The sequence below is a fragment of the Stenotrophomonas sp. SMYL89 genome, from assembly GCF_036319985.1.
GTDB lineage: Bacteria > Pseudomonadota > Gammaproteobacteria > Xanthomonadales > Xanthomonadaceae > Stenotrophomonas > Stenotrophomonas maltophilia_Q.
Genome location: NZ_JAWIRW010000004.1, coordinates 178,392 through 291,771 on the forward strand (window position 1 = coordinate 178,392; position 113,380 = coordinate 291,771).

At 66.6% G+C, this 113,380-nt stretch carries 104 protein-coding genes, 14 tRNA genes and 1 other RNA gene (2 of these 119 only partly in view); 52 read left to right on the plus strand and 67 right to left on the minus strand.

Annotated elements, in window-relative coordinates; translation table 11 throughout:
- Nucleotides 1-475 carry the 3' portion of a YggS family pyridoxal phosphate-dependent enzyme gene (locus V3B41_RS06885; protein ID WP_295546577.1) on the plus strand. 203 nt of this gene lie to the left of the window's left edge, so 475 of the gene's 678 nt are visible here — the last part of the coding sequence; its start codon lies beyond the left edge, outside the window; its stop codon occupies nt 473-475.
- Nucleotides 476-493: 18 nt separating this feature from the next.
- Nucleotides 494-1,315 (plus strand): pyrroline-5-carboxylate reductase, encoded by an 822-nt coding sequence (proC, locus tag V3B41_RS06890; RefSeq protein ID WP_049430129.1) that lies wholly within the window; start codon nt 494-496, stop codon nt 1,313-1,315.
- A gap of 48 nt (nt 1,316-1,363) precedes the next feature.
- On the opposite strand, the gene V3B41_RS06895 is transcribed toward proC, so the two are convergent.
- A complete protein-coding gene (locus V3B41_RS06895; protein ID WP_100443775.1) occupies nt 1,364-2,239 on the minus strand; it encodes a LysR family transcriptional regulator in 876 nt (291 codons plus the stop codon).
- Between the two features lie 96 nt (nt 2,240-2,335).
- Here V3B41_RS06895 and V3B41_RS06900 point away from each other — a divergent pair, with 96 nt between their 5' ends.
- Nucleotides 2,336-2,938 (plus strand): short chain dehydrogenase, encoded by a 603-nt coding sequence (locus V3B41_RS06900; protein ID WP_049430130.1) that lies wholly within the window; start codon nt 2,336-2,338, stop codon nt 2,936-2,938.
- Nucleotides 2,939-2,988: 50 nt separating this feature from the next.
- On the opposite strand, the gene soxR is transcribed toward V3B41_RS06900, so the two are convergent.
- Nucleotides 2,989-3,423, minus strand: a complete 435-nt coding sequence (gene soxR, locus V3B41_RS06905) for a redox-sensitive transcriptional activator SoxR (RefSeq protein WP_049430131.1) — start codon at nt 3,421-3,423, stop codon at nt 2,989-2,991.
- Between the two features lie 29 nt (nt 3,424-3,452).
- Between soxR and V3B41_RS06910 the strand changes: the two genes are divergently transcribed.
- Entirely contained in the window at nt 3,453-4,874 is a 1,422-nt protein-coding gene (locus tag V3B41_RS06910; RefSeq protein ID WP_049430132.1) for an MFS transporter, read from the plus strand.
- A 46-nt stretch (nt 4,875-4,920) separates the two neighbouring features.
- Here V3B41_RS06910 and V3B41_RS06915 read toward each other — a convergent pair whose 3' ends face one another.
- Complete coding sequence (locus tag V3B41_RS06915) at nt 4,921-6,945, minus strand: alpha/beta hydrolase (RefSeq protein ID WP_049430133.1); 2,025 nt, start codon at nt 6,943-6,945, stop codon at nt 4,921-4,923.
- Nucleotides 6,945-7,919 carry a DUF4105 domain-containing protein gene (locus V3B41_RS06920; protein WP_049430134.1) on the minus strand — a complete coding sequence of 325 codons (975 nt, stop codon included), beginning with the start codon at nt 7,917-7,919 and terminating at the stop codon, nt 6,945-6,947. Before V3B41_RS06920 ends, V3B41_RS06915 begins: the two co-directional genes overlap by 1 nt.
- A 172-nt stretch (nt 7,920-8,091) precedes the next feature.
- On the opposite strand from V3B41_RS06920, the gene V3B41_RS06925 reads away from it, so the two are divergent.
- Nucleotides 8,092-8,496, plus strand: a complete 405-nt coding sequence (locus V3B41_RS06925; RefSeq protein ID WP_049430135.1) for a GFA family protein — start codon at nt 8,092-8,094, stop codon at nt 8,494-8,496.
- 266 nt (nt 8,497-8,762) lie between these two features.
- Here the strand turns inward: V3B41_RS06925 and V3B41_RS06930 are convergent, their stop codons facing one another.
- The gene (locus tag V3B41_RS06930) at nt 8,763-11,864 is read right to left on the minus strand and encodes an efflux RND transporter permease subunit (RefSeq protein ID WP_049430136.1); all 3,102 of its coding nucleotides are present in this window, start codon (nt 11,862-11,864) and stop codon (nt 8,763-8,765) included.
- A gap of 2 nt (nt 11,865-11,866) precedes the next feature.
- A complete protein-coding gene (locus V3B41_RS06935; RefSeq protein ID WP_197632570.1) occupies nt 11,867-13,054 on the minus strand; it encodes an efflux RND transporter periplasmic adaptor subunit in 1,188 nt (395 codons plus the stop codon).
- A 156-nt stretch (nt 13,055-13,210) separates the two neighbouring features.
- Here V3B41_RS06935 and V3B41_RS06940 point away from each other — a divergent pair, with 156 nt between their 5' ends.
- Together V3B41_RS06940 and V3B41_RS06945 are read left to right on the plus strand one after the other, a co-directional pair.
- Nucleotides 13,211-13,894, plus strand: coding sequence for a response regulator transcription factor (locus tag V3B41_RS06940; protein WP_049430138.1), 684 nt, complete (start codon nt 13,211-13,213; stop codon nt 13,892-13,894).
- Nucleotides 13,881-15,257, plus strand: coding sequence for a HAMP domain-containing sensor histidine kinase (locus V3B41_RS06945; protein ID WP_295546595.1), 1,377 nt, complete (start codon nt 13,881-13,883; stop codon nt 15,255-15,257). Before V3B41_RS06940 ends, V3B41_RS06945 begins: the two co-directional genes overlap by 14 nt.
- A gap of 97 nt (nt 15,258-15,354) precedes the next feature.
- Here the strand turns inward: V3B41_RS06945 and V3B41_RS06950 are convergent, their stop codons facing one another.
- Nucleotides 15,355-16,872 (minus strand): MFS transporter, encoded by a 1,518-nt coding sequence (locus V3B41_RS06950; protein WP_295546563.1) that lies wholly within the window; start codon nt 16,870-16,872, stop codon nt 15,355-15,357.
- 106 nt (nt 16,873-16,978) lie between these two features.
- On the opposite strand from V3B41_RS06950, the gene V3B41_RS06955 reads away from it, so the two are divergent.
- Nucleotides 16,979-17,896 carry a LysR substrate-binding domain-containing protein gene (locus V3B41_RS06955; protein ID WP_329860567.1) on the plus strand — a complete coding sequence of 306 codons (918 nt, stop codon included), beginning with the start codon at nt 16,979-16,981 and terminating at the stop codon, nt 17,894-17,896.
- Here V3B41_RS06955 and V3B41_RS06960 read toward each other — a convergent pair.
- The gene (locus V3B41_RS06960) at nt 17,886-18,749 is read right to left on the minus strand and encodes a DMT family transporter (protein WP_049430142.1); all 864 of its coding nucleotides are present in this window, start codon (nt 18,747-18,749) and stop codon (nt 17,886-17,888) included. The genes V3B41_RS06955 and V3B41_RS06960 overlap by 11 nt on opposite strands.
- Nucleotides 18,750-18,881: 132 nt before the next feature.
- Between V3B41_RS06960 and V3B41_RS06965 the strand changes: the two genes are divergently transcribed.
- Together V3B41_RS06965 and V3B41_RS06970 are read left to right on the plus strand one after the other, a co-directional pair.
- Nucleotides 18,882-20,261 carry a PLP-dependent aminotransferase family protein gene (locus tag V3B41_RS06965; protein ID WP_295546559.1) on the plus strand — a complete coding sequence of 460 codons (1,380 nt, stop codon included), beginning with the start codon at nt 18,882-18,884 and terminating at the stop codon, nt 20,259-20,261.
- Between the two features lie 134 nt (nt 20,262-20,395).
- Complete coding sequence (locus V3B41_RS06970) at nt 20,396-21,070, plus strand: methyltransferase domain-containing protein (protein ID WP_197619834.1); 675 nt, start codon at nt 20,396-20,398, stop codon at nt 21,068-21,070.
- A gap of 3 nt (nt 21,071-21,073) precedes the next feature.
- Here V3B41_RS06970 and smqnr read toward each other — a convergent pair whose 3' ends face one another.
- A complete protein-coding gene (gene smqnr / locus V3B41_RS06975) occupies nt 21,074-21,721 on the minus strand; it encodes a SmQnr family pentapeptide repeat protein (protein ID WP_197632566.1) in 648 nt (215 codons plus the stop codon).
- A gap of 159 nt (nt 21,722-21,880) precedes the next feature.
- Here smqnr and V3B41_RS06980 point away from each other — a divergent pair, with 159 nt between their 5' ends.
- The gene (locus V3B41_RS06980; RefSeq protein ID WP_197632565.1) at nt 21,881-22,657 is read left to right on the plus strand and encodes a DeoR/GlpR family DNA-binding transcription regulator; all 777 of its coding nucleotides are present in this window, start codon (nt 21,881-21,883) and stop codon (nt 22,655-22,657) included.
- 11 nt (nt 22,658-22,668) lie between these two features.
- A complete protein-coding gene (locus V3B41_RS06985) occupies nt 22,669-23,802 on the plus strand; it encodes an MFS transporter (protein ID WP_295546554.1) in 1,134 nt (377 codons plus the stop codon).
- Between the two features lie 9 nt (nt 23,803-23,811).
- Here V3B41_RS06985 and V3B41_RS06990 read toward each other — a convergent pair whose 3' ends face one another.
- From V3B41_RS06990 to V3B41_RS07010, 5 genes are all read right to left on the minus strand, one after another.
- Entirely contained in the window at nt 23,812-25,317 is a 1,506-nt protein-coding gene (locus V3B41_RS06990) for a PepSY-associated TM helix domain-containing protein (RefSeq protein WP_295546552.1), read from the minus strand.
- A gap of 11 nt (nt 25,318-25,328) precedes the next feature.
- Nucleotides 25,329-27,467, minus strand: coding sequence for a TonB-dependent receptor (locus V3B41_RS06995; RefSeq protein WP_295546549.1), 2,139 nt, complete (start codon nt 27,465-27,467; stop codon nt 25,329-25,331).
- A 128-nt stretch (nt 27,468-27,595) separates the two neighbouring features.
- A complete protein-coding gene (locus tag V3B41_RS07000) occupies nt 27,596-27,982 on the minus strand; it encodes a DUF2946 family protein (RefSeq protein ID WP_241880452.1) in 387 nt (128 codons plus the stop codon).
- A 210-nt stretch (nt 27,983-28,192) separates the two neighbouring features.
- Nucleotides 28,193-28,447 carry a hypothetical protein gene (locus tag V3B41_RS07005; protein WP_005408345.1) on the minus strand — a complete coding sequence of 85 codons (255 nt, stop codon included), beginning with the start codon at nt 28,445-28,447 and terminating at the stop codon, nt 28,193-28,195.
- An 11-nt stretch (nt 28,448-28,458) separates the two neighbouring features.
- On the minus strand, nt 28,459-28,683 hold the full coding sequence (locus tag V3B41_RS07010) for a hypothetical protein (RefSeq protein ID WP_005408344.1): 225 nt from the start codon (nt 28,681-28,683) through the stop codon (nt 28,459-28,461).
- Here V3B41_RS07010 and V3B41_RS07015 point away from each other — a divergent pair.
- The 24 genes from V3B41_RS07015 (at nt 28,682) to V3B41_RS07130 (ending at nt 47,932) form a co-directional block, all read left to right on the plus strand.
- A complete protein-coding gene (locus tag V3B41_RS07015; RefSeq protein WP_295546543.1) occupies nt 28,682-29,059 on the plus strand; it encodes a hypothetical protein in 378 nt (125 codons plus the stop codon). The two genes, V3B41_RS07010 and V3B41_RS07015, sit on opposite strands and share 2 nt — an antisense overlap.
- A 111-nt stretch (nt 29,060-29,170) precedes the next feature.
- On the plus strand, nt 29,171-31,507 hold the full coding sequence (locus V3B41_RS07020; protein ID WP_295546541.1) for a VapE domain-containing protein: 2,337 nt from the start codon (nt 29,171-29,173) through the stop codon (nt 31,505-31,507).
- Nucleotides 31,508-31,783, plus strand: coding sequence for a hypothetical protein (locus V3B41_RS07025; protein WP_295546539.1), 276 nt, complete (start codon nt 31,508-31,510; stop codon nt 31,781-31,783).
- Nucleotides 31,784-31,857: 74 nt separating this feature from the next.
- The gene (locus V3B41_RS07030; protein WP_049430153.1) at nt 31,858-32,085 is read left to right on the plus strand and encodes a hypothetical protein; all 228 of its coding nucleotides are present in this window, start codon (nt 31,858-31,860) and stop codon (nt 32,083-32,085) included.
- A 41-nt stretch (nt 32,086-32,126) separates the two neighbouring features.
- A complete protein-coding gene (locus tag V3B41_RS07035) occupies nt 32,127-32,765 on the plus strand; it encodes a hypothetical protein (protein ID WP_295546536.1) in 639 nt (212 codons plus the stop codon).
- A 151-nt stretch (nt 32,766-32,916) separates the two neighbouring features.
- Nucleotides 32,917-33,300: a hypothetical protein gene (locus tag V3B41_RS07040; protein WP_049430156.1), complete on the plus strand. Its 384-nt coding sequence runs from the start codon at nt 32,917-32,919 to the stop codon at nt 33,298-33,300.
- A 353-nt stretch (nt 33,301-33,653) separates the two neighbouring features.
- Nucleotides 33,654-34,082, plus strand: coding sequence for a helix-turn-helix domain-containing protein (locus V3B41_RS07045; protein WP_295546532.1), 429 nt, complete (start codon nt 33,654-33,656; stop codon nt 34,080-34,082).
- Complete coding sequence (locus tag V3B41_RS07050; RefSeq protein WP_049430158.1) at nt 34,079-34,429, plus strand: hypothetical protein; 351 nt, start codon at nt 34,079-34,081, stop codon at nt 34,427-34,429. The genes V3B41_RS07045 and V3B41_RS07050 overlap by 4 nt, the downstream gene beginning before the upstream one ends.
- Nucleotides 34,426-34,911, plus strand: coding sequence for a glycoside hydrolase family 104 protein (locus tag V3B41_RS07055; protein ID WP_049430159.1), 486 nt, complete (start codon nt 34,426-34,428; stop codon nt 34,909-34,911). The genes V3B41_RS07050 and V3B41_RS07055 overlap by 4 nt, the downstream gene beginning before the upstream one ends.
- On the plus strand, nt 34,908-35,285 hold the full coding sequence (locus V3B41_RS07060; RefSeq protein WP_049430160.1) for a hypothetical protein: 378 nt from the start codon (nt 34,908-34,910) through the stop codon (nt 35,283-35,285). Before V3B41_RS07055 ends, V3B41_RS07060 begins: the two co-directional genes overlap by 4 nt.
- Before the next feature lie 351 nt (nt 35,286-35,636).
- Entirely contained in the window at nt 35,637-36,191 is a 555-nt protein-coding gene (locus V3B41_RS07065; RefSeq protein WP_049430162.1) for a hypothetical protein, read from the plus strand.
- On the plus strand, nt 36,188-36,778 hold the full coding sequence (locus V3B41_RS07070; protein ID WP_049430163.1) for a phage baseplate assembly protein V: 591 nt from the start codon (nt 36,188-36,190) through the stop codon (nt 36,776-36,778). Before V3B41_RS07065 ends, V3B41_RS07070 begins: the two co-directional genes overlap by 4 nt.
- 52 nt (nt 36,779-36,830) lie before the next feature.
- Nucleotides 36,831-37,169 carry a GPW/gp25 family protein gene (locus tag V3B41_RS07075; protein WP_295546523.1) on the plus strand — a complete coding sequence of 113 codons (339 nt, stop codon included), beginning with the start codon at nt 36,831-36,833 and terminating at the stop codon, nt 37,167-37,169.
- 2 nt (nt 37,170-37,171) lie between these two features.
- Complete coding sequence (locus V3B41_RS07080; protein WP_049430165.1) at nt 37,172-38,068, plus strand: baseplate J/gp47 family protein; 897 nt, start codon at nt 37,172-37,174, stop codon at nt 38,066-38,068.
- Between the two features lie 223 nt (nt 38,069-38,291).
- The gene (locus tag V3B41_RS07085) at nt 38,292-38,840 is read left to right on the plus strand and encodes a phage tail protein I (RefSeq protein WP_238378719.1); all 549 of its coding nucleotides are present in this window, start codon (nt 38,292-38,294) and stop codon (nt 38,838-38,840) included.
- Between the two features lie 7 nt (nt 38,841-38,847).
- Nucleotides 38,848-40,815 carry a tail fiber domain-containing protein gene (locus V3B41_RS07090; RefSeq protein WP_329860568.1) on the plus strand — a complete coding sequence of 656 codons (1,968 nt, stop codon included), beginning with the start codon at nt 38,848-38,850 and terminating at the stop codon, nt 40,813-40,815.
- A gap of 1 nt (nt 40,816) precedes the next feature.
- Entirely contained in the window at nt 40,817-41,449 is a 633-nt protein-coding gene (locus tag V3B41_RS07095; protein WP_295546517.1) for a hypothetical protein, read from the plus strand.
- Nucleotides 41,450-41,551: 102 nt separating this feature from the next.
- A complete protein-coding gene (locus tag V3B41_RS07100) occupies nt 41,552-42,754 on the plus strand; it encodes a phage tail sheath C-terminal domain-containing protein (RefSeq protein WP_049430169.1) in 1,203 nt (400 codons plus the stop codon).
- Nucleotides 42,755-42,756: 2 nt separating this feature from the next.
- Nucleotides 42,757-43,260, plus strand: a complete 504-nt coding sequence (locus tag V3B41_RS07105; protein ID WP_049430170.1) for a phage major tail tube protein — start codon at nt 42,757-42,759, stop codon at nt 43,258-43,260.
- Nucleotides 43,261-43,340: 80 nt separating this feature from the next.
- The gene (locus V3B41_RS07110) at nt 43,341-43,631 is read left to right on the plus strand and encodes a phage tail assembly protein (protein ID WP_005412456.1); all 291 of its coding nucleotides are present in this window, start codon (nt 43,341-43,343) and stop codon (nt 43,629-43,631) included.
- 120 nt (nt 43,632-43,751) lie between these two features.
- Nucleotides 43,752-46,199, plus strand: a complete 2,448-nt coding sequence (locus V3B41_RS07115; protein WP_295546510.1) for a phage tail tape measure protein — start codon at nt 43,752-43,754, stop codon at nt 46,197-46,199.
- Between the two features lie 2 nt (nt 46,200-46,201).
- Nucleotides 46,202-46,669 (plus strand): phage tail protein, encoded by a 468-nt coding sequence (locus V3B41_RS07120; protein ID WP_049430173.1) that lies wholly within the window; start codon nt 46,202-46,204, stop codon nt 46,667-46,669.
- Nucleotides 46,653-46,868: a tail protein X gene (locus tag V3B41_RS07125; RefSeq protein WP_049430174.1), complete on the plus strand. Its 216-nt coding sequence runs from the start codon at nt 46,653-46,655 to the stop codon at nt 46,866-46,868. Before V3B41_RS07120 ends, V3B41_RS07125 begins: the two co-directional genes overlap by 17 nt.
- Entirely contained in the window at nt 46,859-47,932 is a 1,074-nt protein-coding gene (locus V3B41_RS07130; RefSeq protein ID WP_329860569.1) for a contractile injection system protein, VgrG/Pvc8 family, read from the plus strand. The genes V3B41_RS07125 and V3B41_RS07130 overlap by 10 nt, the downstream gene beginning before the upstream one ends.
- Before the next feature lie 80 nt (nt 47,933-48,012).
- Here V3B41_RS07130 and V3B41_RS07135 read toward each other — a convergent pair whose 3' ends face one another.
- Nucleotides 48,013-48,393, minus strand: coding sequence for a tautomerase family protein (locus V3B41_RS07135; protein ID WP_295546502.1), 381 nt, complete (start codon nt 48,391-48,393; stop codon nt 48,013-48,015).
- Nucleotides 48,394-48,955: 562 nt separating this feature from the next.
- On the opposite strand from V3B41_RS07135, the gene V3B41_RS07140 reads away from it, so the two are divergent.
- Nucleotides 48,956-49,363: a hypothetical protein gene (locus tag V3B41_RS07140; protein WP_295546500.1), complete on the plus strand. Its 408-nt coding sequence runs from the start codon at nt 48,956-48,958 to the stop codon at nt 49,361-49,363.
- Nucleotides 49,364-49,406: 43 nt separating this feature from the next.
- Here the strand turns inward: V3B41_RS07140 and V3B41_RS07145 are convergent, their stop codons facing one another.
- The 15 genes from V3B41_RS07145 to V3B41_RS07215 form a co-directional block, all read right to left on the minus strand.
- Entirely contained in the window at nt 49,407-50,294 is an 888-nt protein-coding gene (locus tag V3B41_RS07145) for a hypothetical protein (protein ID WP_197619843.1), read from the minus strand.
- A gap of 188 nt (nt 50,295-50,482) precedes the next feature.
- Nucleotides 50,483-50,557: transfer RNA gene (locus V3B41_RS07150), tRNA-Val, on the minus strand.
- A gap of 116 nt (nt 50,558-50,673) precedes the next feature.
- Complete coding sequence (locus V3B41_RS07155) at nt 50,674-51,027, minus strand: PilZ domain-containing protein (protein WP_004146965.1); 354 nt, start codon at nt 51,025-51,027, stop codon at nt 50,674-50,676.
- Nucleotides 51,024-51,980: a DNA polymerase III subunit delta' gene (locus V3B41_RS07160; RefSeq protein ID WP_043033674.1), complete on the minus strand. Its 957-nt coding sequence runs from the start codon at nt 51,978-51,980 to the stop codon at nt 51,024-51,026. Before V3B41_RS07160 ends, V3B41_RS07155 begins: the two co-directional genes overlap by 4 nt.
- Complete coding sequence (gene tmk, locus V3B41_RS07165) at nt 51,977-52,642, minus strand: dTMP kinase (protein ID WP_329860570.1); 666 nt, start codon at nt 52,640-52,642, stop codon at nt 51,977-51,979. The genes V3B41_RS07160 and tmk overlap by 4 nt, the downstream gene beginning before the upstream one ends.
- On the minus strand, nt 52,639-53,700 hold the full coding sequence (gene mltG / locus V3B41_RS07170) for an endolytic transglycosylase MltG (RefSeq protein ID WP_197633654.1): 1,062 nt from the start codon (nt 53,698-53,700) through the stop codon (nt 52,639-52,641). The genes tmk and mltG overlap by 4 nt, the downstream gene beginning before the upstream one ends.
- A gap of 220 nt (nt 53,701-53,920) precedes the next feature.
- Nucleotides 53,921-55,285, minus strand: coding sequence for an aminodeoxychorismate synthase component I (locus tag V3B41_RS07175; protein ID WP_197619846.1), 1,365 nt, complete (start codon nt 55,283-55,285; stop codon nt 53,921-53,923).
- Nucleotides 55,286-55,397: 112 nt separating this feature from the next.
- On the minus strand, nt 55,398-56,660 hold the full coding sequence (gene fabF / locus V3B41_RS07180) for a beta-ketoacyl-ACP synthase II (RefSeq protein ID WP_049430185.1): 1,263 nt from the start codon (nt 56,658-56,660) through the stop codon (nt 55,398-55,400).
- A gap of 142 nt (nt 56,661-56,802) precedes the next feature.
- Nucleotides 56,803-57,042, minus strand: coding sequence for an acyl carrier protein (gene acpP, locus V3B41_RS07185; protein ID WP_005408313.1), 240 nt, complete (start codon nt 57,040-57,042; stop codon nt 56,803-56,805).
- Between the two features lie 152 nt (nt 57,043-57,194).
- Nucleotides 57,195-57,938, minus strand: a complete 744-nt coding sequence (gene fabG / locus V3B41_RS07190; protein WP_005408312.1) for a 3-oxoacyl-ACP reductase FabG — start codon at nt 57,936-57,938, stop codon at nt 57,195-57,197.
- Between the two features lie 82 nt (nt 57,939-58,020).
- Nucleotides 58,021-58,965, minus strand: coding sequence for an ACP S-malonyltransferase (gene fabD, locus V3B41_RS07195; RefSeq protein WP_197619847.1), 945 nt, complete (start codon nt 58,963-58,965; stop codon nt 58,021-58,023).
- Nucleotides 58,966-59,078: 113 nt separating this feature from the next.
- Complete coding sequence (locus V3B41_RS07200; protein ID WP_329860571.1) at nt 59,079-59,861, minus strand: serine/threonine protein phosphatase; 783 nt, start codon at nt 59,859-59,861, stop codon at nt 59,079-59,081.
- Nucleotides 59,862-59,938: 77 nt separating this feature from the next.
- Nucleotides 59,939-60,916: a beta-ketoacyl-ACP synthase III gene (locus V3B41_RS07205; protein WP_005408309.1), complete on the minus strand. Its 978-nt coding sequence runs from the start codon at nt 60,914-60,916 to the stop codon at nt 59,939-59,941.
- Nucleotides 60,917-61,007: 91 nt separating this feature from the next.
- Complete coding sequence (rpmF, locus tag V3B41_RS07210) at nt 61,008-61,202, minus strand: 50S ribosomal protein L32 (protein ID WP_005408308.1); 195 nt, start codon at nt 61,200-61,202, stop codon at nt 61,008-61,010.
- A gap of 107 nt (nt 61,203-61,309) precedes the next feature.
- Nucleotides 61,310-61,819 (minus strand): YceD family protein, encoded by a 510-nt coding sequence (locus V3B41_RS07215; RefSeq protein ID WP_012479287.1) that lies wholly within the window; start codon nt 61,817-61,819, stop codon nt 61,310-61,312.
- A gap of 113 nt (nt 61,820-61,932) precedes the next feature.
- Here V3B41_RS07215 and V3B41_RS07220 point away from each other — a divergent pair, with 113 nt between their 5' ends.
- Complete coding sequence (locus V3B41_RS07220; protein WP_329860572.1) at nt 61,933-62,502, plus strand: Maf family nucleotide pyrophosphatase; 570 nt, start codon at nt 61,933-61,935, stop codon at nt 62,500-62,502.
- Nucleotides 62,503-62,752: 250 nt separating this feature from the next.
- Here the strand turns inward: V3B41_RS07220 and V3B41_RS07225 are convergent, their stop codons facing one another.
- Complete coding sequence (locus tag V3B41_RS07225; RefSeq protein WP_329860573.1) at nt 62,753-64,594, minus strand: glycosyltransferase family 39 protein; 1,842 nt, start codon at nt 64,592-64,594, stop codon at nt 62,753-62,755.
- A 42-nt stretch (nt 64,595-64,636) separates the two neighbouring features.
- On the opposite strand from V3B41_RS07225, the gene V3B41_RS07230 reads away from it, so the two are divergent.
- The 4 genes from V3B41_RS07230 to V3B41_RS07245 are packed head-to-tail and all read left to right on the plus strand — an operon-like array spanning nt 64,637 to nt 69,003.
- On the plus strand, nt 64,637-65,590 hold the full coding sequence (locus V3B41_RS07230) for an AAA family ATPase (protein WP_329860582.1): 954 nt from the start codon (nt 64,637-64,639) through the stop codon (nt 65,588-65,590).
- Between the two features lie 2 nt (nt 65,591-65,592).
- Nucleotides 65,593-66,537, plus strand: a complete 945-nt coding sequence (locus V3B41_RS07235; RefSeq protein ID WP_197633659.1) for a DUF58 domain-containing protein — start codon at nt 65,593-65,595, stop codon at nt 66,535-66,537.
- Nucleotides 66,530-68,479: a DUF3488 and transglutaminase-like domain-containing protein gene (locus tag V3B41_RS07240; protein ID WP_329860574.1), complete on the plus strand. Its 1,950-nt coding sequence runs from the start codon at nt 66,530-66,532 to the stop codon at nt 68,477-68,479. Before V3B41_RS07235 ends, V3B41_RS07240 begins: the two co-directional genes overlap by 8 nt.
- On the plus strand, nt 68,476-69,003 hold the full coding sequence (locus tag V3B41_RS07245) for a Slp family lipoprotein (RefSeq protein WP_008265847.1): 528 nt from the start codon (nt 68,476-68,478) through the stop codon (nt 69,001-69,003). Before V3B41_RS07240 ends, V3B41_RS07245 begins: the two co-directional genes overlap by 4 nt.
- A 112-nt stretch (nt 69,004-69,115) precedes the next feature.
- Here V3B41_RS07245 and V3B41_RS07250 read toward each other — a convergent pair whose 3' ends face one another.
- From V3B41_RS07250 to dnaX, 4 genes are all read right to left on the minus strand, one after another.
- A complete protein-coding gene (locus V3B41_RS07250; protein WP_049430202.1) occupies nt 69,116-69,475 on the minus strand; it encodes a histidine triad nucleotide-binding protein in 360 nt (119 codons plus the stop codon).
- A 67-nt stretch (nt 69,476-69,542) separates the two neighbouring features.
- Complete coding sequence (recR, locus tag V3B41_RS07255) at nt 69,543-70,142, minus strand: recombination mediator RecR (protein WP_197633660.1); 600 nt, start codon at nt 70,140-70,142, stop codon at nt 69,543-69,545.
- A gap of 82 nt (nt 70,143-70,224) precedes the next feature.
- Nucleotides 70,225-70,545 (minus strand): YbaB/EbfC family nucleoid-associated protein, encoded by a 321-nt coding sequence (locus V3B41_RS07260; RefSeq protein WP_004154630.1) that lies wholly within the window; start codon nt 70,543-70,545, stop codon nt 70,225-70,227.
- 6 nt (nt 70,546-70,551) lie between these two features.
- Entirely contained in the window at nt 70,552-72,597 is a 2,046-nt protein-coding gene (gene dnaX, locus V3B41_RS07265; protein WP_049430206.1) for a DNA polymerase III subunit gamma/tau, read from the minus strand.
- A 144-nt stretch (nt 72,598-72,741) separates the two neighbouring features.
- Between dnaX and V3B41_RS07270 the strand changes: the two genes are divergently transcribed.
- Nucleotides 72,742-72,834 (plus strand) — tRNA-Ser (locus V3B41_RS07270).
- 141 nt (nt 72,835-72,975) lie between these two features.
- Here V3B41_RS07270 and V3B41_RS07275 read toward each other — a convergent pair.
- Nucleotides 72,976-73,350, minus strand: coding sequence for a DUF3592 domain-containing protein (locus tag V3B41_RS07275; protein WP_329860575.1), 375 nt, complete (start codon nt 73,348-73,350; stop codon nt 72,976-72,978).
- Between the two features lie 374 nt (nt 73,351-73,724).
- Here V3B41_RS07275 and V3B41_RS07280 point away from each other — a divergent pair, with 374 nt between their 5' ends.
- On the plus strand, nt 73,725-74,168 hold the full coding sequence (locus V3B41_RS07280) for a GNAT family N-acetyltransferase (protein ID WP_329860576.1): 444 nt from the start codon (nt 73,725-73,727) through the stop codon (nt 74,166-74,168).
- Nucleotides 74,169-74,225: 57 nt separating this feature from the next.
- Here the strand turns inward: V3B41_RS07280 and V3B41_RS07285 are convergent, their stop codons facing one another.
- Complete coding sequence (locus V3B41_RS07285; RefSeq protein WP_329860577.1) at nt 74,226-85,130, minus strand: autotransporter-associated beta strand repeat-containing protein; 10,905 nt, start codon at nt 85,128-85,130, stop codon at nt 74,226-74,228.
- A 359-nt stretch (nt 85,131-85,489) separates the two neighbouring features.
- Nucleotides 85,490-85,807, minus strand: coding sequence for a quaternary ammonium compound efflux SMR transporter SugE (gene sugE, locus V3B41_RS07290; protein WP_005408286.1), 318 nt, complete (start codon nt 85,805-85,807; stop codon nt 85,490-85,492).
- A 300-nt stretch (nt 85,808-86,107) separates the two neighbouring features.
- On the opposite strand from sugE, the gene ffs reads away from it, so the two are divergent.
- Nucleotides 86,108-86,204: signal recognition particle sRNA small type (gene ffs, locus V3B41_RS07295), an RNA gene on the plus strand.
- A gap of 90 nt (nt 86,205-86,294) precedes the next feature.
- Here ffs and V3B41_RS07300 read toward each other — a convergent pair.
- The 3 genes from V3B41_RS07300 to V3B41_RS07310 are packed head-to-tail and all read right to left on the minus strand — an operon-like array spanning nt 86,295 to nt 88,197.
- Nucleotides 86,295-86,684 carry a nuclear transport factor 2 family protein gene (locus V3B41_RS07300; RefSeq protein WP_049430211.1) on the minus strand — a complete coding sequence of 130 codons (390 nt, stop codon included), beginning with the start codon at nt 86,682-86,684 and terminating at the stop codon, nt 86,295-86,297.
- Entirely contained in the window at nt 86,681-87,448 is a 768-nt protein-coding gene (locus tag V3B41_RS07305) for an MBL fold metallo-hydrolase (RefSeq protein WP_049430213.1), read from the minus strand. The genes V3B41_RS07300 and V3B41_RS07305 overlap by 4 nt, the downstream gene beginning before the upstream one ends.
- On the minus strand, nt 87,448-88,197 hold the full coding sequence (locus tag V3B41_RS07310; protein WP_049430215.1) for a 3-deoxy-D-manno-octulosonic acid kinase: 750 nt from the start codon (nt 88,195-88,197) through the stop codon (nt 87,448-87,450). Before V3B41_RS07310 ends, V3B41_RS07305 begins: the two co-directional genes overlap by 1 nt.
- Before the next feature lie 20 nt (nt 88,198-88,217).
- On the opposite strand from V3B41_RS07310, the gene V3B41_RS07315 reads away from it, so the two are divergent.
- Nucleotides 88,218-89,264 (plus strand): glycosyltransferase family 9 protein, encoded by a 1,047-nt coding sequence (locus V3B41_RS07315; protein ID WP_049430218.1) that lies wholly within the window; start codon nt 88,218-88,220, stop codon nt 89,262-89,264.
- 46 nt (nt 89,265-89,310) lie between these two features.
- Here the strand turns inward: V3B41_RS07315 and V3B41_RS07320 are convergent, their stop codons facing one another.
- On the minus strand, nt 89,311-89,715 hold the full coding sequence (locus V3B41_RS07320) for a DUF6165 family protein (RefSeq protein WP_049430220.1): 405 nt from the start codon (nt 89,713-89,715) through the stop codon (nt 89,311-89,313).
- A 173-nt stretch (nt 89,716-89,888) separates the two neighbouring features.
- On the opposite strand from V3B41_RS07320, the gene V3B41_RS07325 reads away from it, so the two are divergent.
- Nucleotides 89,889-92,903 (plus strand): autotransporter domain-containing protein, encoded by a 3,015-nt coding sequence (locus tag V3B41_RS07325; RefSeq protein WP_329860578.1) that lies wholly within the window; start codon nt 89,889-89,891, stop codon nt 92,901-92,903.
- Between the two features lie 350 nt (nt 92,904-93,253).
- Here V3B41_RS07325 and V3B41_RS07330 read toward each other — a convergent pair.
- A tRNA-Ser gene (locus tag V3B41_RS07330) sits at nt 93,254-93,344 on the minus strand.
- Nucleotides 93,345-93,509: 165 nt separating this feature from the next.
- Between V3B41_RS07330 and V3B41_RS07335 the strand changes: the two genes are divergently transcribed.
- Complete coding sequence (locus V3B41_RS07335) at nt 93,510-94,214, plus strand: protein phosphatase 2C domain-containing protein (RefSeq protein ID WP_049430225.1); 705 nt, start codon at nt 93,510-93,512, stop codon at nt 94,212-94,214.
- Nucleotides 94,215-94,275: 61 nt separating this feature from the next.
- Here the strand turns inward: V3B41_RS07335 and dnaQ are convergent, their stop codons facing one another.
- The 3 genes from dnaQ to V3B41_RS07350 are packed head-to-tail and all read right to left on the minus strand — an operon-like array spanning nt 94,276 to nt 96,122.
- Nucleotides 94,276-95,007: a DNA polymerase III subunit epsilon gene (dnaQ, locus tag V3B41_RS07340; protein WP_049430227.1), complete on the minus strand. Its 732-nt coding sequence runs from the start codon at nt 95,005-95,007 to the stop codon at nt 94,276-94,278.
- A gap of 4 nt (nt 95,008-95,011) precedes the next feature.
- Complete coding sequence (gene rnhA / locus V3B41_RS07345; RefSeq protein WP_049430229.1) at nt 95,012-95,464, minus strand: ribonuclease HI; 453 nt, start codon at nt 95,462-95,464, stop codon at nt 95,012-95,014.
- A gap of 13 nt (nt 95,465-95,477) precedes the next feature.
- Nucleotides 95,478-96,122: a hypothetical protein gene (locus tag V3B41_RS07350; RefSeq protein WP_049430230.1), complete on the minus strand. Its 645-nt coding sequence runs from the start codon at nt 96,120-96,122 to the stop codon at nt 95,478-95,480.
- An 11-nt stretch (nt 96,123-96,133) separates the two neighbouring features.
- Between V3B41_RS07350 and gloB the strand changes: the two genes are divergently transcribed.
- Together gloB and V3B41_RS07360 are read left to right on the plus strand one after the other, a co-directional pair.
- Entirely contained in the window at nt 96,134-96,898 is a 765-nt protein-coding gene (gloB, locus tag V3B41_RS07355) for a hydroxyacylglutathione hydrolase (RefSeq protein WP_049430232.1), read from the plus strand.
- Nucleotides 96,895-98,094 carry a lytic transglycosylase domain-containing protein gene (locus V3B41_RS07360; protein ID WP_049430235.1) on the plus strand — a complete coding sequence of 400 codons (1,200 nt, stop codon included), beginning with the start codon at nt 96,895-96,897 and terminating at the stop codon, nt 98,092-98,094. The genes gloB and V3B41_RS07360 overlap by 4 nt, the downstream gene beginning before the upstream one ends.
- A gap of 182 nt (nt 98,095-98,276) precedes the next feature.
- On the opposite strand, the gene V3B41_RS07365 is transcribed toward V3B41_RS07360, so the two are convergent.
- From V3B41_RS07365 to V3B41_RS07450, 18 genes are all read right to left on the minus strand, one after another.
- A complete protein-coding gene (locus V3B41_RS07365; protein WP_197633207.1) occupies nt 98,277-100,232 on the minus strand; it encodes a peptidyl-prolyl cis-trans isomerase in 1,956 nt (651 codons plus the stop codon).
- Between the two features lie 147 nt (nt 100,233-100,379).
- Nucleotides 100,380-100,456: transfer RNA gene (locus tag V3B41_RS07370), tRNA-Asp, on the minus strand.
- Nucleotides 100,457-100,562: 106 nt separating this feature from the next.
- Nucleotides 100,563-100,639, minus strand: a tRNA-Asp gene (locus tag V3B41_RS07375).
- An 87-nt stretch (nt 100,640-100,726) separates the two neighbouring features.
- Nucleotides 100,727-100,803 (minus strand) — tRNA-Asp (locus V3B41_RS07380).
- Between the two features lie 85 nt (nt 100,804-100,888).
- A tRNA-Asp gene (locus V3B41_RS07385) sits at nt 100,889-100,965 on the minus strand.
- 26 nt (nt 100,966-100,991) lie between these two features.
- A tRNA-Val gene (locus V3B41_RS07390) sits at nt 100,992-101,066 on the minus strand.
- An 11-nt stretch (nt 101,067-101,077) separates the two neighbouring features.
- The gene (locus V3B41_RS07395; RefSeq protein WP_004146343.1) at nt 101,078-101,350 is read right to left on the minus strand and encodes an HU family DNA-binding protein; all 273 of its coding nucleotides are present in this window, start codon (nt 101,348-101,350) and stop codon (nt 101,078-101,080) included.
- A gap of 217 nt (nt 101,351-101,567) precedes the next feature.
- Entirely contained in the window at nt 101,568-104,018 is a 2,451-nt protein-coding gene (gene lon / locus V3B41_RS07400) for an endopeptidase La (protein WP_049426655.1), read from the minus strand.
- A gap of 142 nt (nt 104,019-104,160) precedes the next feature.
- Nucleotides 104,161-105,450 carry an ATP-dependent Clp protease ATP-binding subunit ClpX gene (clpX, locus tag V3B41_RS07405; RefSeq protein WP_004154600.1) on the minus strand — a complete coding sequence of 430 codons (1,290 nt, stop codon included), beginning with the start codon at nt 105,448-105,450 and terminating at the stop codon, nt 104,161-104,163.
- Between the two features lie 126 nt (nt 105,451-105,576).
- Nucleotides 105,577-106,203: an ATP-dependent Clp endopeptidase proteolytic subunit ClpP gene (clpP, locus tag V3B41_RS07410; protein ID WP_004146318.1), complete on the minus strand. Its 627-nt coding sequence runs from the start codon at nt 106,201-106,203 to the stop codon at nt 105,577-105,579.
- Nucleotides 106,204-106,279: 76 nt separating this feature from the next.
- The gene (gene tig, locus V3B41_RS07415) at nt 106,280-107,575 is read right to left on the minus strand and encodes a trigger factor (protein WP_049426654.1); all 1,296 of its coding nucleotides are present in this window, start codon (nt 107,573-107,575) and stop codon (nt 106,280-106,282) included.
- 190 nt (nt 107,576-107,765) lie between these two features.
- Nucleotides 107,766-107,850: transfer RNA gene (locus V3B41_RS07420), tRNA-Leu, on the minus strand.
- A gap of 110 nt (nt 107,851-107,960) precedes the next feature.
- Nucleotides 107,961-108,266 carry a hypothetical protein gene (locus V3B41_RS07425; RefSeq protein WP_049426653.1) on the minus strand — a complete coding sequence of 102 codons (306 nt, stop codon included), beginning with the start codon at nt 108,264-108,266 and terminating at the stop codon, nt 107,961-107,963.
- A gap of 271 nt (nt 108,267-108,537) precedes the next feature.
- Nucleotides 108,538-108,613: transfer RNA gene (locus tag V3B41_RS07430), tRNA-Lys, on the minus strand.
- 198 nt (nt 108,614-108,811) lie between these two features.
- Nucleotides 108,812-108,887 (minus strand) — tRNA-Lys (locus V3B41_RS07435).
- A gap of 79 nt (nt 108,888-108,966) precedes the next feature.
- Nucleotides 108,967-109,043: transfer RNA gene (locus tag V3B41_RS07440), tRNA-His, on the minus strand.
- Nucleotides 109,044-109,217: 174 nt separating this feature from the next.
- Nucleotides 109,218-109,294 (minus strand) — tRNA-Arg (locus tag V3B41_RS07445).
- 39 nt (nt 109,295-109,333) lie between these two features.
- Nucleotides 109,334-109,410: transfer RNA gene (locus V3B41_RS07450), tRNA-Pro, on the minus strand.
- A gap of 179 nt (nt 109,411-109,589) precedes the next feature.
- On the opposite strand from V3B41_RS07450, the gene V3B41_RS07455 reads away from it, so the two are divergent.
- Nucleotides 109,590-110,348 (plus strand): Bax inhibitor-1/YccA family protein, encoded by a 759-nt coding sequence (locus tag V3B41_RS07455; RefSeq protein ID WP_049431150.1) that lies wholly within the window; start codon nt 109,590-109,592, stop codon nt 110,346-110,348.
- Nucleotides 110,349-110,418: 70 nt separating this feature from the next.
- The gene (locus V3B41_RS07460; protein WP_049431147.1) at nt 110,419-111,039 is read left to right on the plus strand and encodes a flavin reductase family protein; all 621 of its coding nucleotides are present in this window, start codon (nt 110,419-110,421) and stop codon (nt 111,037-111,039) included.
- Nucleotides 111,040-111,042: 3 nt separating this feature from the next.
- On the opposite strand, the gene V3B41_RS07465 is transcribed toward V3B41_RS07460, so the two are convergent.
- The 3 genes in view from V3B41_RS07465 to V3B41_RS07475 are tightly spaced (at most 53 nt apart) and all read right to left on the minus strand, a layout consistent with a single transcriptional unit that may run on beyond the window.
- Nucleotides 111,043-111,804 (minus strand): sulfite exporter TauE/SafE family protein, encoded by a 762-nt coding sequence (locus V3B41_RS07465; RefSeq protein WP_049431144.1) that lies wholly within the window; start codon nt 111,802-111,804, stop codon nt 111,043-111,045.
- 25 nt (nt 111,805-111,829) lie between these two features.
- Complete coding sequence (locus tag V3B41_RS07470; RefSeq protein WP_049431142.1) at nt 111,830-112,738, minus strand: LysR family transcriptional regulator; 909 nt, start codon at nt 112,736-112,738, stop codon at nt 111,830-111,832.
- A gap of 53 nt (nt 112,739-112,791) precedes the next feature.
- A protein-coding gene (locus V3B41_RS07475) for an isochorismatase family cysteine hydrolase (RefSeq protein ID WP_049431138.1) crosses the window boundary here: on the minus strand, nt 112,792-113,380 show its 3' portion. 155 nt of this gene lie beyond the right edge of the window; the window shows 589 of its 744 coding nt (coding positions 156-744); the start codon falls outside the window, past its right edge; it ends in the stop codon at nt 112,792-112,794.

A 113,380-nucleotide genomic window follows, 5' to 3' on the forward strand; every position in this document is an offset into this window, starting at 1 on the left:
GCTGGAATGGCACCTGATCGGCCACCTGCAGTCGAACAAGGCCGATGCCGTGGCCATCCACTTCGACTGGGTGCAGAGCGTGGACCGGCCCAAGCTGGTAGCCGCACTGGCGCGCCATCGTCCGGCCGCGCGTGGCCCGCTGAACGTACTGATCCAGGTCAACATCGACGACGAATCCAGCAAGCACGGCTGCGCGCCGGAGCAGGTGGAGAAACTGGCCACGGCGATTGCCACCGAGCCCAGCCTTCGCCTGCGCGGCCTGATGGCGATTCCCGCGCCGTGGCCCGAGGCCGAGCGCCGTCGGGATGCGTTCGTGCGCATGCGCACACTTTTCCAGGCGCTGACCGAGCAGTACCCGCAGGTCGACACGCTGTCGATGGGCATGAGCGGCGACTACGCTGAAGCCATCGCCGAAGGCGCCACCCTGGTGCGCATCGGTACCGCACTGTTCGGCGCACGCCCGCGCCCAGCCTGACTTTTCGAGGAGATTTCCATGGCAGCTGATTCCATCACCTTCATCGGGGGCGGCAACATGGCGCGCAGCCTGATCGCCGGCCTGATCCGCCAGGGCACACCCGCCGCGCACATCCACGTCGCCGAACCGGTTGCAGCGCTGCGCGAGTCGCTGGCTGCCGACTTCGGCGTACAGGTGCACGACAACGCGGTTGATGCTGCCGCACAGGGCAGCACCTGGCTGCTGGCGGTGAAGCCGCAGGTGCTGCGCGAGGTCTGCCAGTCGCTGCAGGCGCTGGCACAGGCGAACCGACCGCTGGTGGTATCGATTGCCGCGGGTATCACCAGCACGCAGCTGGAGCGCTGGCTGGGTGGCAACCTGCCGGTGGTGCGTGCAATGCCGAACACGCCGGCCCTGCTCGGTGCCGGCGTGACCGGCCTGTACGCCACGCTTTCGGTGGATGCGCAGCAGCACGCGCAGGCCGAGAAGGTGCTGGCCAGCGCAGGCCGCACCGTGTGGATCGACAGCGAAGCACTGATGGATTCGGTCACTGCCGTATCCGGCAGTGGCCCGGCCTATGTATTCCTGCTGGCCGAAGCGATGGAAGCGGCGGGCATCGCCCAGGGCCTGCCAGCCGACGCCGCGCGCACGCTGGTGGTGCAGACCCTGCTGGGTGCCTCGCGCATGCTGGATGAGGCCGGTGAAAGCCCGGCCGAGCTGCGCCGCCGCGTGACCTCGCCGAACGGAACCACCCAGGCCGCGATCGAGAGCTTCCAGGCTGGGGGTTTCGAGGCGTTGGTGGACACGGCGCTGCGCGCCGCGCAGGTGCGTGGACAGGAATTGTCTGCGGCGAATGATTGATCCCCTGGGGTCAGATCCCTTTGCCGAGGCAAAGGGATCTGACCCCATCTACCGCCCCAAGTTGGCCATGACGAAATCAACGAAGCACTGCAACCGCGGGCGCGGCCTGCGATCAGGCAGGTAGATCAGGTGCATCGGCCGTGGTTCGGGCAGGTAGTCGCGCAGCAGCGGCTTCAGGCGCCCGGCGGCAATTTCGCCCGCCAGCAACGCGGTCGGTTGCAACACCAGGCCCGCTCCGGCCACGGCAGCTTCTCGCAGCGCGAAACCATCATTGCAGGTCAGGCGCGCCTCCCAATCCACCTGTTCGCCATTGGCCAGCTGCCAGCCGTGGCCACCACGCCAGGCCAGGTGGCTCAGGCAGTCGTGCCCTTCCAGATCGGCGGGTGTGCGCGGCGTGCCGCGCCGGCGCAGGTACGCGGGCGCCGCGCACAGGCTCATCGCGTACGGCGGCAGCGGCCGCGCCACCACTTCCTGCGACGGCAGCGGCCCGACCCGGATCGCCACGTCGAATCCCTCTTCGATCAGGTCCACGCGGCGGTTGCTCAGGTCCAGCTCGATGTTCAACTGCGGCTGTGCGCGCAACAGCGTGGCCAGCTGCGGAGCCAGCACGCAGCTGCCCCAGGTGGTCGGTGCGCTGACCCGCAGCAGGCCGCGCGGCTGCACCTGCAGGCCGGCCACATCCGCCTCGGCCTGCTGCACCTGCTCCAGCACCTGCCGGCAACCGGCCAGATAGGCCCCACCGGCTTCGGTCAGGCGTTGGCGGCGGGTGTTCCGCTGCAGCAAGGCCGTGCCCAGATGCGCCTCCAGCTGCTGGATGTACTTGCCGACCATCACCGCCGACACCTGCAGCTGTTCGGCAGCCCCTGCAAAGCTCCCGCGCTCGGCCACGGCAACAAAGGCCTGCATGCAGCGCAATGTATCCATTACTAATCCAGAGTTAGGAATCAGCGAAGCATACGCCCCTTACCTAACCCCTTTGTGAGAGCGCAGACTGCGACCATCTCCTCGCAAGGAACGACCATGAAGATTCTCCTCGTCGGTGCCAGCGGCACCCTTGGCCAGGCAGTTGCCCGCCAGCTGGGACAGCAGCACCAGATCCTGGCCGCCGGCCGCCGCAGCGGTGAGCTGCGCGTGGACCTGACCGACGACGCCAGCGTTGCCGAGCTGTTCGCACGCACCGGCCCGGTCGATGCGGTCATTTCCACCACCGGCTCGGTGCACTTCGGCCCGCTGCAGGCGATGACGCCGGCTCAGTTCAACCTCGGCCTGCAGGACAAGCTGCTGGGGCAGGTGCGGTTGGCACTGGCCGCGCAGCATCACCTCAATGCAGGCGGTTCGATCACCCTGACCAGCGGCATCATCAGCGCGCAGCCAATCCGCGACGGCGTCAACGCCACCGCCGTGAACACCGCACTGGAAGGCTTCGTGCGTGCGGCGGCGCTGGAGCTGCTGCCCCGTGGCCTGCGCATCAATGTGGTCAGCCCGAATGTGCTGATCGAATCGATGGCGGCCTACGGCCCCTACTTCCCGGGCTTCGAAGCCGTGAGCGCGCAGCGCGCGGCAATGGGCTACCAGCGCGCAGTGGAAGGCATCCAGAGCGGCGAGACGATCACGGTCTGGTGATCCGCCGGGCATGGCCCGGCGCTACCGGGAGCCGGGCGCTTTATTGCCGGTCATTCCCAGCGCATCGGGCCGTCGCCGCGTTCACCGAGGACGTCTTCGGGATTGGCCAGGCGGCAGCGCTGCAGCGACAGGCAGCCGCAGCCGATGCAACCCGTCAGCTCATCGCGCAGCAGCTGCAGCATGTGGATGCGCTCCTCCAGCTCGGTGCGCCAGCGCGCGGACAACCTGGCCCAATCCGCCTTGGTCGGTGCGCGGCCGTCGGGCAGGCTCTCGAAGGCACGGCCGACCGCTTCCAATGGCATGCCCACGCGCTGCGCTACGCGGATCACCGCCAGCCGGCGCAGAACGTCGCGGCTGTAGCGGCGCTGGTTGCCCGAAGTGCGCAGGCTGCTGATAAGCCCCTTGCGCTCATAGAAGTGCAGCGCCGAAACCGCCACGCCACTGCGCTGGGAGACTTCGCCAACGCTCAGTTCCTGGGACACCATTACTTGACCTCAACTGCAGTTGAGGTGTCATGCTGCTATCTTCGCCGCCTGTTGACAAGCGCGGCCCGCAGCTGACCCGCATGACCCCCACGCTCTCCCCCGCCAACGCCAGTACACCGGCCGACACTTCGATCCTGTCCGCGCGCTACCGCGCCACCACCATCGGCATGGTCGCGCTGGTCGCGCTGCACGCCTTTGAGGCCTTGGCGGTAGCTGCCGCCATGCCGACCGTGGCCGTGGCACTGGACGGCCTGCGCCTGTACGCACTGGCCTTCGGCGGCACCCTGGCCACCAGCGTGATCGGCATGACCCTGGCCGGGCGCTGGGCGGACCGCCATGGGCCGGCACGGGCGCTCTGGTACGGGTTGGCCTGCTTCGTGCTGGGCCTGCTGCTGGCCGGCTTTGCCATGCGCATGGGCATGCTGGTGGCAGGACGCCTGCTGCAGGGCCTGGGTGCGGGCGCGATCTCGGTCTCGCTGTACGTGATGGTCGGCCGCAGCTACCCGGAGCACCTGCGGCCGAAGGTATTCGCCGCCTTCTCGGCCGGTTGGGTGGTGCCATCGATGGTCGGCCCGGCGTTGAGCGGCCTGATCGTGCAGCACCTGGGCTGGCGCTGGGTGTTCCTGGCGGTGCCATTGCTGGCGGTTCCGGCGGCCCTGCTGCTGCGCCCCGCGCTGGCACGCATGCAGCCCAGTCCTGCCGGCAGCGCCGATGATGGAGGCGGCAAGGTGGTGCGCTGGGCCAGCGGTGCCTCGCTGGCAGCGTTGTTGCTGTACTTCGGCGGCCAGCAGCAGGGAGCAGCGGCCCTGCTCTGTATCGGCGTGGCGATGCTGGCGCTGCTGTTCTGCGTACATCGACTGCTTCCGCCCGGAACACTGATCCTGCGCCGTGGCCTGCCCAGCGTGATCGCGCTGCGTGGCATCGCGGCGGCCGCATTCTTCGCCTGCGAGGCCTACCTGCCGCTGCTGCTGCAGCGCGAACGTGGCCTTTCGCCCAGCTGGGCCGGTGCCGTACTCAGTCTCGGTGCGCTGGGCTGGTTTGCCGGCTCGTGGCTGCAGGGCCACCAGCAGCGTGGCTGGTCACGCCAGCAGCTGCTGCGCGCCGGCACGACGATGATGACCGTCGGCATCGCCGCCACGCTCGCAGTGCTGTTCAACGTGGTGCCACTGCCGGTGTCGCTGCTCGGCTGGGCCGTGACCGGCTTCGGCATGGGCATGATCTACGCAAGCCTGTCGGTGCTGACGCTGTCGCTGTCGGCGCCGCAGGAGCAGGGTGCCAACACCTCGGCACTGCAGCTGAGCGAGGCCCTGTCGGTCACCACTGCGCTGGCGGTCTCCGGCGCCTTGTTCGCGCTGTTCGTGGAATCGGCACCACACACCGGCTACCTGCTGTGCCTGGCCATCACCCTCGGCCTTGCGGTGTTGGCCACGGTGATCGCGCGACGGGTGTAACGCCACCGGGCGGATTCCGCCGGGCCACGCCCGGCGAAGGCAGCGGTCAGGGTGTCCTGTCGGCTCCCACATCATCGATGTCCCGATGCAGGATGCGCCGCACTTCCAGCACCGCCTGCGGGGTCTCCTGCACGCTGTGGCCGGAGATGATCACCTTCTCCGACAGCGCGCCCGGCAGGTGCGCACTCCAGTACGGCACCAGCCCGTCATCGGACTTTTCCACCGGCAGTTCCGGCTTGCGCTGGGCGATGATCGAGTGGTACTTCAGGCCCGCTTCGATCGGCAACTGCGCGGCCGCCTTCACGAACGGATCGCTGGCCTTGAGGTTGTCGATGCTGTTGGGGATCTTCGGCTTGGCGGTGCCATCGACCTGCTGTTCGGCCTGCGCGAGCGCCATGAACACATCCTCGAACTTGCCGAGTATGGTCAGAGGCAGGCGCACCAGGCGACCGATCAGGCGGCCAACCTTGTTGCCGGCGATGTCGGTACCCTGGTGTGGCGCGGCGATGAAGATCGCACGCTCCACGTTCGGCTGCGCCTTGAAGTGCAGCAACGGCCCCAGCTTGTTCTGCACCCGCTTCAGGCGCTCACCCTTCAGATCGTAGTTGGCCAGCAGGTCATTCCACAGCACGTCGCCCGAATCGCTCACCAGCAGGCGCGCCAGCACGCCGCCCATGCTGTGGCCGATGTAGACCATGTCCTTCGATGCACGCGTGCTGCCGTTGGTGTCGAAATGCTTCAGCGTATCGTTGAACGCATTGGCGATCTCGTAGCGGTTCAGTGCGATCGGCGCATTGGTCGGGTAATAGACCTGCCAGACCTGGAACTGCTGGCGCAGTTCGGGGTCGCCCATGATCTCGTTGGCCAGGTTCACCCAGGCTTCCGGGCTGCTGGCCAGGCCATGCAGCATGAAGATGATGCGGCGGTTCGGATCCCACGGCTGCATCAGGTAGATGTGCGGTTCGCCGATGCCCTCGCTCATGCCGAACAGGGTGCGCAGTGATTGCCGGGCGAAACCGCTCTGCGCCAGCCACAGGCCGTAGGCCGCCGTGAAATTGCCGGCCAGCGGCACCTGTTCGCCATGCAGGGTGACGCGCTCGGTGGCTTCCGGCGAATAGGCATCCAGCTCGACCCGGCGCGTGCGCATCACGTCTTCCAGGCTGCTGCCTTCGAAGCGCAGCAGCGCTGTGACGTTGATCGAGGACATCTCGCTGAACTCAGGCACCGAGTCGTCATGGCGATGGCGGCGGCCACGGCGTGCGTCGTCCTCATCCTCCTGCGGCGCCTCGGCCTTGGGGCCATCGGCTGCAATCACCGGCGCGACCAGCTTCGGCGGGTCCATCACCATCACCAGCTCGGCACCGAAGCCATCGCGGCGATAGGTGCTGCGCAGGCCGACGAAGCTGACGGTGCCGGCCGGCACCAGCTGCGCCGGGATGCTCTTCAGGTTCAACTGCTGGTAGTTGGAAGCCAGCGACCAGCTGCCGACCGAGACCGGCTTCGTGTAGTCCTCGCCGGCAAGTGCCGCAGCACGCGCGCGCACGAACAGCACCACTGCCGCCTTCTCGGCCGCGTAGTTGTAGTAGTCGCGTACCTGCGTCTGCCGGTCCTCGAAAGCTCGATCAGACGGAGACCGGCCGCTGTAGAACAGGTAGGCATAGGCATAGCGCGCCGCTTCCAGCCATGCATCCAGCGCCGCATCGCTCATCGGCGGATCGCCGGCCGCGGTCTTCTTCGGGGTCAGCGCCAGCGCTGCTTTCACCCACAGTTCGGACAGCGCCGACAACCGCTGCTCGACATTGAGATCGTCGGTCATCAGCAGCGTGCTGCGGCAGACCATGAAGTCCTTTTCGCACTGCGACTCGTCCAGGCCTGCCGCGCTGAGCGTCTCGCGCGCGGCCGGGCTGAGCTTGCCGGTGTTGAGCACATCGGCACGCTTGTTGACCAGCGAATCGCTGGACTTGACCTGCTTGACGGTGACCATCGCGCAACCGCTGCTGCCCAGCAGCAGGAAGGCGGCGAACAACACCGGCAGCAGACGCTGCCAGCGGCTTGGGAAGAATCGGGTCATTACTGCGGGTCCTGCTCGGTGCCGGGCACGCCCTGGCGGATCACGGTGGAGAAGTGCGGGCCATCGCCCAGGTCCAGCGCACGCTGGGTGATGCGGCCCTTGTCGTGCAGCTCGGCGTACGGCACGCCTGGAGTGAGCGCGCCGACCTCCTGCGCGTATTCGGCCAGGTAACCGGACAGCAGCAGGCGGTAATCCAGCGGCAGGCGCGGTGCGATGTGGCGGGCCAGGTCGAAGACGATCGTGGTGCAGTTGCTGGTCAGCGTGTTGTAGAAGCCCGGCCTGGCATCCAGTTCACGGGCCTGTTCGATGTAGGCCGCGAACAGTTCCTTCAGCTGCGTGCGGTCCATACCATGCAGCCGGTACAGGTAGACATCCTCACCACGCGCATTGGTGCGGGTGCGGATGATGTCGGTCTCCTCCGACGCCACCAGGGTCATCTCGAACTTGCGGAAGAAGCCGCCCAGTGCCGAGAACGATTCACCGCGTTCCTTGCGGATCTCCAGCGAGAACACCACGTGGCGGCCATCCTCGAAGCCGAACGAGATCAGCGTGTGGGCGATGGCCGGTCCCATCCAGTAGGACAGAACGAGGTCGGCCGAGCGCAGCTGGTCCAGGTCGTACCCGCGGCGCACCCAGTGCGCGTCATAGTCGGTCTCGGTGCGCCAGGTGAAATCACGCACGTTGTCGAACACTACGTGGTGGCCATCGAAGGACACCACGTGCAGGCGCTGCGCGACGTCGTCGGCCCATACGCGGTCCTGGCGCGGGGTCAGCAGCAGCCACCACAGCACGGCCAGCGCCAGCGATGCGCCGAACATCAGACCCAACCTGCGTGACCCACGGCCACGCGCGATCCGCCACGACGCCCACAGGGCAACCAGCAGCCACAGCACGGCCACGCCGACGGCCAACCAGTCCGGGCCGGGCAACTGGTATGCCAGCAGCCCGGTCACCCACAGCGCCGCCAGCGCCATGGCACTTCCTGTCATCCAACGTCCTGCGGCGTTCACTGGCATCCTGTCGCGGTCTTGTAGCCGCATAGTTAGCCACAAGCCGGATCAGCGTGGCATCTACGGCCCGTTCAGGCAGGCCGGCGCAGGGTCGACAGCGGCCGTTGCGGCCGCCTTCCCCCCCCCAGGAGAAACGATGGGTATCACGTCCGTGGCCGGCGTTCCGGTCCAAGCCCGGCACCGCGCCACCTGCCACTGCGGTACGGTCGAACTGCTGCTGGACCTGCCTGATGGCATCGTCGACCCGCGCCGCTGTGACTGCTCGATGTGCCGCCGCCGTGGCGCCATCGCCGCCAGCGTCACCCGCGCCGGCCTGCAGGTGGTGCGCGGGCAGGACCACCTGCGGCTGTACCAGTTCAACACGCATGTGGCCGAGCACTACTTCTGCGGCGTGTGCGGCATCTACACCCACCACCGGCGTCGATCCAACCCGGACCAGTACGGCTACAACGTGGCCTGCCTGGAGGGCATCGACCCGTTCGCACTGGGCATGATCCCGGTCAACGACGGGGTCAATCACCCCGCCGACCGCACCGCCTAGTGACGTGTGCGCCGCGGCGGTGCGGCGACCTTCTGCCAGGGCGCCATGCCGCTGCGCCCGGCCCGCACCGGGCGTTTCAGCCAGGGGCGACGGGGCGCGGCCTGCGGCTCGGCCGCGACCGGGGGAGGTGAGGGTCTGCGGCCAGGCCAGAGATGGTCGAGCAGCCACATGGCGGGTCTCCGTGGGGGACGGGGACGACCAACGCTAGCCCTGCATCGGCAAAGAACGGGTGAGGATGCCGCGGCAGGCAGATGACAGGTGGCCCCTCAGTCCTGCGGCCGGGATCGGCCAAGGCTGCGGACCAGCACGAAGAAGAGCGGCACCAGCATCACCGCCAGCACCGTGCCGGACAGCATGCCGCCGATCACGCTCATGCCGATTTCACGTCGACTGACTGCACCCGCACCGGTCGCCAGCGCCAACGGAATCACGCCGGCCACGAAGGCCAGCGACGTCATCACGATCGGCCGCAGGCGCAGGCGTGCGCCCTGCAGCGCGGCCTCCACCGCTGAGCTGCCCGCGCGATAGCGGGCCTCGGCGAACTCCACGATCAGGATCGCATTCTTCGCCGACAGGCCGATGGTGGTCAGCAGGCCGACCTGGAAGTAGATGTCGTTGACGAAGCCCGCCGCGGTGGTCGCCAGCACCGTGCCGATGACCCCCAGTGGAATCACCAGTACCACGGCCACCGGTACCGTCCAGCTTTCATAGAGCGCAGCCAGGCACAGGAAGATGAAGGCAATCGAGGCCAGGTACAGCCACAGCGTCTGGTTGCTGGCCAGCCGCTCCTGGTAGGACAGGCCACTCCACTGCAGGTCGAATCCCGGCTGGTCCGCAACCAGCGCCTGCATGCGCTGCATCGCCTCGCCCGAACTGCGCCCTTCCGCGGCACTGCCCTGGATCTGCATCGCCGGCAGACCATTGAAGCGCTGCTGCAGCTGCGGCCCACGCGCCCAGTGGCTGCTGGCGAAACTGGCGAACGACGCCATCTGGCCGTTGCCACCACGCACATACCACTGGCCGATGTCGTCGGGTACGCTGCGGTAGGGCTGGTCGCCCTGCATGTACACACGCTTGACCCGGCCTCGATCGAGGAAATCGTTGATGTAGCTGCCGCCCCAGGCCGCTGACAGGGTGGAATTGATGTCGGCCTGGGACAGCCCCAGCGCGCTGGCCTGCGCATGGTCGATGTCCAGCCGCAGCTCGGCCTTGTCGCCCAGGCCGTTCAGGCGCACCGAGGTGAGCCCATCATCTTCGCCGGCCGCACGCACCACCTGCTCCTGCGCCGCCTGCAGGGCCACGCGCCCGGCGGCGCTGGTGTCCTGCAGCCACAGTTCGAAGCCACTGGACTGGCCCAGTCCGCGCACCGCCGGCGGCGCCAGCACATTGACCCTGGCATCGGGCAACCCGCGGAAGTAGGCATTGGCACGCGTGATGATCGCCGCAGCGGTGTTGTCGCCGGTACGCTCATCCCAGGGTTTCAGTGCGAGGAATCCCTGTCCGGCATTCTGGCCGGTGCCGGCATTGTTGCGGCCGACCACCACGAACACCACGTCCAGGTTCTGCTTCTCGTGCTCCATGAAGTAGCGGCTGATCTGCTCGCCCAGTGCTTCGGTACGCGCCATCGGCGTGCCCTCCGGCGTGGAGAACTGGAAGGTCACCTGGCCCTGGTCTTCCACCGGCAGGAAGCCGGTGGGCATGCGCGCGTACAGCGCAATCATGGCGACCACCAGCAGCAGGTAGAACGCCATCCAGCGCCGCGGCCGGGCGACCACGCCACCGAGCTTTCCCTGATAGGCCAACTGGCTGCGCTCGACACCCCGGTTGAACGCCCTGAAGAAGCGGCCCTGCGGTTTCTGCGCCGAAGACGGCTTGAGCAGGGTCGCGCACAGCGCCGGAGTCAGCGTCAGCGCAACCAGCGCCGACAGCGCCATCGCCGAAGCAATGGTGATCGAAAACTGGCGGTAGATGATGCCGGTGGAACCACCGAACAGGGCCATCGGCAGGAACACCGCGCCCAGCACCACGGTGATGCCGATCAGCGCGCCGGTGATCTCGCCCATCGATTTTTCGGTGGCCTCGCGTGGCGGCAGGTGCTCGTCGTGGATGATGCGCTCCACGTTCTCCACCACCACGATCGCGTCGTCGACCAGCAGGCCGATCGCCAGCACCATCGCAAACAGGGTGAGCGTGTTGATCGTGAATCCCGCGACCGCCAGCACCCCGAACGTGCCCAGCAGCACCACCGGCACCGTGATCGCGGGGATCAACGTGGCACGCAGGTTCTGCAGGAACAGGAACATCACCACGACCACCAGCACGATGGCTTCGATGAGGGTATGGATGACACCTTCGATCGAGACCCGCACGAACGGTGTGCTGTCGCGGGGATAGGCAACCTGCAGCCCGGGCGGGAACGTTGGCCGCAGGCGTTCGATCTCCTCGCGGACCGCATCCGCGGTGGCCAGCGCGTTGGCCCCGGAGGCCAGCGTGACCGAGAAACCCGCCGCCGGATAGCCATTGAGATAGCTGCTGGTCTGGTAATTCTCGGCACCGATCTCCACCCGTGCCACGTCGCCCAGGTGCACGGCAGCGCCGCTGGGAAGCGTGCGCAGGATGATCGCGCGGAACTGTTCGGGCGTCTGCAGGCGCGACTGCGCGGTAACGGTCGCATTCAGACTCTGCGTTGCGCTGGATGGCAACGCCCCCAGCTCACCGGCGGTGACCTGGGTGTTCTGGGCCTGGATGGCCGTGCGCACGTCGGCCGGCATCAGGTCGTAGGCGCGCAGCTTGTGCGGGTCCAGCCACACGCGCATCGCATACGCCGAGCCGAACACATTGATCTCGCCCACACCGGGAATGCGGCTGATCGGATCCTGCACGTTGCTGACCAGGAAGTCGGAAACGTCCGCCCGTTCCATGCGCCGGCTGGTGTCATACAGCGATACCACCATCAGCGAGTCGCCCTGCGACTTCGCCACGGTCACGCCCTGCTGCTGCACTTCCTGCGGCAGCCGGTTGATGGCCTGGTTGACGCTGTTCTGCACCTGGACCTGGGCGATATCCGGATTGGCGTTCTGGTCGAACGTGACCGTGATCCGCGCCTGCCCCGATGACGAACTGGTGGAGGAGAAGTACAGCAGGTGATCGATGCCCTTGATCTGCTGCTCGATCACCTGGGTGACGCTGTCTTCCACCGTCTGCGCCGAAGCACCGGTGTAGTTGGCGGTGATGTTGACCTGCGGCGGTGCGATGTCCGGGTACTGTTCGACCGGCAGCTGGCTGACGGCGATCGCGCCGAAGGCCATGATGCAGATCGCCAGCACCCAGGCGAATACCGGGCGATGGATGAAGAAGCGCGGCAACATGCTCAGCCCTTCCCGGCGGCTGCCGGAGCGATTGCCGCCGCGGGCTTCACCTGCACCGCCATGCCATCGGAGAGCCCCTGTGCGCCGGCCACGACCACCCGTTCACCTGCAGCGATGCCATCAAGTACCAGCCACTGGTCGCCAATCGCCCGCGCGGTACGGAACAGGCGCAGCTTCGCCTTGCCCCCCTCATCCACCACCCACACCTGCGCCTCGCCCTTCGGGCTGCGGTCCACCGCAGACTGCGGCACCAGCAAGGCCTGCTGCTGCGTGCCCTGCCCCACCTGCGCCCGCACATACATTCCCGGCAGCAGCTGCCCGGCGGGATTGGGAAAACGTGCACGCAGGGTGATGCTGCCGGTTTCCTGCTGCACATCGATATCGGCAAATTCCAGGGTGCCGGGCAACGGATATTCACTGCCATCGGACAGCCGCAGCCGCACCGCAGCGGTGGTGGCCTGCACGCCTCCATCGGCGATCGCGCGGCGCAGGGCCAGGTACTCGTTGCTGGACTGGGTGATGTCAACGTTCATCGGGTCGACCTGCTGGATCCGCGCCAGTGGGTTGGCCTGGCCCGAGGTGACCAGCGCACCCGGTGTGAACAGCGCGCGGCCGATGCGACCGGCGATCGGCGCGGTCACCGTGGCGAAACCAAGCCGCGTGCGCGCGGTATCCAGGCTCGCCTGTGCCGCCTGTACCGCGGCTGCGGCCTGCTGCCCGCTGGCGATGGCGTCATCCACGTCCTGGCGCGCGGCCAGCTGCTCGCCGCCCAGCGCCTGCATCCGCTGCGCGCGCAGGCGTGCGGTCACTGCCGCTGCTTCGGCGGTCTTCAGGTTGGCTTGCGCCTGGTTCACTGCCGCCTGGTACAGGGCCGGCTCGATCTGGAACAAGGGCTGCCCGGCACGCACGGATTCGCCCTCTTCGAACAGGCGTTTCACCAGCACGCCATCCACCTGCGGCCGCACGTCAGACTCCTGCGATGCGATGGTCCGCCCAGGCAGCTCCTGTTCCATCGCCAACGGCTTCTCCTGCAGGGTCAGCACTTCCACCTCATGAAGCCTGCCGGCCGGCTTGGGCGCATCCTTGCCGCAGGCCGACAGCAGGCTGAGCAGAACGAGTGCAAGCAGCGCCGGCCGGCGCATCCTCAGTGGTCGGGCGTGGCGTGGCAATGGGGTGTGCAGGAGGTTCATCGGTGGCCGGGATTCCGTGCGCCGGGGGGAGACGCTCGGCGCCGAATATAGAAGACCCGTGCGTGGATTCCGGCGAATCACGCATGAAACATTTTTCATTTGCAGTCACCGCGCGCGGTTGCGAGGATGGCAGCCATCCAACCTGCACAATGGCCCATGCCGCGCGTACTCACCATCGAGGACGACCTTGTCACTGCGGAGGAAATCGCAACCGAACTGCGCAGCCATGGCTTCGAGGTCGACGTTGCCGTTGACGGAACTGCCGGCCTGGCATTGGCGCGGGCGGGCGACTACGCGGTGATCACCCTGGACCGCATGCTGCCCGGCATCGATGGCCTGGCGCTGGTCACTGCCCTGCGGCGCGAAGGTATCGTCACGCCCGTACTGATGATCAGCGCGCTGTCGGACGTGGACGAGCGCGTGCGTGGCCTGCGAGCAGGTGGCGACGATTACCTGACCAAGCCGTTCGCCTCGGATGAGATGGCCGCCCGCGTGGAGGTATTGATCCGTCGTCAGAGCCAGGCCGGTCCTGCCGACAATGTCCTGCGCGCCGGCGACCTCGAACTGGATCTGATGACCCGTTCGGCCCGGCGTGGCGGGCAGGAGATCAGCCTGCTGCCGACGGAGTTCAAGCTGCTCGAGTTCCTGGTCCGCAATGCCGGCCAGGTGGTCACCCGCAGCATGTTGTTCCAGGAAGTCTGGGGCTATCACTTCGATCCCGGCACCAACCTGATCGACGTCCACATCGGCCGTGTCCGCAGACGCATCGAGCAGCCCGGCCGCCCGCAACCCATCACCACCGTACGTGGAACCGGCTATGTCTTCGATGCGCAACCCTGACCAGTGGCGCTCGTCCAGCAGCCGCCTGCTCGGGTTTTACTGCATCCTGTTCGTGGCGTGGTCGAGCCTGCTGCTGGGCGTGATGTACTGGCGCATCGCGGATTACCTGAGTGACCTGACCGAATCGGGCCTGCAGCAGCGCGCGCACCTGTTCATGAGCTTCGACGGCCCGGCACTGGATGAAGCGTTGCGCGACAGCCAGCGCTTCGATCTGCACCAGGTCTATACCTATGGGTTGTTCGACAAGACCGGCATGCCGATGGCGGGCCCGCTGACAGCGATCCCCGAGGGACTGCCGCTGGATGGCAGCTCGCATCCGGTCGAGGGTTGGACGCTGGCCGATGGGCCGCACGAGGACGGTGGCAGCGCGCTCGGCGTGGTGACCCGGGATGGCAGGACGCTGGTGTTCGTGCGCCAGAACGGCAAGCTCATGGCGGTCAACAGCATCATCCTCGATGCATTGCTGTGGGGTGTGTCGCTGACCGTCATTCCCGGCCTGGTGGGCTGGCATCTGCTCCGCCGGCGGCCGTTGAAACGGATCCAGCAGATCGAAGCCGCCACCAGCCGCATCGTTGCCGGCGACCTCGGCCAGCGCCTGCCGGTCTCCAGCCGCCGCGACGAGATCGACCGGCTGTCGAGCATCGTCAACGCCATGCTGGAGCGCATCGAGCAGTTGATGACCGAGGTCAAGGGCGTGTGCGACAGCATTGCCCACGACCTGCGCACGCCCCTGACCCGCCTGCGTGCCCACCTGTACCGCATGCGCGCGGGCCTGGACGAACAGAACCCGTATGCCGATCCTCTGGACAAGGCGCTGGCCGAGACCGACATGCTGATGGCGCGCTTCGCCGCGCTGCTGCGGGTGTCGGAGCTGGAGAGCCACCAGCGACGTTCGGCCTTCGACGCGGTCGACGTCACGGAGCTGCTGCAGGAACTGCACCAGTTCTACCTGCCACTGGCCGAAGAGAAGCAGCAGTTGCTGGAGCTGCAGGTGGACCCGAAGGTCGGCCCGCTGCGTGGCGACCGCGAGCTGCTGTTCGAAGCGCTGGCCAACCTGCTGTCCAATGCCCTGCAGTTCACGCCGGCGCAGGGCCACATCCTGCTGCGCGCGGTGGACGATCAAGGTGTTCCCAGGATCGATGTGATCGACAACGGGCCGGGCATCCCACCGCAGGACCGCACGCTGATCTACCAGCGCTTCTTCCGTGGCAGCAGCAGCGTCGGCCAGGGACCTGGATTCGGCCTGGGCCTCTCGATCGTGGCCGCCATTGCCGGCCTGCACGGCTTCCGTGTCCGCGCCGGCAGCGCCCCCGGCGGCGGCGCCTGGATGAGCATCCGCGGCGCGACGGATGGCCTGCCCTGAGCAACGGCCTTCGAGCCAATGCGCAGCCCCCGCAGGAAAGGAAAACCAGCTGGCAACCGACACACCCCCTGCTGCCCGCGCGCGGTGACCGGCGCCTTCAGCCCTCGGTTCTGATCACAGCCAACCTGGGCCGTCGCAGCAGCAGGTGCAACAGCACAGCGCATGCGGCGGTCAGCAGCGCCAGGACCCGCAGCAGTATCGCCAGCGCCTCGGCACTGGCCTGCTGCAGCTGTGCGCCGCTCATCGCCGGAAGCAGTGCCTGCGCCTGTGCCTGCGCCCCCGTGGCCAGATAGGCACCAGCGCGCGTCAACGATGCGGGCGATGCTCCCTGCAGCTGGTGGCCGATCAGCAGCGCAAGCAAGGCAGTGACTGCGGCCAATGCGATGCCTTCACCGGCCACCCGCACGGTTCCGAAGATGCCGGCGGCCATGCCCGCACGCTGTACCGGCACCACACTGACCGACAGCCCATCCATCAGGCCCCACGGCAAGGCCGTTCCTGCACCGACCAGCATCAGCAACGGCACCCACTGCGAGGGCGACGGATGCGATGCATGGCGCGACAACAGGTACAGGCCAGAAGCACAGACCAGCAGGCCCAGCGTGCACAGCCGCGCACTTCCAACGCGCTCCGCCCATTGCGCAGTCAGCATCGGCAGCACCAGCATCGGCGCAGACAGGGCCAGCATCTGCAGCCCGACCAATGTCGTGCTCTGTGCATGCACGCCCAGCAACTGCAGCGGCAGTACCACCAGCAGCACCACGTAGCCGAAGCAGGTTGCGACCGGCAGCAGCTGGACACCGAGGAACGCCGGTTGCGAGAACAGCGAGAGGTCCAGCAACGGTGAGCGGTGCAGCCGTTCGATGCAGACGAATACCCCGCCCAGCAACAGCGTCGCCAGCAGCGCCAGTTGCACGCGCATGGCATGCAGGCCGAATTCACCCAGCCACAACAGGGCCAGGGTCAACGCCGCCAGCATCAGGCTGAAGCCCAGCATGCCGCCAACATCCAGCCGCCCGCGTTCGCCATGGCTTTCGGGCAACGCGCGCGCGCCCAGGGCGAACGCCGCCAGCGTCAGCACACCGCCCGCGGCGAACACACTGCGCCATCCCAGAGCATGCAGCAGCAGGCCCGCGAGCAGCGGCCCCAGTGCCAATCCTGCACCGAACGTGGTGCCCAGCAGGGCGAACACACGGGCACGCACCGGACCCTGCCAGGCATGCGCCAGCGCGGCGGTGCCGGATGCCAACGCCGCTGCAGCGGCAACGCCCTGCAGGCCGCGCGCCAGATCCAGCCACAGCAGCGTGGGCGCGAGGCAGACGACGATCGTGGCGACAGTGAAGCCTGCCGTGCCCAGCAGGAACAACCGTCGTCGGCCATAGCGGTCGGCGAGGCCACCGGCAGCAAGCAGCAGGCTGCCGAAGGTGAGCATGAAGGCATTGGTCACCCAGGCCAGCGCGGTGGGTGAGGCCCCCGCGGAACGGGCCAGCGCCGGCACCGCGACCGCACCGGCCGAAAAGGACAACGGCAGCGCCAGCGCGGCCAGGCAGACGGCAAGCAGCGTCCAGTGCTGCTGCGCGCGGACGGGTACAGGGCGTATCGAAACCGGGGCCATGCGGGCCTCCATCCATCAGGGGCATTGATGATGGACAGGCCGCTATTCCCGAAAAACAGGCTCGATGGACGTTGATTGCGGCTTAATGTTCCGCAATCATGACTGCATGGACTCCATCTCCGCCCTGCTTGCCTTCGTTCGTACCGCCGAGGCTGGCAGCATCGTCGGCGCCGCCCGCGTGCTCGGCCTCTCCGCGTCGGCGGTCGGCAAGCGCATCGCCCGCCTTGAACAGGAACTCGGCACCCGCCTGTTCCAACGCACCACCCGCCGCGTGCACCTCACCGACGAAGGCGAACTGCTGCTGCAGCGCTGCCGGCGTGCACTGGACGAGCTTTCCGAAGCACAGGCGGACCTGGCACAGCGCCAGCATGCCCCCAGCGGACTGCTGCGCATCGGCCTGCCCACCATCGGCTACCGCTTCCTGCTGCCGGTGCTGCCCGGCTTCCAGCAACGTTATCCGCAGGTGCAGCTGGAACTGGACTTCAACGACCGGATCGTCGATGTGGTCAGCGAAGGCTTGGATGCAGTGATACGCAGCGGTGAACTGGCCGACTCCAGCCTGACCGCACGGCGGCTGGGCGGCTTCCGTTTCATCCTCTGTGCGGCGCCGGGCTATCTGCAGGCGCACGGCACTCCCGGCGACGTGAGCGATCTGCGCATGCATGCGGCTCTGCGCTTCCGCTACCCGACTACCGGGAAGCTGCATCCCTGGCAGCTGCCGGGGGTGGAAGGCGATGCGGGCGCACGCCTTACGACGGCGATGACCTGCAACAACATGGAAGCCGTGCTGGCCGCCGCCATCGGTTGCATGGGCCTGGCCTGGATGCCTGACTTCCTTGCCGCCGACGCATTAGCCGACGGCCACCTGCAACAGGTGCTGCCCGCGCTGCCCACGCACAAGGGGCAGTTCTCGCTGCTATGGCCCGGTGGACGCCATCCCAGTGCGCGCCTGCGGGTGTTCATCGATTATGCTGCCGCACACCTTTTCCGCGACGCTCCGTCCCCGTTTGTGTTCAGCGGCTGAAACGGCGCGCGCCGGCGACGCAGATCACCGCGACCACGGTCACCAGCACCATGCTGACGCTGACCGCTTCATGCAGCAACAGCGCAGCCAGCGCCAGGCCGAAGAACGGTTGCAGCAGCTGCAGCTGGCCGACCGCGGCGATACCGCCCTGGGCCAGCCCGCGATACCAGAACAGGAACCCGAGCAGCATGCTGAACACCGCCACGTAGCCCAGCGCCCACCACGCGGATGCCCCCACCTCAACGAACGAGGGCGGGCGCGTCAGCACCGTCAGCGGCAGCATCACCGGCAGTGCCAGCAGCAGCGCCCAGCTGATCACTTGCCAGCCGCCGAGATGGCGGGCGAGCCGACCGCCTTCCGCGTAGCCCAGTCCACACACCACGATCGCCGCCAGCATCAGCAGGTCGGCCTGCAACGAGGCCTCAATGCCGTTGCGCGCGGCATAGCCGACCACGCAGGCACTGCCCAGCAGCGAGAACAGCCAGAACGCCGGGCGCGGCCGATCGCCACCGCGCAGTACGCCGAACACCGCAGTACTCAGCGGCAACAGGCCGAGGAACACGATGGTGTGCGCTGATGAGGCGTGGCGCAGGGCAAGCGCGGTCAGCAGCGGGAAGCCGACCACCACGCCAAGGCTGACCACCGCCAACCCGGGCAGGTCGCTGCGTCGCGGAAAGGGTTGGCGCAACAGCAGCAACAGGCCGAGGCCGAGTATGGCGGCGATGGTGGCGCGTGCGGCGGTGACGAACCCGGCGTCCAGCTGCAGCACCGCCAGGCGGGTGGCCGGCAACGAGCCCGCAAAGATCACCACACCGATGAAGCCATTGATCCAACCACTCGCCGACCGTTCCACGCCTGTACTCCCGGGGTGCCGGGCGGTGCCCGGCGGAATCTCCATGGAAGCACCCGCGGCCCGAGCTCCCCAGCTACAATCCAGTACAGTTTCAAATAACTGTACTGCCTACACTTCCAGCACACTTTCACCATGACGCGCCCGCTTACCCGCATCGAATCGGTCATCCAGGCCGTCCGCACCCGCATCGGCACGCGGGTGGATGGCGCCGGCTCGCGCCTGCCCTCGGTACGCGCGCAGGCGGCGGCGATGGGCGTGTCGGTCTCCACCGTGGTCGAGGCCTACGAGCGCCTTGCCGCTGAAGGGTTGATCAGCGCGCGTGCCGGTTCCGGCTTCTATGTCAGTGGACCGGCCGCACCGCTTGCCCTGGCCGAGATGGAACCACGCCTGGACCGCGCGGTGGACCCGCTGTGGGTGTCGCGGCAATCGCTGGAAACACCGCCCGCGCACCTCAAGCCGGGCTGCGGCTGGATGCCCAGCGACTGGCTGTACCACGACGGCATGCGGCGAGGCCTGCGTCGGCTGGCGCGCGGCGATGCTCCCCACCTGGTCGATTACGCCGGCCCGCTCGGCCTTCTACCGCTGCGCCAGCTGCTGCAGCGACGCGCCGCTGTGCTGGGCATTGATGCCCCGATGGAGCAGATCCTGCTGACCGAATCCGGCACGCATGCGGTCGACCTGATCTGCCGTTTCCTGCTCAAGCCCGGCGACTGCGTGCTGGTCGACGACCCGAGCTATTTCAACTACCACGCCCTGCTGAAGGCGCACCAGGTGCAGGCGGTGGGTGTGCCCTACACGCACACCGGCCCGGATCTTGAAGCATTCGCGCGGGCGTTGCAGGCACATTCGCCGCGGCTTTACATCACCAACTCGGGCCTCCACAACCCGACCGGCGCGGTGCTCTCGGCCAGCACCGCGCATCGGCTGCTGGGGCTGGCCGAACGCAGCGAAACGATCATCGTCGAGGACGACATCTTCGCCGACTTCGAACTGCAGCCGGCACCGCGCCTTGCTGCGCTGGATGGGCTGTCGCGGGTGATCCACGTCGGCAGTTTCTCCAAGACCCTGTCGGCCGCTTCGCGCTGTGGCTATATCGCTGCACGCCACGACTGGATCGAAGCGCTGACCGACCTGAAGCTGGCCACCAGCTTCGGCGGCGGCCATCTGGCGATGCAGTTGATGCACATCGCGCTGACCGACAGTGGCTATCGCCGCCACATGCAATCGGTGCGCTCGCGCCTGGCCGATGCGCGCCGGCACACACTGCGGAAACTGTACTCGCTGGGCATCACCCCGTGGCTGCAACCGGAAGCCGGCCTGTTCCTCTGGTGCCAGCTACCCGATGGCCGCGACGCCGCTGCGCTGGCACGGCATTGCCTGCGCGAAGGCATCGTGCTGGCCCCGGGCAACGCCTTCAGCCAATCGCAGCGCGCGGCCGACTATGTGCGCTTCAACGTCTCGCAATGCCAGGACCCACGGATCTGGCAGGTGCTGGCACGCGCGCTGCGTTGAGCTGGTAATGCGCGACCAGCGCATCCACCACCATGCGCACGCCCGGCGACTGGCCGCGACGATGCGGCAGCGGCACGCAATGCCCCTTGCACGCCGCGCTACAGTGCTATGTCCCCCGCAACAGGAATCCGCGCATGTCTTCGTTCTCCGATCCGCAGGCGGTGGCCCGCTACGCCGAAGGTCCACTGCGCCAGGTGCCGGGCTTTGCCGCCCTGCAGCAGATGAGCCGCCTGCTGCTGGCCGAACGGGTTCCCGCACAGGGCCGCGTGCTGGTGCTGGGTGCCGGCGGCGGGCTGGAACTGAAGGCCTTTGCCGAAGCGCAACCGGCCTGGCAGCTGCTGGGGGTAGATCCGGCCGCGCCGATGCTCGCCCTGGCCGAGCAGACACTAGGCCCGCTGATGCCGCGCGTGGAGCTGCTGGAAGGCTACATCGACGACGCTCCGGACCTGCGCTTCGACGGTGCCAGCTGCCTGTTGACCCTGCACTTCCTTGATACCGCGCAGCGCCTGCACACACTGCGCGAGCTGCACAGGCGCCTGCATCCGGGTGCGCCGCTGGTGGTGGCCCACCACAGCGTGCCGCAGGACCCGGCCGGCAAGCTGCGATGGCTGCAACGCTATGCCGCGTTTGCCGAAGCCTCCGGCGTGGCCCGCGCCGACGCGCAGCGGGCGATCGAGGCGATTGCCGAACGGCTGCCGCTGCTGGCCCCCGAGCAGGAGGTCGCACTGCTGCGGGACGCAGGTTTCGACGGCGTAGAGCTGTTCTACGCAGGCTTCAGCTTCAAGGGCTGGGTCGCCTACGCCGGGTGATACCTACGGCACCACCGTGATGCCGATGCGCTGCATCAACAGCGCCACCTGCTGCACATCCAGCGTGGCGCCGCGCAGGTTGGTGCTGCGCAGGTCCAGCTCGCCCAGCTCCGAGTTGGTCAGATCGCAGTCGGTGAAGTTGGCGCTGTTCCAGTCGATGCCCTCGAACTGGCCACCGGACAGGTCCGAGCCGGCGAAGCTGGCACCACTCACATTCGCACCGTCCCAACGGTTTTCCCACAGCTCGCACTTCTCCAGCGTCACCCGCGAGAAGTTCGCGTAGCGCAGGTTCGACTTCTTGATGAAGGCACTGCAGAACCAGCTGCGCGTGGTGATCTGGTTCATGAAGCTGGCGTTGCTGAAATCCGCGCCCTGCGCGCGGCACTCGCTGATCTCCAGGCCCAGTGCCTTGATGAAGCTGAAGTGGCACATGCTGATGTCGCAGCTGCGGAAGCTGGCTTCCTTCAGCGTAGCGCCATTGAAGCGGCAGCCTGCACGGCTGTCGGCGTCATAGAAGCTGCAGTTGATGAACTCGGTACCGGTCAGGTCGGCGCCGGAAAAATCGCATTCGTGGAACTGCTGATCGACCACCTTCTGGCCGGTGTACTGGTCCGCGCCGATGCGCAGCCTGCGGTGAACGGTGGGGGACATCGGGGATTCCATGCCAGGGGCCCCGCCATGATGCCGGGCTTCGCAGGCGATCCAAAGGCCCGCAGCCCCAGATCGCCGGCAAGCCCGTCGCCACCTTGTGCCCCTTCGCACCAGATGCACGGTGTTGCACGTTAATGCACGAATGTGCAGACTTGCAGCATGAGCTCCGATCCCAGCCCCCTCCCCGCCCAGCGCACCCGGCAGATCCTCGAAGAACTGCGCCAGCAGGGCCGCGTGGTGGCCGCCGAACTGGCGCGCCGCTATACCGTCTCCGAAGATTCGATCCGCCGCGACCTGCGCGAACTTGCCGCCCAGGGCCTGTGCCAGCGTGTCTATGGCGGCGCCGTGCTGCCGCCGCCGAAGGAACGCCCGCTGCGCGAGCGCCTGACCCGCGACCGCGGCGACAAGGCCGAGCTGGCCGCCCGCGTCTGCGCCCTGCTGCAGCCCGGCCAGGTGGTGCTGCTTGATGCGGGCTCGACCAACCTGGCCATTGCCCAGCAGCTGCCCGCCGCCCTCGGGCTGACGGTGATCACCAATGCCCCGCAGATCGCCACCGCCGCCAGCCTGCATGAAGGCACCTCCGTGCAGCTGATCGGCGGCCGCCTGGCCAGCGGCGGTGGCGCGGTCGGCGCCGAAGCACTGGCCCAGGTCCAGCGCCTGCGTGCCGACGTGTACCTGCCCGGCCCGTGCGCGGTGGACGGCGACACCGGCGTGTGGGCGATGGATGCCGAGGAAGCCACGCTCAAACGCGCGATGGTGGCCTGCAGCAGCCGCATCATCGTTGCCGCCACCACGGAAAAGCTCGGTGCCCGCGGCCACTGGCAGATCGCCAGCCTGGATGAGATCGACGATCTGGTGCTCACCACATCGGCACCGCCCGCGCTGGCCGCGCGTTTCCACGCCGCCGGCATCGCGGTACACCCCACTCCGCCCTGAGCGCATCTCCAATGCCCCTCGCCAACCGCGCGCGTACCGAACAGCACGCGACCCGCGCTGCATTCTTCATTCCCGGCTTCGCCACCGCGCTGTGGGCCACGCTGGTGCCGTTCGCCAAGGCACGCACCGACATCAACGACGCCACATTGGGCCTGGTGCTGCTCTGCCTCGGAGCGGGTTCGCTGCTGGCAATGCCGTTGTCCGGCGTGCTGGCCGCGCGCCTGGGCTGCCGCCGGGTGATGGTAGCCAGCAGCCTGCTGATCTGCCTGACCGTGCCCGGCCTGGCATTAGCCAGTTCGGCGTGGGCGCTAGGCCTGGTGCTGTTCGTGTTTGGTGCCGCCGTGGGTGCGATGGACTGCACGATGAACGTACAGGCGGTGATCGTCGAGCGGGAGGCGCGTCGCGTGATGATGTCCGGCTTCCACGCTTTCTTCAGCATCGGCGGCTTCCTCGGCGCGGCCACCATGACCGTGCTGATGTCAGCGCAGCTGCCACCGCTGGCGTCGGTACTGATCGGCGTCGGCGCCATGCTGCTGGTGATGCTGCTGTCAGCGGGGTACTGGCACAGCGAACGCATGCCCCATGACACCCCGATGCTGGCCATGCCCCATGGCATCGTGCTGTTCATTGGCGTACTGGCCTTCGTCGCCTTCCTGGGTGAAGGCGCGATGCTGGACTGGAGCGCGGTGTTCCTCAGTGATGTACGCCGCGTCGATGCCAGCCTGGCGGGCATCGGCTATGTGACCTTCACCCTGACCATGACCGTCGCCCGTCTGTTCGGCGATGCACTGGTCTCGCGCGTGGGACGCCAACGCGCGATCGTGTTCGGTGCACTGCTCGCTGCCAGCGGCGTGCTGGTGCTGACCCTGGTCACGCCGTGGCAGATATCGTTGGCCGGATACGTGCTGGTCGGCCTCGGCTGCGCCAACATCGCGCCGGCGCTGTTCTCGCTGGCCGGCCATCAGAACCGCATGCCCGGTGCGCTGGCGATCACCGCCGTTTCCACGCTGGGCTTTGCCGGCATCCTCGCCGGCCCGGCACTGATCGGTTTCGCCGCCAACCACTTCGGTCTGATCGCTGCGTTCATCGGCGTGGCCATGGCCTTGCTGCTGGTGGCGGTGTCTACCCGTTGGCTGCGGATGTAGTTTGCGACATCAGCGCCGCCCTGGCCGCAACTTCATCCGCAACCGGCGGTAGCCAATCACCACGGCCGTCGCGCACAACGCCGTACCCGCAATGCTCAACAGCAGCAGAACCGCCAACCGGGTGCTGTCGAAGCGCAGCATCGCCGGCAGGTCCCAGCTGTGCAGGAAGTAGAACAGCCAGCGCCCGACACGCTCGCGATGTCCCATCGTCAGCAGCGGATCGCCGGTGGCCAGGTCGAGATAGACGCGCGTCGCCTCGGCATCACCGAAGTCCGCCACCGCCACCGGGAAGCGGCGTACGGCTGCACCATTCATGGCTTCCGGTGCACGTGGGTAGAAGTACGCATCTGCTGCATGCTGTACCGCGAACGCCTGCATCGGCGCATCGGACATGGCGCGCGCCCTCTGCCGCAGCCAGTCCACAGGCAGTTGCCGCAAGACCTGCAGTTCTCCATCTGCGCTGGACACGATGCGGGTATCACCCCGCCCATCCAGCAACACTGCGAACAGTTCGCCGCCGATGCGCCGCCACTGGACCTCCACTGGCCTGAAGTTCCGGGCACCCGCCGCCGCCAGCAGTGCTGCAGGCTCACCCAGCATTCCATCCACGGCTGCCGCGCCGCCACGATAGCGTTCACTGTCGATCGCCTCGCGCGTGCTGCTGAAGACGCCCAAAGGGTTCATCGACATCAGTCCGCTGAAGATCCAGGTGAACACGAATGCCGCTGCCACCAGCCCGATCAGGTGGTGCCAACGCATCCACGGCTCGACATACGGCGTCTTCGCGCCAGTGCGGTAGTGCCCACGGAAGCGCCAGCGCCACACACCCACCACGATGCCGCTGATTGCCGCCACCGTGCACAACGCTGAAAGCACGATCACCACCCACGTCCACACCGGATCGACCGACTGCATGCGCAGGAAGTACAGCCAGTGCAGCCACGCACCCACGTAATTCCAGCGCTGCTGCACGCGCGGCGCGTCCAGCACCACTTCGCCGGTGTGCGAGGACACATACACATCCCCCGGCTGCGCGCCGCCCACCTCGACCCGGTACAGTGGCCGATGCGCATCCAGCGCGCGCGAATGGGTCCAGCGGTCCTCATCCACGCGCATCGCCCCAACGAAGGCCTGCCCACCGGCGAACTGCGCGGCCGACGCTTCGGCGCGCTGGGCGGAAACCGGCAGCAGCGCCTGGCCGGTCCGTACCGACCACGCACCGACGTTGCTGCCGCTGCGCACTACATACGCCGCTTCACCGCCCACCGTGGTCAGGGCCACGGCTTCCGGTTCGGCCTGTACAGCATCCGGCAGCGCCGACAGTCCTCGCCAATCCCCTGCGTCACCCAGCACCGGCAACGCTGCCAGCCGCTCGCCGGGCGTCAACTTCGGGTAGCCGATGAACAGCATCACCATGCCGCTGACGAACCACAGCAGCATCAACAGGCATCCGCCGATGCCCAGCCAGCGGTGCACCAGATAGGTCCAGCGCTTGGCAGTGGAACGCAACGACATGGCCAGTGCCCTCAGAACCGATGGTCGACGGTGAACTCGACGCGCCGATCCGGTCCCAGCAGCCATTGGGTACTGGTGTAGTACGCCGTGGCGTAGTACGCCTTGTCGAACACATTGAACAGGCGCGCCGACAACCGCGTGCGCGGTGACGCCTGCCAGGTCAGCGCCAGGTCGGTGGTGCTGTAGCCGGGCAGTTCCAGGGTGTTGGCATTGTCGGCGTAGCGCTTGCCGACGTAACGCACGCCTGCGGCCGCGCTCCAGTCGGGCAGGAACTGCCAGCTCACCCACACATTGGCCAGGCGCTCAGCCACGTTCGGCGGCACATTGCCATCGCGCGGGACCAGTACTGCCGGCGAACCGGTGGTTTCCAGGAAGTCCTCGAACCCGGCCTTCAGCATCGTGGCATTGGCATCGAGCGACCACCGCGGCGCGAAGGCCCAGTTCAACGATGCCTCGATGCCGCGCGAGGTCTGCGCGCCCACCTGTACCCGGCGATCCGGCACCAGCGGGTCGCGGCTGAGCAAGCCGGTCTTGCGGATGCGATAGGCCGCCAGGGTCCACTCGCCACCGTCAAACGCCTGCTTCAGGCCCACCTCGACCTGCCGTCCCTTGGCGAGGTCGAAAGCACCGTTGGCCGGGCTGATCATCAGCAGGCCGCTGACCGGGTCCGCCGCCTGCGAGTACTGCGCGTAGAGGCTCAACGTCGGGCGCAGCGCGAACACCGTGCCTGCGCGCCAGCCGGTGCTGCTGTAGGTCTTCGAGAATGCGCTCTGGCCGCTGATCAGATCGGTGCGTTCGATGCGTGCGCGGTCATGGCGCAGCCCACCCAGCACCGACCAACGCTCGCTCAACGTCAGGTGGTCTTCCACGAACAGCGCGTACTGCTCGGCACCATTGCGATAGCGCGGCAGGTTCGGCGCATCGCTGGCGAACTGCCCCGGCACCGGATGGAACGGATCGACCGGGCCGGAGCTGCCGGCGTAGGTGTTGTTGGTGTGCTTGAAGTGCGCACGGTTGGCGTCCAGGCCTACGGCAAAATTGTTCTGCAGCCCCCCCACACTGCCCTGCACGCGCAGCGTCGAGGTCAGGCCGGTCTGGTCCTGGTTGTGGGTGATCTGGGTATTGCCCGAACGATCGATCAACCCGGTTCGCGGGTTGTAGACATAGGCCTCGGCATTGCGCCAGTCGCGCTGGCTGTCGATCTGGTAGACGCGCGTTCGCCATTCCACGTTCGCATTCGGTGTCCACAGCGCATCGAGTTGCGTCCAGCGGTCACGAAAGCGGATGTCACTGTCTTCCACGTTGTAGTTGCGGTGGCGCAGTGCGTCCAACTGTCGGCCATCCACCAGGGGCGTACCGAAGTAGCGCATCGGCTTCTGGTGGCCCTGCGCATGGGTCAGGGTCAGCTTCAGGTCCGTGCGTGGCTGCCACAGCAGTGCGCCGGAGAAGGTGGCATCACTGCTTCGCCCGCGATCAACCCAGCCACCGCTGTAGTTGCCGCTCACGTCCACGCGGTAGGCCAGCTCTGGCGTCAGCGCGCCGCCACTGCCGAAGCCCAGGCGTGCGGTGTCCTCGCTGCCCACGGTCACGCTGATCTCGTTCTCGATGGCACCGCGCGTCGGCTTCTTCGGCACGATGTTGATGACCCCGCCGATGGCACCATCGCCATGGATGACCGAGGCCGGACCCCGCAGCACTTCGATGCGCTCGATGGACCAGGTATCGAACGGGAACGTGATGCCCACGCCGCCGTACTGGCGCAGCCCATCGTACAGGCGCATCACTGAAGCGCCGTCGGTGAAGCCACGGCTGGACAGCGCACCCAGGCCATTGCCCGGGTGCGGCATCGCACTGATCGCACCGGCGCGGCTGATCGCATCGTTGAGGTTGGTGTCGCCGCGCTGTTCCAGCTGCGCGCGCGAAATCACCGTCAGGCTGGCCGGTATCTGCAGCACGCTCAGGCCCAACGCAGAGCCTGCGCTGGCGGTGGATGACAGCTCGCCGCTGCGGGTATCAACCACGCGCACGGTATCCAGTGTGGTCGGTGGTGCCGCATCGGCGGCAAGTACGGAGGCGCTGTGCAGGAGCAACGCGCACGTCACAGGCAGCGTCGCCCGGCGCAGGCGCGCGGAGTTGGGGTTCGTTTTCATTTGTTCACGGCATGCAAGGCCACCCCGCAGTGGCGGGGCAGCAATCAGAAAGGGACAGACACGCGCGTGCGGGCGCCGGCCGTGGCCGGCAACCTCATGGAAGGCGATCAATGCACTGCGCGTGTGGCTCAGGCAGCCATGAAGGCCGGTGGCCCGCGCGCTCCCAATGTGCCGCTGACCCGCTGCGGCAACGCCTGCACTGCACCCCGCAACGCATGGCATATCGATACCATCGGTGCCAACAGCAGCAATGCCGCCACCAGCAGGGTGATCAGCCGTGCGGCGATCAGGCAGTAGTCGCAGTCCACGCCCATCTCATGCTCGGCGTGTGGATCGGCGGGCGGCTTCTTCGCGACCTCGCCCTGCTGCATCGCCATCGCGTGGTGCCCGTGATGGCCCTCCATCGCATGCTGCGCATGCTGGGAATGATCCATCGCCGCCATCGGCACAGCCGCTGCAACGTGACCATGCGCCAGCCAGCGGCTCACCAGCGGGGCAAGCAGCACCAGCAGCATGGCCAGCCATGCCAGGGCCTGGAACCGGCGGTGGAGGACAGAACGACGCACCCGGCCATTCTACGGGCCTGCGACCAACCTTGGACCACATTCAGGGTTGCCCTGCCGCCGGTGCGACGTTATGACGCAGCCTCCAGCGCAGGGGATCGTCCACTGCCCGGGGGGACGGAAGGCAGCCTGGCCGGCCCCTTCCGTCCCCGCACCGGATGACTAGAACCGCGCCGGCTGCTGCACCGCGCGCTCCAGGAACATGACACCCGCCTGCAGGCTGTTGCGGGCGTTCTCCAACCAGCGCTCCGGATCGGCTACCGCGAATCGCTCCTGTGCATCCACATCACCCGAGTCGGCCAGATCAGCCAGCTGCAGATGGATGTGGTTCTCCACCAGGCTCACCAGCACGGCGAGCTCGGCCGATAAACCGGCGATGCGTTCGGTGAAGCCAGCGTCGTTGCTGTTCAGAGACATGTCCCCTGTTCCTATGCGTTGCGGTGTTGATGGATGGCTTCGAAACGCTCGGCACAGGCAGGCCCACAGAACAGCCGTGCCGGATCGTTGTCGAAGTCTTCGCTGCAGTCCGGGTTGTGGCATTCCCCCATGGGAGTGAGAGGGGCAACGTTGCTGGCCCGCGTTGCGTGCTGGGCCAGGGCGCGTTGCAGGTGGCGCGCTTCCATTTCCTGCGCTTCGTCGATGGTGTCCGTCATGCGGGTTGTATTTTATCGAGGGGTGGTCGCACCGATTGAGAACGTCGCAACGACCGTCAACGACGCGGATTCCGCGGCGGATCGGCGTTCGTGGTTGCAGTGGATTTCAAACATGCAGGCTCCTTGTGCACGGGCGCCCGAAGGCGCGGTGGAGAGAAACGAAGGGCCGTCGCTGACGGCGATCGCATCATCCGAAAACCGGTTCTCGCCAACTGCGACGCATCGGCGCGACCACAGCTATCTGCGAACGCCATCGCAGATCCAACGCGTACTGGATGGCCTGATCGCGCCCAGGGATGCAAGGTGCCGGAAGGTGTTGCAAATGAAGCCGCATTCCGACACCATGACCGTGCCACCACGTCCCGTCACATCCTGACCGCACTGCATTGGTCGGCCGCTGCGTGACCTGCGCACGCCAGAAACTGCACAGCACGTTGGCCGCCATCGGCCGCCGTGGACCGATCCACGTTCCCAGGGGCTCCGTCGAATGCACACACCGCATCCCACGCAGGACATCGTTCCCGCGTTCCTGCAGGCCATGCACGCGCACGGCATCGTGCCGGACGCGCGCGGCCGCGACGCGCTCAATGCCGATGGCACCCTGGTTCGCTTCCATGTGGAAGGCGACCGTCGTGGCACGCGCAACGGGTGGGCTGTGTTGTTTGGAGACCATGTGCCGGCCGGCGAGTTCGGCAGCTGGCGGACCGGCACCCGCCATGCCTGGTGCGCGAAATCGCCGACCGCGTTGAGTGCGGCCGAGCAGCGCGCCATCCGGCAACGCCAGGAAGCGGCCCGCAGCGAGCGCGAACGGCAGCAGCGCGAGCGCGAGGACGCTGCCGCCAAGGCCGCCAACGTGCTGTGGAACCATGCCATTCCCGCCGACGTCCAGCACCCCTATCTGGTACGCAAGGGCATCCACGCACATGGCCTGCGCGCGGCGCCGTGGCCGGTGCGCAACAGCGATGGCCTGGTCTTCCGCCATATCGACAATGTCCTGCTGGTGCCGGTGATGAACAGCACGGGCCGTATCGTCTCGTTGCAGGCGATCTTTCCCCGCGTGGATCCAGCACTTGGCCGCGACAAGGACTTCCTTTCCGGTGGCCGCAAGCAGGGCTGCTTCCATGTCATCGGCAAGCCGGCCCCTGGCCAACCGATCGCCATTGCAGAGGGCTATGCCACCGCCGCATCCATCCACCAGGCCACGGGCTGGTGCGTGGTGGTGGCCTGGGATGCAGGCAACCTTGGCGCGGTCGCCCGGGCCTGGCGCGGCGCCATGCCGGACGCATCGTTCGTGCTGTGTGCCGACAACGATCAATGGACGCGGCAGCCGCTGGACAACCCGGGCGTCACCCTGGCCACGCAGGCTGCCGCGGACATCGATGCCCGCGTGGCCTGGCCCGAGTTCACCGCGCTGCATGGCGACGATGACCGTCCTACCGACTTCAACGACCTGCATCTGCGTGAAGGGCTGGACGCCGTGCGTACCCAGCTGTTGCCTCCCGCACCGCCCACAGCAGGCGACGACGTGGCGCAGGACGATGCGCCCTCATCGGCCAGCGCGCGTTACCAGGTGCCTGGCAACCTGTCCGCATTCGATGCCTTCACCCCGTTTCCCGACACCAGTGCGCGCGGGCGGCCGTTGCCAACGGCCCGCAACCTGGCCGAGCTGTGCCGCCGTACCGGTGTGACCGTGCGCTACAACGTCATCCGCAAGGACCTGGAAATCCTGGTCCCGGGGCTGCAGACGACCGTGGACAACGCCAAGGAAGTCGCGGCAGGCGAAGTGATGGACTGCATGCACCGCGCCGGCATGGCCACCGCCAGCTTCGAGACCAACCTGTGCCAGGTGGCCGAAGCCAATCCCTACAACCCGGTCGCCAGCTGGATCACCTCGCGGCCGTGGGATGGCCAGACCCGCCTGCAGGCGTTCTTCGACACCGTGCAGGAAGCCCAGCCCACGCGCATGGCCGACGGCCGCGTGCTGAAGGAGGTCCTGATGCGGCGCTGGCTGATCTCCGGCGTGGCGGCCGCCTTTGAGTCCGATGGCGTGGTCGCGCGCGGCGTACTGACGTTCGTCTCGAAGCAGAACCTGGGCAAGACGCGCTGGGCACGGCAACTGGCGCCGGCGGAGCTGCAACTGATCGCTGACGGGGTGGTGCTCGATCCGGCCAACAAGGACAGCGTCAAGCAGGTCATCTCCAAGTGGATCGTCGAACTGGGCGAGGTCGATGCCACCTTCCGCCGTACCGATATCGCGGCGCTGAAATCATTCATCTCGCGCAGCCATGACGAGATCCGCCGCCCCTACGCGCGCACCGAATCCCGCTATGCACGGCGCACCATCCTGTTTGCCAGTGTCAACGACGAACGCTTCCTGCGCGATGCCACCGGCAACACCCGCTGGTGGACCGTGCACGCTGTAGCATTGGGCGAACCGGCGCGGATCGACATGCAGCAGGTCTGGGCAGAGGCCCATGCGTTGTACTGCAGCGGCGAGACCTGGCACCTGAGTGCCGAGGAACTGGATGCGCTGAATGCCACCAACAGCGAACACGAACCCATCTCGCCGATCGCCGAACTGATCGATCGCCATTTCGACTGGTCGCTCCCTGCCGAACACTGGAGCGCGCATTACCGCGCCACCGAGATCGTCATCGCGGTTGGCATCGACAAGCCCAACCGTCGCGAGGTGAACGAGGCCGCCGCCTACGTGGTCAAACGCCATGGCGTACGCACCCGCGTGGTGGGCAAGGAGCGGGCCAAGGTCTGGCTGATGCCAGAGCGCAGACGCACTCTCGCCGAGCATGCGGCAGGCCCGTTCTAGATGCCACGCATCCATGATGGTCGCGACGTTGACAGCAGCAGCGACGACTGGCGCCTGCACTGCGAAGCACGTCGCCTGCTGCAACTGGACGGCTACCGGCGCATGGGCAACGACGGGCGCTGGACGGCGGTCAGTCCGCGCAGACATCGCCAGCAGTATCTCGAGGGTGTCCTGGCCGCACGCGGCGCGGTTGAGCGTGAGCGCCTGGCCGTGGCGGCATTGCGACTGTGGATCGCACGCCAGCCAGATCGACCAGGTCATGATGCAAGTAGATGAAAGGTGTTGACTTGAGCCGTCTGCAAAGGCAAGATGCCTGTATCGGCCCGCCACCTTCAAGGAGCGCTTCCGCCATGCCCCGTCCCCGACTGCATGCCTTCGAAGGTGAGCAGCTGACCGTGCAGCAGATCCACCAGCGGGTACCCGTGCTGTCCGAGCGGACCATCCGCGACCACCTTGCGGCCGGCCGCCGTACGCGCACTGCCATGTTGTGTTTTGACCCGATAGCGGCCGCGTCCCGGGGGGGGCGCATCACCCAGCGCATCCTGCGCGCACGCAGCCTCGCCGGTCGTGATTCCTGACCCGCCAGCACCTGCAGCATTCTTCCAGGAGTAGATTCCGCATGATTCCCGCCTCCCTCGACAGCAGTCATCGCATGATTGCCGACACACTGGCCGCGTTCCGTGCCGGCGCTGCACTGGGCAGCATCACCCTGCGCCCGGCGCCGCGCACACGTGTGCCGCTCTACATCGGCATCGCCGGCAGCAAGCGCTCGGGCAAGGACACACTCGCCAATGGGCTGGCATCGGCGTTGGCGCTGCCACGCGACAGCTTCGCGGCCCCATTGCGCCAGTTCGTCGCCTCCCTCCTCGGGCTCTCCCTGCATGAACTGGACCGCCGCAAGGAGGACGCCATCGATTGGCTGGCCGAACTCACCCCGCGCCAGCTGATGCAGACCGCCGGTACCGAATGGGGACGTGACCGCGTCCATCCCGAACTGTGGGTACGCTCGCTGTTCGCACGCCTGCCCGAGGGCGGGCTGGTACCCGACGTCCGATTCGCCAATGAGGCGCGCGCGATCCGGCGCCGCGGTGGTGTCGTGATCCGCGTCAACCGCCCGGGCCATTGCAGCAATGACCCTCATGCCAGCGAGCAGCCGCTGCCGCATGAACTGGTCGACATCGAAGTCGACAACGACGGCACCCCGGCCGATCTGGTCCGCAGATCGCTGGACCAGCTGCTTTCACGCGGTGTGATCTGATCCGGAATCAGGACCAGCTACCCGCCCATCCGCTGAACCCACTGCAGGCCACGACCCATCATCGGCGAAAATGATGTAAGGTCATCCCCCATCACCGACGACACCTGTCGTCACCCTGCATCCCCAACCCATTTCGCAAAGAGGAAACGCCATGGAGGTCGAACAGTTCACGTCGACGCGCCTGAAGGCCATCGAGTTGTTCAAGTCCCAGCCCAAGGGCAGCAAGGACAACGTGAGCCTGGATGCGATCTTCATCTCGCTGTGCACGCTGGCCACTGCCCAGGCCGATGCTGGCAGCACCCGGCAGTCGCGCACCGTGGCCCGCCCGGGCAGCCAGCAGCCGCCTGCGCCATGGTTCGTCGAAACCCTCGCGGCCCTGAAGGGCAAGGGCGAGTCGATCACCGTTGCGCGCTTCCTGATGTTCGCCAACCGCTTCCCGGTCAAGCGCATGGACCAGGTCAACGCGGCACGCTGGCTGCGCGACGCCGGGTACATCCCCCGCAAGACCGGCGGCAACCTGGTATTCGATCTTTGATCCAGCGCCTCCTGCAGTCCTGAAGCCCCGGCATCGTCCGGGGCTTTTTTTTGCGGCCAGTACACGGCGGATGAGGCCATGTGGCGGGTGGCCGTCCTCACCCTGTACCTGCCCGTTCCCCTTGATCTGCCTCCGTTCCTGCCAGGTGAGGACAACGAGTACGGATGTACAGGAAAACAGCAGCGGCCAGTGCAGGCGGATGCAGCGCACTGCAAGCAGGCGGGGCGTGATCCTCACCCGTCCTCGCGCACGGCTGAACGCCTTCAGCGCGCCGACATCAAAGTAGATGAAAGGTGTTGACTGACCGGACGGGATGGCAACAGTGGAGATCAATGCCACTGAAGACATCCTCCATGAACGCCCTGCCCGACAGCATCCAGACCCTGGCCGAGGTCATCGGCGAATCCGCAGCCCTCACGCTGGTGCGTGCGTGGCCGCCGACCACCTCCAGCACCACCGGCCGTCACCGTGTCATTGTCTACGTCCCCTCCACCCTGCCCGACCAGCATCGGCTGATCGACATCCTTGGCCACGACGTCGCCCAGCGGCTGGTCGCGCACTTCGGCGGCGAACTGTTGTTCCTGGCGTCCTGCTTCGCTGCCGGCGCGCACGAACGCCGTGAACAGATCGCCCGCGCGGTCGCCAGCGGCATGCCACGCGACCATGTCGCGCGTGAGTTCGGCGTCTCCCCGACCACCATCAAGCGTGCCCTGCGCGGTGCGCGCAGTGCGCCGCCACCGGCCGTGCACCCGGCCCTGCTCAAGGGGTACGCACGCGCATGAACGAGAGCGACCTGCTGGCCGGCGTGCCAGACTGGGCCAAGTACCTGGGCGGGACCTCGGGCGTGCTGATCGCGGTGTCGTTGTGGCTGCGCCAGTGGCTGTCGTCGGCCAAGGTCGACCGCACCGCCGATGAAGCCACCAGCAACACCCTGCGCACGCTGCAGGAACAACTCGCGGCCGAACGTACACGCGCCGATGGACTGATGCACGAACGCGAGGCAATGGCCCAGGAGATCGGGCAGCTGCGTGGTGAAGTCAGTGCCCTGCGTGCGCAGATCACCCAGCAGAGCGTACAGATAGACGCCCTGCTGGCCCTGGTTCGCAGGCAACCGGGAGCGGCCGCATGACCGTCGCCGCCGCCAGCGCCCTCGGTGGCACCAACGTCGCTGCGTTCCTGGACATGCTGGCCGTGTCCGAAGGCACCGACATTCCGGGCCAGCGCTCACGTGACCGCGGCTACGACGTCATCGTCGGCGGCCAGCTGTTCACCGACTACCGCGACCATCCCCGCGTGCTGGTGTCGCTGCCGCGCTATGGCATCAAGTCCAGCGCCGCCGGCCGCTACCAGTTCCTGCGCAGCACCTGGGACGACCTGCGCTCACGCCTGGGCCTGCCCGACTTCGGGCCGGTCTCGCAGGACCGTGCAGCAGTCGCCCTGCTGAAGCAGTGCGGTGCCTACGAGCTGATCCGGCTGGGACGCTTCGATGCCGCCGTTACCGCGGCACGGCGCATCTGGGCGTCGCTGCCAGGCGCCGGCTACGGGCAGAAGGAGCACGCACTGGAAACACTGCGCGCGGCCTACCGGGCCGCCGGTGGAGCCCTGCAGTGACGCCCGGGACCCTGAGGCTGGGCATCGGACTGCTGGTCCTTGCCGGCAGCCACGCGAGCTGCGCCTGGCTGGGATGGACCCTGCGCGGCCGCAGCGCGGACCTTGCCGCTGCCACTACCCGGGCGGCACAGCAGGCGGCCCGCACCGATGCAGCCCAGCGCGCGCACCAGCAGGCCCTGGACAACAGCGCCGCAGGCGCGCAGGCCGAATCACAACGCGTGGCCCAGCAGGCCCGCCGCACCGAACAATTCAACACCCTGCAACGGGACATCGAGACCCATGCCAAGACTCCTGGTCGTGATCGCGGCGACGCTGACGCTGAGTTCGTGCGCATCTGGCGCGAGGCCAACGCCGGCCACGCCCTGCCGCGCTGATCTCAGCATCGCACCGGCCCAGCTGCTTCCCCCTTCCCGCCTGCCAGACCTGCACGCGGCCAGCGATGACGCGCTGCTGCGCAATCACGTTGCCGTCGCACAGCAGTACCACGCGCTGGCCGACCAGCTGAGTGCGCTGCTGTGCAGCCTCGGCAACCAGCACGGCATCACCATCAATGGCGCCGTGCCGGCAGCACCTGCCCACTGCGACAGCAGCGCCACTCCCGCGCGCTGAGCCTGCCGGACACGGCCACGCCTGCAATGCCACCCCACAGCGGTGATGGCAACACTGGCTGCTGACCGCGCGCATTGCAGCGCTACGCCCTTCCTCCCCTCTCTGCATGAGCTGACATGGCGAACGATCCCTTCCCTCCCACGCTCGATCCGCTGATTGCCGCGATCGAAGCCGCGATCCGCGCACGCTTTCCCGGGTTTGCAAGCGTCGAGTTCCATCGCGATGCCAGCGCTGAGGGGATGCCCCTGCCGGCCTGCCTTCTGGCGATGACCCGCTGTGATCGCAGCCGTGACAACAATGATGGCAGTGGCCTGCTGCAGGCCACGCTGCGTTTCGAAGCCCGCATCGCGCTGCCGGCAACCGACGCAAGCACAGCGCTGCAGCTGCGCAATGCGGCCCTCGCCCTGGCGACCTGGCTGCACCAGCTCGGCCGCTTTCCCGGCGTTGCCAGCGGCGCGATCGATGTGATCGCGGCGTCGCCCGAAGACCCAGCGGCAGCACAGCCGGGCCTGCGCACCTGGATCGTTGAGTGGTCGCTGCCGGTCGCGCTGGGCGACAACCCGTGGGACGACGCCGGTGGCGTGGTGCCGCAGGCGTCCTACAGCTTCGCGCCGGAGATCGGTCGCGCCCATGAGTCCCGCTACCAGCTGTTGCCGGAGCGCGCACGATGAGCGCCGAACACGCGCGGCTGATCGGCAACCTGCTGATGATCGGCGTGGTGCGCGAACTCGACGAGGCAAACGGGCGCGTTCGCGTCGATGCCGACGGCATGCTTACCGACTGGATTCCCTGGCTGGAGCGCCGCGCGGGGCCGGGCATGCGCAGCTGGTGCGCCCCCGAACCAGGCGAGCAGGTCGTGCTGGCGTGCCCCTATGGCGACCCCGGCCAGGCGCTGGTACTCGGCAGCCTGTATCAGGACCGCTTTCCGCCACCCGCCGACTCGCGCCTGCGGCAGCGCACCGAGTTCGCCGACGGCAGCACCGTCGAGTACGACCAGGAAACCACCACGCTGAGCGTTAACGTCGGCAGCGGCAAGGTCATCGTCACCTGTGCAAGCGCGCAGGTGATCGCCAGCGAATCGATCGTGCTCGACACGCCCTCGATCAAGGCGAGCGGCGATCTGGATGTCAGCGGCGCGATCAGCGCCGGCAAGGACATCAGCACACCCGGCGAGATCAAGGCCGGTGCCATCGGCCTGAAGGCACACAAGCACACCGCCCAGGGCCCAACCGCCCCGACCACGCCGGCCCAGGCCTGAACGGCCACGCCTGCAATGCCCTGAAAACCCGCACTCCACGACGATAGAGGCCATGCGAGGAATCAACGCCAACACCGGCAAATCACTGGATGGGCTCGCCCATCTCCACCAGTCCGTGCGTGACATTCTCACCACGCCCCTTGGCTCCCGCGTACTGCGCCGCGAATACGGTTCACGCGTGTTTGAACTGATCGATGCGCCGACCAACCGCTCGCTGCGCATGGACCTGATCGCGGCCACCGTCGACGCACTCGCGCGATGGGAACCGCGTCTCCACGTCGAGAACGTCGACGTCTCCCTCCCCGCCCCCGGCGTGATGATCCTGGCAGTGACCGGGATCCACCTGCCGGACGGCGAGGCCATCACCATCGAAGGAATCGAGGTTCGCTAACCGTGGCATCCGGCTCGTTCACCAGTGTCAATCTGTCCCAGCTGCCTGCCCCGGCGGTCATCGAAGTGCTCGATTTCGAAGCCATGTTCGATGAATCGCTGACCGCACTGCAGGCTCTGGATCCCACTTTCGACGCGCTGCTGCCGTCGGACCCGGCCTTCAAGATCCTGGAGGTCTGCACCTACCTGCGCCTGCTCGATCGCCAGCGTGTCAACGACGCCGCGCGTGGCGTGATGCTGGCCTATGCCGGTGGCAGCGACCTGGACCACCTTGCCGCCATCTTCGGCATCGCCCGCCAGGTGCTCGACCCGGGCAAACCGCAGGAAGGCATTCCACCGCGATATGAGAGCGATGAGGACTTCCGCCGCCGCATCCAGCTGGGTCCGGAAGGCTTCAGCGTAGCGGGGCCGGAGGGCGCCTATGTGTTCCATGCGCTGAGCGCGGACCCACGCGTGCTCGACGCCAGTGCGACCAGTCCCGCCCCCGGCGAAGTGGTGGTCTCGGTGCTGTCGCGCGAAGCGGATGGAACCGCCACCCAGGGCCTGCTCGACATCGTCGAAGCGAAGCTGAGCGCGGATGACGTGCGACCGCTGACCGACCACGTGCTGGTGAAGCCGGCCACGATCGTCAACTATACGGTCGACGCCACGCTGTTCACCTTTGCCGGCCCGGATTCGCAGGTCGTGCTTGCCGAAGCGCGCACCCGCCTGGACCGCTACATCAGCGAGTCACACCGTCTCGGCCGCGACGTCACCCGTTCGGGGTTGTTCGCCGCATTGCATGCCGAGGGCGTGCAGCGCGTGGAAATCGTCCATCCAGCTGCAGATGTGGTGGTGGACCGGACCCAGGCCACGCACTGCACCGGCGTGACCCTGACCCACGGCGGCACCGATGAATGAGCCGAGCACGCGCCTGATCAACGCGCGCCTGCGCGGCGCGATCGATGGCCGCAACCGCACCTTCCGCCACCCCGGCGGCGCGCTGGCGAGCCTGCAGTCGGTATTCCGCACCGATGCGCAGGGGCGGCAGCTGCTGCAGGGCAGCGTCATCGAGGGCAGCAGGGTCACCCTGGCCGCTGCACCGGCGCCCGGCGAGGTCATCGATGGTGACGCCCAGGTGGTGGTGCCCTCGGCGGCGAACCTGCTTCCCGCCAACGCCACCCACGCCGAGCGCGCGCTTGCCCGCGCCATCGTTGCACGTCCGTTGCCGGTGGACATCACCGCGCTGTGGGATGCCGACCGCTGCCCGACCGCACTGCTGCCCTGGCTGGCCTGGGCGCTGTCGCTGGACGAATGGAAAGCCTACTGGCCCGAAGCGGTGAAGCGCGCCCGGGTGCGTACGGCCATCGCCATCCAGCGACGCAAGGGCACCGCCGGCAGCGTGCGCGACGTGGTGGCGGCCTTCGGCGGCTCGGTGCTGATCCGCGAGTGGTGGCAGTTGCAGCCCAGGGGCGCGCCGCACACCTTCGAAGCGGTGATGACCATCGCCAACCAGGATGGCCAGTCCGCCACGGCGATGTTCGTCGAGGACGTCATCGGCGAAATCACCCGGACCAAGCCGGTGCGCTCGCATTTCACCTTTACCCAGGGCATGCAGGCCGACGCCGCCGTCGGCGCACTGGCAGCCGCCCACGCCACGGCCTTCCGCCGCCTTCAACTGATCGGAGAGTAACCCCCGCATGCGCCTGAAAATCACCGATGCCGGCTTCGCCAAGCTGGTCAATCCGCCGAACACCGGCACCAACGCCGTCCTGATCACCCAGATCGGCCTGACCTCGACCGCCTTCGTGCCTTCAGCCGGGCTCACCGCGCTGCCCGGCGAGATCAAGCGCGTCGCCACCTTCGGCGGCCAGGCCGTGGGCGATGACACCGTGCACGTCACCATCCGCGACGACAGCGCCACCTCCTACACGCTGCGCGGTTTCGGCCTGTACCTGGCCGACGGCACCCTGTTTGCCAGCTACGGCCAGGCCGATCCGATCATGGAGAAGTCGGCCGCATCGATGCTGCTGCTGGCCACCGATACCCGCTTCAGCGGGATCGACACAACGCAGATCCAGTTCGGCGACGCCGGCTTCCTCTATCCACCGGCCACCACCGAGGTGGTCGGCGTGGTCGAGCTGGCCACCAGCACTGAAGCCGAAGATGCCACCGACACCCAGCGCGCGGTCACCCCGCGTGGCCTGCGCGCCTACACCGACAAGCGCTTCGGCGCCAGCGCCCCGACCGCGCTGGCGAAGACGCTGCTGTCTGCGGCGAACACCACCGCGGCGCGCACTGCCCTGGAACTGAAGAGCGCCGCGCTGAAGGACACCGGGCATGGCAACGGCCTGGACGCCGACACCCTGGACGGCAAGCACGCCTCCGAGTTCGCCCTGGCCGGTGACTTCGCCACCGTGGGCCACAAGCATGTGATTGCCGATGTGACCGGACTGCAGCCGGCGCTGGATGGCAAGGCATCCAGGGGCGGCAACACGTTCACCGACCAGCAGTTCATCAGCGGCACGTATCCCTTGATGGGCTTCGGTGCCGCCGGCGCCGAACAATCCTTCATAGGCGGCTGGGGCAATTCCAGCCTGTGGCGAGTGTGGAACGCAGACCGCAGTGCCAGCAGCGAGATCACCATCAAGCATGGCGATACGCCACGCTGGAATGGCTCGGCAATGTGGCATGCCGGGAACTTCTCGCCTGAAGCGAAGATGGACAAGAGTGGCGGGACGTTCACCGGCGCGGTCTCCATCTCCAACAACGCGCTGCGCCTGTCTGGCTGGGGCAGCACCGCGACCGATGGTGTCGTCTACTTCGGCACGGGTGACAGCTATCTCTTCAAATCCGGATCCTCGTTCACTTTCCGCAACCTGGAAGGTGCCTACAGCGCAACGCTCAGCGCAGGCGGGAACATCTGGACCAGCGGCAACTTCGATCCAGGCGGGAAGATCAACAAAGCCGGCGACATCATGAGCGGCACGCTGAACATGTATGTGGGCCAGGGCAGCACCCAGGTCGTGCACCAGCGGTTCGGCTGGGGCAACAACGTGACCCGATGGGCGACAGCCATGGAGAGCGACGCCACACTTTCGCTTTACTCCTACGACTTCAATGGAGGGTCGCCGACGCAGCGCGCGAGCTTCAGCAATGTCCAGTACCGGGAAAACAGCTTCGTCGGCGGCGTCACTTCCGCGGGGGGCAATGCCGCTTTCATCATCAAGGACCGTGGGAACGCGAACCAGGAGTTCCACATCTACAACACGGACAACGTGTTCCGGATCTGGTCGTCCACCGCGCAGGTTGATCGGCTACAACTGAGTGCCGCGGGAGCTCTCTGGACGGCCGGCGGCTTCGACTTCGGCTCCTCACGAAAGCTGAAGAACATCGAGGGCGTACTTCCCTACGGTCTGGCTGCTGTAGAGAAAATGGAACTGGCCGCCGGCCACTACAAGCCTGAGTACAACGACGACGGTCGTCGCCGCCTGTTCTTCGTCGCCGAGCAGCTGGCCGAGCTGGTGCCGGAAGCGGTCGACCTGGAAGGTGTCGAGTTCCAGGGTGAGCGCGTGGCGTCGGTCAAGCTCGACCAGCTGCTGCCGGTCATGGCCAAGGCCATCCAGGAACTGGCCGCCGAAGTGCGCGCACTGAAAGCGGAGCGCTGACATGCCCAGCGGATATCGCTCTTCCGGTATCGACTTTGACGACCTGTTCGATCCGTACGTCGAAGGTCCGCAGGCACAGGACTCGGGCCGCCGTATCGGCGGCACCGACCTGAGCCGTCGCTATGCCCACATCCAGTACGGCAGCAAACGTGCCGACGTAGGCCATCGCATCAACGGCATGGACGTATCCAATCTGTGGGCGGCCAAGGGCAGCGCACAGTACGACGCCATCACCATTCCCAACCCCAGCATCAGTGGTTACTCGTATGCCGGTGCTGCGCCGAATGGACATGCGGCTTTCAGCTTCAAGTCCAACGGTATGGTGCAGACGTGGACCAACAACCCCAACGGCGTCACCCGCACCTTCGGTCCATGGCTCATCCGTGGTGTCGCGAGCAACTTCGAGATCCGCTACACCAAGATCGAAGGCGACGCGAATCCGTCCGGCACGGGTGCCTGGCTGAACCTCGGTACCGATCGCTACTGCGGATTTGACGTTGTCTACGGCAGCGCGGGTTGCAGCCTCGTTGTCGAGATCCGCCGCGCCAGCACCGGCGTCGTCCTGGCACGCGAAGACCAGGTCTACATGAGTGCGTCGCACTCGCGTGGTGACACCGGTCCAATCATGGAATGACGCCGCGGCCACGATTGCAATTATCGCGACCGCCACATTCTTCGAACATTACCCCGTCGCCTGCACAAGCCGGCACACACCCACACCGAGGAAGAACCCCGAATGACCGAATTTCTCCATGGCGTACAGGTCGTCAACATCGATACCGGTGCCCGATCGATTGCCATCGCCTCCAGCAGCGTGATCGGCATCGTCGGCACCGCACCGCTGGCCGACACCGAAGCGTTCCCCGTCAACACGCCCGTCCTGGTGACCTCGCCGTCGCAGGCCGCCAAGCTGTCGGCCACCACCGGCACCGATGCCGGCACCCTGCCCGGTGCGCTCGACGCGATCTTCGACCAGTCCAGTGCCGTCGTCGTCGTCGTCCGCGTCGAGAAGGGCGCCAATGAAAGCGCCACCCTGGCCAACGTGCTGGGCGGCGTGAACGCCCAGACCGGCGCGTACGAAGGCGTGCATGCGCTGCTGGCCGCCAAGTCCATCGTCGGCGTCAAGCCGCGCATCCTGGTCGCACCCGGCTTCACCCATGTGCACCCGGCCGACCCGGCCAAGCCGGAGGCCGTGCTGGCCAACCCGGTCGTCGCGGAACTGCTCGGCATTGCCGACAAGCTGCGCGCAGTGATCATCAAGGATGGCCCGAACAGCAACGACGACGCGGCCAAGTCCACCGCTGCACTGACCGGCTCCAAGCGTGTCTACGTGGTCGACCCGGCGCTGCTGGTGCAGTCCGGTGATGCCATCGTCACCCGCTATGCCTCCGGTGCCGTGGCCGGCGCCATCGCCCGCAGCGACAACGAGCGCGGCTGGTGGGCGTCGCCGTCGAACCTGGAACTCAACGGCGTGGTCGGCACCGCGCGTGCAATCGACTTCGGCCTGTCCGATGCGACCAGCCGCGCCAACCTACTGAACCAGGCCAACGTGGCAACGGTCATCCGCGAAGGGGGCTTCCGCCTGTGGGGCAACCGCACCACCAGCATCGATCCGAAGTGGCAGTTCCTGTGCGTGGTACGCACCGCCGACATCATCGCCGACAGCCTGGAAGCCGCCCACCTGTGGGCCGTCGACCGCGGCATCAGCAAGACCTACGTCGATGACGTGCGCGAGGGTGTCAATGCTTTCCTGCGCGGGCTGAAGACCCAGGGCGCGATCCTCGGCGGCAACTGCTGGATCGACCCGGAACTGAACGCAGCGGACAGCGTGGCCCAGGGCCGCTTCTACTGGGACTTCGACTTCACCCCGACCTACCCGGGTGAGCAGCTGACCTTCCGCATGCACATGAACAACAACTACGTCTCGGAGATCTTCTAAGCATGGCGCGCAAGATCCGCAAAAACTTCAACTTCTACGTCGACGGCAAGGGTTATGCCGGCAGCGTGATGTCCTTCACCGCCCCCAAGCTGTCGCTGAAGACCGAGGACTTCCAGGCCGGCGGCATGCTCGCCCCGACCGAGATCGTGCTCGGCCATGAAAAGCTCACTGCTGATGTCGAGTTCGCCTCGGATGACGCGGAGATCATGACCAAGTTCCACGTCATCGAGAGCAAGGAATACGGCTTCACCGCCCGTGAAGCCCTGGAAGGCGATGACGGCGAAGTGACCCAGGTCGTGCACAACATGCGCGGCAAGGTGAAGCTGCTGGACCGCGGCGAAACCAAGGTTGGCGAGAAAGGCACGATCAAGGTCAACCTGGCGCTGAGCTACTACAAGCTGACCCATGGCGCCCAGGTCGTGCAGGAGATCGACGTGGTCAACATGATCGCGCGCCAGGGTGGCGTGGACGTACTGGCCGGCATCCGCGGCGCACTGGGCATCTGAACCCTCGCCGCATTGAAGAACCCGGGGGCGCCTCGCGCCCCCGCATCCATCGCACCGCATCGCATTCCAGGAACGCATCCATGTCCAGCAAGACCAAGACCCCCACCGACACCGTCATCGAGCGCGATGGCTTTGCCGAGATCACCCTCACCCGCCCGCGCCAGGTCAACGGCATGGAGACCGCCGTGCTGCGCATGCGCGAACCGACCGTGGAAGACATGGAGCGCTACCAGGACGACAAGGGCAGCGACGCCCAGCGTGAGGTGCGGATGATCGCCAACCTGTGCGAGATCTCGCCGGACGACGTGCGCAAGATGCCGTTGCGCGACTACGCACGACTGCAGGCAGGCGTCGCGCTTTTTACCACCTGACCCTGCCTCAGATCAGGCAGGGAGTGCTCGCCCTGGCCGGCCATACCGGCTGGGGCCTGCGCGAGATCATGACACTGCGGGTGTCGAAGTTCATCTGGTGGATTCAGGGATTGCCGGTACATGGCCAGTAACGTTCAAACGACAACGATCACGATCGGCGGCGAGGTGTCCAAGTCACTGAAGGACGCCTTCTCCTTTGCCAACGATGGTATCAAGCGCCTCGGCACCGAGGTGACCCTGCTGGATCGCAGGCTCGCGCGCATGAGTACGACCAGCAAGGAGTACGCCCGCATGCGTACCCAGGTCGATGCTCTGCGTGCCTCGCAGGTGGCGCTGGAGAGCATCGAAGCAAAGCGCGACGCCAACCTGGAGAAGCGCGGGAAGCTCGGCTCGGCATTTGGCGAGGCACGCGGCACACTCGGCACCGCCGTCACCGCACTGGCCAAGCCGGTCGAGAACGCCTCCGGCTTCGCCCGCCAGAACCAGCAGATCGGCGTGGCAGCCAACCTCAGCCGCGCCCAGGTCAGCGCACTGGGGCAGGCCATCCTGGAACAGTCGCGTGCAACCAACCAGGGCGCCGACGCGCTGCAACGCTCGATCAGGCTGATGATCGACGCCGGCATGGATGCGCAGTCGGCCCAGGCCAGCCTCGGTGCTGTCGGGCGGACCACCACCGTCACCGGTGCCAGCATCGATGATGTGGCCCAGGCCGCGGCCGCCCTGCAGCAGTCGTTCGATATCGATCCCTCGCGCATGCAGAACGCGCTGGACGTGCTGGTAGTGAACAGCCAGCAGGGCGGCCTGGGCCTGAAGGACATGGCCCAGGTGCTGCCGGTGCTGGGTTCCTCGTTCGAGGCGATGAAGCTGCAGGGTACATCGGCGGCGGCTACGCTGGGTGCGGCACTGGAAGCCACGCTGGACTCGGCAGGTGGCGCCGACAAGGCCGCCAGCAACATGAAGAGCTTCATGTCCGAGGTGCTCTCGCCGGACATTCAGGAGAAGGCCAAGAAGAGCCTGAACCTGGATCTGCGCAAGATCATCGGCGATGCACAGACCAGCGGCGGCAATCCCTTCGATGCTGCGATGCAGGGGATCATCCAGGCCACCGCGGGCGACCAGAAGAAGATCGGCGCACTGTTCGGCGATGCGCAGGCGAAGAACTTCGTCCAGCCGATGATCGAGAACTGGGACACCTACGTTCGAGTCCGCGACAAGGCGCTGAATGGATCGGCGGGCACCACCGATGCAGCCTATGCCGATGCGATGCAGACCGACCCGCAGAAGATCGAGGGCGCCAAGATCGCCGTGGACAACCTGTCCAAGGCCTTCGGTGCCGCGCTGCTACCGGCGGTGGGCGAAGCCGCGGTCAAGCTGACCGAACTGCTGAACGGGGTCACCTCGTTCGTGCAGGAGAACCCGAAGCTGATCGCCAACACCACGCAGATCGTGGTCGGCATGCTGGGCATGCGCACCGCGGTGCTCGGCGCACGCTACGCCTGGACCTTCCTGCAGGGCCCGATCCTGGCTGCGCAGAAGGCCTTCGAGCTGTTCCGTGGCGGCAGTCTGCTGGCGCAGATGGGACGCTTCGGGCCGATGGCCATGCGCCTGGCATCAGGCTTCCGCATCGTCGCTACCGCCGTCGGTGCCATCGGTGGTGGCCCCATCGCTCTTGCGGTCGCCGCCATCACCGCCGGCGCCCTGCTGGTGCGCAAGTACTGGGAGCCGATCAAGGCGTTCCTGGGCGGCGTCTGGGAAGGTCTCAGCGGTGCAGGCACCGCGGCGATGGGGGAACTGATGCGCGCGGTCGAACCGCTGCGCCCTGCCTGGGAAGTCATGAGCGGGCTGATCGGGCAGGCCTGGGATTGGCTGTCGAAGATGCTGGAACCGGCGCAGTACACCGGCAACGAACTGTCACGCGTCGGCCAGATCGGCTCACTGGTAGGCGAGGCGCTGCTGACCAACTTCCGGCTGGTCATCCAGGTCATCGGCGGTGTGGTGGGGGCAGTGGTGTGGCTGGGCGAGATGCTCGGCACCGTCGCCGGCTTCATCAGCGAGACGCTCGGCAGCATCTGGGAGTCGATCAGCGAGAAGGCAACGGCTGCGTTCGACCGCATCCTGGAGAAGCTCAAGCCGGTCATTGAAGGCGTTGGCTGGTTCATGGACAAGCTCGGCGGCGGCGTGGGCGCGGCCAAGGACAAGGCGCTGGGCGTTGCCGAGGACGGGCTGCAGACCGCAGTGGGCGCCGCCAACATCTACAGCAGCATGAAGGCGCGTGGTGGTGGTGGCATTGGTGACATGGCACGGGTCGCATATGCCGTCGGCACCGACAGCAACGATGGCTTGAACCGGCGCATGGCTGAGCTGAGCGGTGCGCAGGGACGCACTGCACCGGCCATGCCCTCGCCCACCACCCGTGCACCCACCACCGTGCAGCAACAACAGACCAACAACATCACCATCCACCAGCAACCGGGTGAATCCAGCGAATCCGTAGCACGTCGCACCGCCGACGAACTGCAGCGTCGCAACGCGGTTGCCGCCCGTGGTGGCCTTGCAGACAGGAATTGAGCATGAAGCGCGAGTTCGTAACCGGCACAGTGGACAAGCTGCTGTCGCAGTTCAAAGCCAACGATTCCGGCAACGCTCCGGTGCTGCTGATGCTGGGTGGTTTCAAGTTCAGCCTCAACACCGCCGTGTTCCAGGATATCCAGCAGAGCAACGAGTATGGCTGGGCAGCGCAGGAACGCATCGGCCAGATGGCTGCGCTGCAGTACACCGGGCCCGGCAAAGCCAGCATGACGCTGCCTGGCGTCATCCACTATGCGTTCCGCGGTGCCGGCAATGAGCTCTCGCAGCTGCGCAAGCTGGCCGCGCAGGGCAAGCCACAGCGGTTGCTGACCGGCAAGGGCGGGAATCTGGGGCTGTGGGTCATCGACAAGATCGACGCCACCGCCTCCGGTTTCACTGCCGATGCTGGAATCCAACGGCACGAATTCACCCTCTCCCTGCGGAAGCACAGCGATGGCACGAACGTATAACACCCGCGACGGCGACGTCGTCGACCGCATCGCGTACACGCACTATGGCGAACAATCACCGGCCATCCTGCGCGCGGTATTCGACGCCAACCCGGGCCTGGCCGCACGCGGCGCGGTACTGCCCGCGGGCATGGCGATCACCCTGCCGGACGTGCAGCGCCCGGCAAACGAGCGCAAGGGAGTGGCCCTGTGGGACTGAACATCACACCGGCATTCCGCGTGGTGGCCAACAACCAGGACATCACCGACACCATCAGGTCGCGCTTCAAGTCGCTGCGGATCACCGACGAGACCGACAACAACTCGGACATGCTGGAACTGCAGCTGGCCGACCATGATCCTTCCGATCCGATCCAGCTGCCGCCGGCAGGCGCAGAGCTGGAAGCCTTCATCGGCTACGACGGTGAAGTACGGCGCATGGGCCTGTACATCTGCGACGAAGTGGAGATTTCCGGCTACCCGGGCAGCATGACCCTGCGCGCCCGGGCCGCGCCGTTCGAGGCCAGCAAGGGCGGCAAGAACGATCTGCAGACGCAGAAGACGCGCACCTGGAAGAAGGGCACGACCATCGGCGGCATGGTGCAACGCATGGCCGGCGAACACGGAATGGAGGCTGCCGTGAGCGGGTCGCTTGCATCGATCACGCTGCCGTTGACGGTGCAGTCGCAGGAGTCGGACATGAACCTGCTGCTGCGCCTGGCCAAGCAGCATGACGCCATCGCCAAGCCGGGCGGCGGCCGCCTGATGTTCGTCAAACGAGGTGAATCCACCAGTGCCAGCGGTGAGCGCATTCCCGACGTCACCCTGACCCCAGCCGATGGCAGTAGCTACAAGGTGAGCATCGTCTCGCGCGAGAAGACCGGCACCACCATCGCCTATTACCGCGATGTACGCGGTGCCACGCGCCAGGAAGTGAAGCTGGGCAGCGGTGAACCGATCGTGCGCCTGCGCATGGCCTACGCCGACCGCGAAGCCGCCGAAGCTGCAGCGCGTGCCAAGCACCAGGAACAGGCCCGGCAGACGCGTACGCTGAGCTACACGTTGCCCGGCCGCGAGACGCTGATGGCCGAAGCCACGGTGGTGATGCAGGGCTTCCGCGATGGCGTGGATGGGCAGTGGCTGGTCAAGCGTGCCGAGCACAACATCAGCCACGACGGCTACGTGACCAGCATCGAGTGCGAACAACCCAACAGCGCCGACGCAGTGAAGGCGGCCCGCAGTGCCGCGGCCAGCGAAGGCGAGCAGGTCGGCAGCGAGGTGTAGATCCACGCGGGCGTGGGTCTACATCGGCGGCCTCGACCAGGCTCGGTAGATCCACGCCATGCGTGGATGCTTTTCGCGCATCAACTCACGTACTGCGCAACCCCGTTGCCAAACGACCAGTTCTCCTTCTTCACTTCCACCAGGTTGATGAACACATCCTCGCGGCGGATGCCCACCTCTGCATGCAGTCCATCAGCGATGCCGGCATACAACGCCTTCTTCTGCTCCAGCGTGCGCCCTTCGTTCCAGGTGATCTGGATGCAGATGAAATCGTCGGTGCGGTCCACGCCCAGGTAGCCGGGGTCGTAAACAAGCGTGCCGGCGTCATGCTGCTGGAAGATCTGGAAGCGATCGTTTTCCGGCACGCCCACCGCGCGCATGGCCTGGTAGATGGTTTCGCCGACGCGTTGCAGGTAGTCGGCGGATTTACCTTTGCGAAGATCGATGCGGGCGAGCGGCATGGTGGCACTCCAGCGTGGATGGGTACGGCGACAGGCTGAGACTACGCCTACCCGGGGCGGTGGGACAGCGCAGGGATGGAACCCTCTGCCTTCATTCGTGACATGCCCCCCTCCCGCGCGAGGTGACGTGATTGGCATGGCGGCGCGGCTCCGCAGGCGTCATGCGCACGGTCGGCAGGGGTGGCGATTTGCGCCATCAGTGACGCGCCGCACTACTCGCAGGTGTTGGACGGCACACAACGGGAAACCTCCGGCCGGCATGGAGAAAGTTGGGAACTTTCCTTACAGACCGATGTGATTGCCCGGCGTGATGATCGCCGCGCCGGGGCAGATTGCCTGGGCCGGGATTGGCGTCTCGAATAAACAAACAAGATTTAGGGGCTGCAAGAACAATCGCAGCAGAGAGAATGCACCGACTGCCTTCAATGGCGGCCGGTGCGTGGGGATCGCCAGATCCGCCAGGCATTCTTCTCCCCTGAAGCTTGTTTGCCTTGGTACGCCAACCCGCACCGTCCGCCACCTTCGCTCCGGAAGGTGGACCTACGCCAGTGAGGGTTTCGCCATGACCAACCGCACCGCCATCCATCCCCGCCTGCACGCCCTGATCGGCAACATCGCCACCGACGTGCCTGAAGACCTTGCGCACGAGATCGAATGCGCCCTGCAGGAACAGAACCTGCCCATGCAGTCGCCCGCCTTCTTCGCGTGCCTCAACGCCATCAGCTGCGCCGACGGCGATGACGGGCAGCCGTGCCGCAACCTCACCCTCGGCGCCAGCAATCACGCCTCGCTGCGTCGCTCGATGTCCGGGCTCAGCGCAGTGCTCGATCTGCTGCAGGCCGCCGACCGAGCGCGTGCCGAGTGCGGCCCGGACCAGCAATTGGGCGCCTTCCATACCGACGGACTGATCGTGGGCGCACGGCAACTGGTGCGCGAGGCCAATCACTGTCTAAACGACGGCCCGTACTGATTAGTTGAATAGGATCTCAGGCAACAGTACTACAGGAACCCACTTATTGATTGATGGGACAGACTCCCTTCGCCTGCGCAGCCGCCTTGCAGACGATCTCATTCTCTTTCTCTGTTGGCCAACTTGCAGGTCGAGATCCAGGGCGCATTACGATATAGGATGTGTCGTCACCCATGAAAACATTGACATTTCCAGAAGCAGGCCATGCGTAATAGTCGGGCGGGATGACGAATGGCTTGCCAAGATTCTCCGACATGCGCTTGACGAGCCCCAACTGACCTTGCCGGAACTTATAATTAACCATGAATAAAATATGAGTAATGATCTTACTCTCTGTATTTTCATCAAAGTAGTAAGTGGCTGATGAAAAAGGAGAATTTTCAAACTTCACACTCAGATAGCCGCGCTCATTTGGCGTAATTGAATCAACCGGATATGACTTGAATACATCCGCCTCAGTCATTCCAACCTTCACCAATGAAAATCCATTTGGATATGCACTTCCCGCTTGGAACATATTGATTGCTCTGGACTCTGACAAAAGCCCTGACAACTCTTTTTCACGCTTTTGGAGACCCGCGACATCTCTTTGGAGCTTCTTGTTCAAGTCATGCTCGACACCTAGCGCGTCCGTGAGCCTATTGGCCTCTTCTGTCGCCTGACTGGCCTTATGCTCCAAGGCCGCGGTTCGCTGCGGAAGTGCAAATTGATTGAAGTACGTCAGGCACGTTATGGCCGTTGCGACAACTGCGCCGCCGACGATCAGAACGGGATGGTTTTTCCAGTCGGGAGCCTGCGCCTGAGGCGGAGTCGGACCAACTACCTCTTTGGCCATTGCTCTCTTGCGCGCAGCAGGCATTTTTGGCGCTTCCTCTGGCACTTGCGAATCCCCCTTGGATTGCCCCATAGGGTGCGACTCGACGACGCGCATGACAAGACTTGACGCCAACGACGACTCGGACCGAGCCATTGTTTGTTGCTCTCACAGCTATGGTAGTGATCCACCTGATAGCCGGAATCGACACAGCCGCGGGCGCTTTAGGTCAGTTTTTGCGCAGTTCTCAAAGCAGAAATGCAAAGGCCACCCTATTCGGGTGGCCTTTATCATCGATAACAACATGGTGGGCGGTACAGGGATCGAACCTGTGACCCTTGCCGTGTGAAGGCAATGCTCTACCGCTGAGCTAACCGCCCGGTGTGTTGCTGAGCCGCTCATTATAGGGGCTTTTCAGAGGCCGTCAACAGTTTTTCACATTCGTGTTCACGGGTGTTTCGAGGTCGTCGCCGGGCATGGCCCGGCGCTACCGGAATCACATCGTATGGGTCGGCTTGTCCGAGCTGGTCAGGCCGGCCAGCAGGGTCTCGATCTTGTGGCGTACGCCCTCGCCTTCGGCGCCGTCGGCCAGCTGCACGCCGATGCCGGCGGTGCGGTTGCCCTGCGCGCCGGCCGGGGTCACCCAGATCACCTTGCCGGCCACCGGCAGGCGCTCGCTGGAATCGGGCAGGGTCAGCAGCAGGAACACTTCGTCGCCCAGGAAGTAACGCTTGGGCGTGGGCACGAAGATGCCGCCGTTCTTCACGAACGGCATGTACGCGCTGTACAGCGCGGCTTTGTCCTTCACGGCCAGGGACAGGATGCCCTGGCGGGCGTTGCTGGCACTCATCGATTTCCCCTTGCGGCAGGCCGCTCGTTCACCTTGTTCCAGGCCAGCAGCAACTCAACCACCGCAAGGTCTGCACGCACCGTGGTGCGCAGCAGGTCGCGGGTGCGGTTGGCCGCATCGAACCAGGCTGCAAGCTTGTGCAATCGCTCCGGCGTGGTCAAGGCATCGGTGCTGGCCTGGGCCAGCGCCAGGTCGGCGGCAAAGCGCAGGCGCAGCGCTGCGTTGTCGTCACCACACCACTTCTGCGCCAGCTCCACCGCACCGGTCTTGCCGGCGGCCAGCTGTTCCAGCTCGCGACCCACTTCGCGGCGCAGGCTCAGGCCATCTTCGCGCAGCCAGTTGTCGGCCTGGCCGGGATGGCCGCGTGCAGCCTCCAGCGCTTCGCGCGCCGAGGCCTCGCTATGGCCCTGCTGCTGCAGCCAGGCCAGCGCCTCGTGCTGCGGCGGCAGCTTGAACTCCAGGCGCTGGCAGCGGCTGCGGATGGTCTGCGGCAGGCGCGCCGGATCGCTGCTGATCAGCCACAGGTAGCGGCCCGGCTGCGGCTCTTCCAAGGTCTTCAGCAGCGCATTGGCGGCCGAACGGTTGATCGCATCGGCCGGGTCGACGATCACCACCTGCGCCACGCCGTACTGCGGGGTCAGCGCCAGCTTGTCGGTGATCTCGCGCACCTGCTCGATGACGATCTCGGTGCGCAGCTTGTCGCCGCTCTTGTTCGGGATGAAGCTGACCAGCTGCAGGTCCGGATGGGTACCCGCGGCGATCAGCTGGCGCGTGCGCGTGGCATGCGCGGCGTCACCGCGGGCCAGCACGTGGTCGGCCAATGCCAGCGCCACCTCACGCTTGCCCAGCCCGGCCGGCCCGCAGATCAGCAGGCCATGACCGAGGCGACCGGCATCGAGCGCGGCCACGGTCTGGTCGAACGCGCGCTGCTGCCAGGGCGAGAACGTGCTCATGCGCCCTCCCCTTCCTGCAGCCAGCGCTCGACACGCGCGACCACATCGGCCGCCACGCGTTCCTGCTCCTGGCCCGCATCAATCAACGCAAAGCGCTGCGGATCCTGCTGCGCACGGCCGCGGAATACTTCGCGCACGCGCTGGAAGAAATCGTCCTGCTCGCTTTCGATGCGGTCCGGCCACAGGTCACGGCCGTTGGCGCGCGCGCGGCCGATGGCCACGTCCACATCCAGCAGCAGGGTCAGGCCCGGCAACAGGCCGACCGCGCGGCGCTCCAGATCGGCAATCCACTGCGGATCGAGCCCACGGCCACCGCCCTGGTAGGCGTAGCTGGAATCGGTGAAGCGATCGCTCAGCACATAGGCGCCGCGCTGCAGTGCCGGCTGGATCACCTGGCGCACATGCTGCGCGCGCGCGGCGAACACCAGCAGCAGTTCGGCCTCGGCACTGAGCGGTTCGACGGCGATCTCGGCATCGGGCTTCAGCACCAGGCCGCGGATGCGCTCGGCCAGCGGCGTGCCGCCCGGCTCGCGGGTCAGCACCACTTCATGGCCGTGGCTGCGCAGGCACTCGCGGATGGCGTTGATGGCGGTGGTCTTGCCCGCGCCCTCGCCGCCTTCCAGGCTGACGAAACGCGGGTGGCGAAGCAGCGCGGGACTCATTGCGCCGGGGTCTCCTTGGTACGTTGCTGGCGCAGCTGCTGCAGGTAGCGGGCGACTGCGGCGTTGTGCTGGTCCAGGCTGGGCGAGAACACGTGTGCGCCACTGCCATCGCCCACGGCGACGAAATACAGCGCGTCGCCCGGCGCCGGCTGCGCGGCCGCCATCAGTGCATCGCGGCTGGGCATGGCAATCGGGGTCGGGGTCAGGCCCGCACGTGTATAGGTGTTGTAGGGCGTATCGGTGGTCAGGTCGCGGCGGCGGATGTTGCCGTCATACGCGGCACCGATGCCGTAGATCACGGTCGGGTCGGTCTGCAGGCGCATGCCGATCTTCAGGCGGCGCATGAACACGCCGGCAATCTGCGGGCGCTCGCTGGCCAGCGCGGTTTCCTTCTCGATGATCGAGGCCATCGTCAGCAGTTCATAGGGCGTGTTGATCGGCAGGTCCGGCGCACGGCTTTCCCAGGCCTCGTCCAGCGCTTTCTCCATCGCGCCATGTGCACGCTTGAGCACGTCCAGGTCGCTGTCGCCGCGCTGGTAGACGTAGGTTTCCGGCAGGAAGCGACCTTCCGGATGCTGGCCACCGAAGCCGAGGCGCTGCATCAGCGCGGCGTCATCCAGGGAATCGGTGGTGTGCAGCAGCGGTTCGGCGCGCTTGAGCGCGGCACGCAGCTGGCGGATGTTCCAACCCTCGACGATGGTGACGCGGTGCTGCAGCACCTTCCCGGCGCGCATGCGCAGCAGCAGCTCGCGCGGGGTCAGCTCGCCACTGAGCGCGTACTCGCCCACCTTCAGCTTGCCGGCGGCATCGAGCTGGCGCGCCAGCAGCTGCCACTGCGTGTCCTGGCCTTCATCCACGCCTGCGTCGCGCAGCTTGCGCAGCACGCTGTTCATGCCATCGCCACTGGCAATGACCACGCTTTCGGCAGTGGGGGTGATCGGAGCATCGGCGAAGCGGGTCTGCTGGTAGAAGAACCACGCGCCCACGCCGGCCACGACGGCGGCCAGCACCACCACCAGCGTTACCACGAACAGACACCCGCGCTTGGCTCCCGCCATGGACTACCTCTGAACTCGATTCCGTCGTGCAGGATACCGTGCCGGTGGTGTGGGGTCATGACCAGAGCCACACACCCAGTGCCGACCACCGGTCGGCACCCACCAATACCCCTGCCCGGCGCGGCGACCGGTAAATCCACGCCATGCGTGGATGAACGGCCATGGCGGCATCCGTGCCGACCAAGGTCGGCACCCACCACAGCAATGACACCTACCGGCACTACCCCTGCTGGCCCAGCGCCCGCAGCAGGCCGCGCGCCTTGGCGCGGGTCTCGTCCAGTTCCTTGTCCGGGTCCGAGTCCACCACGATGCCGGCGCCGGTGCGGAAGCTGACCTCGTGGCCATCCACTTCGGCGGTGCGGATCAGGATGTTCAGGTCCAGATCGCCATCGCGGTTCAGCCACCCGAAGGCGCCGGTATAGGCACCGCGCGGCACCTGCTCCAGTTCGCTGATGATCTGCATGCAGCGCACCTTGGGGCAGCCGGTGATGGTGCCGCCCGGGAACGTGGCGGCGATCACCTCGCCGGGCGTGATCTCCGGTCGCAGATGGCCGCTGACGTTGCTGACGATGTGATGCACGTGCGCGTAGCTCTCCACGGTCATCAGCTCATCGACCACCACGGTGCCCGGCAGGCAGATGCGACCGAGGTCGTTGCGCTCCAGGTCGATCAGCATCACGTGCTCGGCGCGCTCCTTGGGGTGACCGACCAGCTCCTGGATGCGCGCGGCATCATCGTCGCCCTCGAAGCGCGGACGCGTGCCGGCAATCGGACGGGTCTGCGCGTGGCCGGCGTGCACCGACACCAGCCGCTCCGGCGAGGAACTGACCACATGGCGGCCATGCGCGCTGAACAGGCCGGCAAACGGCGCCGGGTTGGCGCGGCGCAGCTGTGCATACAGCGCCTGCGGGCTGACCGGCGCAGCGAACTGCGCGCCCCAGCGCCGCGACAGGTTCACCTGGAACACGTCGCCGGCACGCAGGTACTCGATCACCCGGCGCACGCCGTCGGTGAAGCGCTGCGGCGCATCCTCGCCCACCGACTGCGGCGGCTGCCAGCCCTGCCCGGCGTCGGGCAACGCCGCCGAGGCCAGTGCTACCAGCGCATCCAGCAATACCTGCTCACCGGCTTCGGCGATGACGAAGCTGGCGTCGTTGTGATGGTCGTGCAGCACGGCGGCCGGGCAACGCAGCGCCACGGCGGTCGGGCCGCCATCGTCACGTGCACGCGCCGGCAGCACCGGTTCGATCTGACTGGCCACTTCGTAATCCAGCATCAGCGCCCAGCCGCCGCGGAACGGCAGGCTGTGGCTGCCGTCATGTGGCAGGCGTTCGGCCTGCCACGCGCGATCCAGCGCCTGCAGGAACGTGCCGGGCTGCACGGCGTCGTGCAGGTCACGCACCTGGCCATCGGCGTCCAGCCGCAGGCCCTCGCCCTGCGCGGCCAGCAGCAGGCTCCAGCGGCCCTGGGCGGTGCCCGAGGCGGTGGATTCCATCAGCAGCGGGAAACGCGCCGGGTCGTGCTGTTGCAGCGCCAACAGATCGATCGGGTGCGGCAGCGGGTGGATCAGCGGTGCGTGGGTCATGATGGCCAGTTCGGGGGTTCAGATGCACGGAAGCCGCCTTGCGGCGGCTCCGTGGTGCACGGCGTTGATCCGTTTGTCGGATTGCCGATGGGTCGCGGCGCGACGATGCCGGTCAGACGCGCTTGAAGATCAGCGTGCCGTTGGTGCCGCCGAAGCCGAAGCCATTGGACATCACCACGTCCACCTTGGCCTGGCGTGCTTCGTTGGGCACGTAGTCCAGGTCGCAGCCTTCGCCCGGCTGTTCCAGGTTGATGGTCGGCGGAATGATGTTGTCCTGCAGCGCCATCACCGAGAAGATCGCTTCCACGCCACCGGCGGCGCCCAGCAGGTGGCCGGTCATCGACTTGGTGGAGCTGACCATCATCTTGTAGGCGTGGTCGCCGAAGGCGGTCTTCATCGCCATGGTCTCGCCCAGGTCGCCCAGCGGCGTGGAAGTGCCGTGCGCGTTGAGGTAACCCACCTGTTCCGGGGTCACGCCGGCGTCCTTCATGGCCATGACCATGCAGCGCGCGGCGCCTTCGCCGTTCTCGCTCGGGGCGGTCATGTGGTACGCGTCGGAGCTGGCACCGAAACCGGCCAGTTCGCAGTAGATCTTCGCGCCGCGTGCCTTGGCGTGCTCGTACTCTTCCAGGATCAGGATGCCGGCGCCGTCGCCCAGCACGAAGCCGTCACGGTCCTTGTCCCACGGGCGCGAGGCCTGTTCCGGGGCGTCGTTGCGGGTGCTCATGGCCTTCATCGCGCAGAAGCCGCCCAGCGCGGTCGGCGACGAGCCACGCTCGGCACCACCGACCACCATCACGTCGGCATCGCCGTACTGGATCATGCGCATCGCGGTACCGATCGAATGGTTCGAGGTCGCGCACGCCGACACCGCCGAGAACGACGGGCCCTTCAGGCCGGTGATGATGCTCAGCTGGCCCGGCAGCATGTTGATGATGGTCTTGGGCACGTAGAAGGGCGAGATCTTCTTGCCCTCGTGGAACTCGATGGTCTGCTCTTCGATGCCGAGCAGGCCGCCGATGCCGGCGCCGACGATGGCGCCGATGCGCTCGGCATTGGCGTCGGTGATCTCCAGGCCCGAGTCGTGCAGGGCCATGAACGAGGCACCGAGGCCGTAATGGATGAACGGGTCCATCTTCTTGGCATCCTTGCCGCTGACCCGATACTTGCCGAACAGTTCATTGTCGGCGGTGATGTCGAATCCCTTGACCTCACCTGCAATCTTGGTGGTGAACCGATCCACGTAGGCATCAGCAACGTTGGTCAGCGGACCGATGCCCGAACGACCGTGGGTGATGCCTTCCCAGCTGCTGGCCAGATCATTGCCCAACGGCGAGACGATACCCAGGCCGGTTACGACGACGCGACGCTTCATTGCTGTTTCTCCTGACCCGGATGGATTCTACGGGCAACTCGGTTTGCTTCGATGTGATGCTCAAACACACGGGGCCGCAACAGCGGCCCCATGGGGTGCGGTGCGCGGCGAGGATGACCCGCACGCGCACTGCCGTCTGACATCAGGCCTTGACGTGGGCCTTGACGTAGTCGATGGCGGCCTGCACGGTGCTGATCTTCTCGGCTTCTTCGTCCGGGATCTCGCACTCGAATTCTTCTTCCAGGGCCATCACCAGCTCGACGGTGTCCAGCGAGTCAGCGCCCAGGTCATCGACGAACGATGCGCTGTTGGTGACTTCTTCTTCCTTGACGCCAAGCTGTTCGACGACGATTTTCTTGACGCGTTCTTCGATGGTGCTCATGGGATCTCGCTCCAGATGGAGTTGTGGTTCAAAAGTGGTCGCCATCAAAGGCGATGGCCGTGGGATAGTGTAGTGGAAACCGGCGCGGCCTTGCATTGCAGCAAAAACCCCAGCAGATCAACCACTTGCGGCGCAATCCCTGCGCCCCTTGCTTACGGCATGTACATGCCACCGTTCACATGGAGGGTTTCGCCGGTGATGTAACCGGCAGCCGGGCTGGCCAGGAAGGCCACCGCATGGGCGATGTCCTCCGGCGAACCCAGGCGTTCGAGGGCGATGTCGTTGATCAGCGCAGTACGCGCTTCTTCCGGCAACGCCTTGGTCATGTCGGTGTCGATGAAGCCGGGAGCGACCACATTGACGGTAACACCGCGCGAACCGATTTCCTTGGCCAGCGACTTGCTGAAGCCGATGATGCCGGCCTTGGCGGCCGCGTAGTTGGCCTGGCCGGCATTGCCGGTCACGCCCACCACCGATGCGATGTTGATGATGCGGCCCTTGCGCGCCTTCATCATGCCGCGCATGACCGCCTTGCTGGTGCGGAACACGCTGGTCAGGTTGGTATCGATGATCGACGCCCAGTCCTCGTCCTTCATGCGCATCAGCAGGTTGTCGCGGGTGATGCCGGCATTGTTGACCAGGATCGAGATCGGGCCGAACTCCTTGGCGATGCCGTCCAGCACGCTGTCCAGCGCGGCAGCGTCGGTCACGTTCAGCGCACGGCCGTGGCCGCCGTGGGCGGCCAAGCGCTCGCCGATCGCGGCAGCGCCGGATTCGGTGGTGGCGGTGCCGATGACGGTGGCGCCCTGGGCGGCCAGCAGATCGGCGATGGCGGCACCAATGCCACGGCTGGCACCAGTGACCAGTGCGATTTCACCCTGCAGGGGCTTGCTCATGATGTTTTCCTCAGGCTGGGGCGGCCGCCGCACCCGTGCCGCGTGCAGCGGCCATCGGTACGGTCGGCAGGAACAAGGGGGATCAGGCCGACCATGCCTCGCGGGCGGCTTCAAAGTCGCCCGGGGTGGCCAGCGAACGGCCGTCGATGGCCTTGTCGATGCGCTTGACCAGACCGGTAAGCACCTTGCCCGGGCCGCACTCGGCGATCTGGGTGATGCCACGGCCGGCCAGCGCCTGCACGCACCCGGTCCACTGCACCGGCTGGTACAGCTGCTGGACCAGCGCGGTACGGATCGCGTCCACACCCTCGTGCACCTTGGCATCGACGTTCTGCACCACCGGCAGCTGCGGCGCCTGCCAGGACAGGCCGGCCATCACTTCGGCGAGGCGGTTGGCGGCTTCGCGCATCAGCGGGGTGTGCGAGGGCACGCTCACGGCCAGCTTGACCGCCTTGCGCACGCCCTTCTCGGCCAGCAACGCCAGCGCGCGGTCGACCGCATCGGCGTCGCCACCGATCACGATCTGGCCCGGCGAGTTGAAGTTGGCCGGCACCACCACCTGGCTGCCTGCAGCTTCGGCACAGACGTCCAGCACCAGCTGGTCTTCGGCGCCGAGCACGGCGGCCATGGCGCCGACACCGGCCGGTGCAGCTTCCTGCATCAGCTGGCCGCGCAGGCGAACCAGGTGTGCACCGTCATGCAGGCTCAGCGCGCCAGCGGCAACCAGGGCGGTGTACTCGCCCAGGCTGTGGCCGGCCAGCACCGACGGGCGCGGACCGCCCACGGCGTTCCAGGCGCGCCACACGCCGATGCTCGCGGCCAGCAGCGCCGGTTGGGTGTATTCGGTACGGTTGAGCATTTCCTCCGGGCCACCCTGGGACAGCGCCCACAGGTCGACGCCGGCACCATCGGATGCCTCGGTGAAGGCTTCACGCACCTGCGGGTGCAGTTCGGCCAGCTCGGCCACCATGCCCACAGACTGCGAGCCCTGGCCGGGGAAGACAAAAGCGAGGGTGGATACGGTCACGCGGTCATCCGCTTGTTGCAATCGAAGCGGGCCATGATAAGGGCGAATCCGCTGTGTCGTCTGTACGTGCGCGTATGCAGGCGTATGGAGCGCAGCCGGGCAAGCGCACGGCGTCAGCAGAACAGCTGCAGCACGTCCAGGTCGCCGTCGGCGAGGAAATCCACGCACAGGCCCACCAGCATCAGCACGCCCGCCGTGCTGGCGCCATGGGCGATGAAGATCGAATGGGCCAGCGCGCGCGCTGAACGGCCCAGCTTCATGCACACCCGGGCCAGGCTGCGCAGCCGGCCGCTGACCGCATGCACATGCTCGCGCACCGGCGCCTGGGCATCGCCCATCGCCTCGGCCATCATCGCCTGCAGCTGCTCGGGGCGGTCGGCGTAGTACTTGGCCACGCCGTAGCCGAACATCAGCCAGTCGCGGGCCTGCGCTTCGGACAGATCCATCACTTCCAGCGGATCTTCCTCGAAGTCGATGAAGCCCACGCTCTGCCCGTCCCAGGTGAGGTTGCGCGGCAGCGGCTGGCCGAAATAGGCGCCGCGCGCATGCGCTTCGGCGATGGCCTGCATGGCAGCCATCACCAGCCGGTCGCGGCCGGCCTCGTCGGCCTGGCGCAGGCAGGTGTTGAACGAGCTGCCGTTGTCACCGATCACCAGCGCGGCGTGGCCGCTGCCCAGCACGTCGGGCACGTTCACGCCCTGCGCCTGCAATTCTCCCAGGCGACGGGCTTCGGTTTCGCGCGCGGCATCACCACCTCGGTGCGGCGGTGGGCGCAGGGCGTCCAGATGGAAACGGCGGGCAACGAAATTGAGCAGGCCCAGGGCCAGTGCGCGGCTTCCCTTGCCGTACTGCTTCAGCCAGGCGCGCTGCCCTTCGATGACGATGGGCTCAACCATGACGGGTACTCCTATAAACGCGTTACGGCCCCAGAGGGGCCGTAACGACAAGCTTCACATTGTCGTAACTTGCGCTATCAATAGCGCAGCAGGGCCGAACCCCACGTGAAGCCGCCACCGAAGGCTTCCAGCAGCAGCAGCTGGCCACGCTCTACGCGGCCCGAACGCACCGCGGCGTCCAGCGCCAGCGGCACCGAACCGGACGAGGTGTTGCCATGCTTGTCGACAGTCACCACCACCTGGTCCATCGACATGTCCAGGCGCTTGGCGGTGGCTTCGATGATGCGCAGGTTGGCCTGGTGCGGAATCAGCCAATCCAGGTCGGACTTGTCCAGGCCGTTGGCGGCCAGGGTCTCGTCCACGACCGAGTCCAGCGCCTTGACGGCGTACTTGAACACGTCGTTGCCCTTCATGTTGATGGTGCCACCACCGTTGGCGCCGTCCTTGAAGCCGGTCGAGACGCCCACCGGGTTCCACAGCAGTTCCTTCTTGCTGCCATCGGCATGCAGGTGGGTGCTGAGGATGCCGGTCTCTTCGTCGGCCTTGAGCACCACGGCGCCGGCGCCATCGCCGAACAGCACGCAGGTGGTGCGATCATTCCAGTCGACCATGCGGGTCAGCGTTTCGGTGCCGATCACCAGCACGTGCCTGCAGTCGCCGGAACGGATGAATTTGTCGGCCACGCCCAACGCGAACACGAAGCCCGAACAGGCCGCGTTGACGTCAAAGGCAGGGCACCCCGCAACACCGAGCTTGGCCTGGATCAGGCACGCGGTGGAGGGGAAAATGAGGTCAGGCGTGGTCGTACCAACCACGATCATGTCGAGCTGCGAAGCGTCGATGCCGGCCGCTTCAAGTGCGCGCAACGCGGCCTGGTAGCCGAGGTCGCTGGTGGTTTCGCCTTCGGCCGCGATGTGCCGTTCACGAATTCCGGTGCGCGACTGGATCCACTCATCCGAGGTTTCGACCATCTTTTCCAGGTCGGCGTTGGTCAGGACTTTTTCCGGCAAATAGCTACCGGTGCCCGCGATCCTCGAATAGATCCGCTTGCTCATCATGTTTCCTGTTGCGCGGGCCGCCGATCACCGGCACGCCCGGGAAAGAAGGCAAAGGCCGCTGCCCTCGGGCAGCGGCCTTCCCGGCACATCAATCTTCTTCGACGGCCGAGGTCTTGGTCTGGATGACCTTCTTGCCGCGGTAGAAACCGTCGGCAGTGATGTGGTGACGCAGATGCACTTCGCCGGTGGTCGGGTCGGTCGACAGCTGCTTGGCGCTCAGGGCGTCATGCGAACGGCGCTGGCCGCGGCGGGACGGGGTAACACGGGATTTCTGCACAGCCATGGGATTGCTCCAAACTCGGTTCGTTTTGCTTCGTCGTATCGTCGCGCAGGACGCCAGCGCCCAGCACACTTTCGCTTTCGCCGCAGCCGCCGACGACAATCCGGCTGCTATTGTTTCTTCAATGCCGCCAACGCCGCGAACGGGTTGGCCTTCTTCGTTTCTTCTTCGCTCGGTGCCCAGTCCTTGTCGACTGCTTCACCGTCGGGCGACAGCGGTACCACCGGCACCGCCAGCACCAACTCGTCTTCGACCAGGTCCAGCGGACGCAGCTGGCCGTCTTCCGGCACCAGCAACGCCTCGTACTCCTCCGGCAGGGACGATTCCTCGTCCTCGTCGCGGATCAGGCCAAGCCTCTGGGTCACCTTCACCGGCAACAGGAATCGCTGCATGCTGCGCTGACAGGTCAGCGGCAACGCGGTGTCGATGGTCAGTTCCACATAGGATACCCGCAGGACTTCGTCGCGACCGAATTCAAGCGAGTAGGAACACTCACCGTCGGTATCTGCGACCAGCCCCTGCAGGCGGGTCAATTCAGCCAGGGAGACCTGGCCGTCGAAGCGCCTGCGCGCTACGACCATCCGCCAAGCATCCAGCGATTCGGGCACGTTCGCGGACATAAGCCGCTGAATACTAAGGATCGGGGGGGCTGCTGTCAAATGCCCGCCATACAGGACTTGCTGCTGGCGCTGCACACGGGCCAGACTGCCGCGCCCTGCCCCGGAATTGTCGCATGTCACTGGTCCTGGCCTCTACCTCCCGCTACCGCCGCGAGCTGCTGCAGCGGCTGGGCCTGCCCTTCGACTGCGCGCGCCCGGAGGTGGATGAAACCCCGTTGAACGCTGAGACACCCCTGGTCCTGGCGACGCGCCTGGCCACGGCCAAGGCGGCCGAGGTCGCCGCCCGCTACCCCGGCGCCTGGGTGATCGGCTCGGACCAGGTGGCGGACCTGAACCGGCGGCCGCTGGGCAAGCCGGGCACCGTCGAGGCGGCCCGCGCGCAGCTGGCGGCGATGTCCGGGCAGACGGTTCGCTTCCATACCGCAATCAGTCTCACGCGAGACGGAGAATCACTCAGCGCCGTGGATCTGACCGAAGTCCGTTTCCGCACGCTGAGCCAGGAGGAGATCGCCCGCTACGTGGCCGCCGAACAGCCGCTGGACTGCGCCGGCAGCTTCAAGTGCGAGGGCCTGGGCATCAGCCTGTTCGAAGCAATCGACAACCGCGACCCGACCGCGCTGATCGGCCTGCCGCTGATCGCGCTGTGCGGGTTGCTGCGCCAGGCAGGGTTCGCGGTGCCCTGAAGGCGGCACGCTGACTGCCGGCACCGATCGCGGAAACAGGCCGGACCTGGGCCGGGTAGGACCCAAGCCGGGTAGAGTCGACTGTCAGTCGACTATCGCGCGCAGCGCGGGGTTTTGCCAGCGGCTGGAAGAGCAGTCGACTAACAGTCGACTCTACCAACCCGGAGCACCCGACCAACGTGGAGCACCCGACCAACCTGGCACGCGCAACCAACCCGGAGTACGCGACCAACCTGGACCGCGCGCCGCCTCAGCGCCCGCGAACCTCGAACGGCTGCTCCTGCCATTCCTCCACGCTGCCATCGCGCCCATGCAGGCGCAGGCCCAGCCAATGCCGTCCCGGCGCCAGCGTGCTCGTGTCCAATGACGCATCGAAGCCCACCGACGGATGCTGCGGGTCGGTGCTGTCCGGCCAGGTCTGGCGCACGTCGAATGCGCGGCCATAGCGCGCATCCCCCACCGAGCGGCCATCGACCAGCACTTCAACCCGTGCCAGGCCGACACCATCCTTGAACGCCCATCCCTTGATGGCCAGCACGCCGGACACCTTTTCGCCGTTGGAAGGTGTATCCAGCCACGCCATTGCCGGAGTCACGCACGCCCCCGGCGCACGCTGCGCCGGCAGGCGGAACAGCAGGAACCGCTGGAAGCCATGGTCACTGCTGACCACCCGCGGCGGCGGCAACGGCCCCACCTGCTCGCAGATGGCGTGATAGCGCGCCAGCAGATCGCGGTAACGCTGATCGCTGGGTGAAAGCACCAGCAGCATCGGCGCCGAGCGCTTGCCTTCATGCAGCAGCCCCCACTGCGCCAGCTGCGCGGTGCGCCCATGCTTGTCGTTGAGCGGGTGCGGCAGCACTTCGATATCGCCGCTGCCGAGCTGGAAGCCCAGCTCGGCCCCCACCTTGAAGTTCCCGGCCAGCACCCGCGTGCCCGCGGGCATCTGCTGCAACTCTTCGCGCACTGCCATCGCCAACGGCTGCCAGCCAGCGAAATTGCGCGGGTAGTACTTGCTGCCCGCCAGCTGCTCGCGCAACGCAGGCGTGGAGGCCATCAGGTAATAGCCGAACGCCAGCACCATGCCTGCGCCGGCCAGCCACCAGCCGGTGCGCCGCAGCCAGCGTGGCCAGCCGTTGAGCACCACCGGCACCGCCACCAGCAGGGCCAGGTAGCCCGGCAGTGGCCAATGGAAACTGATCCGCTCGACGTCGGTGAAGAAGCCCAGCAGGAAGATGCCCAGCGTGGATACGCCCCCGACCAGGCCGAAGTAGCGCCACTGCACACGCGTGCCGCCGCCCCTGCGGGTACCGGCCAGCGCCATCTTCCACATCGCCATGCACAGGATCGGGGTGACCAGCATCGGCTGGATCACCAGGAACCACAGCCCGTTCCATTCGAACGTCCAGGGATGGCGCTCGACCACCTGGAACTTCAGGCCAGCGTCGTGGTTGTCCGCATTCCATGCCAGCAGCGGCAGCCAGGCCAGCACGCCTACCGCCAGTGCGACCCATACGCGCGGATCGGCCAGCATGCGCCGCCCCTGCGGCAGCGCCAGCAGCGCGATGAAGCCCACGCCGATGACACCGATGAAACGGTAGTGACTGAGCGCTCCGATCGACAGGCCCAGCGCAAGCTTCATCGCCGACGATGCATCGACGTTGTGCAGCAGCCGTGCACCGGCGTGCAGGCAGATCACCGCGGCCAGCGCCATGGGTACATCCGGCACCGCCAGCAGGCCCAGCGTCGCCGACAAAGGCATCAACAGCGTGAGGCTGCCCGCCTGCCAACCAGCCACATTGCCGAACCAGCGCGTGGCAGTGTGCACCACCAGCAACGGCAGCAGCGCGCCGATGGCCAGGAACGGCAGGCGCAACGCGAGCACATGGTGGCCACCGATCTCCACCCCCAGGCGCGCCAGCCATGCGGTCAGTCCGGGAAGGTCCGAATACGCGGCGGCCAGATGCTGGCCTTCCTGCCAGTAGAACGCCTCGTCAACGAACAGTGGCAGGCGCGCAGCCACCACCAGCTTGGCCGCTGTGACCAGCGTCCATAACCAGAGAAATATTGTCCGCGCGCGCTGTTCGCCTTGCATTGCTCTATGGATAATCGAATGGATTCCAGACCTGAGACGATCATGCCAGCCTCGTCCCCCAATCCCACCATGCTAACCGATCAACTGCGCCAGGCCCTGCGGGAGGCACAGGATCAGGTAAACGCACTGGTGCTGGGCAAGGTGCCGGAAGTCAGGCTGGCCTTTGTCGCTCTGCTTTCCGGTGGTCATCTGCTGATCGAGGATCTGCCCGGCCTGGGCAAGACCACGCTGGCGCATGCGTTGGCCAGCAGCTTGGGCCTCAGCTTCCAGCGCGTGCAGTTCACCTCCGACCTGCTGCCCGCCGATGTACTGGGCGTCTCGGTATACGAAGCCGGCAGCCGCCAGTTCCAGTTCCATCCAGGGCCGGTGTTCACCCACGTGCTGCTGGCCGATGAGATCAACCGCGCGCCGCCACGCACGCAGAGCGCGCTGCTGGAGGCGATGGCCGAACAGCAGGTCACCCTGGATGGACAGACCCACCCCCTGCCCGATCCGTTCTTCGTGATCGCCACGCAGAACCCGGTGGACCTGTCCGGCACCTTCCCGCTGCCGGATTCGCAGCTGGACCGTTTCCTGCTGCGACTGGCGATGGGCTACCCAAGCGCGCGGGCCGAACGCGAACTGCTGCGCGGCACCGATCGTCGTGACCTGATCGCACGTGCCGTACCGAAGCTGGATGACACTCAGGTACGCGCGCTGCGTGAGGCTGTCGGCCAGGTCCATGCCAGCGATGCACTGGTCGACTACGTGCAGGCCCTGCTGACCCGCAGCCGCCAGCACGCCGGCGTGCGCGTGGGCCTGTCACCGCGTGCAGGCCTTGCGCTGCTGCGCGCGGCCAGGGCGCATGCACTGCTGCTGGGCCGCGGCCACGTGGTGCCCGAGGACGTACAGACCCTGTTCGTGGCGGTGGCCGGTCATCGACTGGTGGGCGAAGCCGAGTCCAGCTCGGGGCCGGCACTGGCGCGGGCCATCCTGCAGACCGTCGCGGTGGATTGAGGGTGGCCACGCGCTGGGCACGACTGCAACTGCTGGCACGTCCGCGCCGGCCTGAAGCACTGCCACAGCGGCTGGACCGCCACCGCATCTACGTGCTGCCCACCCGCTTCGGTCTGTTCGTCGCCACGCTGCTGGCGGCAATGCTGCTGGGCGCACTGAACTACAACAATAACCCGGCGTTGCTGCTGGCCCTGCTGCTGGCGGCAGCGGCGATCGCAAGCGCCATCGCCGCGCACCTGCAGCTGTCCGGCGTACAGATCGACGCGATCTCCGCCGAGCCGGTTCCGGCCGGGCAACCGCTGCGCCTGCGCGTGGACCTGTCACTGCGCGATCCGCGCGCACGCCACGGCCTGCACCTGCTGCTGGGTGACAGCGAAGCCTGGACCTCGCTGCCTGCGCACGGCCGTGGCGAAGTGGAACTGCAGGTTCCCAGCGAACGCCGCGGCTGGCTGGAACTGCCACGCATCCGCCTGTCCACCACCCAGCCACTGGGCCTGGTCCGGGCATGGTCGTGGGTGTGGCCGGAACAACCGCTGCTGGTCTATCCGCAACCCGAAGCGCTGGCGCCTGCACTGCCGGAAAGCGGCAACGATCCGCTGCATACCCGCGCCCATGCCAGTGGCGAGGAACTGCATCAGCTGCGGCCCTATCGTGCGGGCGATGCACCACGCAGCATTTCATGGAAGCACTCGGCACGCCGCGACAGCCTGCTGGTGCGCGAGTACGAAAAGCCAGTCGGCATCGAAGTCATCCTCGACTGGCGCAGGCTGTCTCCGCTGGGCCATGAAGCACGCATCGCGCGTTTGGCACGATGGGTCGACATGGCCGAGCGCGAAGGCCGCCGCTACACCCTGCTGCTGCCTGCACATCCACCGTTCGGGCCCGGGCAGGGCGCCAGTCACCACCACCTGTGCCTGCGCGCACTGGCATTGATGCCGCATGACTGAAACCACGCCCGCCCTCGACCGCAATGCCCGCAACTGGACCCTGGCCAGCGCGGCACTGGCGCTGTTGCCGTTGCTGCTGCAGCTGCCGCCCCTGCTGGCCGGCGTGATCGCGGCCGCGGCGCTCGTGACTGCGGCCCTGTCGTGGCGGAAGGTACTGCCCATGCCGGTGCGCCTGCTGCTGGTGCTGGCCATGCTCGGTGCCATCGTCTGGCAGATGGGGATGGTTCGACCCGGGCGCGATACAGGTTGCGCCCTGCTGGCAGCGATGCTGGCGATCAAGTCCAGCGAACTGCGCAGCCGGCGCGATGCCCGCAGCCTGCTCGGCTTCGCGCTGTTTTCCCCGTTTGCGGCATTCCTGCTCGACCAGGGGCCACTGACCACCGTGTTGGCCGCATTGGCGGGGATCAGCGCGTTGCTCGCCCTGCAGCGCCTGGCCGGGGATGAAGGCCACGCCGGCCACCTGCCACTGCGAGGGCAGCTGCGCGGCGTTGGCCGCCTGCTGGCGATCGGCCTGCCACTGGCATTGGCCTGCTTCTGGCTGTTCCCGCGGTTGGCGACCCCGCTATGGGGCGTTCCCGAGCGCGCGGTCGGCACGCCGGGGCTGTCCGACAGCATGGAACCCGGCCAGTGGCTGGACCTGATGGCCGACGACGCCCCGGCGCTGCGCGTGCAGTTCTTCGGTGCGGTGCCCGAGCCGATGCAACGCTACTGGCGAGGGCCGGTACTGACCGCCTTCGATGGCCGGCGCTGGACACGTGACCGCGCCAGCGAGCGACGACCGGCGGCCGTGGTCGAGGCCGGCACGCAGGACTGGGACTACCAGATCGACTACGAGCCCACCGACCGGCGCCAGCTGGTGGCACTGGACCTGCCCAGCCGCGCCCCAGCAGGCAGCACGCTGGATGCTGACATGAGCCTGAGCAGCGAGCGGCCACTGGCGTCGCTGAGCCGCTGGCGACTGCATTCGGCGCCACCTCAACGCTTCGACAGCACGCTGTCGCCCTATCTGCGACGGGCCGCGCTGCAGTTGCCCAGCGGCTTCAACCCGCGCACCGCCACACTGGCGCAGCAATGGCGGCAGGATGCCGGCGGTGATGACGAAGCCATCGTCCGCCGCGCGCTGCAATGGATCACCACCGATTTCTCCTACACGCTGCAGACGCCACCGGCGGGACGCGATCCGGTCGACGAGTTCCTGTTCGGCTACAAGGCCGGCTTCTGCGAACACTTCAGTTCCGCCTTCGTGGTACTCATGCGCAACGCCGGCATTCCGGCGCGGGTGGTGACCGGCTTTGCTGGTGGCACCTACAACCGCCTTGGCGACTACTGGATCGTGCGGCGGATGGACGCCCACGCCTGGGCCGAGGTATGGCTGCCGCAGCGCGGCTGGGTACGGGTCGACCCTACCGCCGCAGTGGCACCGGAACGCATCCTCGATACCCTCGACGACCGCCTGCAGGCAGGTACCGACAGCCCGCTGCGGCAAAGCTGGCAGCAGCTGGGGCAGATGGGCGACTGGCTGCGCCGCGGCTGGAACGACCTGGTGCTCTCCTTCGATGCGCGCCGCCAGCAGCAGCTGCTCAAGCCGTTCGGACTGGATGATCTCGGCCCCACGCAACTTGTCGCTGGCTTCGTGGTGGCAACGGTGCTGGCCCTGGCGTGGATGGCCTGGCTGCTGGCCCGGGGCGAGCGCGAACGTGACCCGCTGCTGCGTGCCTGGCGCGGGCTGGGCCGGCGCTATGCCCGCCTCGGGCTGGGCCGGCAACCCCACGAAACCGCGCAGGACTGGGCACGGCGGGTCCATGCCCAACGTCCCGATCCCGCCCTGCTCGCACTCAGCCAGCGTTTCGCCGACGCGCGTTACGCTGGAACTTGCACCGACCTCGCTTCATTATTGCGGGACCTGCGCAGGCATCGCCCGACTTCCGGAGCCTCCCCATGAACACCAAGTTCCTCCTCACCGCTGTGGCCACGCTGGCCCTGTCGGCCTGCGCCACGGCCCCAAAGCCGCTGCAGGGACAGTTCAGCCTGGTCTCCCCGCGCGATTCGGTCGCCACCCAGCAGGTCGGCACGCCGGTCCGTTGGGGCGGTCGCATCATCGAAACCAAGCCCGGCCAGGGCGAGACCTGCTTCCAGATGATCTCGCGCCCGCTCAACGCCAGCGGCCGCCCGAACACCACCTCGTCCGACGCCAGCGACGGCCGCTTCATCGCCTGCCGCGCCGGCTTCTACGACCCGGCCGTGTTTGAAGCAGGCCGTGACGTGACCTTCATCGGCAAGATCGATGGCTACCAGAACACCCGCATCGGGGACTACGACTACCGCCTGCCGAAGCTGTCGGCCGATGTGATCTACCTGTGGCCGGAACAGCGCCAGGTCGACGTGGTGCCCTACCCCTATGGTCCGTGGGGCCCGGGTCCGTATGGCCCGTACTGGGGCGGTTACGGCCGTTGGGGTTGGTGGTGATCGCCAACCGGCACGCGTGACGGAAAAGGCCGCCCTCGGGCGGCCTTTTTCATCCACGCATGGCGTGGATCTACAGCGGGGTACCCGTGGTACTCCTGCGTGGATAGGGGCTTCAACGCCCCGGCGTACCGAAATGCCCCAGCTGTGCACCCGCCAGCAGGTGCATGTGGATGTGGAACACGGTCTGCCCGGCATCTTCACGGCAGTTCATCACGATGCGGTAGCCGTCCTGTGCGAACCCTTCGCGGCGCGCGTACTCGGCAGCGGCCAGCGCCAGCTTGCCGATCAGGTGTGCCTGCGAGGGCTGCAGGTCATCCAGGGTCGGAATGATCTCGTTCTTCGGAATGAACAGCACATGCACCGGCGCCTGCGGTGCGATGTCCTTGAAGCCCAGCACCTCGTCATCCTCGTAGACGATGGTGGCCGGGATCTCGCGACGGATGATCTTGCTGAAGAGGGTTTCAGTGCTCATGTTCGGCCTCGGCGGAAATGTCATCCGCATTGTAGGCCGGCCGCGCCGGCGGATGCCCGGCCGGCGTTCAATCGCGGAATTCGCTGCGCGTTCCGAACGCGTGCGAGAGCGTGCCGCGATCGACGTATTCGAGTTCACCGCCCAGTGGCAGGCCCTGCGCCAGGCGGCTCGGCTGCACCTTGCCCGCGCGCGCCAACTGCGCCAGATAGTGCGCGGTGGCCTCGCCCTCGACGGTGGCACTGGTGGCGATGATCAGTTCCTGCACCTCGCCTCCGGCCAGGCGCTGCTCCAGCTGTTCCAGGCCCAGTTCGCGCGGGCCGATGCCATCGAGCGGCGACAGACGGCCCTGCAGCACGAAGTAGACGCCGCGGAAACCGGTGGCGTTCTCGATGGCCAGGCGATCGGCGGGCGATTCGACCACGCACAGCTGGCTGCGCTCGCGGCTGCTGTTGGCGCAGGTCGGGCACAACTCGGATTCGCTGAAATCGCGGCACTGTGCGCAGTGGCCAATGCGCTCCACCGCCAATGCCAGTGTCTCGGCCAGACGCTGGCCACCTTCGCGCTCGCGTTCGAGCAGGTGGTAGGCCATGCGCTGCGCGGTCTTCTGGCCGACGCCAGGCAGCACCCGCAACGCGTCGATCAATTGTTCAAGCAGGGGTGCAGACACGGCGGCATGCTTTCATGGCGTCGATCAAGTTCGACGGCTACAGGTTCCGTGGCACCCGCTTGCACGGGTGCCACGCCGAAAATCAGAACGGCAGCTTCATGCCCGGCGGAAGCTGCATACCGGCGGTGGCCGAACCCATCTTCGACTTCGACTCGGCATCGATCTTGTTCGAGGCGTCGTTGAAGGCGGCGGCGATCAGGTCTTCCAGCATCTCCGGGTCGCTGGCCAGCGACGGGTCGATGCGCACCTTGCGGCATTCCTTGGCGCCGGTCAGGGTCACGCTGACCATGCCGCCACCGGCGCTGCCGGTCACTTCGATCTTGGCAATTTCTTCCTGGGCCTTCTGCAGGTTTTCCTGCATCTTCTGGGCCTGCTGCATCAGTTGGGCGATGTTTCCGCGCATGGTGTCTTACTCGTCAAAAGAACGGATGGAATCGGAAACAACCCGGGCGCCGTGCTGTTGGATCAGCACCTGCACTTCCGGGTCGTCCATGAAAACGGCCTCTGCTTCCTGCTGCCGTTCGCCACGCTGGCGGTCGGCGCGCTGGTGCAGGGTCTCGGCCGGAACGTGTTCGGTTTCCACGGTCTCGACCACGATCTTCGGCGCCTGGCCCAGGGCCTTCTCCAGCATCTCGCCCAGGGCGGCCAGCGCGCGCTCCGAGCGCAGGTATTCAAATCCGGGCGAAAGCCCCAGTTTCAAGGTCCCGTGCTGGCAGCTGATGAACGCGGCATTGGCGGCCAACTGCCGCGATGGGCCGCTGAGACCGCTGTTGGCGACCAGATCCAGCCAGTCCTCGGCCGTGGCCAGCTCGCTGACGCCGTCCTGCGGCGCGGTATCACGCGCCGGGACCGGTTCGGCGGGTGCAATGGCAATGCCATCGGCGCGGAACGGGCGCTCGGGCGGGGCAGGTTCGCTGGGGGCCGCGGCGGGAGCCGGCGGCTCGTGCCAGGGCGCGACCATGGCCGCCTCCGGGCCGGCCATCTCGGCCGCCAGTGCTGCGTCACGAGACTCGGCTTCGTCGGTGGCCCACGGCGGCAGATCGTCGCTCGTTTCTGCTTCAGCGGCCGGCGGCGGCACCTCTGCTTCGGCCTTTACCGGCGGCGGCGACACGGGCTCTTCCACCGGAACCGGCTCGGGTTCCGGCGTCGGGTCCGGCTCGGGCTGCGGGGCCGGCTCAGGCTCGGGGTCAGGTTCGCGCGGCGCAGCCTCGGACGGCGCGGCCGCCTGCGTCGCCGGGGCCGGGGCCGCCTGAGCGGCGGCAGCGGCCGGCGCCGCTTCGTGGTTGCCGGCACCGCTGCCTCCACCGGCAACGTTGCCGCCTGCTGCACCTTCAACCGACTTCGGCACCGGCGGTACCGCGGCAGCCGGACGGAATGCCAGCATCCGCAGCACGGCCATCTCGAAGCCCGCGCGCGGGCTCGGCGCCAGCGGCAGGTCGCGGCGGCCATTCAAGGCCATCTGGTACCAGAGCTGCACCACTTCCGGGCGCAGGCGCTCGGCGAATGCGGTGGCATCCAGGCCTTCGGCAACGGCCGCACCCGGTACCAGCTGCTGCACCTGGATGCGGTGCAGGCCTTCGGCCAGCGCTTCCAGCACACCACTCCAGTCCGGTGAGAATTCAGCCAGCGCGGCCACCACCTGCAGCAGGCGCGGGCCATCGCCCTCGGCCAGTGCATCCAGCATCGCGGCCACCTGGGTGCGGTCGACGGTGCCCAGCATCGTGCGCACCACGTCCTCGCGCAGTGCGCCGCCGGCATAGGCAATCGCCTGGTCCAGCAGCGACAGGCCGTCACGCAGGCTGCCATCAGCGGCCTTGGCCAGCTGCACGATGGCGCTGCCGTCGGCCTCGATCTCTTCTGCCGCCAGGATGCGGGTCATCTGGCCCTGGATCTGGTCCTCGTCCAGGCGCTTGAGGTTGAACTGCAGGCAGCGGCTGAGCACGGTGACCGGCAGCTTCTGCGGGTCGGTGGTGGCCAGCAGGAACTTCACGTGCTCCGGCGGCTCTTCCAGCGTCTTCAGCAGCGCGTTGAACGCCGCTTTGGACAGCATGTGCACTTCGTCGATCAGGTAGACCTTGTACTTGCCACGCGAGGGCATGTACTGCGCGTTCTCGATCACCTCGCGCACGTCGTCCACGCCGGTGTTGGACGCGGCGTCGATTTCCAGCAGGTCGATGTAGCGGCCGGCGTCGATGTCCAGGCAGGCCGCGCACTGGCCGCAGGGATCGGCACTGGTGCCCTGCTCGCAGTTCAGCGACTTGGCGAAGATGCGCGCGATGGTGGTCTTGCCCACGCCGCGGGTGCCGGTGAACAGGAACGCATGGTGGACCCGGCCGCTGTCCAGCGCATTGCTGAGCGCACGGACCACGTGTTCCTGGCCCACCAGCTCGGCAAAACGCTTCGGACGCCACTTGCGGGCAAGGACGAGATAGGACATCAGGCCACCGTTTTCCATCGGATGTTCCATTGTGCCATGCCTGTCCAGCCCCCTCGCCTCCGGCACGCCCTTCGCAGGTTCCTGGCCGGGGTGCTTGTGAAGTGCCGCGCAGCCCGCTAGAATCTGCGCCCCTGCTGAGGCGTTTGCCGATGGCAGGGATCCGGAGAGGTGTCCGAGTGGTTGAAGGAGCACGCCTGGAAAGTGTGTAAGCGTCTAAACCGCGCTTCGGGGGTTCGAATCCCCCTCTCTCCGCCAGATAAATGAAGAAGCCGCCCACCGGGCGGCTTTTTTATTTGGCTGGCGGGAAGCGCGGTAGGTACTACCGAACTGAACAGGCCCTGCCGCCAGGGGCAGGTCCAACGATCCGCCCGCCGACAGCGCGCGATCCGCTGCGAGTCACCTGCGCCGGAGCAGTCCCCGCACGCAGACGCCGACGAACGCCAGCCCCAGCAGCATCCACACGACCGTCATTCCCCACAGCGCACCGAACGTATCCAGGACCGGCTCCAGGCGCGGTTGCGCCGGATCGTACAGCACGCGTACCGGCTGTCCAGGCTCATAGCCGAAGATCATGCCGCCCTGCGGGTAAGAGACGCGTTGGCCGGTCGCGGCGGTGAACGCAATCTGCGGATGCGATCCGCCCGCGTTCAGTCGCTCGACCTGGCCATCGACGGCCTGCGCGATCTGCAGGAACTCAAGGCGATGCGTCACTTCGAAGGCGGCCACGGCAAGGATCAGCAGCCCCGCCGCGCCAAACAGCAGACCGCGCATGACCTGGGCAGTCCGGGAAAGAGAAGGGGCGGGCATCGCTGGGCAGCTCCGTTGCAGGCAGGAAGACGAATGGGGCCGGCGGATCCTGCCGCGCGGTCAGTCCCACGTGTCGAAAGCATAGCCCAGAAGCCGCCGCGCCCCGCTGCACGCCATCGCGGCCGCATGCCTCGCCACTGACGCACCCGCCTGGTGCAGGCGCCTGTGTTCCGCACAGTCATTCGAGGTGGGCGAAATCATCCGTGAGAAGATCGACTCCGCTCCATGTACCTTGGAGCACTTCGGCGCCCCCCTGCGGCCTCGTCGTGCAATACCCCCTTGAGAAGGACAGCGTCTGGACGGCTGAAATGCGCCCAGGCAACGCCAAGGCATTTTCCATGAACCTCCGCCTCTACCGTCCCGCCGATGCCAGCGCCTGCCTGTCGATTTTCGACAGCAACGTGCCCACCTACTTCGCGCCCGAAGAGCGCAGCGACTTTGAGCGCTTCCTGCAAGAACAGGCCATGGACTGTGCATTCCAGGTCATCGAGCGCGACGGCAGCATCGTGGCCTGCGGCGGCCTGTCGCGACGCGGCGACGGCAGTGCCGGTTTCTGCTGGGGCATGGTACAGCGCGCGCTGCACCGGCATGGACTGGGCCGGGAACTGGCGGTGGCACGACTGCAGCAGGCCGGACGTGATGCCTCGATTGCGCGCACCACGCTCAGCACCAGCCAGCACACCCAGGGGTTCTACGCCGGCCTCGGTTTCCAGGTGACACGGGTGGTACCCGATGGCCACGGCGCCGGGATTGACGCCGTGGAGATGGAGCGGAGGGTGTAGCCCTCCGCCCCGGCCCGGATCCACGCCGCGCGTGGATCCGGTGCTGCCCTGCTCCCCTCAGAAGCCCACGCGCAGGTTGATCTGCCCGCCAACATCGCGGCGGCCATCGCCGTGCTGGCCCTGCATGAACATCGACAGCTGGCTGTTGCGGCCCAGCCCAACCGCCACGCCCACCTGGCTGACCAGGGCATTGCGTGCCATCACCGCGCTGTAGACATCGAACGCGTTGCCACCGACGGCGAAGCGGTTGCGGCTGGCCACATCGGTATCACCCGATGCGTGCTGCCAACCCAGGCCCACCGTCAGCTGCGCCGGGAAACGCTCGCCGCTGCCCACGTCCCAACGGCCGCGCACGCCCACGGTGCTGACATTGAGCGTGTCCTTGCCGCCTTCCAGTACCAGCGCGGCAGTACCGCCCTGCTCCACCGCACGATCGCTGTCGACCCAGTGCTTGGTGAACTGCACATACGGCTGCAGTTGGGTCTTGCCATGGGTCCAGGTCCAGCTGCCCTCCACCTGCGCGATGGTCACATCCGAATCCTGGCGGCTGTACAGGGTCTGCCCCAGTAGCGGCACCTCGCGCGTGGTGCGCGTGCGGTAATCACCGCGCGACACGCTGCCACCGACCGCAAAGCCGTTGTTCCACTGGCCCTGTGCGTACAGGCCGAACGTGTTGCCGCGCAGGCGGGCCCGCGAGCTGCGATCATACAGGCGCGTATCCAGCCGCTCGTTGCCCGCGGCCGCACCCAGCACCACATGTTCGCCCAGCTGCCAGTCCACACCCGCCATCAGTGCATTGCGGTTGGAGCGGATGTCGCCGCCGTTGCCATCGCCATCCTGCTTGAACACCTTGCCGCTGCCGGCCAGCCAGGCCGAGGCACGCTCGCCACGCACGGTCGGCAGTTCGCTGCCGAGACGCTGGCGGATGCCCTCTTCCAGATAGTTGTCGTACAGCAACACCGCACGGCTGGCCGCATGCACCTCACCGGACAGCTGGTCGAACGCCGCGCGTGCGGTGCCCGCGTCGTACGTCAGCACCGTGTTGTACAGGCCCAGTGCTGCGCCACTCTGCGGCAGGCTGTCCAGCGCTGCAGCGGTGTTGTACTGGTTGCGCGTCTTCGCCGCCGTGGTGAATGCCGCGGTCTGCGCCACATCAATCTGCAGATTGGCCGTGTTCGCGGTATAGACCGGGGTGATGGTCAGGAAGGCCGACGGCGAGGTCGCCGAAGCGAACTGCCCGCTGACGCCACCACCTGCGTTGATCACGGTGTACTGCTGGCCCTGCTGGTAGCTGGTGTTCGGCGAGATGGTATTCACCTTTACGATGCTGCCACCCACGTTGGCGCTGCCGCCCACCTGTACCGTATCGCTGCCGGTGGCACCGAGATCGATGCCCAGCGTGCTGCCCGGCGACAGGGTCAGGTTGCCGCCCACCGTGATCGTGCCGGTGCCATTGCCCGCGCCGCTGCCGTTGCCCGGGCCGTTGCCCGGCGACAGCACGCCGCCGCTGGACACCGTTACGCCGCCACCGGTACCACCGATGGTGCCAGTGCCGGACAGCGTGGTACCGCTGCCGATGGTCCACTGGCCACCGATGTTGCCGGTGACATTCAGGCCACCGCCGGTGACCTGGCCGGTGCCGCTGAAGCCGCCGCTGTTGCCGCCCAGGTTCAGGCCGCCCGGCCCTGCCTGCACAATGCTGCCACCACCGCTGATGGTGCCGCCCAGCGTGGTGGTGCCGCCGGTGTTGATGACCAGGCCACCGTTGTTGGTGATGTTGCCGGTGATCGAGCCGCTGGCGCCGCCATTGCCGACCTGCACGGTACCGCCGGCATTGATGGTGGTGCCGCCGGTGTAGGTGTTGTTGCCGGTCAGGGTGACGGTGCCGGTGCCGGCCTGGGTCAGGCCACCACTGCCACTGATGGTGCCGCCCACCGTGGTATTGCCACCGACGTTGAACACCAGGCTGCCGTTGTTGCTGACGTTGCCGGCGATCGCACCGCTGGCGCCGCCAGTGCCAAGCTGCAACGTGCCGCCGGTGTTGATGGTGGTACCCCCGGTATAGGTGTTGTTGCCGCCCAGGATCAACGTGCCGCTGCCGGCCTGGGTCAGGCCACCGCTGCCGCTGATGGCGCCGCCGACGGTGGTGTTGCCGGCCACGTTGAACTCCAGGCTGCCGTTGTTGGTGACGTTGCCACCGATCGCGCCGGTCGCACCGCCGTTGCCGACCTGCAGCGTGCCGCCTGCGTTGATCGTGGTCGGCCCGGTGTAGGTGTTGTTGCCGGTCACGGTGAGCGTGCCGCTGCCAGCCTGGGTCAGGCCGCCGCTGCCGCTGATGGTTCCCCCCAGCGTGGTGTTGCCGGCCACGTTGGAGACCAGCGTGCCGTTGTTGGTGATGTCGCCGACGATCGAACCGGTCGCGCCACCGTTGCCCAGCTGCAGCGTACCGCCGGTGTTGATGGTGGTGCCGCCGCTGTAGGTGTTGGTGCCGGTCAGCACCAGCGTACCGCTGCCAGCCTGGGTCAGGCCACCGCTGCCGCTGATGGTGCCGCCCAGCAGAGTATTGCCCGCAACGTTGGAGATCAGCGCGCCATTGTTGATGATGTCGCCGGCGAGGGAGCCGGTCGCGCCGCCATTGCCGATCTGCAGTGTGCCGCCGGCGTTGATGGTCGTGCCACCGGTGTAGGTGTTGTTGCCGACCAGGGTCAGCACGCCAGCGCCGGCCTGGGTCAGCGCGCCCGTGCCACTGATCGCACCGCCGACCGTGGTATTGCCGGACACATCGAACACCAGGCTGCCGTTGTTGGCGACATTGCCGGTGATCGCACCGGTCGCACCGCCATTGCCCACCTGCAGCGTGCCACCGCTGTTGATGGTGGTGCCGCCGGTATAGGTGTTGTTGCCGGTCAGGGTCAGCGTACCGGCGCCGGCCTGGGTCAGGCCGCCGCTGCCGCTGATGGTGCCGCCCAGCGTGGTGTTGCCGGCCACGTTGGAGACCAGCGCACCATTGTTGGTGATGTCACCGACGATCGCACCGGTCGCGCCACCGTTGCCGACCTGCAGCGTGCCGCCAGCGTTGATGGTGGTACCGCCGGTGTAGGTGTTGTTGCCGGTCAGCACCAGCGTGCCGCTGCCGGCCTGGGTCAGGCCACCGCTGCCGCTGATCACGGCGCCCACGGTTGCCGTGGTGCCGAGGTTGTAGACCAGGCTGCCGTTGTTGGTGATGTCGCCCAGCACCGAACCGGTGCTGCCGCCGCTGCCGATCTGCAGCGTGCTGCCGCCGTTGATGGTGGTGCCACCGGTATAGGTGTTGTCGCCGCTCAGGGTCAGCGTACCGGTACCGCTCTGCACCAGGCCGCCGGTACCACCGAGGACGCCGGCGAAGGTGGTGCTGGCGTTGTTGCCGCCGGTGGTCAGCGTTGCACCGCCCAGCGCCACCGTGCTGCCGGCGACACCGGCCAGGCCGCCGATGCTCTGGTTGCCACCGGCACTGATGTCCAGCGTGCTGGTGCCGGCCAGGTTCACCGTGCTGGCGCCAGACAGGCTGCCGCCCGCGCCCACCCCCAGCGTGCCGCTGTTGATGGTGGTGGTGCCGGTGTAGCTGCTGGCGCCGCCGAGGGTAACCGTCGCCGCGCCATCCTTCAGCAGGCCGCCGGCACCGCTGATCGGGCCATTCAAGGTCAACGCGTTGCTGCCGGCCAGGGTCAGCGTACCGCCGGCCAGCTGCACGCTGTTGGCCAAGGTCAGCGCGCTGGTGCCGTCCAGGCTGGCATTGCCGCCCACGGTCAGCGCGCCGGTTCCCAGTGCATTGTTGTTGCCCAGGGCGAGGCCGCCGGCGTTGAGTGCCACGCCGCCGCTGAAGGTATTGTTGCCGCTCAGGGTCTGTATGCCTGCGCCGTTCTTCACCAGGCCACCGGTGCCGGTGATGTCACCGGCGAACGTGCTGTTACCCACGCCATTGAGCGTCAGCGTGCTGCCGCCCAGCGCCACTGCCGAACCCGCCACGCCGGCCAGCGAGCCGATGGCCTGCGCGCCGCCCGCACTGATGTCGAAGGCGGTACCGGCGTTGGCCAGGTTCACCGCACCGGTCGCAGCCAGGCTGCCACCGGCGCCGATCGCCAGCGTGCCGGCGTTGATGGTGGTACCACCGGTGAAGGTGTTGGTGCCGGTCAAGGTCTGGGTACCCGATCCTTCCTTGATCAGGCCACCGGAGCCCGCCACCGAACCACTGAACGTGCCATTGGTGGCGTCTCCGATCGTCAGCGTGTTGGCACCCAGGTTCACCGTACCGTTGCCGATCAGGGTGCCGAACTGCTGCGTGCCGCTACCCGCCGACAGATCGAAGGTCGCCCCCGAGGCCAGGTTGACGATGCCGCTGGCGTGCAGGCTCGCGCCCGCGCCCAGTGCCAACGTACCGGCGTTGATGTTGGTGCCGCCGGTGTAGGTGTTGGTGCCGTTCAAGGTCAGCGTGGCTGCCCCCTCCTTGGTCAGACTGCCGGTGCCGCTCAGGCTGCCATTAAGGGTGAGGTTGTTGCTGCCCAGCACGGTCAACGCGTTGTTGAGGACGAAGGTGTTGGCAAGGATGGCCGCAGTATTCGAATCGAGCGTAGCAGCGCCTCCGACCGTCACCGTACCGGTGCCCAGCGCAGCATCGTTGCCGACCACCAGGCCACCGGCGTTGAGCGCCACGCCGCCGCTGAAGGTGTTGACGCCATTGAGCGTCTGCACGCCCGCGCCGTTCTTGACCAGGCCACCACTGCCGCCGATCACACCGTTGAAGGTGCTGTCCACCGTGCCGCCCAGGGTCAGCGTGCTGCCGCCCAGCGCCACCGTGCTGCCGGCCACGCCGGCCAGCGAACCGATGGCCTGGTTGCCCGCGGAGATGTCGAGCGTACCGGTACCGGCCAGGTTCACCGCGCCGGTTGCGGCGAGGCTGCCACCGGCACCGATCGCCAGCGTGCCGCTGTTGATGGTGGTACCACCGGTGTAGGTGTTGGCACCGCTCAGGGTTACCGTGGCCGCACCGTCCTTGATCAACCCACCTGTACCCGAGATCACACCGCCCAGTGCCAGCGACTGGCTGCCGAGCAGATCAAGATTGGCACCCGCTGCCAGGCTGATGTTGTTGGCCAGGCTGGCACCGGTCGATGCGTCCAGCGTTGCGTTGCTTCCGACCGTCAACGCACCGCTGCCGAGCGCAGCGTTGTTGCCAACCACCAGGCCACCGCCGTTGAGTGCAACGCCACCGCTGAAGAGATTGGCGCCGCCCAGCGTGAGAATCCCGGCGCCATTCTTGACCAGGCCACCGGTGCCGGAAATCGCGCCATCGAAGAGGCTGTTGCCAACGCCACCGAGTGTCAGCGTCTGTGCCCCCAGGCTCACCGTCGAGCCCGCCACGCCATTCAACGCCCCGATGGTCTGGCTGGCCCCTGCGGTGGAGATATCAAAGCCGGTGCCTGCGGCGCTCAGCGTGACCGCACCGGTGGCGGCCAGGCTGCCGCCCGGACCAATCGCCAGCGTGCCGGCATTGATGAAGGTCCCGCCGGTGTAGGTATTGGCACCGGTCAGCGTCTCGATGCCCGCACCGACCTTGGTCAGGCCCCCCGTGCCTGCGATCGAGCCACTGAAGGTGCCATTGGTGGCGCCGCCGACCTCGATCGAGTTGGCACCGAGGTTCACCGTACCGTTGCCGACCAGCGTGCCGAACTGCTGCGTGCCACTGCCGGCAGACAGATCCAGCGTGGCGCCGGTGGCGAGGTTCACGGTACCGCTCGCCGCCAGGCTGGCACCGGCCCCCAGCGCCAGCGTGCCGGCGTTGATGTTGGTGCCACCGGTGTAGGTGTTGATGCCATTCAAGGTCAGCGTCGCGCTGCCATTCTTGGTGAGGCTGCCGGCCCCGGATAGGACGCCGTTGAGCGTCAGTGCATTGGTCCCGAGCACGGTCAGCCCGGCGTTGAGCGCGATGTTGTTGGTCAGCGCTGCCAGGCCGGTGGTATCCAGCGTGGCGGCACCACCAACGGTCAGTACGCCGCTGCCCAGCGCCGCGTCATTGCCAAGCACCAGTCCGCCCGCGTTGAGCGTCACGCCGCCGCCAAAGGTGTTGGCCGCGGACAGCGTCTGTACGCCCGTGCCTACCTTGATCAGCCCGCCGCTGCCACTGATCACGCCGTCGAACGCGGCGTTGCCGGCCGTACCGAAGGTCAACGAATTGCCGCCCAGCGCCAGCGTGCTTCCGCCAGCACCGTTGAGCGCGCCGATGGTCTGGCTGCTGCCGGCACCGGAGATATCGAAGCCAGCGCCTGCTCCCAACGTGACATCGCCCGCTGCGGCAAGGCTGCCGCCCGTGCCCAGCGCCAGCGTGCCGGCGTTGATGGTGGTACCACCGCTGTAGGTGCTGGCCCCTGCCAGCGTCAGCGTGGCGGTGCCGTTCTTGATCAGGCTGCCATTGCCGGCCACGATGCCGCCCAGGGTCAGCGCGTTGCTTCCCGGCAGGGTCAGTGCCACGCCCGATCCCAGGTTCACGGCGTTGCCCAGCGTCACCGCAGCGCCGGCATCCAGCGTGGTGCTGCCGGACACATTCAACGCACCGGTGCCCAGCGCGCCGCTGGCGCCGACCACCAGGCCGCCACCATTCAAGGTCAGGCCGCCGCCAAAGGTGTTGCTGTTGTTGAGCGTCAGCAGGCCAGCACCGTTCTTGACCAGGCTGCCGTTGCCGCTCAGCACGCCGCCCAGGGTGAGGTCACTGCCGCCGCCTAGAGTCAGCTGCGTGCCGGCGCCGAAGTTCACCGCGTTGGCAAGGTTCAGTGCCACCGTGTTGTCGAGGCTGACGGTGCCACCCACACCGAGCGCGCCGGTCCCCAGCGCACCGGCGTTGCCCAGCACCAGCCCACCGCCATTGAGCGCCAGGCCACCGCTGAAGGTGTTGGCACCGGACAGCGTCTGGATGCCAGTACCGGTTTTGACCAGGCCGCCAGTGCCGCTGATCACGCCATCAAAGCTGGCGTTGGCATTGCTGCCGAAGGTCAGCGAATTGCCGCCCAGCGTCAGCGCGGTTCCGGCCACGCCGTTCAACGCAGCGATGGTCTGGTTGCCGCCGGCCGCGGAAATGTCGAAGCCCGCGCCGGCATTGCCGAGCGTCACATCGCCGCCCGCCGCCAGGCTGCCACCGGCCCCCAGCGCCAGCGTGCCGTTGTTGATGGTGGTGCCGCCGGCATAGAGGTTGGCACCGCTCAGGGTCAACCGTGCCGCACCGTCCTTGATCAATCCACCGGCGCCGAACACCGGCCCACCCAGCGTCAGGTCGTTGCTGCCCAGCACGGTCAGATTGGCACCTGCGGCCAGGCCGATGCTGTTGCCCAGGTTCAGTGCGGCGCTGGCATCCAGCGACGCGTTGCCACCCACATCCAGTGCGCCGGTGCCCAGTGCGCCGGCATTGCCCAGCCGCAGCACACCGGCATTGAGGCCGACACCACCGGAGAAGGTGTTGGAGCCATTCAAGGTCAGCGTCGAAGCGCCGTTCTTGACCAGTTCGCCGGTTCCGGCGATGACACCGCCCAGCGTTACATTCTCCGTGCCAAGCAGGTTCAGTACCGTGCCTCCGCCCAGATTCACCGCATTGCCCAGGCTGAGCGCGACACTGCTGTCCAGCGTCGCGCTTGCGCCGACATTCAGTGCGCCCGTGCCGAGTGCACCGGCATTGCCCAGCAGCAGGCCACCACCGTTGAGCGTCAGCCCACCATTGAAGGTATTTGCGCCGTTGAGGGTCAACAAGCTGGCACCGTTCTTCACCAGGCCACCTGCGCCGGAAACCGCGCCGCCCAGGGTGATGGCCTGTGTGCCCGGCAGCGTCAGCAGCGCACCACCACCGAGCGCGACATCATTGGCCAGGCTCAGGGGGGCACTGCCGTCCAGCGAAACACTCCCGCCGACGCTGAGCGCTCCGGTACCCAGCGCACCGTTGTTGCCCAGCAGCAGACTTCCGGCGTTTGCGCTCAGTCCACCACTGAAGGTGTTGGTGCCGTTCAAGGTCAACGTCGACGCACCGTTCTTGACCAGGCTGCCGGTGCCGGTGATGTTGCCGGCCAGGGTCAGGTTCTGGCTGCCCGGCAGGGTCAATGCCGCGCCAAGGTTGATCGCATTGCCCAGGTTCAGCGCAGCAGTGGCGTCCAGCGAACCGTTGCCACTTACGGTCAGCGCACCGCTTCCCAGCGCACCGGCGTTGCCCAGCACCAGGCCACCGGCGGCAAGATTTACCCCACCGCTGAAGGTGTTGGCGCTGGTCAGCGTCTGCACGCCGGTGCCCTGCTTGATCAGGCCACCGGTGCCGCCGATCACGCCGGCGAAGGTCTGGTTGGTGGCATCACCGAAGGTGAGCGTGCTGCTGCCCAACGTCACCGTGCTGCCGGCGATGCCGGACAGTGCACCGATGGTCTGGTTGCCCCCCAGCGAGATGTCCAGGTCAGCGCCCACGCCGGCCAGGCTGACCGCACCGCCGGCAGCCAGGCTGCCGCCGCTGCCCACCGCGACCTTGCCGGCATTGATGGCCAGGCCGCCGGTGAAGGTGTTCGCACCACCCAGCGTCAGCGTGGCAGCGCCGTTCTTGACCAGGCTGCCGGTCCCGCCAATGACACCCCCCAGCGTCAGCGCGTTCGAGCCCAGCACATTGAGCGAACCGCCGGCGCCCAGTGTGATGCCATTGCCCACGGTGAGCCCGGTGCTGGCGTCGAGCGATACCGCGCCGCCGACGTTCAGTGCGCCGGCTCCCAGTGCACCGCCATTGCCCAGCACCAGACTGCCGGCGTTGAGCGCCAGACCGCCGCCGAACGTATTGGCGCCGTTGAGCGTCAGGGTTGCCGCGCCATTCTTGATCAGGCCGCCAGCGCCACCGATCACGCCGTTGAAGGTGAGCGCCTGGTTGCCCAGCAGATTCAGGCTGGCGCCGGCACCGAGGTTGACGGCATTGGTCAACGCCAACCCGGTCGTGCCATCCAGCGTGGCATTGCCGCCGACGGACAGCGTGCCGCTGCCCAACGCTGCCACGTTGCCCAGCAACAAGCCGCCGGCGTTGAGCGCAACACCGCCGCTGAGGTTGTTTACGCCGGACAGGGTCTGCACACCGATGCCCTGCTTGATCAGGCCACCCGTGCCGGCGCCGAACGTGCCGCTGTAACTGGTGTCGCCCAGCCCGCCCAAGGTCAGAGTGTGGCTGCCCAGATTGACCGTGCCGCCGAGGCCGGCCAACGAGCCGATGGTCTGGTTGGCCGCTGCCGTCAGGTCCAGCGTGGTGCCAACGCCCAGCGTCATCGCACCCGTGGGCGACAGGCTGCCGCCCGCGCCGAGCGCGAGCGAGCCCCCGGCAAGGCTGAAGTTACCGGTCAGCAAGTTGGCACCATTCAAGGTCAACGTGCCCGCGCCGTTCTTGGTCACGTTGCCGGCACCGGAGATCGAACCGTTCAATGACAGCGCATTGCTGCCCAGCAGGTTCAGCGAGCCCCCGCCATTGATCACCAGATTGTTGCCCAGGGTGAAGCCCGCCGTCGTATCCAACGAAGCGCTGCCACCCACGGTCAGGTTGCCGCTGCCCAGTGCACCGGCATTCCCCAGTACCAGGCCGCCGGCATTGAGGTTGACGCCGCCGGAGAACAGGTTTGCGCCGCCGAGAGTAACGATGCCGGTGTTGTTGACCGTCAGCCCGCCAGTACCGGACAGCACGCCACCCAGGCTGAACGCATTGGTCCCCGCGAGTGACAGATTGCCACCAAGGCTGAAAGCGTTGGCCAGATTCAGACCGGCCGTGGAGGAGGCGATGGCACCCCCGTTGGCGGTGAACAGCCCTGTGCCGAAGGAACCGGCATTATTGAAATTGACCAGACCATCATTGAGCGTGGTCGTGCCTGCACCAGCCCACGCACCCTGCAGGTTCCAGGTACCGCTGTTGACGGTGAGCCTCTGGAAGTTGATGTACTGGTTCCAGCCCAGCGTGGTCACCACCCCACCGGTACCGCTGCCCGGGCCGGTGGCGCTGTTCTGCAGCACCAGGCTGTTGTTGGACGCCGAACCACCGTCGACGATGCCGGCCGCGGCCAGATTCACCGCAAGCGCGCCGACCTGCCCGGCCACGCCGATACCGGCGGTATTGACGCTGGAACCAGACACGGCGGTGAAGGTGTTGCCGGTGACCGAACTGCCCAGGTTCACACTGCCGTTGATGGTTCCTGCGTTGAGGAAGGTATTGCCGGCCCCCGCCGTGGCCGAACCCTGGAACCCTATGCGGCCGGTAATGGTGCCGGTGTTGTCGAGAGTGGTCTGCGCACCACCGTAGCTGACGATCGATGCCGCATCGGCCGTGGTCAACAGGCCTGCACCAAAGATCGACATGTCCACATTACCGGCGTTGACGATGTTGCTGACACCGCCGGAAGCATTCTGCACCACCAGCGCCTGTCCGCCGAAACCGAAGATGGAGCCGATGTTGACCAGGCCTTTGATCGCCCCGCCTGCCTGATTGTTGACGCTGATGGTGTTTCCACCGACGGTGTTGTTGCCCAGCACCATGCCCGACGCCGCCAGGCTCAGGCCACCGTTGATCGTGGGATCGACCGTGCCCTGGTTGTTCACGGTGATGCCATTACCACTCAAATTCACTGCACTTCCGCCAACGACCGGCAGCACGCTGAGCGCGGCGCCGGTCTGGATATCCAGCGTCACGCCATTGATGCTGTTGGCCAGAGAATTGGTATTGGAGCCGGTGGCGCAGGTCACCGTCGTACCTGCGGTAGTGCAGGCCGCGAATGCCGATCCACTGGCCAGCGTGGCTGCCAGTGCTACCGCCAGCTGGTGCGTCCGCAATCGCGGTGGCCGTGCCGAGCGTACCGCACTTCCGCCGGGATTCTGGGCGACCTCCGAAGCAACCTGCATTACGCCGAGGGCGCGATTGAAAACCAGACGGTAAATGCGGTTCATCGGTAAATCTCCATGAAAAGACCGGATGGCACAGCTGGCAGGTTTTTTGGAGACAATGCGGCCCACCTCGGCTCCCGATACGGAAACAAGGCTTGAAGGCATTAACTCCTGAAAATCTTCACATCTTCACGCGATCACACCCGGTGACAGGTACGAAAGCATGTCCATCAAGGCGAAAACTCCCCGGTTTCGCCCGACGAATGGCGGCACTGTGCGACCGTCGGTGCCAGCGGCATGTGAATCACGCTCGCCATTTTCATGACGTACGTCAAATAAAACGGGCGGACAAAATGGTTTTGCCGAAAATGCATATACCTACTGGAAGCGGAGATTCCTTTCCCCGCCATAAGTAAATACATTCAGCTGCTCGAGAGTTTCATCAGCACCAGGCCGGAAACGATCAGCACCGCCGCACCGATCCGCATCGGGCTCACCTGCTCGCCCAGGAACACGATGCCGACCACGAACGCGCCGACCGCGCCGATGCCGGTCCAGATCGTGTAGGCGGTGCCCAGCGGCAGGCTGCGCATGGCCACGGCCAGCAGCCAGAAGCTGGCGATCATGCCAACGATCGTGACCACGGTGGGGGTGAGCTTGGTGAAGCCTTCGGACTGCTTCATGGACACGGCCCAGACGATTTCCAGCAGGCCGGCGAACAACAGATAGATCCAGGCCATGACGGCCCTCCTCTTGGTAGGGCCAGGCCGTCCTGGTCATTGATTCCCGATGTGGGGGAGGTCGTTCCTCCAGGCCGGCATTCTAGCAACGGGGGCTGGCCCGGGGCGCCGTGGGCGGGAACGGGTTACAGCAGATTCAGCGCGTGAAGCTGGCGTCGATGCACCTGCCTGCGCTAGACTACGCGCCTGCCATCGGCCAGCCGATGCGCAGTCCGGCTGTGGTCTCTGGCGCATCGCGCGCTGCTTCCCCTGATCCGTGAACTGGCCGCCCACCGGGCGGCCAACGTCTCTATGGTGGCCCCGTCGGCCCCTCGCGACGCTAGGTCGAAAACCCCGCCAGGGCCGGAAGGCAGCAACGGTATCGATCGACGCGGGCGCCGAGGTCAGCCGGCGGGGCCACCGCCTTTTCTGCACTGGGGTCAGATCCCTTTGCACGGCAAAGGGATCTGACCCCGGCTTCACATGCTTCGCCCGGCATGGCCCAGCGCTACCGTGCCTCGGGCGTGCCCTGGTGGAACACCACCCGCCACCCCTGTGCGTGCCTGCGCCACAGCGAACTGCGCAGCACCCAGCCCTGCGGCTGGCCATCGAGGTGATAGCGGCTGCGATAACGCACCTGGGCCAGGTCCTGCGTCAGCAGCGAGACCGCGTACTGCTCCGATTCGATCTGCACCTGCGCCCGCTCCAGCGGAATCTCCGCCAACGCCGCTTCACGGCCGTAACAGCGGCCGGAACTGCCGATCTCGCTGAAATCCTCATCCAGCAGCGCCGCAAGACGCGCACGGTCACCGCGCACCTGCGGGGTGTGCAGTGCGCGTTCCAGATGTTCCAGTCCGGCGGCCAGCGCTGCATCCGCAGGCTGGGCCACGTCCGTCACGGCGGGTCCTGCGCCAGCACGTGCGGCGCGGTCGGGCTGGCCAGCGGCACGCACTGCCCCGGCTGTGCGACACGGTGCCCGCGCGCGGCCAGCGCCGCACCATCGGCCACGCTGGCGTAGTGGTACAGCATCATCCGTGCCTGCAGTTCCGCGCTGTACTCACGTTCCAGGTCGTCCACGCCGGTATGCGACGGGTTGCCGTGCAGGCCACAGTCGTGGGCGATCAGCTCGTTGTCGTTGGCGAAGCGGGCCAGCATCTCCGGAATCGGCCGGGTGTCACCGCTCCAGGTCAGCGCGCCCTGCAGGCGCAGGCCGTAAGCCGTCTCCGGCCAGTGGTGGCGTACCGGGAAGACTTCCAGGCGCACGCCCTCGTGCCAGAACGCCTCGCCCACCACGATCAGCTGGAAGGCATCCCAGAAGTTGGCACCGCCCTCGGCCAGCACGTTCGGATAGTCGCCGATGCGCTTGTGCAGCAGCGGCACCACCGTGGCCGGCACGTACAGGCGCACCTTGCCGCGGCGCTGCGTGCTGAAGAAGGTATCCACGAACAGCCGCTCGAAACCGGCCACGTGATCCAGGTGCACATGGGTGACGAACAGCGCCTGCGGCATGTGCCCGTAGTGGGCCTTGAACGCGGTCAGGCCTTCACCGCCACAATCGATGGTCAGCCACGGCCGGCCATCGCGCTCGATCACCGACATCGGCGAACCCAGCTCGACCGCCGACGCATTGCCGACGCCGAGGAAACGCAACGACCAGTCCATCAGGTGCCCCGGTTCCAGGCCATGTCATAGGCGCGGCGCAGCCGCGCGTAGTCCTTATGCACGTCTTCCACGCTGCGCTCGCCACGCAGCTTGATCAGCGAACGCAGCAGGCGCTTGAGGTTGCGCTCGCGCCAGGCGGTGGCCGGTATGCGGATCACCCCGCGGTCGAAGTCGATCAGCCAGCCGTGGCCGTTGCCATCGAACAGGATGTTGTGCGCGTTGAGGTCGGCATGGTCCAGGCCGGCACGGTGGAAGCGGGCGATCAACCGCCCGGTCTCCTCCCACGGGGCGCCGCGGCCGGCAACCAATGCGCGGTCGGCCAGCGAGCGCACGCCCTCGATCCGCTCCATCAGGATCGCGGCGCGGTAACGCAGGCCCTCGCGCATGTAGTACGCGGCGATCGGCCGGGGCACCGGCAGCTTCTTCTCGCGCAGGGCGCGCATCAGGCGGAATTCGGCAAAGCTCCGGGTCCGGTCCGACCCGCGCCAGAGGTACTGGTCATGGCTGATCTTCGCTGCCAGGCCGCCGCGCAGGTAGTGGCGCAGCACGCTGGCGCCGAACGGCGCATCAATGAACCAGGCGCTGCCGCGACCGCCCTCGCCGACCGGCCGGGCCTTGCTGCCCCAGTGCTGGGGCGAGAACAGGCCAACCTCGGCTTGCCGCAGCCGCTCGCGGTCGAACAGAATGGCCCCGATGCCGCGACCCTCGCGGCATGGCGTCAGCGCTTCATTGGCGTCGAATGCGACCATTTCATTGAGTCTAACAACACATGGCATCAGCGTCCTCCTCCTTGTGCCTCCTGCGCCTGTCCGCACTCGGCGACGTCACCCACGTGGTGCCCCTGGTGCGCACCCTGCAGGCTGCGCGTCCGGACACGCCGATCCACTGGATCATCGACAAGGTCGGCCACAAACTGCTCGACGGCCTGCCCGGCGTCACCTTCCACGCCTTCGACAAGAAGAGCGGCATGGCAGGGGTCAAGGAGCTGCGCAAACAGCTGCCACCGGGGCGTTTTGAAGCGCTGCTGCAGATGCAGGTGGCGTTCCGCGCCAACCTGCTGTCGGCCTTCATTCCCGCCGAGCGCCGCATCGGCTACGACCGCAGCCGCTCCAAGGACCTGCACGGGCTCTTCATCAACGAGCGCATCCCCGACCGCCCCGGCATCCATGTGCTGGACGCCATCGGCAGCTTCTGCGAGCCGCTGGGCCTGCGCCAGACCGAGGTCAGCTGGGATCTGGCCGTGCCGCAATCCGCGTACGAGTGGGCTGCGGCGCAGTGGCAGGACGATGGCCGCCCGGTGCTGATGATCTCGCCCTGTTCCAGCCACGTGCGCCGCAACTGGTACGCAGACCGCTATGCAGCCGTGGCCAACCACGCCGCACAGCGCGGTTGGCGGGTGGTGCTGTGCGGTGGCCGCAGCGAACTGGAGCGCAGCATGGCCGATGCCATCCAGGCGCAACTGCATACGCCAGCGCTGGACCTGGTCGGCAAGGATACGCTCAAGCAGCTGCCCGCCCTGCTCGCCCGCGCCAACCTGGTGATGACCCCGGACTCGGGCCCGATGCATATCGCCAACGCGATGGGCGCCAAAGTGCTGGGCCTGCATGCGGCCAGCAACCCGAACCGCAGCGGCCCGTACTCTGACCGCCGCTACTGCGTGGATCGCTACGACGATGCCGCGCGCAAGTATCTGGCCAAGCAGGCTGCCGACCTGAAATGGGGCACCAAGATCGAGTTCGACGATGTGATGGAACTGATCACCGTCGAAGACGGCATCGCGGCATTCGAACGTTACGTAGCGGACCACCTCACCTGAGTCGACGGATCATCGGTAGCGCCGGGCCACGCCCGGCGGATCCACCTCACCCGCGCTGCGCGTAGTCCTGGTAGGACTTCTCTTCCACGTACGCCGAGCCCAGCGCCAGGTTGATCGCCTTCTTGATCCGCGCACGCTCATCGTTGCGCAGGTAGACGCTGCGCGCCAGGTCGACAAAGCCCTGGTCGAACGCCTGCGCCTTCTCCTTCAGGCGGATGTCGTCCTCGATGTCCCACAGCTGCTCGTTGACCGCCTTCAGCTCGGCACGCAGCTTGGCGATGTCCTTCACCGCCGCCGGGTGCGCCATCCAGGTCTGCTCCAGCGCCGACAGCTCCCTGCGCACGTTGGCCAGCTTGCCCTCGTCGCTGATGCGCTCGGACTTGATCTGCAGGATCGAGATCTTGTCCAGCAGCTCGCCGAAGGACACGGGGACGAGGATTTCAGCGCTCATGGGGGGAAGGCTCCAGCAAGTGATGCGCACATGGTAACCCGCGCGGCACGAATGCTCCGCCCCGGCGCCTGCATGGGCGCCCGAGCGCGATGACTGGGGGAGAAACCCCTGCAGCTGCGTTAGCGGTCTGGAGAGGCGCCTGCCGCCCTCCACTCCTTTCCGTGGAATTCCGCATGCATCGATACCCCACCCTCCCCGCCCGTCGCGCCACCGTCCTCGGCAGCGCCCTTGTTGCAGCACTGCTCGGCATCGCTGCCGCGCCGCAGGCCCATGCCAGTGCCTTCCATGTGAATGGAGACACGCTCTACTACACCGGCAACGTGCTGGCGACCGATCCGCAGACGCTGGAGGCCTACGTCCTGGCCGCGCAGGCCCGTGGTACGCCGCTGCGCCAGGTGGTGTTCCGCAACTCGCCGGGCGGGGCCGCCTCCGGTGGCGTGGGCATGGGCGCCATCATCCGCCAGCATGGGCTGGACACCGTACTGGACGGCGGCTGCTACTCGGCCTGCGCCGACGCCTTCGTGGCCGGCGTCAAGCGCAGGGTGACGCAGTTCGGCCTGCTGCCGGCGCACGGCAACTACACGCAGACGGTGCTGGGCATCCATGGCGAATCCGGCCCGAACGGTCCTACCCCGTACCCGGGTCAGGACAAGTACATCAAGTACTACAAGGACATGTTCGGCCCGACCGACTTCGCGGTCATCGAAGCGCGCATCGTCCAGGCGCACTATGAACTGACCCAGCAGTCGGGCTTCCTGCGCTACTTCGACCCGAACGTGGCGGCCGTGGCCACGCGCTTCTGCCCCACCCGCGACCAGAGCGCGGCAGGCAACTGCACCGCCTATCCCGGCGTGACCTTCTACAGTGATCGCGTCGTTACCGAAGCCGGTTACGTCCAGCCCGGCGACGTGCTCTCCATCGACAAGGAAGTGAGCGGAGACCTCAATCCGAACCTGGCCGTGCGCGGCCGTTACACCAATGCGCTGGCCAACCTGCGCTACTTCCAGCAATCGGCCCCGGACATCCGGCTGGACGACGCCTTCGGTGTGATCCGCATCGGCAAGGGCGGCGTCTGGTCGCTGGATTCCGCCTCAGCCGCGCAGTATGTAGTGGCCGATGGTGGCACGCTGCGCCTGCAGCAGAATGGCTGGATCCACCACGCCGAAGCCATCGGCGCCCGCAATGGCGGACGCATCGAACTGCAGCGGGGCGCACTGCGCAGCCTGACCGTGATCGAACGCGGCGGCGTGCTGACCGGCAACGGCTCCTTGAACGCCACGATCGACATCAACGACGGCGGCACGCTCGCACCGTCCGGCATCGTCATGCGCCCGTACTCGCTGGAGGCGCTGGCGCCCGGTGGCGACGACGTGTTCACCAGCGAGCGCTTCCGGATCGGCAAGGGCCGCTACATCAACCTCAAGGACGGCGCGAACCTGGCCTTCCAGGTCGACAGCCAGCGCACCGCGCCGGCACTCACGCTGGAAGAAGCCCGCTACTTCCTGGTCGATGAAGACCCGCAGGCGGGTGACTACAACCTGTTCGGCAACATCAACCGCGCCGTGCTGAGCATTGCCCCCAGCGCCAGGCTGACACTGGACGTCAAGCAGGCGTTCTTCCCGGCCGGGCAGCAGAACCACCTGGTCGGGACCCAGGTGGATGCCAGCGCCCTGCAGCTGCCCGTCGCCCCCTGCGGCCCGTCGAACGGTGAGTACGCTGGCCTGTGGTGCCGCACCGCTACGCCCGACACCCTGACCCGCGCAGCGCCGGTGTCGGACTTCATCGAAGGGCGTTTCCAGTACGTCGAGCGTAGTGGCGAAGCCGGCAGCGCGGTCGACCTCACCGCGCCCGGCGCGGTGTTCCGCCCCCGCCACAATTCGCTGCTCAGCTTCGCGGTCAACCAGACCGGCAGCGGCATCTGGTTGACCGCCAATCCCTCCTTCGACGACACCCGGCTGTTCGGCAATGCGCAATCCGGCGACGGCCTGGGCCTCGCGCTGCAGCAGGCGGCCGCGCAGCGCACGCCGTCGATGAGCGGACTGCTGGGCGCCCTGCAGTTTGCTGACCGCGATGACATCACGCGCCAGGCGGGAGCCCTGCGCGGTGACGCGCATGCCAGCCTGCGCCTGGCCGACAACGCATTGATCGGCAGCATCGGCAATGTCGTACAGCAGCATCAGGCCGCTTCGCGCAGCGGTGGCGATGCTGATGGCCTGGCGGCACAGGCCGCGCAGGCGGCCTCGGCGCAATCGGCGATGACCGGCAATCGCCTGTTCAACCAGCTGGCGATGCACCTGGTCGCACCGGCAGATGCGGGCAGTGACGCGGGCGACGCCGGACGCAACCACAGCTTCTGGGCGCGGGGGTTCGGCAGCCACGGCCGGATCGACGCTGACGGTGGCGTCGCCGGCCTTAGCCACACCATCGGCGGCATCGTGCTCGGTGCCGATACCCGCCTGGCAGACGACCGTGTGACACTGGGCGTGAGCCTTGCCGCGGCCGACATGTCGACCAAGGCCAGCGAAGGCGCAGGATTCACCGGTGATGTCCGCGCGCTGGATGTCGGCGCCTACATGGATGCAGTGTATTCGCGCGGTTATCTGTCCGCCGCCGTCCGCTACACCGACCTGCGCCACGACACCCGCCGCAGCATCGAGGGCATTGAAGGCCTGCAGGGACCGCTGCGTGCGAAGTACAGCAACGACGCGATTTCCGCACGCGTGGAGCATGCGTTCTCGTTCACCACCGGCAACGGCGTGGTGATCCAGCCGCTGCTGCCGGTGATCGACTACACGCGCACCTCGGCCACGCGCTTCAACGAAGGCCAGGATGCGGCCGCACTGGTCGGCCGCAGTGGCAGCCTGGAGAGCATCCGCGTGGGCGCAGGCCTGCAGTTGTTCAAGACCTTCGACGGCAACAACGGCGAGCGCATCACCCCGCGTGCCCGCGTGCTCTGGCAGAAGGAGCTGGGCGATACCCAGGCCCGCTACAGCAACGGCTTCACCGCCGCCCCGGACCTGCTGTTCGGTGCCAGCAGCCAGACCGTCGGCGAGCAGGTGCTGGCCTGGAACCTCGGCATCACCAGCCGCGCCAGCAAGCGCCTGTCGGTGATGGTCGACTACGTGGGCGAACGTCGCGACGGCCAGACCCAGAACGGCATCCAGCTGGGGCTGGGCTACACGTTCTGAGCACACGCCATTCGCACAGGGCATGGTTCCCCACTCTGTGCGAATGGCCTCCCCTCGCACGCCATGCGTGGATCCATCGCGTGCTTGGATGGCCTTCACTCCCACACCACGCGAATGCGCCTCCCGGTAGATCCACGCCATGCGTGGATGGCCCACAGGCGTGACATTGAATCGTCGGGTGGAACAAGCCCCTCTGTTGAGGGGCTGCCCCGACAGGGGCGGGGAGAGGCAGGCAAAGGGAGGGGCCCACGCGTTGCGCAGCAACGTGTGGGGCGACGCGCGAAACGCGCGTCGCGTCCCGCGCCAGATAAAGAAAAAGGGCTGCCGAAAGGCAGCCCTTTTTCTTTATCTGGCGGAGAGGGGGGGATTCGAACCCCCGAGGCGCTATAAACGCCTGCCTGATTTCGAGTCAGGTACATTCAACCACTCTGCCACCTCTCCGGGTGGTCCCCGGCGGACCGGGGACGCGCATCATACGAGGAAGTGAGGCCGACGACAAGTGATTCTGGCCAACGAAGTGTAAATTTCCTGGGCGCATGCCTTGCCGGATGCCTGCGGCCACCCGATGATGCCTGTCTCCCCCGGCAATACCCCGCCCTGCCTACCATGATCGAATTCGGACACCTCACCCACCCCGGCATGCGCCGCGAGCTCAACGAGGACACCTACTACGGTGACAGCGAGCTGGCCCTGTGGCTGGTGGCCGATGGCATGGGCGGGCATGCCTGCGGCGAAGTGGCCAGTGCACTGGCGCGCGAAACCATCGTGCGCGAGATCCGCCGCGGCGCACCGCTGGCACAGGCCATCCGCACTGCCGACGAAGAGATCATCCGTGCCTCGCGCCGGCGCAACGACACGTTGCCGATGGGTACCACCGTGGTCGCCGCGCGTGTGCAGGGCAACCGCTATGAAGTGGCCTGGGTCGGCGACAGCCGCGCCTACCTGTGGCGCGACGGCCAGCTGGCGCAGCTCAGCCAGGACCACAGCGTGGTGCAGGAACTGGTCGCGCAGGGCAACCTGACCGCCGAGCAGGCCCGCGCGCATCCGCACCGCAACGTGGTCACCCAGGCACTGGGCGTGACTGATCCGGCCCACCTGAACGTGGCCACCACCAGCGGTGAGCTGCGCCCGGGCATGCAGCTGCTGCTGTGCAGTGACGGTCTCACCGAGGAAGTGGATGACCGCGGCATCGCCCACACCCTGGCATTCGAAGATGCCAGCGCGCAGGAATGCGTGGATACGCTGGTCGCCGCCGCACTCGACGGCGGTGGCCGCGACAACATCAGCGTGATCCTGGTGCGCTGCCACTGAGCCTCGCGCATGAGCCGAGCATGGCTCGGCTCTACAGCAGATCCACGCCATGCGTGGATGATCAGGCGCTGGCGGGCTCTTCCACCTTCGGGCCATCCCACAGTGCGTGCCCGGCCTTCTTGCGCAGCCGCTCCAGTCGCGCGGTGTGCGCTTCCAGTTCCGACGGTGTAGCCACCACGCGCGGACGCGGCAGCAGCTTGCTGGTATCGAAAGCCTGCAACCCCGCGCCGGCGCCGCCGCCATCTTCATCGCCCAGGCCGAAGCCGATCTCTTCCTGGCCCGAGGTCAGCGCGATATAGACATCGCCCAGGATCTGCGCATCGAGCAGGCCACCGTGCAGCGCACGGTGCGAGTTGTCCACGCCCAGCCGCTTGCACAGCGCATCCAGCGAGTTGCGCTGGCCCGGGAAGCGCTCACGCGCCATCGCCAGGGTATCGATCACCGTACAGCGATCGGTGATCTTTCCGTACTGCGGCCCCAGCAGTGACAACTCGTTGTCGAGGAAGCCGAGGTCGAACGCCGCGTTGTGGATGATCAGCTCGGCGCCATCGATGAACGCCAGGAACTCATCGGCAATCTGCGCGAATTCAGGCTTGTCATCGAGGAACTCCAGGGTCAGGCCGGTGACTTCCTGCGCGCCCTGTTCGAACTCGCAGTCCGGCTTGATGTACTGGTGGTAGTTGTTGCCGGTCGGGCGGCGCTTGAACAGCTCCACGCAGCCGATTTCGACGATGCGGTTGCCCTTCTTCCACTCCAGGCCGGTGGTTTCGGTATCGAGGATGATCTGACGCATGGGCTCAGTTTACCGGGCTGGCGTCGCGGACCTGGATCGCCGCGTTGCGGGCCAGGGTATCCACCCGCTCATTGTCCGGGTCGCCGGAGTGCCCCTTCACCCAGCGCCAGTCGATCTGGTGCCGCAGCGTGGCCGCGTGCAGGCGCTCCCACAGCTCGCGGTTCTTCACCGGATCACCGCCGGCAGTCTTCCAGTTCTTGCGGATCCAGCCGGGCATCCACTGGGTCAGGCCCTGCCGCACGTACTGCGAGTCGGTGTAGAGCACGATGTTGCACGGCTCGGTCAGCGTCTCCAGCCCGGAAATGGCCGCCATCAGCTCCATCCGGTTGTTGGTGGTGTGCGCCTCACCGCCACTGAGCTCGCGCTCGTGGCCCTTGTAGCGCAGCAACGCGGCCCAGCCGCCGGGGCCGGGATTGCCGAGGCAGGATCCGTCGGTGTGGATTTCGATGGTTTTCAATACAGCTCCAGAATCAGGTAGCAACGGTGCCGTGCCAGCGCACCGGCAACGGTTTCGGCCCGGGCAGGGCCAGCGTGCGTTTTTCCGCATGGAACAGGCAGGCCGCGCGCAATGGCGCCCAGCCCCCCGCACGACGGCTGCCGGCACCGCGCCAGAGCGGGCCGAGGTAGCGCATATCGTCGCACTCCAGGCCATGGCGGCCGAGCAGCAGGCGGATCCGCTGCGGCGTACGCACCACCAGCCCATGCTGCCGCCAGTGCGTGCGGTACGGGCTGAACGGATTGAGGCTGCTCAGCCACAAATGCCCGCCCGGCATCAATACGCGCTCGCACTCGTCGAGCAGCTGGTCGGCATCGCCTGTGGTGACATGCTGCAGCACGATCGCATTGACGCTCTCGTTGGCCAGGGGCAAGGGCAGCCCGCAGCGGGTATCGCCGCCATAGCCCGGCCCCTGCCGGTACAGGCGCAGGCCGCGCCCACCCAGCTGCGCATCCTCCAGCCAGGCCGCACTCGGTGCGATCCACAACCAGGGTTGCGCGGGCAGCACCGACAGCTGCGGAAGCAGCAACTGCCGTTCCAGAACGCGCAGGGCCGCCGCCGGCTCACTGTCGAACCACGGGGTCTGGCTCGCTTGACGGGTGCTCTGCAGCGCGGGCATGGTCCAATTCTATGCGACTGACTGCCCTGCCCGCATTTGCGGATAACTACATCTGGACGCTGATCGACGACGAGGGTGCCGCCGTGGTCGTTGACCCCGGCGACGCCGCGCCGGTGCTCGCGCTGGCCGATCAGGGCCTGCGCGTGGATACGATCCTGCTCACCCACCACCACGACGACCACATCGGTGGCGTGCCTGCCCTGAAAGCACGTTTTCCCGATGCGCGGGTGATCGCGCCGGTCGAAGAGCGCATTCCCACGGCGACCGAGCGGGTCGGCGAAGGTGAACGCGTTCAGGCACTGGGCCGGACGTTCCACGTACTATCCGTGCCCGGGCATACCCGCAGCCACATCGCGTTTCACACTGCTGAACATCTTTTCAGTGGAGATTCTTTGTTCAGCCTGGGCTGTGGACGTCTGTTCGAAGGTACGCCGTCCCAGCTGCTGGCATCGATGCGCAAGCTGGGTACCTTGCCCGCGCAACTGCTGCTTTGTTGCGCCCACGAGTACACCGTGTCAAATGCCGTCTTCGCGCGGCATGTCGACCCCGCCAACGCTGCCCTGTGGCAGCGCCAAGAGGAGGCTTTGGCCATGCGCCGCGATGACCGTTCCACCCTGCCGGTAACCCTGGCCAACGAGTTCGACTGCAATCCCTTCCTGCGTGTGCACGCGGCGCCCATCCGTGCGTCGGTGTCGGCACACCTGGGCCGTGACGTCGTTGACGACGTCGACGTGATGGCCGGTCTCCGGCATTGGAAAGACGGCTTCCGCGCATGATGCGCCGAAGTCTGCCGCTGGCCCTGGGCCTTGCCCTGGGGCTGGCCGGAACCGCGGGCGCACAGTCGCTGGGCGCCGGCATCAGCCAGAACCTGACCGCTGCCGCGGCCCTGCCACTGGATCCGTCCTCGCTGCCAGCGGCCTCGGTGCGCAACGGCCAGGAGATCTTCACCAGCTTCCGCGATGGCCTGGCCGAACCCAGCTGCGACGCCGAGGCCACCAGCCCGCGCTGGCAGAAGCAGTTCGCCCACGCCCCCTCGCGCCTGGCCAACCAGGATGACGATGCGCTGGTGCTGTTCGGCTACGTGGTCGAAGAGCTGCGCAAGGCCGACCTGCCCACCGAGTTCGCGCTGATTCCTTTCGTGGAAAGCGGCTACCGGCCCAATGCCCGCAACGGCAGCGGCCCGACCGGGCTGTGGCAGTTCATCGCCACCACCGCGCGCAACCACCGCGTGCCGATGACCAATGGCTATGACGGCCGCCTGTCGGCGGTCGATTCGACCCAGGCCGCAGTGCGCTACCTGAAGACCCTGCACGGCATGTTCGGCGGCGACTGGCGCTTGGCCACCATGGCCTACAACGCCGGCGAGTACCGCGTGCTGCAGTCCATGCGCAAGGCTGGCATGAACGCGCAGAACGCCAAGCCTTCGGCGTTGCCCGGCCTGTCGCCGGTCACCCATGCCTACGTCGAGAAGCTGCATGCCCTGGCGTGCGTGCTGGAAGACGTGGAAGACCAGCCTGGCGTGATGGCCTCGCTGGACCGCACCGTGCCGGTGCTGAAGGACCACACCCTGCCCGCGGGCACCAGCGTGCAGCAGTGGGCCGCACAGCGCGCCCTGGACCCGGCCAGGATCGCCCGCCTCAACCCGGCCCTGGCCTCCGGTGGCCGCCCCTCGGGCACCACCCGCGTGCTGGCACCGGTCTCGGCCGCAAATGCGACGGTAACGGAGGCAGCGACCACGCTGGTCGCCAGCGCCGCACCGGTGGCGGCCGCTGTACCCGCGCCGCAGGCCAGCAGGACCGTCGCCGCGATCGCCGACCGTCCGCGCAGTCGCCGCCACACCGTGCGTGATGGCGAGTCGGCCTGGACCATCGCCCGCCGCTACGGCATGCCGGTGAAGGCCCTGCTGTCGCTGAACGGCCTGAGCGGCAGCAGCGTGCTGAAGCCTGGCGCGGTACTGCGCGTGGAGGACTGACGCGCAGGCCAAGCGCCTCCCCATGTAGCCGAGCCCATGCTCGGCTTTTTTCTTGCCTGCGACGTGTCGGGGTTCATGACAAGCCGAGCGTAGGCTCGGCTCTACAGTTCAATTTCCAGCATCGCTCCCAATAAAAAAGGCCCGGCATTGCCGGGCCTTTCTCGTCCTGTCCACCGCGAGGCTTACAGGTTCGCTTCGGTGGTCTGGATCACGAACTTCTTGCGCATCGCCTCGACGTAGGCCTTGGCCGCAGCCATGCCATCGATCTGGCTCAGCTGGTCCTTCAGCTGCTTCTGCTGCTCGGCGGTCACTTCCTTCACGTCGCCCGGGTTCACCTTGTTCACCGCGAACAGCAGCGCGTGGCCGTTGACGTCGACCTTGCCGTAGCTTGGCTTGCCCTCGGCCGGCACCGGCGCGCTGAAGATCGCGCGGTTGATTTCCGGGGTCGGCACCGGCTGGCTGCGCGGCAGGCCCGGCATCGGGCTCAGCTGCAGCTTCTCGCTGGCCGCCAGCGACTGCAGGGTGGCGCCCGCCTTCAGCTTGGCCAGCACGGCATCGGCTGCCTTGTCGCTGGCCTGGCGCTGGCGGTCGGCACGGATCGCGGCGATCACCTGCTCGCGGGCCTTGTCCAGCGGCATGGCCTGTTCCGGGGTGTGCGCGGCCACGCGGATGACCACGCTGTGGTTGGTCGCGCCGCCCAGAGCGATCGGGTCGCTGGCGGTCCCGTCCTGCACCAGCACGTCGGAGAACGCGGCACGCAGCACGGCCGGGTCAGCGGCGATGCCACTGGCGGTGGCGCGGGTGATCGGGCCCAGGGTCTGCAGCGGCAGGTTCACTTCCTTGGCCGCAGCAGCCAGATCGCTCGGGCTCTTGTTGATGGCGTCGACCAGACGGCCGGCCAGTTCGTTGAAGCCGCGCTCGCCATCGGCCTTCAGCTGCTCGGCAGCCAGCGTGTCACGCACTTCCTCGAAGGACTTGCCCTGGCCACCACGGACCGCGGCAACCTTGATGATGTGATAGCCGAATTCGGTCTTGACCGGACCAATCACGTCACCGGCCTTGGCGGCGAACAGCGCATCTTCAAACGGCTTGACCATCGCGCCGCGTTCCACCCAACCCAGGTCCCCCCCCTGCCCCTTCGAACCCGGGTCTTCCGAGTTGGCCTTGGCCAGTGCAGCGAAGTCGGCGCCGGCGGCCTTGGCTTCGGCGGCAATCTTGTTCGCCTTGGCTTCGGCACCGTCGCCGGTGATCAGGATATGCGAGGCCTGGCGCTGCTCCGGCGTGGTGAACTTCGCCTTCTCGTCTTCATAGCGCTTGCGCAGGGTGGCTTCATCGGCTGCGGTCGGTGCCGGCAGGTTCGCGCCATTGATCTCGACGTACTCCAGCGAGACGCTCTCGGCCTGGCGGAAGTCCTTGCCGTGGCTGTCGTACCACTGCTTGATCTGCGCATCGGTCACCGGCGCGGTATCGGCCGGCACTTCCGGCAGCGCGGCCAGTTCGACGTCGCGGGTTTCGCCCAGCAGCTTCAGCAGGCGCTCGGTCTCGGACTGGGTAACGAAGCCGGAGTTCTGCAGGCCCGACGGAATCACCGACTGCTGCAGGCTCTCACGCACCAGTTCCTGGAACTGGGTCGGGGTACGCGGCGGATTGCCACCGGCCAGCGCCAGGCGGTAGTTGTTCTCGTTGAACTTGCCGTTCGAATCGAGGAAGGCCGGGATGGTGGCGATGTACTCGCGCACCGCGCCATCGCCGATCACCACGCCGGCCTGCTCGCCGACCAGGCGCACGACCTGCTCGTCGATCAGCTGGTCGAGCACGGCCAGCTTGTTCTGGGTGCTCTCGAACGCGCGCGGGTCGAAGTTCTCGCCCTGCTGCTGGCGCTCACGCATGCGCTCCTGCTCGAAGCGGGTGCGGAAATCCTGCGCGCTGATCTCATGGTGCTGCCACAGCATGCGCACCGGCCACCACGACGGTGCCGAACGCCACCAGGTCGGGGGCGCGGAAACCTTGGCCACGTTCTGTGCGCCAACGCCACCCAGGTAGCTGTTGTCGATCACGAACAGGAACGGAATCATCAGCAGCCCCAGGATCACGGTGACGATCCAGCCTGAGGTCTTGTCGCGGAGTTTCTGCAGCATGGTGAGGAATCACAAGGCCTGATTGGCGAGCCCGGCAGTGTAACCCGCTTCGCCGCAGGGACCAAAAGCAGCACCGGCGTGGCCTGCGCACCGCTTCGCGACGACACAAAGAAAAAGCCCCCGGCTTGCGCCGAGGGCTTTTAAAGTTGGCGGAGCGGACGGGACTCGAACCCGCGACCTCCGGCGTGACAGGCCAGCATTCTAACCAGCTGAACTACCGCTCCGCGCTGAAACTTTGCAGGCGCCCAGTATATCCGAAGACTCCCTGGAAACCCAGCCCGATGAACACTTTTTTCAAAGTTTTTTCACAGGGACTTAAGAATTCTGCAATGGCGGAGCGGACGGGACTCGAACCCGCGACCTCCGGCGTGACAGGCCAGCATTCTAACCAGCTGAACTACCGCTCCGTTCTTGCAAAAACCTTTTCGCCTTCTTCCCTAACCTTCCGGGGAGAAGACAAGGCCCCCGGCTTCAGGCCGGGGGCCTCGATGTAGTGGCGGAGCGGACGGGACTCGAACCCGCGACCTCCGGCGTGACAGGCCAGCATTCTAACCAGCTGAACTACCGCTCCGCATTGTTGCTTTTTTTTGCTTTCCAACCAGCCTGGACCGGGAAGAAAACAAAGCCTCCAGCTTTTGGCCGGAGGCCTCGTTGAATGGCGGAGCGGACGGGACTCGAACCCGCGACCTCCGGCGTGACAGGCCAGCATTCTAACCAGCTGAACTACCGCTCCACACTCAAACTTTTACCGCGGTGCTGTGGTGGGTGCTGAGGGTTTCGAACCCCCGACCCTCTCCGTGTAAAGGAGACGCTCTACCGCTGAGCTAAGCACCCCAGCGAGCCGCTTAGTTTACAGCATCCTTCAGGGCCTTACCAGCCTTGAACGACGGATTCTTCGAAGCAGCGATCTTGATGGTGTCGCCGGTCTTCGGGTTGCGGCCGGTGCGTGCAGCACGGTCGCGGACCTGGAAGGTACCGAAGCCAACCAGGGTGACCGCATCGCCGTCCTTCAGCGCCTTGGTGACGGCAGCAACGACGGCATCGACAGCGCGGCTGGACTCGGCCTTGGTCAGGTCGGCAGCTTCAGCAACGGCATCGATCAATTCGGTCTTGTTCATTCTCTACAACTCCTTTGGCGGTGGGTTCCGCTTATTCGACAGGGAAGCAACCGCATGCCTTCTGCATGCGGCCGCCATGTGGAAACGGTTCGCCGATTCAGTCATCGCTGACAGCGATCACTCATTCGCGAGTGCTGCTTTTATACCAGTGGCCCTACCCCCACGCAAGCTGGAAAGCCAGCAACGACGCGGGTTTCGGGCCATTGGACAGCGCGCATCAATGCTTGACGCGCGCGCTTCCACTCGGTTTGGCCTTGCTGCGCACCGTGACACGCTGCGCACTCTTGCGCGCCCTCTTCGGTGCCAACGGACGCTCCAGCGCCAGGTCCAGGACTTCTTCGATGTACTTCACCGGCACGATCTTCAGATCGCGGGTGACGTTGGCCGGAATGTCGGCCAGGTCCTTGCGGTTCTCTTCCGGGATGATGACCGTGCGGATGCCACCACGCAGTGCCGCCAGCAGCTTTTCCTTCAGGCCACCGATCGCGGTGACGCGACCACGCAGGGTGATCTCGCCGGTCATCGCAACATCGGCACGCACCGGCACCTTGGTCAGCATCGACACCAGCGAGGTCACCATCGCCGCGCCGGCACTTGGGCCGTCCTTCGGCGTGGCACCATCCGGCACGTGCAGGTGCACGTCATGCTTCTGCAGGAAGTCGCTGTCGATGCCGAAGCCGACCGCGCGCGAACGCACCACCGACAGTGCCGCCGACGCCGATTCCTTCATCACGTTGCCGAGCTGGCCGGTCAGGATCAGCTGGCCCTTGCCCGGCACCAGCGTCGATTCGATCTGCAGCAGATCGCCGCCGACCTCGGTCCAGGCCAGGCCGGTGACCAGGCCGATCTCGTTCTCTTCCTCGGCACGGCCGAAGTCGAAGCGACGCACGCCCAGGTATTTGTCCAGGTTCTTGCTGGACACGCTCACCAGCGCCTTCTTCTTCGCACCCTTCTTCGCCTTCGCCGCCGGCTGCGGGCCGGCCAGCGCGATCTCCTTCACTACCTTGCGGCAGATCTTGGCGATCTCGCGTTCCAGGTTGCGCACGCCCGATTCGCGCGTGTAGTAGCGCACGATGTCCTGGATGGCATCGCTGCCGATCTCCAGCTCTTCCGGCTGCAGGCCGTTGGCCTTGATCTGCTTGGGCACCAGATAACGGGTGGCGATGTTGAGCTTCTCATCCTCGGTGTAGCCGGGGATGCGGATCACTTCCATGCGGTCCAGCAGCGGGCCCGGAATGTTGAGCGAGTTCGAGGTGGCCACGAACATCACTTCGGACAGGTCCAGGTCCACTTCCAGGTAGTGGTCGTTGAAGGCGTTGTTCTGTTCCGGGTCGAGCACTTCCAGCAGCGCCGAGGACGGATCGCCACGGAAGTCCATCGACATCTTGTCGATCTCGTCGAGCACGAACAGCGGGTTCTTGCTGCCGACCTTGTTGAGGTTCTGCACGATGCGGCCCGGCATCGAACCGACGTAGGTACGACGGTGACCACGGATCTCCGCCTCGTCGCGCACGCCGCCCAGCGACATGCGCACGAACTTGCGGTTGGTGGCCTTGGCGATGGACTGGCCCAGCGAGGTCTTGCCCACGCCCGGCGGCCCGACCAGGCACAGGATCGGGCCCTTCATCTGCTTCACGCGCGACTGCACCGCCAAGTATTCAAGGATGCGTTCCTTGACCTTCTCCAGGCCGTAGTGATCGGCGTCCAGGGTGTCCTGCGCGGCCTTGAGGTCCTTGCGCACCTTGCTGCGCTTCTTCCACGGCACGCCCAGCAACCACTCCAGGTAGTTGCGCACGACGGCCGCTTCGGCGGACATCGGCGACATCTGCTTGAGCTTGTTCAGTTCGTTGCGCGCCTTGGCTTCAACGGCCTTCGGCATGCCGGCTTCGGCGATCTTGCGGGCCAACTCTTCCAGCTCGCCCGGTGCGTCGTCCAGGTCACCCAGTTCCTTCTGGATGGCCTTCATCTGTTCGTTGAGGTAGTACTCGCGCTGGCTCTTCTCCATCTGCGACTTCACGCGGCCGCGGATGCGCTTCTCCATCTGCTGCACGTCGATCTCGCCGTCGACCAGGCCGACCAGCATCTCCAGGCGGTCGCCTACGGCCAGCGTTTCCAGCAGGCGCTGCTTGTCGGCCAGGCGCACGCTGATGTGCGCGGCGATGGTGTCGGCCAGGCGCGCCGGCTCATCGATGCCCGACAGCGTCTGCAGCAGTTCCGGCGGCAGCTTGCGGTTGGTCTTGACGTACTGCTCGAACAGCGACATCAGCGAGCGGGCGATCGCCTCGACCTCGCGCGCTTCGCGCTCGTCGGTGGCGTCGATTTCCACCGCCTGCCCGTGCAGCGAGCCGTTGCGCTCGTCGACGTGGGTGACCTGCACGCGCGACAGGCCTTCGACCAGCACCTTGATGGTGCCGTCGGGCAGCTTCAGCAGCTGCAGCACCTGCGCCAGCGTACCGACCTGGTAGAGGTCGGCCGCATGCGGGTCATCGGTCTCGGCCGACTTCTGCGCCAGCAGCAGGATGCGCTTGTCCGATTCCATTGCCTGTTCGAGCGCGTGCATGGACTTGTCACGGCCGACGAACAGCGGGATGACCATGTGCGGGAACACCACTACGTCGCGCAGCGGCAGGACCGGCAGGTCGAGGGTTTCACTTGGGGAACGGGCCATGGGGGCTCCAGGGAAGGGGAAAACCGCCTCCGGGAGGGCATCTTCCGGAGACAAAAAAAGCCGATGGCCCCGTTATGGGGCCATCGGCTTTCAGATGCAAGGCATTCCTTGAAAATCCTTTCCAATCAACAACCTGGAAGGATCACTCGGCGCCTGCGGCCTTCTGTTCAGGGGCCGCCGGGGTCTGGTAGATCAGGTACGGCTCGGACTTGTGCTCGATCACCGACTCGTCCACCACCACCTTGCTGACGTTTTCCTGCGACGGCAGGTCGTACATGGTGTCCAGCAGGACCGATTCGACGATGGTGCGCAGGCCACGGGCACCGGTCTTGCGCTTGAGCGCCTTGCGGGCAATGGCCGACAACGCGTCCGGACGGAACTCCAGCTCGACGTTCTCCATCTCGAACAGCTTCTTGAACTGCTTGGTGATGGCGTTCTTCGGCTCGGTCAGGATCTTGATCAGGGCCGGCTCGTCCAGCTCCTCCAGGGTCGCCACCACCGGCAGGCGACCGACGAACTCGGGGATCAGGCCGAACTTGATCAGGTCTTCCGGCTCGACTTCGGCCAGCACCTTGCCCACTTCCTGCTTGCGCTCGCTGCTCTTCACCTTGGCGCCGAAGCCGATGCTGCCGACGTCGGTGGAACGGGCCTGGATCACCTTGTCCAGCCCGGCGAACGCGCCGCCGCAGATGAACAGGATGTTCTTGGTGTCCACCTGCAGGAATTCCTGCTGAGGATGCTTGCGGCCGCCCTGCGGCGGAACGCTGGCCACGGTGCCTTCGATCAGCTTCAGCAGGGCCTGCTGCACGCCTTCGCCGGACACATCGCGGGTGATCGACGGGTTCTCGCTCTTGCGCGAGATCTTGTCGATTTCATCGATGTAGACGATGCCCTGCTGCGCCTTCTCGACGTCGTAGTCGCACTTCTGCAGCAGCTTCTGGATGATGTTCTCCACATCCTCGCCCACGTAACCGGCTTCGGTCAGCGTGGTGGCGTCGGCCATGGTGAACGGCACGTTGAGCAGGCGGGCCAGGGTCTCGGCCAGCAGGGTCTTGCCCGAACCGGTCGGGCCGACCAGCAGGATGTTCGACTTCGCCAGTTCGACGTCGTCGTTCTTCTGCCGGCTCTCGATGCGCTTGTAGTGGTTGTACACGGCCACGGCCAGGGTGCGCTTGGCGCGGTTCTGGCCGATCACGTACTGGTCGAGCACCTCGAGGATCTCGCGCGGCTTCGGCAGCGAACTGCGCGCCGACTGCGCCTTTTCCTCAAGCTCCTCGCGGATGATGTCGTTGCACAGCTCCACGCACTCATCGCAGATGAACACGCTCGGACCCGCAATCAGCTTGCGCACTTCATGCTGGCTCTTGCCGCAGAAAGAGCAGTAGAGGATCTTGCCGGTGTCCGTGGAACGACCTTGGCGGTCTTCGCTCATGCTTCGCTTACCCAGTTACCCCACCCGCTGAACGGGGGTTCGATTCGAGAATAGCACAGGGCCGAGGGGACACCAGTCCCGCCCGACCCTGCAGGAACGGGGCCTCCATGGCCCCGTGAAGGCCGGTCAGCCGGCCTGGATCGACTCATCCGGACGACGCTCCAGGACCTGGTCGACCAGACCGTAGGCCTGCGCCTCGAAGGCGCTCTTGAAGTTGTCGCGCTCGGTATCGCGGGCGATCGTCTCCAGCGACTGGCCGGTGTGCTTGGCCAGCACCTCGTTCAGGCGCGAACGCAGGGTCAGGATCTCACGCGCGTGGATGTCGATGTCGGTGGCCTGGCCCTGGTAGCCGCCCAGCGGCTGGTGGATCATCACGCGCGAGTTCGGCAGCGCATAGCGCTTGCCGGCTTCACCCGCGGCCAGCAGCAGGGCGCCCATCGAGGCGGCCTGGCCGATGCAGGTGGTGCTCACATTCGGCTTGATGTACTGCATGGTGTCGTAGATCGCCATGCCGGCGGTGACCACGCCACCCGGCGAGTTGATGTAGATGTTGATGTCCTTTTCCGGGTTTTCCGATTCCAGGAACAGCAACTGCGCCACCACCACGTTGGCCATGTGATCGTCGATCGGGCCCACGAGGAAGATCAGGCGCTCCTTCAACAGGCGCGAATAGATGTCGTAGGCACGCTCGCCGCGGCTGGTCTGCTCGACCACCATCGGAACCAGGTTCAGGGCTTTGGTTCGGTTGTCCATTACGTGAGGTACCTATCTTGGGGGGCTACAACCCCGCGCCGGCAAAGGCGCGGGGCATCCGGTGATCCGCCCGGGCTTACTGGCGGATCGCGTCCTGGAACGACAGCTTCTCTTCGGTGTGCTGGGCACGCTCGGCGATCCAGTCGATCACCTGCTCTTCCATCACACGGTTCTGCAGGCCAGACATCAGCTGGGGGTCGTTGCGGTACATCTCAATGACCTGGTCCGGCTCTTCGTAGGTCGAAGCGATCAGACGCATCGTTTCGTTCAGGCGCTTGGCTTCCAGGCGCAGGTCGTTGATGCGGGCCACTTCACCGACCAGCAGGCCGACCAGCACGCGCTTGGCGGCGGCGTCCTTGAAGCCTTCGTGGGCGTCGGCCGGGATCTCGCCGACGTTCTGGCCGTTGCGGCGGATCTGCTCGACCTGCTGGGCCAGCATGGCGCGGGCTTCGTTCTCGACCAGGCGCGGCGGCATTTCCACCGAGGAATAGGCGGCGATCAGCTGCTCGCCCACTTCGCGGCGCAGGCGGTTCATCAGGGCGCCCTTCAGCTCGCGCTCCAGGTTGGCGCGGATGTCGCTGCGGAACTGCTCCACATCGCCACCCTTCACGCCGAAGCTCTTGATGAAGGCTTCGTCGACCGCCGGCACGACCGGCTCGGAGACTTCGGCAACCTTGACGGTGACCTGCACGGTCTTGCCGGCCAGCACCGGCACGCGCCAGTCAGCCGGGAACTCGACGTCCAGGGTCTTCTCTTCACCCTTGGCCAGGCCGACCAGGCCCTTTTCGATGGTTTCGAACATCATGCCCTGGCCGAGCACGATCGAACCCTTCTCGGTGCCTTCGGCCGGCAGGCGCTCTTCGCCGGCCTGCGACCAGGTTTCCACCGCGACCAGGTCACCGTCCTGCGCGCCACGGCTGACCGGGGCCCAGGTACGACGCTGGTTCTGCAGGTTCTCGATCATCTGGTCGATGTCGGCGTCGGTGATCTCGGCGCTGTGGCGCACCACGGTCAGCTTGCTGACGTCGATGTCGCCGAAGTCCGGCACCACTTCCACGGTGGCCACGAAGGAGAACTCACCCTCGTCGCCCTTGTCGATGCGCGGGCTGCCGACGATGCGCAGGTCGTGCTCGCGCACGGCCGCGTCGAAGGTTTCGCGCAGCAGGCCGTCCAGCGCCTCGCCACGGACCTGCGCGCCGAAGCGCTGCTCGATCACCTTGGCCGGCACCTTGCCCGGGCGGAAGCCCTTGATGCGGGTGGTACGGGCGATTTCGCCCAGGCGGCCGACGATGTGGCTCTGCAGACGCTCTTCCGGCAGCGAGAAGCTCAGGCGGCGTTCCAGATTGCCGGTGGATTCGATCGAAGCTTGCATGTTGACTCCTGCCACCGGTGGCCTACGCCCCCGGCTCGATGATTGGGATGAAACGGTTGTAAGGACACGGCGTCTGGGACGCGCCTGCTTGCCGCAGCCCTTTAGTTTCGCCCAATTTGGCCTGCACTGCCAGCGCGTGCCGGTCAAGGGGTGCAGCGGGCCCGATCTGGGCGGGGAGACAGGCCGGCACTGGTGCGAAAGGGGGGACTCGAACCCCCACGCCTTGCGGCACTGGAACCTAAATCCAGGGCGTCTACCAATTCCGCCACTTTCGCGTGGCCGGCACAGACCTTCATTGTCGCAGGCGGGGGCCGGAAGCGAAAGGTCTGCACAAAGCTGAATCTGCTGTCCCGGACGACCGGCAGCCGCCCGGGACGGCCCTGGATCAGGGTTTCAGGGGTGCGGCGGGCGCTGCGTCAGCCCCCTGCCCGTCCGCTGCGTCCACGTTGCGGATCTCGATGCCACCGCCATCGGTCCGGCGCAGCTGCACCGCTTCGGGCTGGGTCACGCCTTCAGTCGGCGCCGCCGGCTGCATCTCCATCGCCTCACCGACAGGAGGTGCGGGAACATGCTGCGCATCGGCATCGCGCTGCACGGTCTGCGCCGGGTCGCCCGGCGGGCTGCAGGCAGCGAGCGCCACCAGCGCGAGCGGAACCATCGCCCATGAAACGCGTCGGTTGATATCGGCCATCAGATTCTCCTTCATGCATGCGCCATCGGCGCGGAAGAACCATTGGGTGCGATGCAGGACACGAAGCGGTGAGAAGCAGCGCACAGCATTGAAAACACTGATGACGCGTATGACCCCGGTTTCATCACCGCTTCAGTAGATCCACGCCATGCGTAGATGCGGCCTCCGCCTTCTCCACCCATGGCGTGGATCTACCGGCTTAGCGACTTGGCGCACTCAGCCAGGCCACAGGCAAGAAAAAAGCCACTTGGCTGACCAAGTGGCTTTCGTCTGGTGGGCTGTCAAGGATTCGAACCTTGGACCTATTGATTAAGAGTCAACTGCTCTACCAACTGAGCTAACAGCCCGAAATCGGGGCGCGAATTATGACCCGATCCGCTCGGTGGGTGCAAGCACTTTTTTCAACATCGTTGAAACCAGCGCTGCGGTCCCGCTGCCGCTGCAGCGGCCCCGCCAGGCGGAGCGCTTCAGCGCGTGATCCATCGAAATGATGGGGTCACACTTATAAGAAAAAAGCCACCTGGCGTACCAGGTGGCTTCCGTCTTGGTGGGCCGTCAAGGATTCGAACCTTGGACCTATTGATTAAGAGTCAACTGCTCTACCAACTGAGCTAACGGCCCGTGAAACTCAGACGCACATTGTAGCGTGCGTTCTGTTTATTGCAATACCGTTTCGGCAGCGCCGATGCGGTTGAATCAGTGGGGTGGCTGAGGGGATTCGAACCCCCGACCACCGGAATCACAATCCGGTACTCTAACCAACTGAGCTACAGCCACCACTGAAACTTTCGCCCCACCGCCGCTACTGCCGACGCGGGAGCTTCAAACCTTTGCCTGGAGACTGTCACCGAAGTTCCGGTCCGCCGAAGCGAGTCCGATATTCTGGTGGAGTCTTTACGCTTTTGCAAGCACTTCTTCACATCCGTCGATGCGATCCCAGTGCCTCGCCAATGGCGCGCCCGACAGGAATCGAACCTGTAACCGCCGGCTTAGAAGGCCGGTGCTCTATCCAGTTGAGCTACGGGCGCCCGAACCGGAACGGCGTCCAATCCGACGTGATGTGGGATTGGTCGGGGTAGAGGGATTCGAACCCCCGACATCCTGCTCCCAAAGCAGGCGCGCTACCAGACTGCGCTATACCCCGGTCTTGCAATCCCCTCGGGCCAGGCCCGGGGAGCTGGTCATTGTGGCCAAGCGCATCATGAACTGTCAACGCGGCGATCCGGACCCGACGCGTGGCACGGCGCCACGCGCAGCCATCGGCTATGCTCCCGGTCATCGGCCGGATGGCCGTCCAGCCCCTCATTCGCACGGAGAACACGCATGCGCAGCGGCAACCCGGCTCTTTCCGAGTCGACCTTCCTCGACCTCGCCAGTGGCTCGGTGGTGACCAGCCCCGACCAGGTCATGACCCTCAACGGCACCGCCAACAAGACCGGCATCCTGCTGCTGCTGACCGTGCTGACCGCGGCGTTCGCCTGGAGCCAGTCGGTCGATGAGTACGGCCAGATTTCCGGCAGCGCGAGCCTGTACGCCATCGGCGGTGCAATCGGCGGCCTGGTGCTGGCGCTGATCACCATCTTCAAGAAGGAATGGTCGCCGGTCACCGCACCGATGTACGCGCTGGTCGAAGGCCTGTTCCTGGGCGCCGTCTCGGCCCTGTTCAACATGAAGTACCCGGGCATCGTATTCCAGGCCGTGCTGCTGACCTTCGGCACCCTGGCCGCGCTGCTGTTCGCGTACCGCAGCGGCATGATCAAGGCCACCGAGAACTTCAAGATGGGCGTGGTCGCCGCCACCGGCGGCATCGCCCTGCTCTACCTGGCCTCGTTCGTGCTCGGCTTCTTCAACATCGATGTGCCGGTGATCCACGACTCCAGCTGGTTGGGCATTGCTTTCAGCCTGTTCGTGGTGGTCGTCGCCGCGCTGAACCTGGTGCTGGATTTCGACTTCATCGAAACCGGCGTGGCCCAGCGCGCGCCGAAGTACATGGAGTGGTATGGCGCATTCGGCCTGATGGTGACCCTGGTCTGGCTGTATGTGGAGTTCCTGCGCCTGCTGTCGAAGATCCAGCAGCGCTGAGCCCCATCAGGTCGTAAACGACAAGCCGTGGTCCGAGAGGGCCACGGCTTCTTTTTTGGAACCCCACCCCATGTCCCACACCTTTCACAGCTATCGCCCGGCCGACGGCCACCGCCTGCCGCACGACCCGTTCAACGCCATCATCGGCCCACGACCGATCGGCTGGATTTCCAGCTGCGACGGCGAAGGAACATTGAACCTGGCGCCGTACAGCTTCTTCAATGCGTTCAACTACACCCCGCCGATCATCGGCTTCTCCAGCCAGGGCCGCAAAGACTCGCTGCGCAACATTGAAGCGACCGGTGAGTTCGCCTGGAACCTGGCGACCTTCGACCTGGCCGAAGCAATGAACGAAAGCTGTCGTGCGGTCGGGCCGGAGGTCGACGAGTTCGCCCTGGCCGGGCTGACGCCACTGGCCTCCACGCAGGTCGCGCCACCCCGCGTGGCACAGAGCCCGGTAAGCATGGAATGCCGCTGCACCCAGATCGTGCGCCTGCGCGATGCCGCCGGGCAGGACACCAACGGCTGGCTGGTGCTGGGCGAAGTGGTCGCAGTGCACATCGATACCCGTTTGCTGGTCGATGGCATCTACGACACCGCTGCAGCGGCGCCGATCCTGCGCGGCGGCGGCCCCGCCGACTACTTCCGCATCGGCGCCGAACAACGCTTCCGCATGTTCCGCCCGGCCTGAGTCTCAGGCCGCCGGCGCGCGTGCCAGCAGCGCCGGCAGCGACGAGGCCAGCAACGCGATGCCTGACGCCGTGAGCAGGCTCAGCACGACCTGCCGGAAACGCGCTTCGCTGATGCCGATGTAGACCCGCGCACCCAGCAGGGTCGGCGCCAGCATCGCCGGCGCCACGATGGCGAAGTACGGCAGCATCTGCCGCGTCACCAGTCCACTGCCAACATAGGTGGCCATGGTCACCGCCAGCATGGCCAGGTTGAAGTTCTGGATGACCGCGCGCTGCTCGTCCTTGCCGAAGCCGCGCAGCGTGCTCCACAACGTCGGCACCGGCCCGGCGAAGCCACCGATGCCACTGAGCACGCCACCGGCCATACCGGCAATGGCGTCACCCACGCGCCCTCCGATCGTGATCGGCGGCAACGAGCGCGCCATCAGCATCACCGGGCACCACAGCGCCAGGAAGCCGCCCAGCAAAGCCTTGAACCAGTCCATGTCCAGCTGCGGCAGCACCATCACGCCCAGCGGAATGCCGGCCAGCCCACCCAGCACGAAGGGCAGCAGCAGGCGCAGGTTGAAGCCACGGCGCACGGTGAACACCGCCACCAGCTGGCCGACCAGCGCGCCGAACACCGACAGTGTGGCCGCCAGTCGCGGCTCCAGCCCCCATGCCCAGAACGACATCGCCACCATGCCGAAGGCGAAGCCGGACAGCCCCTGCACGAACCCGGCAACGATCGCGCCAAGCGCGACCAGCAGATACACCGACTCCATCACCACCTCGGTTGCAACCGCGCGGCTACCCTGCCGCGCCCATCTGCGCAGCGTAGTGCGCTACAAGGTGCTCGACCAGCGCGCGCACTTTCGGCGCCAGCGCACGTGCATGCGGATACAGCGCGAAGTAGCGGCGCTGCCCGGCATGCCAGGCCGGCAGCACGCGGATCAAGCGGCCCGCGCGCAGGTCCTCCTGGACGGTCAGCGCAGTGAACAGGCTGATGCCCATTCCGGCCAGCGCGGCGGCATACAGCGCAGGCGTGGCATCCACGCGCAGGCGCTGGCCGGCCTCGATGCTCACGCAGGTACCGCGCGGCCCCTGCAGCTGCCAGGGCGGCATTGACGGCGTGGGACTGAATCCCAGCAGCGTATGTTGTTCGAGATCCGCAGCCTGCCGCGGCAGACCACGACGTGCCAGATAGGCCGGCGCGGCCACCAGGATGCGCGGGCAGCTGGCCAGTTCGCGCGCGACCAGCTGGCTGTCCGGCAACGAGGGCGCGATGCGCAGGGCCAGGTCGAAACCGCCCCCCACCACATCGACCAGTTGATCATCGGCTGACAGGTCCAGCGAGACCTGTGGGTTGCGCTGCAGGAACGACGGCAGCCACTGGGGCAGCTCCTGGCTGGCGACCACCTGCGGCACGCTGATGCGTACGGCGCCACTGGGCTGCGCCTGCCCGGCACGCGCGCGGTCATCCGCCTCCTGCAGACGATCGAGCAGCACGCCCGCCTCCCGGTAGTAATCGCGTCCGGCTTCGGTCAATGACAGCCGGCGGCTGTTTCGATCGAGCAGGCGTACCTGCAGGTGGTCTTCCAGTTGCCGCAGCTGCCGTGACATCGCCGAGTGGGTCGTGCCCAGGCGTTCTGCCGCAGCGGTGAAGCTGCCTGCGTCGACGATGGCGCGCAGCGCACGCAGGGCAGCGAAATGATCCATCAGCGAGCGGTTCCCCCTGGCAGGGCCCACGGCATGCGGGCCCTGCCAGCTTATCAAGCGCCGTCGCCGGCTTTGCGCACCGGCAGCGCCAGGATCGCATCGGTACTCAGAACGTCACCGAAGGCGTCCTCGATCTGCGCCAGCGAGGCCTCGTGCAGCACGCGATGATCCATGCGCTGGCCGCTGGCCAGATCCAGGTCGCGACTGGCGCTGGCATCGGACGACACGATCACCCGGTAGCCACGCGGTGCGGCGGCTGCATCGCGGGCCGCACCGGCCACGCAGGCATGGGTTTGCAGGCCGGTGACGATCAGCGTGTCGATGCCGGCGTCCTTCAGCACGGTGTCCAGCACGGCAGCCGAAGCACCAGCGAACACGCTGACGTTGTCCTTCTGCACCACGGTTTCGCCCTTGCGCGGCAGCAGGTCACGATGGAAGGCGGCGTTGACGCTGCCCTGCGCAAACAACGGCGCGCCGGCCGGCAGCACGTGTTGCACATGGATCACACGGATGCCATGCGCATCGGCGAACTCGACCACCCGCTTGGCCTGGCGCAGCGCCGCCATGCCATCGGGAATGACCATGCGGCCACCGGCAAAGCCCGGTGCAGCGCTGGCATCGAAGTATTCGTTCTGGAAGTCG

Coding starts and splice junctions, on each gene's coding strand:
- proC (WP_049430129.1), top strand. CDS start 494: ATGGCAGCTGATTCCATCACCTTCATCGGGGGCGGCAACATGGCGCGC.
- V3B41_RS06895 (WP_100443775.1), bottom strand. CDS start 2,239: ATGGATACATTGCGCTGCATGCAGGCCTTTGTTGCCGTGGCCGAGCGC.
- V3B41_RS06900 (WP_049430130.1), top strand. CDS start 2,336: ATGAAGATTCTCCTCGTCGGTGCCAGCGGCACCCTTGGCCAGGCAGTT.
- soxR (WP_049430131.1), bottom strand. CDS start 3,423: ATGGTGTCCCAGGAACTGAGCGTTGGCGAAGTCTCCCAGCGCAGTGGC.
- V3B41_RS06910 (WP_049430132.1), top strand. CDS start 3,453: ATGCTGCTATCTTCGCCGCCTGTTGACAAGCGCGGCCCGCAGCTGACC.
- V3B41_RS06915 (WP_049430133.1), bottom strand. CDS start 6,945: ATGACCCGATTCTTCCCAAGCCGCTGGCAGCGTCTGCTGCCGGTGTTG.
- V3B41_RS06920 (WP_049430134.1), bottom strand. CDS start 7,919: ATGGCGCTGGCGGCGCTGTGGGTGACCGGGCTGCTGGCATACCAGTTG.
- V3B41_RS06925 (WP_049430135.1), top strand. CDS start 8,092: ATGGGTATCACGTCCGTGGCCGGCGTTCCGGTCCAAGCCCGGCACCGC.
- V3B41_RS06930 (WP_049430136.1), bottom strand. CDS start 11,864: ATGTTGCCGCGCTTCTTCATCCATCGCCCGGTATTCGCCTGGGTGCTG.
- V3B41_RS06935 (WP_197632570.1), bottom strand. CDS start 13,054: ATGAACCTCCTGCACACCCCATTGCCACGCCACGCCCGACCACTGAGG.
- V3B41_RS06940 (WP_049430138.1), top strand. CDS start 13,211: ATGCCGCGCGTACTCACCATCGAGGACGACCTTGTCACTGCGGAGGAA.
- V3B41_RS06945 (WP_295546595.1), top strand. CDS start 13,881: ATGCGCAACCCTGACCAGTGGCGCTCGTCCAGCAGCCGCCTGCTCGGG.
- V3B41_RS06950 (WP_295546563.1), bottom strand. CDS start 16,872: ATGGCCCCGGTTTCGATACGCCCTGTACCCGTCCGCGCGCAGCAGCAC.
- V3B41_RS06955 (WP_329860567.1), top strand. CDS start 16,979: ATGGACTCCATCTCCGCCCTGCTTGCCTTCGTTCGTACCGCCGAGGCT.
- V3B41_RS06965 (WP_295546559.1), top strand. CDS start 18,882: ATGACGCGCCCGCTTACCCGCATCGAATCGGTCATCCAGGCCGTCCGC.
- V3B41_RS06970 (WP_197619834.1), top strand. CDS start 20,396: ATGTCTTCGTTCTCCGATCCGCAGGCGGTGGCCCGCTACGCCGAAGGT.
- smqnr (WP_197632566.1), bottom strand. CDS start 21,721: ATGTCCCCCACCGTTCACCGCAGGCTGCGCATCGGCGCGGACCAGTAC.
- V3B41_RS06980 (WP_197632565.1), top strand. CDS start 21,881: ATGAGCTCCGATCCCAGCCCCCTCCCCGCCCAGCGCACCCGGCAGATC.
- V3B41_RS06985 (WP_295546554.1), top strand. CDS start 22,669: ATGCCCCTCGCCAACCGCGCGCGTACCGAACAGCACGCGACCCGCGCT.
- V3B41_RS06990 (WP_295546552.1), bottom strand. CDS start 25,317: ATGTCGTTGCGTTCCACTGCCAAGCGCTGGACCTATCTGGTGCACCGC.
- V3B41_RS06995 (WP_295546549.1), bottom strand. CDS start 27,467: ATGAAAACGAACCCCAACTCCGCGCGCCTGCGCCGGGCGACGCTGCCT.
- V3B41_RS07000 (WP_241880452.1), bottom strand. CDS start 27,982: ATGCTGCTGGTGCTGCTTGCCCCGCTGGTGAGCCGCTGGCTGGCGCAT.
- V3B41_RS07005 (WP_005408345.1), bottom strand. CDS start 28,447: ATGTCTCTGAACAGCAACGACGCTGGCTTCACCGAACGCATCGCCGGT.
- V3B41_RS07015 (WP_295546543.1), top strand. CDS start 28,682: ATGCGGGTTGTATTTTATCGAGGGGTGGTCGCACCGATTGAGAACGTC.
- V3B41_RS07010 (WP_005408344.1), bottom strand. CDS start 28,683: ATGACGGACACCATCGACGAAGCGCAGGAAATGGAAGCGCGCCACCTG.
- V3B41_RS07020 (WP_295546541.1), top strand. CDS start 29,171: ATGCACACACCGCATCCCACGCAGGACATCGTTCCCGCGTTCCTGCAG.
- V3B41_RS07025 (WP_295546539.1), top strand. CDS start 31,508: ATGCCACGCATCCATGATGGTCGCGACGTTGACAGCAGCAGCGACGAC.
- V3B41_RS07030 (WP_049430153.1), top strand. CDS start 31,858: ATGCCCCGTCCCCGACTGCATGCCTTCGAAGGTGAGCAGCTGACCGTG.
- V3B41_RS07035 (WP_295546536.1), top strand. CDS start 32,127: ATGATTCCCGCCTCCCTCGACAGCAGTCATCGCATGATTGCCGACACA.
- V3B41_RS07040 (WP_049430156.1), top strand. CDS start 32,917: ATGGAGGTCGAACAGTTCACGTCGACGCGCCTGAAGGCCATCGAGTTG.
- V3B41_RS07045 (WP_295546532.1), top strand. CDS start 33,654: ATGAACGCCCTGCCCGACAGCATCCAGACCCTGGCCGAGGTCATCGGC.
- V3B41_RS07050 (WP_049430158.1), top strand. CDS start 34,079: ATGAACGAGAGCGACCTGCTGGCCGGCGTGCCAGACTGGGCCAAGTAC.
- V3B41_RS07055 (WP_049430159.1), top strand. CDS start 34,426: ATGACCGTCGCCGCCGCCAGCGCCCTCGGTGGCACCAACGTCGCTGCG.
- V3B41_RS07065 (WP_049430162.1), top strand. CDS start 35,637: ATGGCGAACGATCCCTTCCCTCCCACGCTCGATCCGCTGATTGCCGCG.
- V3B41_RS07070 (WP_049430163.1), top strand. CDS start 36,188: ATGAGCGCCGAACACGCGCGGCTGATCGGCAACCTGCTGATGATCGGC.
- V3B41_RS07075 (WP_295546523.1), top strand. CDS start 36,831: ATGCGAGGAATCAACGCCAACACCGGCAAATCACTGGATGGGCTCGCC.
- V3B41_RS07090 (WP_329860568.1), top strand. CDS start 38,848: ATGCGCCTGAAAATCACCGATGCCGGCTTCGCCAAGCTGGTCAATCCG.
- V3B41_RS07095 (WP_295546517.1), top strand. CDS start 40,817: ATGCCCAGCGGATATCGCTCTTCCGGTATCGACTTTGACGACCTGTTC.
- V3B41_RS07100 (WP_049430169.1), top strand. CDS start 41,552: ATGACCGAATTTCTCCATGGCGTACAGGTCGTCAACATCGATACCGGT.
- V3B41_RS07105 (WP_049430170.1), top strand. CDS start 42,757: ATGGCGCGCAAGATCCGCAAAAACTTCAACTTCTACGTCGACGGCAAG.
- V3B41_RS07110 (WP_005412456.1), top strand. CDS start 43,341: ATGTCCAGCAAGACCAAGACCCCCACCGACACCGTCATCGAGCGCGAT.
- V3B41_RS07115 (WP_295546510.1), top strand. CDS start 43,752: ATGGCCAGTAACGTTCAAACGACAACGATCACGATCGGCGGCGAGGTG.
- V3B41_RS07120 (WP_049430173.1), top strand. CDS start 46,202: ATGAAGCGCGAGTTCGTAACCGGCACAGTGGACAAGCTGCTGTCGCAG.
- V3B41_RS07125 (WP_049430174.1), top strand. CDS start 46,653: ATGGCACGAACGTATAACACCCGCGACGGCGACGTCGTCGACCGCATC.
- V3B41_RS07135 (WP_295546502.1), bottom strand. CDS start 48,393: ATGCCGCTCGCCCGCATCGATCTTCGCAAAGGTAAATCCGCCGACTAC.
- V3B41_RS07140 (WP_295546500.1), top strand. CDS start 48,956: ATGACCAACCGCACCGCCATCCATCCCCGCCTGCACGCCCTGATCGGC.
- V3B41_RS07145 (WP_197619843.1), bottom strand. CDS start 50,294: ATGCGCGTCGTCGAGTCGCACCCTATGGGGCAATCCAAGGGGGATTCG.
- V3B41_RS07155 (WP_004146965.1), bottom strand. CDS start 51,027: ATGAGTGCCAGCAACGCCCGCCAGGGCATCCTGTCCCTGGCCGTGAAG.
- V3B41_RS07160 (WP_043033674.1), bottom strand. CDS start 51,980: ATGAGCACGTTCTCGCCCTGGCAGCAGCGCGCGTTCGACCAGACCGTG.
- tmk (WP_329860570.1), bottom strand. CDS start 52,642: ATGAGTCCCGCGCTGCTTCGCCACCCGCGTTTCGTCAGCCTGGAAGGC.
- mltG (WP_197633654.1), bottom strand. CDS start 53,700: ATGGCGGGAGCCAAGCGCGGGTGTCTGTTCGTGGTAACGCTGGTGGTG.
- V3B41_RS07175 (WP_197619846.1), bottom strand. CDS start 55,285: ATGACCCACGCACCGCTGATCCACCCGCTGCCGCACCCGATCGATCTG.
- fabF (WP_049430185.1), bottom strand. CDS start 56,660: ATGAAGCGTCGCGTCGTCGTAACCGGCCTGGGTATCGTCTCGCCGTTG.
- acpP (WP_005408313.1), bottom strand. CDS start 57,042: ATGAGCACCATCGAAGAACGCGTCAAGAAAATCGTCGTCGAACAGCTT.
- fabG (WP_005408312.1), bottom strand. CDS start 57,938: ATGAGCAAGCCCCTGCAGGGTGAAATCGCACTGGTCACTGGTGCCAGC.
- V3B41_RS07200 (WP_329860571.1), bottom strand. CDS start 59,861: ATGGTTGAGCCCATCGTCATCGAAGGGCAGCGCGCCTGGCTGAAGCAG.
- V3B41_RS07205 (WP_005408309.1), bottom strand. CDS start 60,916: ATGAGCAAGCGGATCTATTCGAGGATCGCGGGCACCGGTAGCTATTTG.
- rpmF (WP_005408308.1), bottom strand. CDS start 61,202: ATGGCTGTGCAGAAATCCCGTGTTACCCCGTCCCGCCGCGGCCAGCGC.
- V3B41_RS07215 (WP_012479287.1), bottom strand. CDS start 61,819: ATGTCCGCGAACGTGCCCGAATCGCTGGATGCTTGGCGGATGGTCGTA.
- V3B41_RS07220 (WP_329860572.1), top strand. CDS start 61,933: ATGTCACTGGTCCTGGCCTCTACCTCCCGCTACCGCCGCGAGCTGCTG.
- V3B41_RS07225 (WP_329860573.1), bottom strand. CDS start 64,594: ATGCAAGGCGAACAGCGCGCGCGGACAATATTTCTCTGGTTATGGACG.
- V3B41_RS07230 (WP_329860582.1), top strand. CDS start 64,637: ATGCCAGCCTCGTCCCCCAATCCCACCATGCTAACCGATCAACTGCGC.
- V3B41_RS07240 (WP_329860574.1), top strand. CDS start 66,530: ATGACTGAAACCACGCCCGCCCTCGACCGCAATGCCCGCAACTGGACC.
- V3B41_RS07245 (WP_008265847.1), top strand. CDS start 68,476: ATGAACACCAAGTTCCTCCTCACCGCTGTGGCCACGCTGGCCCTGTCG.
- V3B41_RS07250 (WP_049430202.1), bottom strand. CDS start 69,475: ATGAGCACTGAAACCCTCTTCAGCAAGATCATCCGTCGCGAGATCCCG.
- V3B41_RS07260 (WP_004154630.1), bottom strand. CDS start 70,545: ATGCGCGGAAACATCGCCCAACTGATGCAGCAGGCCCAGAAGATGCAG.
- dnaX (WP_049430206.1), bottom strand. CDS start 72,597: ATGGAAAACGGTGGCCTGATGTCCTATCTCGTCCTTGCCCGCAAGTGG.
- V3B41_RS07275 (WP_329860575.1), bottom strand. CDS start 73,350: ATGCGCGGTCTGCTGTTTGGCGCGGCGGGGCTGCTGATCCTTGCCGTG.
- V3B41_RS07280 (WP_329860576.1), top strand. CDS start 73,725: ATGAACCTCCGCCTCTACCGTCCCGCCGATGCCAGCGCCTGCCTGTCG.
- V3B41_RS07285 (WP_329860577.1), bottom strand. CDS start 85,130: ATGAACCGCATTTACCGTCTGGTTTTCAATCGCGCCCTCGGCGTAATG.
- sugE (WP_005408286.1), bottom strand. CDS start 85,807: ATGGCCTGGATCTATCTGTTGTTCGCCGGCCTGCTGGAAATCGTCTGG.
- V3B41_RS07305 (WP_049430213.1), bottom strand. CDS start 87,448: ATGGACTGGTCGTTGCGTTTCCTCGGCGTCGGCAATGCGTCGGCGGTC.
- V3B41_RS07310 (WP_049430215.1), bottom strand. CDS start 88,197: ATGGTCGCATTCGACGCCAATGAAGCGCTGACGCCATGCCGCGAGGGT.
- V3B41_RS07315 (WP_049430218.1), top strand. CDS start 88,218: ATGGCATCAGCGTCCTCCTCCTTGTGCCTCCTGCGCCTGTCCGCACTC.
- V3B41_RS07320 (WP_049430220.1), bottom strand. CDS start 89,715: ATGAGCGCTGAAATCCTCGTCCCCGTGTCCTTCGGCGAGCTGCTGGAC.
- V3B41_RS07325 (WP_329860578.1), top strand. CDS start 89,889: ATGCATCGATACCCCACCCTCCCCGCCCGTCGCGCCACCGTCCTCGGC.
- V3B41_RS07335 (WP_049430225.1), top strand. CDS start 93,510: ATGATCGAATTCGGACACCTCACCCACCCCGGCATGCGCCGCGAGCTC.
- dnaQ (WP_049430227.1), bottom strand. CDS start 95,007: ATGCGTCAGATCATCCTCGATACCGAAACCACCGGCCTGGAGTGGAAG.
- V3B41_RS07350 (WP_049430230.1), bottom strand. CDS start 96,122: ATGCCCGCGCTGCAGAGCACCCGTCAAGCGAGCCAGACCCCGTGGTTC.
- gloB (WP_049430232.1), top strand. CDS start 96,134: ATGCGACTGACTGCCCTGCCCGCATTTGCGGATAACTACATCTGGACG.
- V3B41_RS07360 (WP_049430235.1), top strand. CDS start 96,895: ATGATGCGCCGAAGTCTGCCGCTGGCCCTGGGCCTTGCCCTGGGGCTG.
- V3B41_RS07365 (WP_197633207.1), bottom strand. CDS start 100,232: ATGCTGCAGAAACTCCGCGACAAGACCTCAGGCTGGATCGTCACCGTG.
- V3B41_RS07395 (WP_004146343.1), bottom strand. CDS start 101,350: ATGAACAAGACCGAATTGATCGATGCCGTTGCTGAAGCTGCCGACCTG.
- lon (WP_049426655.1), bottom strand. CDS start 104,018: ATGGCCCGTTCCCCAAGTGAAACCCTCGACCTGCCGGTCCTGCCGCTG.
- clpX (WP_004154600.1), bottom strand. CDS start 105,450: ATGAGCGAAGACCGCCAAGGTCGTTCCACGGACACCGGCAAGATCCTC.
- clpP (WP_004146318.1), bottom strand. CDS start 106,203: ATGGACAACCGAACCAAAGCCCTGAACCTGGTTCCGATGGTGGTCGAG.
- tig (WP_049426654.1), bottom strand. CDS start 107,575: ATGCAAGCTTCGATCGAATCCACCGGCAATCTGGAACGCCGCCTGAGC.
- V3B41_RS07425 (WP_049426653.1), bottom strand. CDS start 108,266: ATGGCCGATATCAACCGACGCGTTTCATGGGCGATGGTTCCGCTCGCG.
- V3B41_RS07455 (WP_049431150.1), top strand. CDS start 109,590: ATGCGCAGCGGCAACCCGGCTCTTTCCGAGTCGACCTTCCTCGACCTC.
- V3B41_RS07460 (WP_049431147.1), top strand. CDS start 110,419: ATGTCCCACACCTTTCACAGCTATCGCCCGGCCGACGGCCACCGCCTG.
- V3B41_RS07465 (WP_049431144.1), bottom strand. CDS start 111,804: ATGGAGTCGGTGTATCTGCTGGTCGCGCTTGGCGCGATCGTTGCCGGG.
- V3B41_RS07470 (WP_049431142.1), bottom strand. CDS start 112,738: ATGGATCATTTCGCTGCCCTGCGTGCGCTGCGCGCCATCGTCGACGCA.